This is a genomic window from Colwellia sp. MB3u-4, assembly GCF_014077065.1.
GTDB lineage: Bacteria > Pseudomonadota > Gammaproteobacteria > Enterobacterales > Alteromonadaceae > Cognaticolwellia.
Window position 1 is genome coordinate 230,687 of sequence record NZ_JACGVE010000079.1, and the last position, 115,343, is coordinate 346,029.

At 39.4% G+C, this 115,343-nt stretch carries 90 protein-coding genes, 1 other RNA gene and 1 pseudogene (1 of these 92 cut by a window edge); 55 read left to right on the forward strand and 37 right to left on the reverse strand.

The window, feature by feature from the left end:
• Positions 1 to 1,081, reverse strand: partial view of a phage shock protein operon transcriptional activator gene (gene pspF / locus H4J61_RS10535; protein ID WP_182185012.1) — the 5' portion only. Its footprint begins 14 nt before the window's first position; only the first 1,081 of its 1,095 coding nucleotides appear in the window; its start codon is at positions 1,079 to 1,081; its stop codon lies off the left edge, out of view.
• Between the two features lie 191 nt (positions 1,082 to 1,272).
• Here pspF and pspA point away from each other — a divergent pair, with 191 nt between their 5' ends.
• From pspA to H4J61_RS10595, 12 genes are all read left to right on the forward strand, one after another.
• Positions 1,273 to 1,950, forward strand: a complete 678-nt coding sequence (pspA, locus tag H4J61_RS10540; RefSeq protein WP_182136980.1) for a phage shock protein PspA — start codon at positions 1,273 to 1,275, stop codon at positions 1,948 to 1,950.
• 46 nt (positions 1,951 to 1,996) lie between these two features.
• Positions 1,997 to 2,221, forward strand: coding sequence for an envelope stress response membrane protein PspB (gene pspB, locus H4J61_RS10545; protein WP_404842451.1), 225 nt, complete (start codon positions 1,997 to 1,999; stop codon positions 2,219 to 2,221).
• Positions 2,221 to 2,709: an envelope stress response membrane protein PspC gene (gene pspC / locus H4J61_RS10550; protein WP_182137034.1), complete on the forward strand. Its 489-nt coding sequence runs from the start codon at positions 2,221 to 2,223 to the stop codon at positions 2,707 to 2,709. The genes pspB and pspC overlap by 1 nt, the downstream gene beginning before the upstream one ends.
• Positions 2,710 to 2,873: 164 nt before the next feature.
• Positions 2,874 to 4,304: a YcjX family protein gene (locus tag H4J61_RS10555; protein WP_182185013.1), complete on the forward strand. Its 1,431-nt coding sequence runs from the start codon at positions 2,874 to 2,876 to the stop codon at positions 4,302 to 4,304.
• Entirely contained in the window at positions 4,301 to 5,311 is a 1,011-nt protein-coding gene (locus tag H4J61_RS10560; RefSeq protein WP_182185014.1) for a YcjF family protein, read from the forward strand. The genes H4J61_RS10555 and H4J61_RS10560 overlap by 4 nt, the downstream gene beginning before the upstream one ends.
• A 218-nt stretch (positions 5,312 to 5,529) precedes the next feature.
• A complete protein-coding gene (gene phhA, locus H4J61_RS10565; protein ID WP_182185015.1) occupies positions 5,530 to 6,342 on the forward strand; it encodes a phenylalanine 4-monooxygenase in 813 nt (270 codons plus the stop codon).
• A 13-nt stretch (positions 6,343 to 6,355) separates the two neighbouring features.
• Positions 6,356 to 6,691 (forward strand): 4a-hydroxytetrahydrobiopterin dehydratase, encoded by a 336-nt coding sequence (locus H4J61_RS10570; protein ID WP_182137033.1) that lies wholly within the window; start codon positions 6,356 to 6,358, stop codon positions 6,689 to 6,691.
• Positions 6,692 to 6,802: 111 nt separating this feature from the next.
• Entirely contained in the window at positions 6,803 to 8,353 is a 1,551-nt protein-coding gene (gene tyrR / locus H4J61_RS10575) for a transcriptional regulator TyrR (RefSeq protein ID WP_182136976.1), read from the forward strand.
• 51 nt (positions 8,354 to 8,404) lie between these two features.
• Entirely contained in the window at positions 8,405 to 9,043 is a 639-nt protein-coding gene (gene maiA, locus H4J61_RS10580) for a maleylacetoacetate isomerase (RefSeq protein ID WP_182185016.1), read from the forward strand.
• A gap of 91 nt (positions 9,044 to 9,134) precedes the next feature.
• The gene (locus H4J61_RS10585) at positions 9,135 to 9,995 is read left to right on the forward strand and encodes a DUF3014 domain-containing protein (protein WP_182185017.1); all 861 of its coding nucleotides are present in this window, start codon (positions 9,135 to 9,137) and stop codon (positions 9,993 to 9,995) included.
• A gap of 705 nt (positions 9,996 to 10,700) precedes the next feature.
• Positions 10,701 to 10,797, forward strand: an RNA gene (ffs, locus tag H4J61_RS10590) — signal recognition particle sRNA small type.
• 1,013 nt (positions 10,798 to 11,810) lie between these two features.
• Positions 11,811 to 12,368, forward strand: coding sequence for an NAD/FAD-utilizing enzyme (locus H4J61_RS10595; RefSeq protein ID WP_182136972.1), 558 nt, complete (start codon positions 11,811 to 11,813; stop codon positions 12,366 to 12,368).
• 587 nt (positions 12,369 to 12,955) lie between these two features.
• Here H4J61_RS10595 and H4J61_RS10600 read toward each other — a convergent pair.
• The 4 genes from H4J61_RS10600 to H4J61_RS10615 form a co-directional block, all read right to left on the reverse strand.
• A complete protein-coding gene (locus H4J61_RS10600; RefSeq protein WP_182136971.1) occupies positions 12,956 to 14,785 on the reverse strand; it encodes an SLC13 family permease in 1,830 nt (609 codons plus the stop codon).
• 83 nt (positions 14,786 to 14,868) lie between these two features.
• Positions 14,869 to 15,129, reverse strand: coding sequence for a late competence development ComFB family protein (locus tag H4J61_RS10605; RefSeq protein ID WP_182136970.1), 261 nt, complete (start codon positions 15,127 to 15,129; stop codon positions 14,869 to 14,871).
• Between the two features lie 121 nt (positions 15,130 to 15,250).
• Positions 15,251 to 15,853, reverse strand: a complete 603-nt coding sequence (priC, locus tag H4J61_RS10610; RefSeq protein ID WP_182136969.1) for a primosomal replication protein PriC — start codon at positions 15,851 to 15,853, stop codon at positions 15,251 to 15,253.
• Positions 15,854 to 15,865: 12 nt separating this feature from the next.
• A complete protein-coding gene (locus tag H4J61_RS10615) occupies positions 15,866 to 16,645 on the reverse strand; it encodes a TSUP family transporter (protein ID WP_182185214.1) in 780 nt (259 codons plus the stop codon).
• Positions 16,646 to 17,474: 829 nt separating this feature from the next.
• Between H4J61_RS10615 and H4J61_RS10620 the strand changes: the two genes are divergently transcribed.
• Positions 17,475 to 20,276 (forward strand): TonB-dependent receptor, encoded by a 2,802-nt coding sequence (locus H4J61_RS10620; RefSeq protein WP_182185018.1) that lies wholly within the window; start codon positions 17,475 to 17,477, stop codon positions 20,274 to 20,276.
• Between the two features lie 227 nt (positions 20,277 to 20,503).
• Here H4J61_RS10620 and H4J61_RS10625 read toward each other — a convergent pair.
• Positions 20,504 to 21,354 (reverse strand): annotated as a pseudogene (locus tag H4J61_RS10625) (IS1595 family transposase).
• 454 nt (positions 21,355 to 21,808) lie between these two features.
• On the opposite strand from H4J61_RS10625, the gene H4J61_RS10630 reads away from it, so the two are divergent.
• The gene (locus H4J61_RS10630) at positions 21,809 to 24,706 is read left to right on the forward strand and encodes a TonB-dependent receptor domain-containing protein (RefSeq protein WP_182185019.1); all 2,898 of its coding nucleotides are present in this window, start codon (positions 21,809 to 21,811) and stop codon (positions 24,704 to 24,706) included.
• A 520-nt stretch (positions 24,707 to 25,226) separates the two neighbouring features.
• Here the strand turns inward: H4J61_RS10630 and H4J61_RS10635 are convergent.
• Complete coding sequence (locus tag H4J61_RS10635) at positions 25,227 to 25,508, reverse strand: hypothetical protein (protein ID WP_182185020.1); 282 nt, start codon at positions 25,506 to 25,508, stop codon at positions 25,227 to 25,229.
• A gap of 2,337 nt (positions 25,509 to 27,845) precedes the next feature.
• Between H4J61_RS10635 and H4J61_RS10640 the strand changes: the two genes are divergently transcribed.
• The 17 genes from H4J61_RS10640 (at position 27,846) to ppsA (ending at position 45,126) form a co-directional block, all read left to right on the forward strand.
• Positions 27,846 to 28,625 (forward strand): DUF3450 domain-containing protein, encoded by a 780-nt coding sequence (locus H4J61_RS10640; protein WP_182136964.1) that lies wholly within the window; start codon positions 27,846 to 27,848, stop codon positions 28,623 to 28,625.
• The gene (locus tag H4J61_RS10645) at positions 28,625 to 29,968 is read left to right on the forward strand and encodes a MotA/TolQ/ExbB proton channel family protein (protein WP_182136963.1); all 1,344 of its coding nucleotides are present in this window, start codon (positions 28,625 to 28,627) and stop codon (positions 29,966 to 29,968) included. Before H4J61_RS10640 ends, H4J61_RS10645 begins: the two co-directional genes overlap by 1 nt.
• Entirely contained in the window at positions 29,968 to 30,492 is a 525-nt protein-coding gene (locus tag H4J61_RS10650; RefSeq protein WP_182136962.1) for a MotA/TolQ/ExbB proton channel family protein, read from the forward strand. The genes H4J61_RS10645 and H4J61_RS10650 overlap by 1 nt, the downstream gene beginning before the upstream one ends.
• A 12-nt stretch (positions 30,493 to 30,504) precedes the next feature.
• Entirely contained in the window at positions 30,505 to 30,906 is a 402-nt protein-coding gene (locus H4J61_RS10655) for a biopolymer transporter ExbD (RefSeq protein WP_081149207.1), read from the forward strand.
• A gap of 3 nt (positions 30,907 to 30,909) precedes the next feature.
• The gene (locus tag H4J61_RS10660; protein WP_182185021.1) at positions 30,910 to 31,527 is read left to right on the forward strand and encodes an energy transducer TonB; all 618 of its coding nucleotides are present in this window, start codon (positions 30,910 to 30,912) and stop codon (positions 31,525 to 31,527) included.
• Between the two features lie 2 nt (positions 31,528 to 31,529).
• Positions 31,530 to 32,789, forward strand: a complete 1,260-nt coding sequence (locus H4J61_RS10665) for a lipopolysaccharide assembly protein LapB (protein ID WP_182185022.1) — start codon at positions 31,530 to 31,532, stop codon at positions 32,787 to 32,789.
• A 229-nt stretch (positions 32,790 to 33,018) separates the two neighbouring features.
• A complete protein-coding gene (locus H4J61_RS17940) occupies positions 33,019 to 33,141 on the forward strand; it encodes a hypothetical protein (protein ID WP_259363252.1) in 123 nt (40 codons plus the stop codon).
• A 21-nt stretch (positions 33,142 to 33,162) separates the two neighbouring features.
• On the forward strand, positions 33,163 to 33,546 hold the full coding sequence (locus H4J61_RS10670) for a response regulator (RefSeq protein ID WP_182136959.1): 384 nt from the start codon (positions 33,163 to 33,165) through the stop codon (positions 33,544 to 33,546).
• A 54-nt stretch (positions 33,547 to 33,600) separates the two neighbouring features.
• Positions 33,601 to 34,146, forward strand: a complete 546-nt coding sequence (gene apt / locus H4J61_RS10675) for an adenine phosphoribosyltransferase (RefSeq protein ID WP_182185023.1) — start codon at positions 33,601 to 33,603, stop codon at positions 34,144 to 34,146.
• 9 nt (positions 34,147 to 34,155) lie between these two features.
• Positions 34,156 to 36,387, forward strand: coding sequence for a DNA polymerase III subunit gamma/tau (dnaX, locus tag H4J61_RS10680; protein WP_182185024.1), 2,232 nt, complete (start codon positions 34,156 to 34,158; stop codon positions 36,385 to 36,387).
• Between the two features lie 64 nt (positions 36,388 to 36,451).
• Entirely contained in the window at positions 36,452 to 36,781 is a 330-nt protein-coding gene (locus tag H4J61_RS10685; protein WP_182137031.1) for a YbaB/EbfC family nucleoid-associated protein, read from the forward strand.
• 327 nt (positions 36,782 to 37,108) lie between these two features.
• Positions 37,109 to 38,887: an acetate--CoA ligase gene (gene acsA, locus H4J61_RS10690; protein ID WP_182185025.1), complete on the forward strand. Its 1,779-nt coding sequence runs from the start codon at positions 37,109 to 37,111 to the stop codon at positions 38,885 to 38,887.
• Positions 38,888 to 38,937: 50 nt separating this feature from the next.
• Complete coding sequence (gene pdhA / locus H4J61_RS10695; protein WP_182185026.1) at positions 38,938 to 39,957, forward strand: pyruvate dehydrogenase (acetyl-transferring) E1 component subunit alpha; 1,020 nt, start codon at positions 38,938 to 38,940, stop codon at positions 39,955 to 39,957.
• Positions 39,954 to 40,955: an alpha-ketoacid dehydrogenase subunit beta gene (locus H4J61_RS10700; RefSeq protein ID WP_182185027.1), complete on the forward strand. Its 1,002-nt coding sequence runs from the start codon at positions 39,954 to 39,956 to the stop codon at positions 40,953 to 40,955. The genes pdhA and H4J61_RS10700 overlap by 4 nt, the downstream gene beginning before the upstream one ends.
• Positions 40,956 to 41,006: 51 nt before the next feature.
• Positions 41,007 to 42,302, forward strand: a complete 1,296-nt coding sequence (locus H4J61_RS10705) for a dihydrolipoamide acetyltransferase family protein (RefSeq protein ID WP_182185028.1) — start codon at positions 41,007 to 41,009, stop codon at positions 42,300 to 42,302.
• The gene (locus tag H4J61_RS10710; RefSeq protein ID WP_182185029.1) at positions 42,299 to 42,544 is read left to right on the forward strand and encodes an acyl carrier protein; all 246 of its coding nucleotides are present in this window, start codon (positions 42,299 to 42,301) and stop codon (positions 42,542 to 42,544) included. The genes H4J61_RS10705 and H4J61_RS10710 overlap by 4 nt, the downstream gene beginning before the upstream one ends.
• 68 nt (positions 42,545 to 42,612) lie before the next feature.
• A complete protein-coding gene (gene ppsA, locus H4J61_RS10715) occupies positions 42,613 to 45,126 on the forward strand; it encodes a phosphoenolpyruvate synthase (protein ID WP_182185030.1) in 2,514 nt (837 codons plus the stop codon).
• Between the two features lie 3 nt (positions 45,127 to 45,129).
• On the opposite strand, the gene H4J61_RS10720 is transcribed toward ppsA, so the two are convergent.
• Genes H4J61_RS10720 through fdhF form a run of 3 tightly spaced genes read right to left on the reverse strand, consistent with a single transcriptional unit; the run spans position 45,130 to position 49,205 of the window.
• Positions 45,130 to 46,080, reverse strand: coding sequence for an FAD-binding oxidoreductase (locus H4J61_RS10720; protein WP_182185031.1), 951 nt, complete (start codon positions 46,078 to 46,080; stop codon positions 45,130 to 45,132).
• Positions 46,073 to 47,113: a 4Fe-4S dicluster domain-containing protein gene (locus H4J61_RS10725; protein WP_182185032.1), complete on the reverse strand. Its 1,041-nt coding sequence runs from the start codon at positions 47,111 to 47,113 to the stop codon at positions 46,073 to 46,075. The genes H4J61_RS10720 and H4J61_RS10725 overlap by 8 nt, the downstream gene beginning before the upstream one ends.
• Positions 47,094 to 49,205, reverse strand: coding sequence for a formate dehydrogenase subunit alpha (fdhF, locus tag H4J61_RS10730; RefSeq protein WP_310650054.1), 2,112 nt, complete (start codon positions 49,203 to 49,205; stop codon positions 47,094 to 47,096). Before fdhF ends, H4J61_RS10725 begins: the two co-directional genes overlap by 20 nt.
• A gap of 220 nt (positions 49,206 to 49,425) precedes the next feature.
• Between fdhF and H4J61_RS10735 the strand changes: the two genes are divergently transcribed.
• The 3 genes from H4J61_RS10735 to H4J61_RS10745 all read left to right on the forward strand — a co-directional run bounded on the left by H4J61_RS10735 (position 49,426) and on the right by H4J61_RS10745 (position 51,141).
• A complete protein-coding gene (locus H4J61_RS10735; RefSeq protein ID WP_182136947.1) occupies positions 49,426 to 50,244 on the forward strand; it encodes a formate/nitrite transporter family protein in 819 nt (272 codons plus the stop codon).
• A gap of 84 nt (positions 50,245 to 50,328) precedes the next feature.
• Positions 50,329 to 50,646 (forward strand): hypothetical protein, encoded by a 318-nt coding sequence (locus H4J61_RS10740; protein ID WP_182136946.1) that lies wholly within the window; start codon positions 50,329 to 50,331, stop codon positions 50,644 to 50,646.
• A gap of 66 nt (positions 50,647 to 50,712) precedes the next feature.
• Positions 50,713 to 51,141 carry a TerB family tellurite resistance protein gene (locus tag H4J61_RS10745; protein WP_182185034.1) on the forward strand — a complete coding sequence of 143 codons (429 nt, stop codon included), beginning with the start codon at positions 50,713 to 50,715 and terminating at the stop codon, positions 51,139 to 51,141.
• Positions 51,142 to 51,359: 218 nt separating this feature from the next.
• On the opposite strand, the gene H4J61_RS10750 is transcribed toward H4J61_RS10745, so the two are convergent.
• Positions 51,360 to 54,050, reverse strand: a complete 2,691-nt coding sequence (locus tag H4J61_RS10750; protein WP_182185035.1) for a cation-transporting P-type ATPase — start codon at positions 54,048 to 54,050, stop codon at positions 51,360 to 51,362.
• A gap of 194 nt (positions 54,051 to 54,244) precedes the next feature.
• On the opposite strand from H4J61_RS10750, the gene H4J61_RS10755 reads away from it, so the two are divergent.
• The 7 genes from H4J61_RS10755 (at position 54,245) to H4J61_RS10785 (ending at position 68,443) form a co-directional block, all read left to right on the forward strand.
• Positions 54,245 to 55,315 (forward strand): NAD(P)-dependent alcohol dehydrogenase, encoded by a 1,071-nt coding sequence (locus H4J61_RS10755; protein WP_220461252.1) that lies wholly within the window; start codon positions 54,245 to 54,247, stop codon positions 55,313 to 55,315.
• A 254-nt stretch (positions 55,316 to 55,569) separates the two neighbouring features.
• Positions 55,570 to 56,004 carry a universal stress protein gene (locus H4J61_RS10760; protein WP_182185036.1) on the forward strand — a complete coding sequence of 145 codons (435 nt, stop codon included), beginning with the start codon at positions 55,570 to 55,572 and terminating at the stop codon, positions 56,002 to 56,004.
• Positions 56,005 to 56,192: 188 nt separating this feature from the next.
• Positions 56,193 to 56,363 (forward strand): hypothetical protein, encoded by a 171-nt coding sequence (locus tag H4J61_RS10765; protein WP_182182394.1) that lies wholly within the window; start codon positions 56,193 to 56,195, stop codon positions 56,361 to 56,363.
• Positions 56,364 to 56,604: 241 nt separating this feature from the next.
• On the forward strand, positions 56,605 to 57,321 hold the full coding sequence (locus tag H4J61_RS10770; RefSeq protein ID WP_182185037.1) for an SGNH/GDSL hydrolase family protein: 717 nt from the start codon (positions 56,605 to 56,607) through the stop codon (positions 57,319 to 57,321).
• 371 nt (positions 57,322 to 57,692) lie between these two features.
• Entirely contained in the window at positions 57,693 to 58,394 is a 702-nt protein-coding gene (locus tag H4J61_RS10775) for a cyclic nucleotide-binding domain-containing protein (protein WP_182185038.1), read from the forward strand.
• 552 nt (positions 58,395 to 58,946) lie between these two features.
• Complete coding sequence (locus H4J61_RS10780) at positions 58,947 to 59,927, forward strand: universal stress protein (RefSeq protein WP_182185039.1); 981 nt, start codon at positions 58,947 to 58,949, stop codon at positions 59,925 to 59,927.
• On the forward strand, positions 59,927 to 68,443 hold the full coding sequence (locus H4J61_RS10785) for a GH36-type glycosyl hydrolase domain-containing protein (RefSeq protein WP_182185040.1): 8,517 nt from the start codon (positions 59,927 to 59,929) through the stop codon (positions 68,441 to 68,443). Before H4J61_RS10780 ends, H4J61_RS10785 begins: the two co-directional genes overlap by 1 nt.
• A gap of 368 nt (positions 68,444 to 68,811) precedes the next feature.
• Here H4J61_RS10785 and H4J61_RS10790 read toward each other — a convergent pair whose 3' ends face one another.
• The 5 genes from H4J61_RS10790 to H4J61_RS18080 form a co-directional block, all read right to left on the reverse strand.
• Complete coding sequence (locus H4J61_RS10790; protein ID WP_182185041.1) at positions 68,812 to 70,269, reverse strand: DUF5666 domain-containing protein; 1,458 nt, start codon at positions 70,267 to 70,269, stop codon at positions 68,812 to 68,814.
• Positions 70,270 to 70,627: 358 nt separating this feature from the next.
• Positions 70,628 to 71,215: a hypothetical protein gene (locus H4J61_RS10795; protein ID WP_259363256.1), complete on the reverse strand. Its 588-nt coding sequence runs from the start codon at positions 71,213 to 71,215 to the stop codon at positions 70,628 to 70,630.
• Positions 71,216 to 71,237: 22 nt separating this feature from the next.
• Entirely contained in the window at positions 71,238 to 71,507 is a 270-nt protein-coding gene (locus H4J61_RS10800; RefSeq protein ID WP_182136937.1) for a DUF211 domain-containing protein, read from the reverse strand.
• A gap of 278 nt (positions 71,508 to 71,785) precedes the next feature.
• Entirely contained in the window at positions 71,786 to 75,400 is a 3,615-nt protein-coding gene (locus H4J61_RS10805; RefSeq protein WP_182185042.1) for a CheR family methyltransferase, read from the reverse strand.
• A gap of 93 nt (positions 75,401 to 75,493) precedes the next feature.
• Positions 75,494 to 76,162, reverse strand: a complete 669-nt coding sequence (locus tag H4J61_RS18080) for a response regulator transcription factor (RefSeq protein ID WP_182185043.1) — start codon at positions 76,160 to 76,162, stop codon at positions 75,494 to 75,496.
• A gap of 363 nt (positions 76,163 to 76,525) precedes the next feature.
• Between H4J61_RS18080 and lon the strand changes: the two genes are divergently transcribed.
• Positions 76,526 to 78,994, forward strand: coding sequence for an endopeptidase La (lon, locus tag H4J61_RS10815; RefSeq protein ID WP_182185044.1), 2,469 nt, complete (start codon positions 76,526 to 76,528; stop codon positions 78,992 to 78,994).
• A 1,290-nt stretch (positions 78,995 to 80,284) separates the two neighbouring features.
• On the opposite strand, the gene H4J61_RS10820 is transcribed toward lon, so the two are convergent.
• Positions 80,285 to 81,196: a DNA-binding protein gene (locus H4J61_RS10820; RefSeq protein WP_182185045.1), complete on the reverse strand. Its 912-nt coding sequence runs from the start codon at positions 81,194 to 81,196 to the stop codon at positions 80,285 to 80,287.
• A gap of 372 nt (positions 81,197 to 81,568) precedes the next feature.
• On the reverse strand, positions 81,569 to 82,033 hold the full coding sequence (locus H4J61_RS10825; protein ID WP_182136932.1) for an Hsp20/alpha crystallin family protein: 465 nt from the start codon (positions 82,031 to 82,033) through the stop codon (positions 81,569 to 81,571).
• Between the two features lie 496 nt (positions 82,034 to 82,529).
• On the opposite strand from H4J61_RS10825, the gene H4J61_RS10830 reads away from it, so the two are divergent.
• On the forward strand, positions 82,530 to 82,985 hold the full coding sequence (locus H4J61_RS10830) for a cytochrome C (protein WP_182136931.1): 456 nt from the start codon (positions 82,530 to 82,532) through the stop codon (positions 82,983 to 82,985).
• Between the two features lie 30 nt (positions 82,986 to 83,015).
• Positions 83,016 to 83,453, forward strand: coding sequence for a universal stress protein (locus tag H4J61_RS10835; RefSeq protein WP_182185046.1), 438 nt, complete (start codon positions 83,016 to 83,018; stop codon positions 83,451 to 83,453).
• Positions 83,454 to 83,942: 489 nt separating this feature from the next.
• Here the strand turns inward: H4J61_RS10835 and H4J61_RS10840 are convergent, their stop codons facing one another.
• Together H4J61_RS10840 and H4J61_RS10845 are read right to left on the reverse strand one after the other, a co-directional pair.
• Positions 83,943 to 84,725 carry a slipin family protein gene (locus H4J61_RS10840; protein WP_182136929.1) on the reverse strand — a complete coding sequence of 261 codons (783 nt, stop codon included), beginning with the start codon at positions 84,723 to 84,725 and terminating at the stop codon, positions 83,943 to 83,945.
• Positions 84,709 to 86,133: a nodulation protein NfeD gene (locus H4J61_RS10845; RefSeq protein ID WP_259363257.1), complete on the reverse strand. Its 1,425-nt coding sequence runs from the start codon at positions 86,131 to 86,133 to the stop codon at positions 84,709 to 84,711. The genes H4J61_RS10840 and H4J61_RS10845 overlap by 17 nt, the downstream gene beginning before the upstream one ends.
• 285 nt (positions 86,134 to 86,418) lie before the next feature.
• Here H4J61_RS10845 and H4J61_RS10850 point away from each other — a divergent pair, with 285 nt between their 5' ends.
• Positions 86,419 to 86,589: a hypothetical protein gene (locus tag H4J61_RS10850; protein ID WP_182185047.1), complete on the forward strand. Its 171-nt coding sequence runs from the start codon at positions 86,419 to 86,421 to the stop codon at positions 86,587 to 86,589.
• Positions 86,590 to 87,207: 618 nt separating this feature from the next.
• Here the strand turns inward: H4J61_RS10850 and H4J61_RS10855 are convergent.
• Entirely contained in the window at positions 87,208 to 88,215 is a 1,008-nt protein-coding gene (locus H4J61_RS10855; protein ID WP_182185048.1) for an NAD(P)-dependent alcohol dehydrogenase, read from the reverse strand.
• 979 nt (positions 88,216 to 89,194) lie between these two features.
• Positions 89,195 to 89,470 (reverse strand): hypothetical protein, encoded by a 276-nt coding sequence (locus H4J61_RS10860; protein WP_182185049.1) that lies wholly within the window; start codon positions 89,468 to 89,470, stop codon positions 89,195 to 89,197.
• Positions 89,471 to 89,798: 328 nt separating this feature from the next.
• On the opposite strand from H4J61_RS10860, the gene H4J61_RS10865 reads away from it, so the two are divergent.
• The 3 genes from H4J61_RS10865 (at position 89,799) to H4J61_RS10875 (ending at position 92,278) form a co-directional block, all read left to right on the forward strand.
• Complete coding sequence (locus H4J61_RS10865; RefSeq protein WP_182185050.1) at positions 89,799 to 90,413, forward strand: DsbA family protein; 615 nt, start codon at positions 89,799 to 89,801, stop codon at positions 90,411 to 90,413.
• A 338-nt stretch (positions 90,414 to 90,751) separates the two neighbouring features.
• A complete protein-coding gene (locus H4J61_RS10870) occupies positions 90,752 to 91,822 on the forward strand; it encodes a beta-ketoacyl-ACP synthase 3 (RefSeq protein ID WP_182185051.1) in 1,071 nt (356 codons plus the stop codon).
• A gap of 66 nt (positions 91,823 to 91,888) precedes the next feature.
• Complete coding sequence (locus H4J61_RS10875; RefSeq protein WP_182185052.1) at positions 91,889 to 92,278, forward strand: acyl-CoA thioesterase; 390 nt, start codon at positions 91,889 to 91,891, stop codon at positions 92,276 to 92,278.
• 239 nt (positions 92,279 to 92,517) lie between these two features.
• Here the strand turns inward: H4J61_RS10875 and H4J61_RS10880 are convergent, their stop codons facing one another.
• From H4J61_RS10880 to H4J61_RS10895, 4 genes are all read right to left on the reverse strand, one after another.
• On the reverse strand, positions 92,518 to 92,721 hold the full coding sequence (locus tag H4J61_RS10880; RefSeq protein WP_182136923.1) for a hypothetical protein: 204 nt from the start codon (positions 92,719 to 92,721) through the stop codon (positions 92,518 to 92,520).
• A 102-nt stretch (positions 92,722 to 92,823) separates the two neighbouring features.
• Positions 92,824 to 93,066, reverse strand: a complete 243-nt coding sequence (locus H4J61_RS10885; RefSeq protein WP_182185053.1) for a hypothetical protein — start codon at positions 93,064 to 93,066, stop codon at positions 92,824 to 92,826.
• 81 nt (positions 93,067 to 93,147) lie between these two features.
• On the reverse strand, positions 93,148 to 94,125 hold the full coding sequence (locus H4J61_RS10890; RefSeq protein ID WP_182185054.1) for a methylenetetrahydrofolate reductase: 978 nt from the start codon (positions 94,123 to 94,125) through the stop codon (positions 93,148 to 93,150).
• A gap of 155 nt (positions 94,126 to 94,280) precedes the next feature.
• Positions 94,281 to 95,246, reverse strand: coding sequence for a tRNA-dihydrouridine synthase (locus H4J61_RS10895; protein ID WP_182185055.1), 966 nt, complete (start codon positions 95,244 to 95,246; stop codon positions 94,281 to 94,283).
• A gap of 608 nt (positions 95,247 to 95,854) precedes the next feature.
• Between H4J61_RS10895 and H4J61_RS10900 the strand changes: the two genes are divergently transcribed.
• From H4J61_RS10900 to H4J61_RS10910, 3 genes are all read left to right on the forward strand, one after another.
• Positions 95,855 to 96,232: a hypothetical protein gene (locus tag H4J61_RS10900; RefSeq protein WP_182185056.1), complete on the forward strand. Its 378-nt coding sequence runs from the start codon at positions 95,855 to 95,857 to the stop codon at positions 96,230 to 96,232.
• 131 nt (positions 96,233 to 96,363) lie between these two features.
• Complete coding sequence (locus H4J61_RS10905) at positions 96,364 to 97,029, forward strand: SDR family oxidoreductase (RefSeq protein ID WP_182185057.1); 666 nt, start codon at positions 96,364 to 96,366, stop codon at positions 97,027 to 97,029.
• Positions 97,023 to 97,415: an MGMT family protein gene (locus tag H4J61_RS10910; RefSeq protein ID WP_220461241.1), complete on the forward strand. Its 393-nt coding sequence runs from the start codon at positions 97,023 to 97,025 to the stop codon at positions 97,413 to 97,415. The genes H4J61_RS10905 and H4J61_RS10910 overlap by 7 nt, the downstream gene beginning before the upstream one ends.
• Before the next feature lie 281 nt (positions 97,416 to 97,696).
• Here the strand turns inward: H4J61_RS10910 and H4J61_RS10915 are convergent, their stop codons facing one another.
• Positions 97,697 to 99,106, reverse strand: a complete 1,410-nt coding sequence (locus H4J61_RS10915; RefSeq protein ID WP_182185058.1) for an NAD(P)/FAD-dependent oxidoreductase — start codon at positions 99,104 to 99,106, stop codon at positions 97,697 to 97,699.
• A 164-nt stretch (positions 99,107 to 99,270) separates the two neighbouring features.
• The gene (locus tag H4J61_RS10920; protein ID WP_182185059.1) at positions 99,271 to 99,459 is read right to left on the reverse strand and encodes a hypothetical protein; all 189 of its coding nucleotides are present in this window, start codon (positions 99,457 to 99,459) and stop codon (positions 99,271 to 99,273) included.
• Between the two features lie 424 nt (positions 99,460 to 99,883).
• On the opposite strand from H4J61_RS10920, the gene H4J61_RS10925 reads away from it, so the two are divergent.
• Complete coding sequence (locus H4J61_RS10925; RefSeq protein ID WP_182185060.1) at positions 99,884 to 101,221, forward strand: amidohydrolase; 1,338 nt, start codon at positions 99,884 to 99,886, stop codon at positions 101,219 to 101,221.
• 447 nt (positions 101,222 to 101,668) lie between these two features.
• Here H4J61_RS10925 and H4J61_RS10930 read toward each other — a convergent pair whose 3' ends face one another.
• The gene (locus tag H4J61_RS10930) at positions 101,669 to 102,142 is read right to left on the reverse strand and encodes an Hsp20 family protein (protein WP_182136915.1); all 474 of its coding nucleotides are present in this window, start codon (positions 102,140 to 102,142) and stop codon (positions 101,669 to 101,671) included.
• Positions 102,143 to 102,492: 350 nt separating this feature from the next.
• On the reverse strand, positions 102,493 to 103,137 hold the full coding sequence (gene tpx / locus H4J61_RS10935; protein ID WP_182185061.1) for a thiol peroxidase: 645 nt from the start codon (positions 103,135 to 103,137) through the stop codon (positions 102,493 to 102,495).
• A 226-nt stretch (positions 103,138 to 103,363) separates the two neighbouring features.
• On the opposite strand from tpx, the gene H4J61_RS10940 reads away from it, so the two are divergent.
• Both H4J61_RS10940 and H4J61_RS10945 read left to right on the forward strand, forming a co-directional pair.
• Positions 103,364 to 104,470, forward strand: a complete 1,107-nt coding sequence (locus H4J61_RS10940) for a response regulator (RefSeq protein WP_182185062.1) — start codon at positions 103,364 to 103,366, stop codon at positions 104,468 to 104,470.
• 2 nt (positions 104,471 to 104,472) lie between these two features.
• Positions 104,473 to 105,432: a diguanylate cyclase gene (locus H4J61_RS10945; protein ID WP_182185063.1), complete on the forward strand. Its 960-nt coding sequence runs from the start codon at positions 104,473 to 104,475 to the stop codon at positions 105,430 to 105,432.
• 127 nt (positions 105,433 to 105,559) lie between these two features.
• Here the strand turns inward: H4J61_RS10945 and H4J61_RS10950 are convergent, their stop codons facing one another.
• From H4J61_RS10950 to miaB, 7 genes are all read right to left on the reverse strand, one after another.
• A complete protein-coding gene (locus tag H4J61_RS10950) occupies positions 105,560 to 105,871 on the reverse strand; it encodes a VanZ family protein (protein WP_310649811.1) in 312 nt (103 codons plus the stop codon).
• Between the two features lie 56 nt (positions 105,872 to 105,927).
• A complete protein-coding gene (locus H4J61_RS10955; protein ID WP_182185064.1) occupies positions 105,928 to 107,589 on the reverse strand; it encodes an amidohydrolase in 1,662 nt (553 codons plus the stop codon).
• A gap of 268 nt (positions 107,590 to 107,857) precedes the next feature.
• Positions 107,858 to 109,417 carry an apolipoprotein N-acyltransferase gene (gene lnt / locus H4J61_RS10960; protein ID WP_182185065.1) on the reverse strand — a complete coding sequence of 520 codons (1,560 nt, stop codon included), beginning with the start codon at positions 109,415 to 109,417 and terminating at the stop codon, positions 107,858 to 107,860.
• Between the two features lie 6 nt (positions 109,418 to 109,423).
• Complete coding sequence (locus tag H4J61_RS10965; protein WP_182136909.1) at positions 109,424 to 110,302, reverse strand: HlyC/CorC family transporter; 879 nt, start codon at positions 110,300 to 110,302, stop codon at positions 109,424 to 109,426.
• A gap of 202 nt (positions 110,303 to 110,504) precedes the next feature.
• Positions 110,505 to 110,975, reverse strand: a complete 471-nt coding sequence (gene ybeY, locus H4J61_RS10970) for an rRNA maturation RNase YbeY (protein WP_220461242.1) — start codon at positions 110,973 to 110,975, stop codon at positions 110,505 to 110,507.
• Complete coding sequence (locus H4J61_RS10975) at positions 110,965 to 112,044, reverse strand: PhoH family protein (RefSeq protein ID WP_182136908.1); 1,080 nt, start codon at positions 112,042 to 112,044, stop codon at positions 110,965 to 110,967. The genes ybeY and H4J61_RS10975 overlap by 11 nt, the downstream gene beginning before the upstream one ends.
• Before the next feature lie 86 nt (positions 112,045 to 112,130).
• The gene (miaB, locus tag H4J61_RS10980; RefSeq protein WP_182136907.1) at positions 112,131 to 113,573 is read right to left on the reverse strand and encodes a tRNA (N6-isopentenyl adenosine(37)-C2)-methylthiotransferase MiaB; all 1,443 of its coding nucleotides are present in this window, start codon (positions 113,571 to 113,573) and stop codon (positions 112,131 to 112,133) included.
• Between the two features lie 431 nt (positions 113,574 to 114,004).
• Here miaB and H4J61_RS10985 point away from each other — a divergent pair, with 431 nt between their 5' ends.
• Positions 114,005 to 115,171 (forward strand): FAD-dependent oxidoreductase, encoded by a 1,167-nt coding sequence (locus H4J61_RS10985; protein ID WP_182185221.1) that lies wholly within the window; start codon positions 114,005 to 114,007, stop codon positions 115,169 to 115,171.
• The last annotated feature ends 172 nt before the right edge of the window (positions 115,172 to 115,343 follow it).

Genomic DNA, 115,343 nt, shown 5'->3' on the forward strand with positions numbered 1-115,343 from the left:
CACTACTTGAATCGAGTAGATTATATTTTTTTAAGTAGCCTCTTAACTGATGATAGGTTAATTCTAAGGCGTCAGCGGTTTTCTTTTGACTATATTGGCAATGCGCCAATGCCGACTTGATCAAGTCGACTTCATAGTTTTGTGATAAATCTTTTAATGACAGCGGGAATTGTAACGCTTGCGTGCTTGGCTGAATTTTTTGTTCTACTTTAACCGGCGTTGCTGTCGTGGTTTCACTGGTTTGTGCAACAGGTGTCGCTATGATGCGATCTTGAGTTTTCATACGTTTAGAAGGGCGATAAGGTGACTCAAATGGATCTATGACTAATTCATGCACAGGTAAGTGTGGATTATTACAGCGATAAACACTGCGTTCTACTACATTTTTTAATTCTCGAATATTACCCGGCCAATGATATTCAAGTAAAGCACGTTTTGCTTTTGCGGTAAAACCACTAAAAAGCTCAAATTCAAGTTCGCGCGCCATGTTAATAGCAAAGTGCTCAGCTAATACCAATATATCGTCTAAACGTTCGCGTAAAGGCGGCAGGGTGATCACGTCAAAGGCCAACCTATCAAGCAAGTCTGCACGAAATTCGCCTGCTGCAGCCATTGACGGTAAGTCTTCGTTAGTTGCTGCGATTAATCTAGCATTAGTTTTAATGGTTCTTGAGCCACCAACACGTTCAAATTCGCCATATTCTACAACACGTAATAATTTTTCCTGGATTAAGCCAGTCGTATTGGCGATTTCGTCTAAAAACAAAGTGCCGTTGTCTGCGCGTTCAAAACGACCTTCATGACGTTTACTGGCGCCAGTAAAGGCACCACTGTCATAACCAAATAATTCACTTTCTAATAAATTTTCATTCAACGCCGCACAATTAAGTTTGAGATAATTTTGATCCCATCGTTTAGATAAATAATGTAAACGGGCCGCAACTAGCTCTTTACCTGTGCCGCGTTCACCGATGATCAGCACAGGCTTACTTAAAGGTGCTATCTGTGAAATTTGCTCAAGCACCTCTAAAAAATTGTTAGATTGGCCAATGAGATTATCTTGTTGTTTAAAACGTGTCATGAACTGACCTAATAATTGGTTTTTTTCACTAACAAATAGTGTATTTTATTAACCGCTTAGAGAAAAGTCTTTTTTTAAATAATAATAAAGCATTATTAATCAATATATTATAGTGTTATAAAAACTTGGCGCAGAACGTGAATAGTAAAACCTAAGACAATTAAAGTCATTTTTTGAACGAGGAAGTAAATATGGGTATTTTTTCAAGGTTTACAGATATCATTAATTCTAATATTAACAACTTATTAGATAAAGCAGAAGACCCTGCAAAAATGGTGCGTTTAATCATACAGGAAATGGAAGACACGCTAGTTGAAGTGCGCTCTTCATCAGCAAAAACCTTAGCAGATAAAAAAGAATTAGCACGCCAAGCTAGTCGCTTTGAAGCGGATGCATCACAATGGCAAGAAAAAGCTGAGCTAGCATTAAGTAAAGATCGCGAAGATTTAGCGCGTGCAGCATTAATGGAAAAGAAAAAATGTGTTGAAAGCGCTGGTGCTTTGCGTGAAGAGTTAAGCCGCGTAGATAGCCATATTGCTAAATTGCAAAGTGAAATTTCACAGTTGCAAGACAAATTAGCCGATGCTAAGTCGCGTCAAAAAGCGATTATTATGCGCGAAAAAACAGCAAACTCACGCTTAAAAGTGAAACAGAATATTGACAGCGATAAGGTTAATGATGCGCTCAGCCGCTTTGACCGCTACGAGCGTAAAATTGATGGTATAGAAGCACAAGTCGAATCTTACGATATGGGCAGCAAGTCATTGGCTGATGAAATTTCAGAGTTGGCTTCAGATGAAAAAGTTGATGATGAATTAGCGCAATTAAAAGCTAAAATGAAATCAGAGACTAAAAATAAATCATCATAGATTAAGAATATATGCCTTAATTAGGTGCAATTAAAGGAGAAAAATCGTGGAGGAGATTATCATCGCCCCAGTAATTATATTCATGGTCGTCGTAGCGCCTATTTGGTTGATATTGCATTATCGTAGTAAACGCCAAATTAGCCAGGGTTTCAGTGAAGAAGAGTATATTCAACTGACTGAGTTGTCTGAACTCGCCGATAAAATGGCTGACAGAATAAAAACCTTAGAAGCTATTTTAGATGTTGAAACACCCGAGTGGAGAAACAAATGATGAACGGCAAATCCCGAGGTGAGTTATATCGAAATACTAGCCAAGGAAAGTTAGCCGGTGTCTGTGCAGGTATTGCCGATTACTTTGGCTGGGAATCATGGTTGGTGCGTATACTCGTGGTTTCTGGTGTGTTGTTAGGCATGGGTTGGTTTATTGTTATCTATATTGCCGCTTGGTTTATATTAGATAAAAAACCCGCCAATGTAGGCCATGTTAACCGTAACGCCCAAAGAGGTCATTTTGGCCATGGTCAGGCTGGTCAGCAGCAGTCTAAGCAGCAAGCGCCAGAACAACAAGGGTTTGATGAAGACATTACCAATGAGTCGATTAAAGTGAAATCGCGAATCTGGCAAGCAGGTGAGCCGCCTAAACAAGCATTTCAAGATATTAGGCGCAAGTTCAAGACATTAGAGTTGGAACTACAAGTGATTGAACGCTATGTCACCTCACCAGAATTTACGGTGTCACGAGAAATTAATCAACTATAAAAAAAGCGGCTAGGCCGCTTTTTTTATAGTGGTAACTTAATGATAAAGCCGTTGTGGCACTGTTATCTCAATGTAAAAGTCGCTAATATCTAAGGCAGTGATAGTATTGTTAAGACAAGTATTCTCCCTTCAACGTATTGAAAATAAAAAGATAGCATTCAAGTATGGCATTTATTAATAAAGCTCAGTTAAACAAGTTAAAACAAAAAGCTAGCGATATCGTTAATCGTTCTATCGATCAACATATCACATTGGCTGTAACCGGACTTAGCCGCAGTGGTAAAACCGCTTTTATTACCTCTTTAGTGAATCAGTTACTCAACGAAGGTAATAATTCGCAGCTCAGCTTTTTTAATGTAGTCCATCAAGGTCGTTACATTGCCGCTAAACGCGTGCCACAAAAGCATCTTCATATTTCAAGGTTTGAATATGACGGGGCGCTATCAGCCTTGTGTCAGTCGCCACCAAAATGGCCAAAACCTACCAACGGTATTAGCGAGTTACGCTTAGCGGTGCGTTATCAGCCGAAAGACTCGTTATTAAAGTATGCAACGGAGTCGGCAACGCTCTATATTGATATTACCGACTATCCAGGCGAGTGGCTGCTTGACTTACCTATGTTGTCGTTAACATTTGAGCAATGGTCGAAACAGACCATAGAACTCCTTAAGCAGGCACCAAGAAGTGAACATGCACAGGGCTTTCTCGATAAACTGGCTGAGTTTGATGCCTTTGCCAGTGTTGACGAAGTTGTTTTAGCGCAACTATCACAAGAATATACCGACCTACTGTTACTCTTTCGTCATCAACTTGGCTTGTCTGTTATTCAACCAGGACGTTTTATTCTACCCGGTGAGTTAAAAGATGCGCCAATACTGCAGTTTTTTCCTTATAGCGGATTTGACGATATTGACAGTAATGACTATAAAAATGCTAAAGACGACTGTTATATCGGCATGTTGCGTGCACGATTTATTGAATATAAAGAGCGTGTAGTGCGGCGTTTTTATAAAGAGCACTTTATTAATTTTGATCGACAAATTGTGCTTGCTGACTGTTTAACGCCATTAAATAAAGGCCCAGAAAGTTTTGCAGATTTACAACATGCCATGGCAATGATCATGGAAAGCTTTCAATATGGGCAATCGAGTTTACTGTCGCGTTTATTTTCGCCTAAAATTGATCGATTACTTTTTGCCGCCACTAAGGCCGACCATGTCACACCTGAACAACACGGTAATCTAGTTTCCTTGCTCAACAAACTGGTTTTTCAAACTAAGCAAGCGCTGAGTTTTGATGCCATTAAAATGAAAACAATCGCTATTGCCTCGGTCAAAGCAACCAAAGTAGGCAAAAGCCTGTACCAAGGGCAACATATTCCGGTTATTAAAGGTCGTCAATTAAGTAATGGCCAAATGATCACCTTATTTCCGGGTGCGGTGCCGGCGAGTATTCCAACGCTTGATTATTGGCAAAAGCAAGCCTTTAACTATATCGCTTTTTCGCCGATTGAACCGGCTAGTAGTGACGAATGTTTACCGCATCTTCGCATGGATCAAATGTTGCAGTTTTTGCTTGGAGATAAATTAAAATGACCGAAAATAAAGAAAAACATCAACAACAAATATTATTTGATGTTGGTGTTGCCGACAAGCCAATAACAGAAAACACCCAGCAAATTATTGTTAATGAGCAGGATTGGGTTTGTGATGAGCAAGTAGAAACGGTTGACGATAATAGCGTTATTGCCAGCAAAAAACCAAGCTGGCTTTGGCGTACACTAGGGGTAGTTTTTGTTACTTTAGTAGGAGTTGAAGCGGTACAGTTTTTTGTTAATGGCTTTAGTCAATCGCCGATAATCGCCAGTTTGTATGCTATTTTACTGGCCGGTTTATCACTTATTTGTGGCCGTAGTGTGTGGCGCGAATTTGCTGGGCTTAGGCAGTTTAAATATCAGCAAAATCTTAAACAACAAGCACAAGATATTATCAATGAAGAAGGCCAAATCGATGCCACCAGCCTTTGTAATAAAATATCTCAACGTTTACCGGTTGACTTAGCTGAATTTGATCACAGTTCATGGCAGCAGTTAAACCTTGAAGAGTACAACGATGTGGAAATAATGCAGTTATATGCTCGCAACGTTTTATCTCAAGTGGATCAAAAAGCATTGAAAGAAATTGCAAAATTTTCCTCAGAGTCAGTTGTTTTAGTGGCCCTAAGTCCGATTGCCATTATTGATATGTTACTAATGTTATGGCGAAATTTACGTTTGGTTAATAAAATAGCTGCTTTATATGGTTTAAAACTAAGTTACTGGAGCCGAGTCAAACTCATTAAACAAGTGATTATTAACATGGCTTATGCCGGCGCAAGTGAATTAGTGGCTGATTTAGGTGCAGATCTGTTGGGCGCAGAGCTGTTAGGAAAATTATCAGCGCGTATGGCACAAGGCCTAGGCGCAGGTATGTTAACCGCCCGATTGGGGCTCAAAGCCATGCACTTATGTCGCCCTATTCCCTTTACCGATGATGCGCCAAAGCTTGGGCATATTCGTCAACAGATTGTCAGCCAAGTGCAATCACTGGTGAAGAGAAGTTAGCCAAGCTACTGAAAATAAATATAATTTCTTTAACTGTATATTTAGATGTAACATAAGTTTTACAGCTTTATTGTTCTGGTGAAAAAATAGCCACTTTGAAAGTCGTGCTTTTTCTATTGGTGTTGCCTTATGATTATGACAACTAAAGTAGTTTTAAATATCAAAATAAAATTAACAAAAAATAATAAAATTGATATTCACTCAATAAGGTTAAACGAATGGCAAAGGCGAGTAAGTACGTTTCTAAGGTTGCAGATGAACATGGCAACATTGCATGGTCAGCAGCCGAAAACAAAATTTGGCAAGCGTTAATTACGCGACAACTCTCAACAGTACAAAATACCGCATGTGATGAATTTATCGCCGGCTTAAGTAAGTTAAATCTGCCACTTGATCGTATTCCTCAACTAGAAGAAGTTAGCCAGGTATTAAGGGCAGAAACGGGTTGGAGCTGTGAACCCGTGCCAGCACTGCTTGGTTTTGGTGAGTTTTTCCGCTTACTGTCAGAAAAGAAATTTCCTGTTGCGACCTTCATTCGCTCCGAAGAAGAGTTTGACTATTTACAAGAGCCCGATATATTTCATGAAATATACGGTCACTGTGCCTTACTGACTAATCCGTCGTTTGCTAATTATACCCAAGCTTATGGCATGATGGGTTTAAATGCTTCGAAGGAAGACCGTGTATTTTTAGCTCGGCTTTATTGGTTTACCGTAGAGTTTGGCTTACTTGATACTCCTAAAGGTTTACGTGTATACGGTGGTGGTATTTTGTCTTCTCCAACTGAAACAGAATATGCATTACATGATAAAAATGTTGAAAGAAAACCACTCGATGTTTTAGATGTTTTACGAACACAATATCGCATTGATATTTTGCAACCGGTTTATTTTATGCTCACCAAAGTTAGTGATCTTGATGAGGTACGAAAATTAAGCGTAGAAGATATTATGGTGTTGGTAGAACAAGCGAAAGCAATAGGTCTACATCCAGCTAAATTTGAATTAAAAACAACTTCAAAAGTAAGTTAAAGGAATTTTTATGATCAGCGAATTATCAAATCAACAATGTGAAGCATGCCAAGTAGATGCACCAAAGGTTAGCGATGACGAATTAGCAAGTTTATTGGCTCAAATACCTGATTGGGTACCTGAAGTGAATAACGGTATTATGATGCTAGAACGTGTTTATAAATTTAAAAACTATAAACTAGCATGGGCTTTTGCAAATAAAGTGTCTGAATTAGCAGAAAAAGAATTTCATCATCCAGCCATTTTATTAGAGTGGGGCAAAGTAAAAGTTACTTGGTGGACTCATGCTATTAAAGGGCTGCATAAGAATGACTTTATTTGTGCGGCCAAAACCGATCAGCTTCTTTAACCTAATATCACACAATAATACTAAGCCTCCTATTAAAGGGGGCTTTTTTTTGTTGTAAAAAATAGTTTACAATGGTGATATTGGATTTTGTTGTTTGCTTGAGGTTATTAAATGCGTTTAGAAATTGGTTGCAAGGACCGAGTTGGTATTGCGCAAAGTGTATTAGCAATATTTGTTGAACGTGGGATCGACCTACGTGGTATCGAGTTAAAACAACCAGGGAAAATTTTTATTAATATCCCTGATTTAGAGTTTTCAGAGCTGCAAGGTTTCATGCCGCAATTACGATTAATAGATGGCGTTATTGATGTTAAAACAACACCTTATATGCCGTCTGAGCGTGAACGAAATGAATTTGAAACCTTAGTTAAAACCTTTCCAGACCCTTTTATATCGATTGATAATAATGGCCAAATTCGTGTGGTTAATAATATTGCTGCGCAAATAATGTGTAGCTCGCTTGAGCATATTATTGGTGAGTATATTGGACAATGGCTAAAAGGTTTTAATTTTACCCGCTGGTTTGGCAGTGCAGAAGTGCTGGCCCAAACTCGCCGTGTTAAATTTCAAGAAGGTGACTTTGTCGCCGACATTATCCCTATTCACATTGCTGAAGGTGACGGCAGGCAAGTACTGGCGGGTGCAGTACTGATATTAAAATCAGAAGCGAGATTAGGTCAACAAATTAGCGCCTTTAAAAAAGCCAATGAAAATGATTTTAACGGCATCCAGTCTAACAGCAGTTCAATGCGTAAATTGATACGCGAAGCAAAGCGTATGGCCTTGCTCGACTCTTCTATGCTGATTGTGGGTGAAACAGGATCAGGTAAGGAGTTATTAGCTCGCGCTTGTCATGCGGCCAGTGATCGCAAGGATAAGCCTTTTATGACCTTAAGTTGTGCAGCATTACCTGACGATGCGGCGGAAACGGAATTATTTGGCTCTGGTGCTGCTGGAGAAGCAAAAAGTAAAAAAGGTATATTCGAATCAGCAGACGGCGGCACTATATTTTTCGATGAAGTAGGCGAGATGTCAGCCAAATTACAAACTAAAGTGCTGCGGGTCATTCAAGATGGTACTTTTAGACGCATTGATGACGAAAAAGAAATCAAAGTTAATGTCCGTATTATCGGTTCAACCAATCGCGACTTACTTAATATGGTTTCTCTTGGAGAGTTTAGAGAAGACTTATATTATCGTTTAAATGTTTTGGGGCTTAATATTCCATCTTTGCGTGAGCGACGTTCAGATATTGTGCCTTTAGCGGAACTTTTTGTCGCTAAATTTGGTCAACGTGTTGGCAAGACTCATGTTTCTTTCGATAAAGAATGTCTTGAGTTTATTGAACACTACCCTTGGCCTGGTAATGTTAGACAACTAGAAAATGTGCTGATTCGAGCTGTATCCTTAATTGACGGCAATATTATTACAACCTCGCACTTGCATTTACCTGCGTATACGCGCGAGCATGGTTATCTTGAGCAAGATTTTGAAGGTACTTTGGATGCGGCAGTGAAAAATTTTGAAGCCGATTTGCTGCGTAAACTTTATCCTGCTTATCCAAGTACGCGACAATTAGCCAAAAAATTAGGACTGAGTCACACGGCCATTGCCAACAAATTACGTGACTACGATATCAATAAAAAAACGGTTAAAATTTAACGTTAACTGACCAATATTGGTTTTACTGCAAAAGCTATTTGAGTATTAGATATGAAATTATATGGTTATTGGCGCTCATCCGCTGCGTATAGAGTAAGAATTGCTATGCACTTAAAGGGGCTGACATTTGAATCAGTTCCCGTGCATTTAGTTAAAGATGGTGGCGAGCAGCATAAAAAAGCTTACACTGAATTAAACCCAACACATTTAGTGCCCACCTTGATTGATGAAGATGTTATTTTGCATCAGTCGATTGCCATTGTTGAGTACCTAGATGATAAATATCCGTCGGTGGCTATTTATCCTGAAAATATTGTGGCTAAAGCAAAAGTAAAGGCGCTTGCACTTGATGTTGCCTGTGAAATGCATCCGGTTAATAATTTACGCGTACAACAATACCTAGTTAATCATTTTTCACTACCAGAAAGTGATAAACTTATTTGGAGTCATCATTGGATGAATGTAGGTTTTTTGGCTGTTGAGCAGCAGTTAAAAGTAAACTCAGGAAAATATTGTTTTGGCGATATCATTACTATGGCCGATATTTGCTTAGTGCCTCAAGTATATAACGCCTATCGATTTAATCTTGATATGAGTGAATTTCCAAATATTTGTCGGGTGGCTGAAAATTGTAATCAACATGCGGCCTTTATTGCCGCTTTGCCTGAAAATCAGGCGGATGCACAGTAACGTGCAATGTTTTTGAAAATTTATTATTTACTATGCCATTACTTAAACCAATTCATTAATACAATGGGTATTACATAAATTTAAGGTTATTATGTCAACTAAAAATACTGAACAAAAACAAACGCCTTGGGCCATTATTGCAGTAATTATTGCTACTGTTATCGCCTTGGTTATCTATTTCTACGTGATTGCAGCAGATGAAGATAACAGTAGTGATACCGTCGCTACTACTGCCGTTGCACCCGTTCAAACACCCGTGCTTGAGCCTGAAATTACACCTGAGTTAATTGAACCAGAAATTACCACAGAGCAGGTTGAAGAAGAGATTATTGAGCTTGAGCCTGAAATTTTATTACCAACATTAGACGAAAGTGACACTTGGTTTAGTACTAAATTGCCGACGTTAACTTGGCGCAAAGAATTACTGAAACTGGTCGTTACAGAAGATATAATTCGCCGGTTTGTGGTATTTACTGATAATTTCAGCCAAGGTACCTTAGCTTATGAGCACACACCATTAATTACACCGAGTGAAAAATTTACTGCGCTAGAAGAACCCACAGACAACGGCATTAAATTGCAGTGGGATGAAAGTAGCACTCGTCGTTTTAGCAACTACGTTGATCTTTTACGCTCAATGGACAGCGAAACGCTAGTTCAATGGTATGTTGAACTTAAGCCGTTAATTGATCAAGCTTATGGTGAGTTAGGTTACCCTGAACAAGATTTTACCGAAGTATTACACAATGCTATAACCAAGGTTTTAGATATGGAAATCCCTAAAACCCAGCCTGAGTTAGAGCGCCTTAGCGTTATGTATAAATATAAAGATTCATCTCTAGAGTCTTTAGATGACGCAGAAAAACTATTGCTAAGACTAGGTAAAGAAAACTTACTTGTGATCAAGTCAGTGTTGTTAGAAATTAACGAAAAGCTAGCAAGATCGCGTTAAGTACTGGTTAAGTATTAAATGAATCTGTTAATCAAACCAAGATTACCTGCGCGTATAACAACCCGCGATTATGCTCTTGTAAGATGATTCGCCAGTCAAGCAGTGGTGCGCTGTAGTTTGAAAATTACTGCAGCGTTGCCACAACATGAAACGTTTATTATTGCGGTGGCCCCTCAGCCCTTAAATTTTGCGAGGTGTTGGCATCGCGGTTATGTTTTCATTAAATATTAAACTGTGACTTCTTGCTAAGGGCAGTATCTATCACTGGCCAATAAAGTGGTTATTGACAGCCTTCGTGTTGAACGTAACTTAAGCATAAGCATAGCCATGGTGTTTTTAGCCAAATATTTGAAAAGTTTAAAGAGAATAAGCAATTTATTTTAGCGTTTGTACTAGAAGAAACTCGCGGTAAAACATACCGAGTGGAGAACTGTATTTTTGCATATTGCCAAGCAAGCGAATGTGCTGGTGGTACTCTTAAGTTTTGATTTGATTAAAAAGGAAGTGCGACTTTATCCTGCAGTATTTATAACGGGGGGATATAAATGAAGCGTTAATCGAATTTAAGCAAGTTTTTACTGATGTTTGTGCAAAAAATCTGCAAGCAGTCTGAATTTAGTAACTAGCGCTTGCAACCAAGCCATTGATTAGCCATAATTCGCGCCGTGTTAGAAGATATTCTTTTTAACGCCTCTATGGTGACCCTTTTGGTCCCTCCGCAATGATACTCTGTGAACTCGGCCAGGTCCGGAAGGAAGCAACCGCAGCAGACGACTCATGTGCCGGAGTGTGGCTATTAGGGTTGCCACCACTATTTTTATCAATGACTTACACCAGAAAAGCGTAACGGCTACAATTGGTGAAGCAACGAAGTCAGCTATAATCCCTCATTTGTAATCTTGTAATCTTGTAATAGTATTCTTTTATCGAAATAACCCTGTTTGTATATTATTAAGCATAGCTTAGAAAAAGCAGCTTCAATTAGTTATCAGTGATTATATATTTTTCTCTATCCGCACCAACACAACATACTATCATCTCGTTAAGCACTGTATTACTCATCAAAATCAATCCAAAATTTATCTGTGATGACAGGCCAGATTGCAACAAAATTACCTTGCGCCGAAGTAGAACTCTTGATTCAGAATTGCCCAAATAGCAAAGTGGACGCTAATGGAAACCTTATTCCTTGTCAAAATGCCTTAAAGTTTTGATACCAATAGGCGAGCCTTTCAGACTACTCCATCAGACTACTCCATCAGATAAGTCCTCAGTAATGGTAACTAACTAAATTTGCTGACTGAAAAATGAATACTGCAAAATGGTCTAGACCTAGACCTAGACCAAGCCCTAAAACAAGCACAAGCCCAATAGTAATTAGGGGATAGTGACGGCAGTTGAATGGAAGTAATACCAAGTTGATTAATTATCTGCTCATTTTTAATGGTTAAAATGAACAACATCGTCGTTATAAAATTACTAAGGTGAATAACTACTGACTAAATTTAATGCTTTATATTTATCCATTCTCCCTCATAAAAAAGCTGATCACTTAATTAAATTAGTATAAAAAATTTACGACAAGCAGATTAACACCCTAGCGTTAAAAACCTATGTTCCAAAAAAAGAGCTTAACAAATGTATTGCCAACACAAAGCTTAAATATTTTTATGTTCACTGCCAGAAGGTCTTTTAAAAATCGCTGCTATACTTCAACACGTAATAGGCTTAGTTGTGGGGTTTAGCCTGTTTATCATTAGTTATACGCTAGCTGTAAATAGCAACTTTATACATCCTATTTTAGGTGGAACAATTATGATCAGACACTTTTACGTTACAGCAGACATTGACGAAGTTGAAGAAGTTGAAAAAGAGCTCAAGTCACAAGGTTTTACTGATTCACAAATTCATGTGCTGAGTGAAAATGATACTGAGGTAGAAACCCATGATTTACATGCAGTAGAGTCTGTATTGAAACAAGATGTTGTCCATTCAACAAAAATTGGTGCTATTTATGGTGTTATTGGCGCTATTATCACTCTCTTGATTTCATATACTATGGGCTGGACAGAATCTACTGTGGGTTGGATACCCTTTATTTTCTTGTCTATTATTATACTTGGTTTTTGTACTTGGGAGGGTGGCCTTATCGGCATTCAAACACCCAATATCAATTTTGTACAGTTTAAGGAAATGTTGCATGAAGGTAAGTATATTTTGTTTGTTGATGTCGACCCTGAACAAGAAATGGCAATAGCTTCAGTGATGAAGATGCATCCAAATATTCAAGTGGCAGGGATAGGGGAAGGAGCTCCTCATTGGGTGGTAAGAGCCCAAGATAAATTTAAACGTTTTATGAAAGTTATGCCTTAATTTAGCGAATAATGATATCACTAGGTAACGATAGCAGTAGTTAAAGTTATAAAAGTTAAGCCAGCACTATATGAGTGAAAACATGAGTAAAAACAGAAAAAATATTTACATGATTACGTTTTAGCGAAAAATAATAGCTCAAACCCTTAGTTTATCGATGAGTCTATACCGGTAACAACATCTGCGTTATACGTTTTGTAAAGAATAAAATAGCAAGGTTGACTTATATTTTAAATACAGCCAGTGATAATGTTTGTACATTACCACTGAGCCCCATCACTGAATAACATCAATGCTGATCACTTTTAGCTAACATGCTAGTTACTAAAACCTCTTATCAATTATTTATCTTTAGTTTAACGATAGTTGTGATGACAATCGTTATTAATCTCTTTGAAACTCACTGCGCGTATAGTGTAGAGGGAGATGGCTTTTATATTTCCTCAGCTAACCAGAAGAAATTTTAGCCGCAATTAAGGGTATTCTGGGTAAAAGTAAATAGGGTGATAAAGTTACCTTGTGAGGCAAAATATCAATCAAATGGCAACTTGGCGTAAACTTATGCTTAACCCTCACCCTCACCAAGATTATAAATACAACCAATTTAATAACAGAGAGAGTGTTACCCACATCAGTAGAATCAGCGGAATACCAATACGCATAAAGTCAGAAAATTTATAGCCACCGGCATTCATCACCAATAAGTTAGTTTTATAAGCCATAGGTGTGGCATAGCTCAAGTTAGCACCGAATAATACCGCTAAGATAAATGGCTCAGGTGAAAGGTTTAATTGGCTAGCCACGGAAATAGCAATAGGTGTACCAATAACGGCTGCAGCATTGTTAGAAACAATATTAGTTAATATGGCTAATAACAACATTAACGCGGCTAAAATTCCGCCTGGTGGTAAACCAAAAGATAAGGCGACAAAAACCTGGGCTATATATTCTGCGCCTCCGGTTATCATCATTGCAGAGCCTAAAGCTAAAGAGGCGGCAACAATTAAAATAACTTGGGTACTAAGCGCAGATGCAGCTTCTTGCCAATCTAAGCATTTAGTCACCAACAGTATCAGGACCCCACATACTGAACTAATTTCAATGGGTAAAATACCCAGTGCCGACGAAACAACCACGGCGAGTAATGTGCCTAAAGCCAATGGGGCTTTTTTTGTTTGTGGCAACGATTCTGCCCCATCGATTATTAACAGACCGGGTTTGGATTTTAATAAACTTATTTGCTCGGTTTCTCCTTGCACAAGTAATACATCACCAATCTGCAAGCGACTGTTTCCTATGCCATTAGCACCAATTTCCATGGCTTTACCTGCTCTGTGCAATGCCACTACCGTTATGGCATGTTTACGAATGAAATTGGCCTGTTGTAAGGTGCGACCTTCAAGACCAGAGCCAGCGATGATGACAATTTCAGCCAAGGTTTGTTTTTCAGCTTTTAATGGATGCTCGTCGTCAACTTTATGCAAGCCAGAAAATAAAGTGGCTCCTAATACTGTTTCATATTCTTTTAGACGATCGGGGTAGTCATGAACCTTTAATCGGTCCCCAACAACAAGCAAAGTATCAGGTAAAGGGATAATATTTCTATTTTCGGGCCCTCGCTGGATACTCTCAATTTTTATTTGGCCATCAGTTAAGGCAATTATTTCGGTGATGGTTTTTTCGTTAACAAGACTGTTTTCGTTTATATTGAGGTAAGCACTAAATATACGTGGCGACGTATCAGGCATTGATGGTGCTCTACGGGGTAAAAGTCTTGGCGCAATTAGCCATAAGTAGAGTACAGCAACGACTGAAGCCATCAGTGCCGGTTTAGCAAAGTCAAATAGCCCAAATTCAGCTGCGCCCATATTTTTTGCAATACTAACCACCAGAAGGTTTGTTGAGGTGCCTATCGTTGTTGCCATTCCGCCGACTAAGGTGGCTAACCCCATAGGTAACAACATGGGTGATGAGTCTGTTTTAGTGCGTAACGACACGCTGATCAAAATAGGCAGTAATAAAACTACCACAGGGGTATTGTTAATAAAGGCACTTAACCCGCCTGCTAAAATAAGTGTGATCAATAAAGATAGTGTGGGGCTTATTTTCCACAACTTGGCCAGGTATCGGCCAATAGGCTCCAAGGCTCCGGTGCGCACAATGCCATGACCAATAATCATCAAGGAACAGACAGTAACCAAAGCCTCATGACCAAAACCAAAGAACAAGGAGCTTGGCTCAAAGTGTTTGCCATCGCTATAAAATGGAAAAACAGCAAACATCACACTTAAAATTGCTATAACAGCAAGTGAGGAGGTTTCTAAGGGAGTATCTTCTCGACGAAATAAATACAATGCCAATACCGTTATCAATAAAACTGCTAAGGCATGATTATTAGGAAGCTCTGGAATATTCAAAGGCTTTACCAAGTTGATTTAATTGTTTAGTTTTTAGATCTCGCCCTGACTTGGTCGAATTTTATCAGTTATTCATTAACAAACTAAGTATGTTCTTTCATAAATTCTAATGCTTTTGCTACCGCTACTTTGACATCGCTTTCCATTTCAAAACGCTCAGATGCGGGTAAATAAAAGGCCATATCAACTTCATGGCGGATATAGCGGGTGGGTAATTGGTTTAACACCACGCAAACTAAATCGGCTATAAACTCAGCATCATAGCTTTCTTCTAATTTTAACGTAGCAAAGTGCTGATCCACTAATTTTTCATAGTAGTTGTGAATATCATCAGAAATTTTCATGTCGGCGTCACTTAATTTAATAACTATATTTTCAAGCGTAATGCTAGTGTAATGAAAACACCAACTTTTTATGCCTTTAGATTGATTTTTATCAAAAAAGTTAATGGCAGTAAGCTGTTAGTTAAAATTTTTCAGCTTGGGCTATTTCACGCTCTAATTTAGATATGGCTTGACGACACCGACCAAGGCGTTGGTGTAGCGCAAGAATTTCTTCGGTAAATTGCTTTGCTTGTGTCGCTGATGTGTTGTGGCCTTGTCGTTCACGCACTTGGATCATTTCTACTAATCGGCGTTCAAACTCAAAGGTTTCATTAAGCTTTTTATGTAAGTTGTGACTCGATTGCATTACCGCTTGAGCCGCTTTTTTATAACGACGGGCTTTTATGGCAACAAGCCTTTGAGTTGGCTCTTTATGTAGCGCACTATTTGAATTCAATGCGTTACGCAACGCCGATATTTGCTGTTCTAATATCAGTAAACGGCTGTGTGCAAGTGCATTCTTGTTAGCTGATAGTAATCGAGACAATTCATTAGTTTTATTTTTTACTTCAACAATATAAGGGTGGAACTGATCGCTATGGGTGAGGAATAATGCTTCAGAAAAAATATCATTTTCTTGAATTATTTTATGCGATTTAGACTGCTTATTTTGTTGATCAACTTGCAGAGCTTGCTCGTTAAGTTGATCAAGAATGGCGTGAATTTTATTAATTGCACTTTGCATAAGTAACCTTTCTTAGCTCAACCAAGCTTGGTAGCCCAAGTTAACAGACATTAAAATGACCACAGTAATAAATACTGGGCGGATAAACTTACTACCAAATTTAATCGCCCAATGAGCGCCTACCCACGCACCTAGCATCATAAATATTCCCATAGAAATGCCTAAGACAAAGTTAACATGGCCAAGATAGATAAAGGTTAATAAGCTAAAAAAGTTACTGACAAAATTGGTAGAGCGGGCTAAGCCAGAACTTAAAAGAATATCGATCTTATATATTGCATTAGACGAGCTTACCCAAAATGCCCCTGTACCTGGGCCTGCAAAACCATCATAAAATCCTAGTATTAAGCCTTGTACAACTTGCTTGAATTTAATCGACATGGTTTTTAACGGCAAACCATGTATGTCACTAGTGACTGAGCTTGAAAGTAAGGTATATATCGCGGTCATCACTATGAGTAATGGGATGTACTTATCTAAAAATTCGACGGATAAAAAATTAACCATTATGGTGCCTAAAACAGCACCAATGGCAGTAGCAATAATAGCAAATCGCCAATATCTAGGGCTAAAAAGTCTTTTACGATAGAAGGCAAATGATGCGGTGAATGAACCAAAAGACGCAGCAAGTTTGTTGGTGCCCAAGGCAACATGTGGTGGCAAGCCTGAGGTTAGTAATGTTGGAACCGTTAGCATTCCGCCGCCGCCGGCTATGGCATCAATTAGCCCTGCAACAAAGCCGACACTACATAAGGTTATCCATAAACTCATGTCTAGGACGGGATCAATAATCATAGGGTTTATTGCATATAAAATTTAGCGCTAACTATACCACAGTGAAAGCTTGATTTGATTGCCCTTTATTTTTCAATTTTTCACGTGTGAAATTAGTTTTCAATAATGTGTACTAATTAAACCTAACTTAGAGATTTTGCATATGCGGTTAATGAGATGTGGTACTAATAATTTAGGCGCTGTTATAACCTTAAATACGAATATTCCACCTAGTTATAACTAGTAATACAATAGTGCCTCAGCATTGCTTGAGCTCAGTTACAAAATAAATCCCAATAAAAAAATAGCAAAACGTTTCATTTTGTTTACAGTAATTATTTTTTTATTAAGTGATTGTAATTATTAGTTTATCTTAATTAACTGGTTATTCTTTTATATCGTCCAAAAGATTTTATTTTTTAAATGCAGTTCTTCAGTTTATATTATCATTTAACTTTATCCATTGTTTTATATAGTTTAATTTTCATATGGAACTAGGTTGTTGTGATGTATTAGTGTTTATTTATGTAAGTTTCACTCGGGATGACATTTTATTGTTTTTAGTCAGTATTGTTCAGGTATTTTGCTGTGTTTAGTTGTTGACCTAATCTAAAGTCAATAAACGTAACCGTTTGTATTGACCTGGCAACTAAATTGCAACAATATTGTATTGACCTGTTAACTTAATTATTACAATATTGGGTTCGATGTCTTAGCTGACATATCAGGTTTACGACCCAAAAGAGCAAATTAGGTCTGTAACCAAAAGACCAAAAACAATTCAAAAATAGGCAAAATAGCCTTGAATTTAAACACTAATATCACGAAAGTGGTCCAGGGAGTATTTATGTACAACAATAGCAAAGTCGCTAAAGCAGTGCGCATCGCCATGATCTTTGGTGCCGGTGCAGCTGCAGCAATTTCAGCACCTGCATTTGCAGCTGAAGATGAATCAGCTGAAAGCGTAGAGCGCATTGAAGTAACAGGTTCTCGCATTAAGCGTGCTGATATGGAAGGTGCAAATCCTGTCCAAGTTATCACTCGCCAAGACCTTGTTGCATCAGGTATTTCTAATATGGGTGATATCTTGCAAGAAATTCCATCGGTAGCTGGTGCGGGAACTAACACAGCGATCAATAACGGTGGTTCAGGTGCTATTCGCGTATCATTACGTGGTTTAGGCTCTGAACGTACTCTAGTTCTTCTAAACGGTCGCCGTATGGTAGCTTCAGGTACTGGTGCAGACAGTTCAGTTGATTTAAGTACTATTCCTACTGCGATTGTTAAGCGTGTTGAAGTTTTAAAAGATGGCGCGTCAGCTATCTATGGTTCGGATGCGATTGGTGGTGTTGTAAACATTATTACGCGTGATGACTTTGAAGGCTTCGAATTCAATGCGGGTTACGATATCGGCACTGAAGAGTCAGATGGCGAAACCAAGAATATCGATTTAACTATTGGCTTTTCTGGTGATAAAGGTAATGCGGTTGTAAACGCATACTATGTTCAGCAGGGCGCACAATGGTCTGGAGATCGTGATTGGTCTAAATTCGATTATGGTATGGAAGATGATGGTTCATTAACACCAGGTGGCTCTTCAGCTACACCATGGGGTCGTTTCCGTGGTTTTGATGAAGACGCTGACGGCTGTACAGATTTCACTCATGGTGCAGCTAATGGACCAGGTCAATCTGATCCATCAGATCACCGTACTGCCGGTTATGACTGTTTTGGTGGTACCGATTTATACAATTTCGCACCAGCAAATTATCATTTAACACCTGCAGAGCGCTACGGTGTTTTTGCATCGGGTTCATATGAACTTAATGATAGTGTTCGCGTATTTACGGAGTTAAGCTTTAACCGTCGTACATCAGATATTAAATTAGCACCATTACCTTTAGCTCCATTAGCATTCTTTGGTTATTCTGCTCCTTACACTGCCGATAACTACTACAACCAGACTGTAGGTCCAAAAAATGGTGCAGGCGAAAGTCAAGATATAGCTGATTGGCGTCGACGTATGGTTGAAACTGGCGGTCGTGATTCTACCTACCGTATTGAAACTGTACGTGCAATGTTTGGCATTGATGGCGAATTTGATAATGGCTGGGGCTGGGAAGCTAGCTACATCTTTGGTTCAAATGACTCTGCAACCTCCGCACAAGGTGGTGTAAACTTTGAGAAAGTAGCATTAGCGGTAGGCCCGTCATTTTTAGATGATACTGGAAGTGTAATTTGTGGCACGGTAGATGCGCCAATTGCCGGTTGTGTATCGTTGAATGTTTTTGGTGTTCCAGGTACAGACAGTGAAGTTTCTCAAGAAATGTTAGATTATATTACTTTTGAAGCACATGATCTTGGCTCTAATGAACAGCAAATTATGTCAGCAAGTATTTTTGGTGATGCATTTGAATTACCAGCAGGTACTGTTGGTTTTGCCGCTGGTATTGAACATCGTGAAGAAAAAGGTGCAGATTATCCTGACGCGCTTATCGCTTTAGGTATCACGTCGGGTTCATCGCGTACATCAACAGAAGGTAGCTACGAAGTAGATGAAGTATTCCTTGAAACCAATGTTCCACTATTAAATGGTGTTGTTGGCGCTGAAATATTAGAAGTTGATTTAGCGGTTCGTTACTCTGACTACAATACGTTTGGTGATACTACTAACCACAAAATTGGTGTTCGTTGGGTTCCATTCGATGGTCTAATGGTACGTGGTACATCTTCAACAGCATTCCGAGCTCCTTCTACATCTGATTTGTTCGCTGGTTCTTCAGACAACAGTCCAGAAGTCGTAGACCCATGTTTTACTAACCCAACAGCATTCTGTATTGCTAACGGTGTTCCTGCCGCTGGTTTTGTGCCAATTGGTGACCAATTATCTTCAACGCGTGGTGGTAATCAAGATCTTCAACCTGAAGAAGCTGATATCTTTACCGCTGGTGTTGTGTACAGTCCTGATTTTGCTGAAGATTTATCACTAACGTTAGATTACTGGGACATCAAGATTACTAGTGCAATTAGTACGTTAGGTGAGCAGTTAATTCTTACAAGTTGTGCAAAAAGTGGCGAATATTGTGACAAAATCACTCGTTTCGGCGTTGACAGCCCACTTTACGGTAACTCAATTGATATTGATGACCGTACAACAAACGTTGGTGGTGTTGACTCATCAGGTTACGACTTTAACGTTCGTTACTCTACAGACCTTGAAGGCGGTACAATAACTTTCAACGTAGACACGACTTACTATGATACATATGATATTACACAAGCCAATGGCGCCGTAATTGAAAATGCTGGTTACTTCTACCGTAATAGTGGTGATGGTAACTTTCCTAAGTGGAAAACTAATGCTGATGTTCGATATACAAGCGATGATTGGTCTGCAGCTTGGTCAGTTCGTTATATAGGTGATGTTAAAGAGACGTTTGGTGAAGGATTCCGTACGATTGATAAGCAAATCATTAATGATGCTCGCTTTAGCTACTTCATGGATAACATGACTGCATCTATTGGTTTAAATAACGTATTTGATGAAGATCCACCGTATGCAGATACTGGTTTTAACGATAATACTGACCCTCGTACTTATAACACTCAAGGTCGTCATGTATACGTTACTTTAGGATTATCTTTCTAAGATAATTTTAAATTAAGTAAAGCTAAAAAGCCATTGAGTCGGACTCAATGGCTTTTTTATTTACTTTATCAGGTAGTTTAAACAGCACCAATTGGACAGTAATTTAATGCAATTGGTATAAGTCTGTTCAGTGCACTCTTAGCACACTACAACCTCGGTATTTATCTTTCTGTTTTTCTTTTATTTTCGACAACCAACCAATAGATAAACATGCCTATGCAATTGGCTCAGGTCGATTTCATCGTCGAATGAATTATTGCTAAATTTAACAATCGATTTGGTATCTGTTTTTCGATAAAACGTCGATTGAAGCGATAACAGAACTCATCTAAGTATTCTTGCAGGTATTTCCTTGATACTCCATGTAATGTACCTAACAAAAATATTTTTAAATTACCCATGGCGATGTGTACCCACGGTAGCCATTCATCAACTAAATTACAGGCTTCGTAGTCTTGTGTTTGGTCAATAATAGTCAGTGCGGGCAATGCATCTGAAGGGATTTTTTGAACTTGTTTAAGTGCTTTTTGACAAATTTTTCTACGCTAAAATGACAAATACTATCGACTACTGCCATAGCGATAAATCCTGTTTTTTTATCTTTGCTTTCACAGGCGATAACACATTATTTCTTCCTGCTGCGCCACGACCTCGTTTGCCTTTTTTTTTGCCACCAACTAGCGCAGCATCTAGCTCTATTGTGCCACTTAATTGATACAAACTATGCTCTATACCCTATAGCCGTTCTAAGTTTCTTTACAATAAGTCTAGCGTTGCGCCAATTGATTTCTATTAATTTACTTCCCTTTTCTGAGCCAAGAAAATAGATAACAAAAAACCACTGAATCAAGGTGATTTTACTGTCATGAAAAAGTGTTCCCGCCATGACGGATGTTTGCTTTTTACATTGCGTACATTCGTATAAATGGCGATTTGTTATTGCATAGTGATGGGCATTACCACAACGAGGACAAATAAAACTATCTGGCTATTTTATTTGTTGTAAGTATTTCAAGCAATCGTCTTCGGTATTAAACTGTTTCTGCCAAGCTAAAAATATGGCTTCTGGCATATTCAGGGTAATGGCTACCTACACATTGTGTTTATATATACGCTATTGTTCCATCCTAAGTTATCTGCATAGACATGTTTTTTTATTCTTTTATACCTTCCAAAATATTATTCTTTTAAATGTTGGCTCTCTTAACAAAATTATTAAAATTTAATATGCTGTCGAATTTGGCATGATTTTTATAGCGAACCAGGCTACTGCGATCTGTTGATGTTTATTTTAGTAAGTTTTCATTTAAAATAATATTATTTATCTAATTGTTTATAATGTGTTTTTTGTTTAGTTTGACTGCTGCTTCTGATTAAAGTAATTCAAATGTAACTGTTTGTGTTGACCTGTTAACAATATTAAGTTTAATATCTTAACCGTTAGGTCAGGTATCTGACCAAAAATAATTCAACAAGGCAATATAGTCTTGAATTTAAACACTAGTATCACGAAAGTGGTCCAGGGAGTATTTATGTATAACAATAGCAAAATAGCTAAAGCAGTACGCGTCGCCATGATGTTTGGCGCAGGCGCAGCTGCTGCAATTTCAGCACCTGCATTTTCAGCAGAAGATGAATCAGCTGAAAGTGTAGAGCGTATTGAAGTAACAGGTTCTCGTATTAAGCGTGCTGATATGGAAGGTGCAAATCCTGTCCAAGTTATCACTCGCCAAGACCTTGTTGCATCAGGTATCACTAATATGGGTGATATCTTACGAGAAATTCCATCTGTAGCTGGTGCCGCAACTAACACCGCGATCAATAACGGTGGTTCAGGTGCCATTCGTGTTTCATTACGTGGTTTAGGTTCTCCTCGTACATTGGTACTTTTAAATGGCCGCCGTATGGTTGCCTCTGGTACTGGTGCAAATAGTTCCGTTGATTTAAGTACTATCCCAACTGCCATTGTAAAACGTGTTGAAGTTTTAAAAGATGGCGCGTCAGCTATCTACGGATCTGATGCTATCGGTGGTGTTGTAAACATTATCACTCGTGATGACTTTGAAGGCTTCGAATTCAATGCAGGTTATGATATCGGCACTGAAGAGTGGGATGGCGAAACCAAAAATATGGATTTAACCATAGGTTTTTCAAGCGATAAAGGTAATGCTGTTGTAAATGCATACTATGTTCAGCAGGGCGCACAATGGTCTGGCGATCGTGATTGGTCTAAATTCGATTATGGTATGAATGCAGATGGCGAACTTATTCCAGGGGGCTCTTCGGCTCCACCATGGGGACGTTACAACGGTGTAAACTCAGCTAACCCAGATAACTTTACTCAACTTCGTTTAGATGAAGATGGCAACCCTGATTTAGATACAGATGGTAACCAACAATTTGACTTACCTACAGGTACTTGTAACTCATTTACTCACGGCGCAGCAAATGGTCCAGGTCAATCTGATCCTTCTAACCCAGCAAATGCTACGGGTTATGATTGTTGGGATTGGGATAAAGATACTTACAACTTCGCACCAGCTAACTATCACTTAACGCCACAAGAGCGTTACGGTATTTATGCTTCAGGCTCTTATGAAATCACTGATACTGTTCGTGTATTTACTGAATTAAGCTTTAACCGTCGTACTTCTAAAACAAAACTAGCACCGTTGCCATTAGCACCATTAGCATTTTTTGGCTGGGGTGATGCAACTTACTCTGCAGACAACTACTACAATCAACAATTTGGTCCAAAAGACAAAAATGGCGATACAGTAGATATTGCTGATTGGCGTCGTCGTATGGTTGAAACAGGTGGACGTGATTCACAATTCCGCGTTGAAACGGTACGTGCTATGATTGGTATGGACGGTGAATTTGACAATGGTTGGGGCTGGGAAGCAAGTTACATTTTTGGTCGTAACGATTCAGCAACACAAGGTGCTGGCGGTGTAAACTTTGAAAAAGTTAGCGCAGCTGTTGGTCCATCTTTTATGGATGACCTTGGTAATGTAGTTTGTGGCACTGAAGCTGCTCCAATTGCAGGCTGTGTATCATTAAATACCTTCGGTACTCCAGGTACAGATGGTGAAATTAGCCAAGAAATGATGGATTATATGTTGTTTGAAGCACATGATGTGGGTTCTAACGAACAGCAAATCATGTCTGCAAGTATCTTTGGTGATGCGTTTGAATTACCCGCTGGTACTGTAGGTTTCGCAGTAGGTGTTGAACATCGTGAAGAAAAAGGTGCTGATTTTCCTGACGCGCTAATTGCTTTAGGTATTACATCTGGCTCATCGCGTACATCAACGGTAGGTAGCTACGAAGTAGATGAAGTATTCCTGGAAACTAATGTTCCACTATTAAGTGGTGTTGTTGGCGCTGAAGTATTAGAAGTTGATTTAGCGGTTCGTTACTCTGACTACAATACATTTGGTGATACAACTAACCACAAAATTGGTGTTCGTTGGGTTCCATTTGATGGACTAATGGTACGTGGTACATCATCAACAGCATTCCGTGCTCCATCTACATCTGACCTGTTTGCTGGTTCTTCAGACAACAGTCCAGAAGTAGTTGATCCTTGTAACACAAACCCAACAGCATTCTGTATTGCTGATGGTGTTCCTGCTGCCGGTTTCGAACCCATTGGTGACCAATTATCTTCAACGCGTGGTGGTAGTCAAGATTTACAACCAGAAGAAGCTGATATCTTTACAGCTGGTATTGTATATAGCCCTGATTTCGTAGAAGGTTTGTCATTAACTTTAGATTACTGGAATATCGAAATTACGAGTGCAATTAGTACGTTAGGTGAGCAGTTAATTCTAGATAGCTGTGCAGCAACTGGCGAGCATTGTGATAAAATTATACGTTTCGGTGCTGATAGCACACTTTACGGTAACTCAATTGACATTGATGACCGCACAACTAACGTTGGTGGTGTTGAATCATCAGGTTACGATTTTAACGTTCGTTACTCAACAGATCTTGAAGGTGGCACAATAACTTACAACGTTGACACGACTTATTATGATACATATGATATTACACAAGCCAATGGTGATGTAATTGAGAATGCGGGTTATTTTTACCGCAATAGTGGTGATGGTAACTTCCCTGAATGGAAAACAAATGCTGACGTTCGCTACACAAGCGATGATTGGTCTGCAGCATGGTCAGTTCGTTACATTGGTGAAGTAGATGAACCATTTGACGGTGACTTCCGTACTATTGATGCTCAAATTATTAATGATGCACGCTTTAGTTACTTCATGGATAACATGACGGCAACTATTGGTCTGAATAACATATTTGATGAAGATCCTCCGTATGCAGATACTGGCTTCAACGATAATACAGACCCGCGTACTTATAACACGTCAGGTCGTCACGTTTATGTAACTTTAGGATTAGCTTTTTAAGTTAGTTTTAGTTAAGTAAAATCATAAAAGCCATTGAGAACGACTCAATGGCTTTTTTATTTTCTTTATTAGGTATTTTAAACAGCAGCAATTGAGCAGTAATTTAATGCAATTGGTATAAGTCTGTCCTGTTCACTCCGAACATACTACAACCAAGGTATTTATCTTTCTGTTTTTCTTTTATTTTCGATAAACAATCAACCAATAGACAAATAAACTAACTATGTTATAAACTGAATTTATTAAGAATAAGGGGCGATACCGAAAAGAGTCAAGCTGACATCCGCGGGGAGTATAAGTATATGGAATAGCATTTCAGCTTTGTTGGTTTTCTTTACTTATTTAGGTGCTTCTCCATCGAATTGTAACAACCTTATTTCAAACCATGCTATCGACACATTGAAGCATAAAAAATCCCTAACTACTCAATAGTTAAGGATTAGCTTTCTGCAGAAGCTACTTAAGCTTTATTTAGCAATCACATTACTATGTAAATTATAATCTAGCACTTATTCAATCGCTAAATTGTTGAACCAGCGCTAGTTTGGGCTTTACTTTCTTGTGATCTAAGCGCTTCTTGGTTTCTTCTTCTTACTTCGTCAGCCAATTCTTTCGACATACAACTGCGTTTTTTTCTATGGCTTCCTGTCGTAGCTCTATACTCACATACCATATTTTTATCATTTGCCATCTTGGTATATTTATCATCATTTTCTTTAGATTTATCAGCATAGCCTGACTGGCTTGAACTACAAGCGGCAAGTAATATGGTAATGCTAATTAGTAATGTTTTTTTTAACATTTTGAGCTCCATTGTTATATTTTATGAGTAACGACTGCTTTGTAACCTACTAAATTATTAAACTGATAACCAAACAGCCTGATTTTACAAACTATATCTTAGCAAATGCTGCAAACGGCATTATTAGTAAGTTGTACGTGTTTCATTAAATATCTTTATTAGTACTTTGCAAGATAACCTAAATTATAATTTTCACTATAAATATGTATATAATGATTTTGTAACAAATGACATAAATCCAAAATAATATGAAATTTTCTATCCAGATGATTAACAAAGATTATTTTGATCCTTAAATAATAAGGTAGCATAGCGTAATAGGCAATATTTAAAAAAGGTAGAGATTTATATGAAAGTTACGCCTACGCTCATAGAGATCCGTTTGACGAAATCCGTCGATTAGTTGAAGTAGGTATTGAAGGCCTTAATTTGATCCATTTCTATTGCTTTAAAGGCGGCTGTGATTTTAATCAATTAAGAGTGTTAGTCGCTGGCAGCGGGAACAGGAGATTCCGATATTTTTTTAGTGGAATAATTAAAAGATAACACGGCATAAATTTGACCAATATAAACTGGTTGCATGGCTCATTACTCTTATTTATTGGGATATAGGTAATTTTTACTACATAGGTTGAGCAGGTGTATTACATCATTTAGACGAGCAATTGTTAGGTCTACACTCACTTAAAAATTTATTGAATGACTCAGGTGCAATGGGTTTGATGGTATAAGGGAAATATGGACGCACTGGCGTTTATCAAATGCAGCAGTTAATGAGAATGATTAACGCGGATGAAGAATATTTTCCTAATGGGTGACAAATACTAAAAGAATATTGGAAAATATCCCAGGAACTAATTGGTTTTCCCATAATGAAAAACTTATCGTTGATCATATTAAATGTGAAGATAACGGCTTAGTACATTTATTGTTGCATGAACAATACTGTGCTTATAGCATTTTAGAAGTTTATCAGTTGCTAAAACAGTTGGGGGTTGCAGTTTGTAGAGCTCAATTATGTTAAGTTGAGAACGTCCTACCGGCCAGAGCAATATATTACCGACAATAACTTGCTTAAGGAGATTAAACAGCGACTGATAAAAGAGCAGCACGGCATTGCTGAGTTATTAGTGGGCGCTTTTAAAAATCATGAGTACTATGCCTCAGTAGGTGTTGATACAAAGGTAAGTTTTTCCACGTTGTCCAATGTACCATTCTTTTTTCCTGAGAACCTTTATGAAATCTAGGTAGTCAACTAGCAGAAGCTATGTTGGCAAACGCCAATAAATCTATTTTGATGAAACATATCAGCGGATTTAAGTTTGTTCTAGCCGCGTCACAGTTAAACTATTTAATATTTAAAAATATTGATGGTAAAAGACACTACAAGTTCTTTTTGATCAGGTTAGACAAGAACTGAAGGATCAATCCTTAGACAATAATCAGTTAATAGAATACTTTTCTCAGTGTATTAAACAATTTCAACAACTCGACTGGATACTGTTACGAGCAAGCTAATTTGAATTTTGGTTAAGCGAACTTACCTGAATACCTATTTCTTGATGTTAAGCAAGCTTGTTTTTGATTGTAATAGTGCGTAATTACGTCTTAAAAATGACTACCTCACTAAAATTCGTAATTGGGATTGAAACAATTAGTGCCTCGGTATTTTAGGCGATTACAAATAGTTTATTCAAATAGTTGGAAAGTAAAAGTTGTTTAATTAAACTGCTAGTTTTGTATCGCTTAACTTGTGCATTTTTAGGAGATTGTCATATACTTTTATAGTAAAAAAGAATACCAAATTAATACCACTTTATGACAGCTTATTATCTAAGGCATTTGCTAGTCTTTTGGTTGGCTCAGTCTTACTTGTGATTAAATTATAAGCTGACCTAACTCGCATAATTTAGGGCAGGCGTTGATGAACGCCATATAGCTTGCATATTTATAATGTTATATATTTGTTCATTTAAAAACCAAAATGGCAAAATTAAACTGCATTTAGATAATAAAGTTTGACTTACTACGAAAGAGTTAGTAAAACATGAACAGCACATATTTTTACAATAATGAGGCCTTCTGTAACATCGATTAAATTAATAATTTTCTGCATTAAATGAATATATTGTTAAATTATCGTTACAAAAAAATTTACTTCACTCTTTAAAAGCGAAATAAATGGTCTTTTTATTGTACTTAGTTGACAGTTAGGCTGTCGTCTGGGAATATTGTCGTAGTTTTATTTTAGAATAATAAAACTTTAAATGGCAGATTATTAAATTTGCGTTAACAATAAAGTTTGTTATCAAAATTCAATAGCAATGGTTGGGAACTATGTCCAAATTAAGCAAGAAAAGCCTTATCGCAACGACGATAATTGGCGCACTAGCATTTTCAGCAAGCAACTTCGCTGCTGCAGATGCATTAACAGATCTACAAAAAGCAGAAGCTCAAATTTTTAAAGCTTCAAGTCAATCACAAAGCAAAATAGACAACATTTACGGACAAACTCAAGAGCTACTAGCTGAGTACCGTAATACAGTCGATGAAGCTGACGTGTTAAACGGTTATAACGATCATGTTCAACTTATGGTTGATGATCAAGAAGCTAATATTAAATCATTACAAAAACAAATTGCTGGTATAGATAAAACCAAGCAAGGCGTTGTACCATTGATGTACAAAATGATTGACACATTAGAGAAGTTTGTTGACCTTGATGTTCCTATGAACATTGATGCACGTAAAGAGCGTATTGCTGGTTTACGTGATGTAATGGGTGATTCAGATGTATCAGTATCTGAACAGTTTCGTTTAGTGCTTGAAGCATACGAAATTGAAGCCAGTTACGGCACCATATTCGGTGTGTATCAAGGTGAGCTTGACTTAGGTGATCGTATGATCACTGTTGATTTTGTTCATATGGGTCGTATTTCATTTGTTGCTCAATCTCTTGACATGAAAAACTCTTGGGTTTGGAATAATGAAAAACGTGGTTGGGATGCTTTAGGTGACGAATACTTGAAACCAGTGACTGATGCCGTTCGTATGGCTCGTAAGCAATTACCACTTGATCTAGCTAAACTACCCGTATTTGCAGCAGGAGCAGAATAATGAAAAAAGTTATTAATTTCGTATTATTTGCTGCTTCAATGACAGTAGCAGCTTCAGCATCAGCTAATCAGTTAGATGACTTATTAAAACAAGTTAAAAATGACCGTATTTCTGAAGCTAAAATTGATAAAAAACGTGAAGCGGAATTTATTTCTGCGCGTTCTGACAAGCAATCTTTATTGAACACAGCTAAAACAGAACTAGCAAATCAACAAGCACGAAACAAACGTTTGACAAAAGAGTATGCCGCTAATGAAATTACTTTAGCGCAAAAATCTGTAGAGTTAGACAATGCCCAAGGTACTTTAGGTGAAATGTTCGGTGTAAGTCGTGCCGCTGCAGCTAATGCTTATGGTTCAATTGTAACGTCAATTGTTTCAGCTGAATACCCAGGTCGTGGTAACACGTTAGACAAGATTGCTAATTCAAAAGCTATCCCTGAACTTGAGCAGCTTGAAGAATTATGGTTTGCTCTGCAAACTGAAATGACTCAGTCAGGTGAAGTATCTAAGTTTACTACAGAAGTAACTAACTTAGATGGTTCAAAGTCTACTGAATCAGTAACACGTGTTGGTACTTTCAACTTAGTATCTGAAAACGGTTACTTAAACTATAATGATGAAGTTGGTCAAGTACAGCCACTAGCTAAGCAACCTGCTGGTTATATCACTGATACTGCGATTTCTTTCTTTGGTGAAACTGCTGGTTTCTCACCTCTTTATGTTGATCCATCTCGTGGTGCTATCTTAACGCTTGAAACGCGTAAGAAAACATTGATGGAATTCTACCATGAAGGTAAAGAAGTAGGCTATGCCATCACTGTATTACTATTCTTTGGTCTTCTTATTGCTTTAGAGCGTATGATTGTTCTTGGCAGCATGAGTTCTAAAATCCGCGCTCAAGAGAAGAATCTTGAACAGCCAAACGACAATAACCCACTGGGTCGCTTGTTAAAAGTTTACTTTGACAACAAAGCTGTTGATGCGGAAACACTTGAACTTAAACTTGACGAAGCTATATTACGCGAAACACCTAAAGTTGACCGTGGTATTAACTTAATCAAAATGTTCGCTGCAATTGCACCACTAATGGGTCTATTAGGTACAGTAATCGGTATGATTATGACGTTCCAAACGATTACATTATACGGTACAGGTGACCCGAAAATTATGGCGGGTAACATCTCTCTAGCACTTGTAACAACTGCCCTAGGTTTGATTTGTGCATTGCCATTAATCTTAATCCACAGTGTTGTTGCTGGTAAAAGTAAATCTGTATTGCAAAAGCTAGACGAGCAAAGTGCTGGCTTGATCGCTGCTATTGCAGAGAAGGAGTCTAAATAATGTTATTCCTGATAGAGCTTTGGGAATCTGTCAGGAGTTTTATTGCGACTGGCGGTAACGTACTGTACGTTGTTGCCTTCGCACTCTTATTGATGTGGATAATGATGATAGAGCGTTATTGGTTCCTATCTAAAATCTATCCTAAAATGAAAGACGATATTGTCGGACGTTGGGATGCAAGAGAAGATACTACTTCTTGGTATGCACATCGAATTAGAGATACTTGGATCTCCGAAGCGACAGAACTACTAGAGCAACGTATGCTCACAATTAGAACCTTGGTGGCAATGTGTCCACTAATTGGTTTACTTGGTACCGTAACCGGCATGATCGGTGTGTTTGAAGTAATGGCACAACAAGGTACTGGTAATCCGCGTCTGATGGCGTCTGGTATATCAATGGCAACAATTCCGACAATGGCGGGTATGGTTGCAGCATTATCAGGGGTGTTTTTCAGTTCAAGGTTAGACGCTAAAGTTAAACTAGCAAAGGCTAAACTGGTTGACAGTTTACCTCATCACTAGAGAGATATTCGAATGGCACGTAAACGTATTCGTGAGGACGAAGAAGCAGTTATAGATATGACACCGATGCTTGACATCGTATTCATTATGCTGATTTTCTTTATCGTAACTACTTCTTTTGTTAAAGAAGCTGGTATTGAAGTTAATAAACCTAAAGCGGCAAATCAATCGAAACAAAAGTCAGCTAATATCTTTGTGGCAATTAAAGATAATGGTGAAATTTGGTTAGATAAGCGTCGTGTTGATGTTGAACGCGTAGCGGCCAATATTGAAAAATTATTGGCTGAGCAACCAACTGATGTTGTAATCATTCAAGCTGACAAAGACGCTAAACATGGTGTAGTTGTTAAAGTAATGGATGCAATTAAAGAAGCGGGCATAGACAGAATATCTATCGCTGCAGCTAAGGGGTAGTTTATGGTTCGCTTTTTAGTATCTATACTACTAGGCGCGGCAGTAACATTTGCTTTGTTTTCTTTTATGGCCTTCCTTGTTTCTAGCGGTGATAGAACCAAGGAAGTAGGATTAGAGAATATCATTGTAGAAGTTAATACGACGCCACCTAAGTCAGCTGCTGAACGCCGTCAACGTGTTCCGCCGCCGCCGCCGCCGCCGCCTAAAACGCCACCTAAGCCTCAAGCTCCAGAGCCTGAAGCTAATAACGACGCGGGTGGATTAACGTTTAATATGCCTGGTGTACAGTTAGCCGGAGCAAATGCAGGTATTTCTGCACCTGGTGCTGGTTTCGGTCGTGACGGAGATGCAACACCAATAGTTCGTATTGAGCCTAAATACCCAATACAAGCTGCTCGTGATGGTAAAGAAGGTTGGGTTACGCTTTCATTTACTATCAATGAAATTGGTGGTGTTGAAGATGTTGATGTCATTGAAGCAGAGCCAAGACGTGTTTTCGACAGAGAAGCTAAACGTGCTTTGCGAAAATGGAAATACAAACCAAAAGTTGTTGATGGCAAAGCTATGAGACAACCAGGTTTGACCGTACGACTTGACTTTAAAATGGATGGAGGGAATTAGTAATGAATAAGATTTTTTCATCTTTACTGTTAATTATTTCAGTTGTTCTAATTCAATTGCCAATAGCTGCAGAAGTATCTGCGGCAGGTGCTGAAAAGTCTGAAAAACCAAAGCGTAAAACACAGCTTGTTGGTCCTAGTGTCGGTAAAAAAGTAGCAAAAGCCTTTGAAGCTTATTCAGCGGATGATATTCCAGGTGCTTTAGTTATTCTTTTAGATATTGATGCGAGTAAAGACTACGACAAAGCTTATGTTGCGCGCTTTATAGCAGTTATGTATGCAACTATGGGTGATGAAGAAGCTAATTCAATTAAATATTTAAAAGCAGCGATTGAACCTGATCTCCTTAACGAGGGTGATCATGGTGCTGCGATTAAATTGTTAGCTGATTTGCAGATGCAGACCAAGGCTTATGAAGAAGCACTAGTTAATTACCAAGCTTGGATGGATTTTACGGGTGAATCTGACGGTAATACTTGGACAAAAATAGCTAATGCTCATTATGCGTTGAAACAATTAGATGAAATGATTGTGCCAGCAGATAATGCCATTGCAGCTTATGGTGACAAGCAAAACAAAAATCCTTATATATTGAAGATCACTTCATTTTATGAAAATAAAAAATATAAAGAGGCTGTTAAAACGCTTGAAACTGTTATCCAAATATTCCCAGAAGATAAAACTTGGTGGACGCAGTTAGGTATGTTCTATCTGCTAGTTGAAGATTACCAGAAAGGTTTACAAACACTTGATCTGGCTTATAAACAAGGTTTCCTTGTTAAAGAATCTGAAATTAAAACACTAGCAAGTTTATATTCGCAGAATGTAGTGCCATATAAAGCAGCAATACTGTTAGAAAAGCATATCGATTCTGGCTTAGTACCACGTGATGATAAAAATTTATCTTCACTAGCTAACGCTTGGCACGCTGCTCAGAATATTGATAAAGCTGCTGCTTATTATGGCGAACTAGCTAAAATGACTAACCTTGCTAAGCATTACAGCAAACAAGGTATGTTATTAAAGCAAGATGAGCAATTTAAGCCAGCGATCGTAGCGTTAACTAAAGCAATTGAGCTTGGTGTTAAAAATGAAGGTAGACTGCAAATGAGTATCGCAGAATCTCACTTTTATTTAGAGCAATATAAACAAGCTTATAAAGCGATTAGTTTAGCAATGAAAGATCCTAAAACCCGTAAGTCAGCTAAGGGTTGGGAAAGCTTTATTAAAGACACAGCACGACGTAAGAACGTTTCTATCTAATTTTTATACTTAATTAATAGATATGAAACTAAAAAACCAGCCAATTAGGCTGGTTTTTTTATATCTTGAAGAGTACTTATTCAATAATGACTTCGTAGCACATTAATTTCAAATTTCAAATAAAACTTTAAACTATAGTTAAGTTAGTTGTTCTAAATCAAATAAAGCTATTTTTAATAGCTTTTTTAGACTACAATCCGCGCCGTTTAGTCAATCAATTGGAATGCCAATGTCAGAAGAAAACTTCAAAGATAGTTCGTCTAAGCGTCATTTATTTGCCGCGTTATTTGTGATGTTCGCAGCACCTTTATTACCCATGTTGGCTGGTTGGTTTACATTATTGTCAAATTAACCAACAACAGTTTTATTTAATATGAAAATTCTTGTTGTAGACGATAATCCGTTAATACTCAATAGCCTGAGTGATCTGTTATTCGCTCAAGGTTATTGTGTCAATACAGGGTGTCACGGTCTAGATGCCTCTGAAAAGTTACAAAACGAATACTACGATTTAGTGATCGTCGACCACTTGATGCCTATCATGAATGGTATTCAGCTAACTAAACACATACGCCAACATAAAACCTATTTAGATACACCGGTTATCTTGATGACAACGCAAGGTCATCAATCGTTAAAGCTGATTTGTAATACCAACTTATTTTCAGCGGTAATTGATAAACCGATTGACGTACAAAACCTACTTAAATTGATAAAGAGCTTACTATCGGTAAATACTCGCTATCAGTTACTATAATCTTTCAATGAATTGCTTTACTCTGTAACTAAAATATTTTTAGACGCTTAGAACATGACTGAAACACAAATCAATACACTTAAATCCGCAATTCACACCATTCCAGATTATCCAAAAGCCGGTATTATGTTTAGAGACGTAACCGGTATTTTGGATGATGCTGAAGCATTCAAACTCACCATAGACATTTTAGTGAATAAATTCAATGCGGGTGGTTTTACTAAAGTAGTTGGTACTGAAGCGCGTGGTTTTCTTTTTGGAGCTCCGTTAGCATTCGCAATGGGCTTAGGTTTTGTTCCAGTGCGCAAGCCAGGTAAGTTGCCAAGAGCTACTTATAGGCAAGACTACGAGCTAGAGTATGGTCACGACACCTTAGAAATTCATCAAGATGCGTTAACCCAAGATGATAATGTTTTAATTATTGATGATCTACTGGCAACAGGTGGGACTATTGAAGCAACCACCAAGCTGATAAGACGAACAGGTGCGAAGGTAACAAATGCTGCATTTGTTATATCATTGCCAGACTTAGGTGGTGAAAAAAAACTCGAAGACATGGATTTATCTGTGTTCTCTTTACTGCAATATGCTGGTGATTAAGGCTGAAGAATGAGCTATCAGGTTTTAGCAAGAAAATGGCGACCAAAATCCTTTAGTGAGTTGATGGGCCAAGAACATGTTGTTACTGTTTTGGTTAATGCCTTGACGCAACAAAGGTTACATCATGCCTATCTGTTTACTGGAACTCGTGGTGTTGGCAAAACTACCATCGCGAGAATTTTTGCTAAAAGCTTAAATTGCGAAACAGGCATCACAGCAACGCCTTGTGGTACTTGCGATGCTTGTGTGGATATAGATCAAGGTCGCTTTGTAGACTTACTTGAAATTGATGCTGCTTCACGCACTAAAGTTGACGATACGCGTGAAATTTTAGATAACGTACAATATGCACCAACAAGAGGTCGATATAAGGTCTATTTGATTGATGAAGTTCATATGCTGTCGCGCAGTAGTTTCAATGCTTTATTAAAGACACTTGAAGAGCCTCCAGAGCATGTAAAGTTCATCCTTGCGACTACTGATCCACAAAAATTACCCGTTACGGTACTTTCTCGTTGTTTACAGTTTCATTTAAAAGCGCTAACGATTAAACAAATTAGCGATAAAATTATTGAAATACTCACAAAAGAAACCGTATCATTTGATGATGAATCAATTGCTATGCTCGCTAAAGCGGCCCGTGGCAGCATGCGTGACTGCTTAAGTTTGACCGACCAATGCATCGCGCAAGGTAATGGCCATATAACCAGAAATGACGTGCAGCAAATGTTAGGTGGTGTTGACCGCGATTGGGTCTTTAAAATTATCATCGCCTTATTAAAACAAGACTCTGCCGCTTTAATGCAGCTTTCACTGGTGATTGCCTCATACGCGCCAAGCTATAGCCGATTGTCAGCTGATCTAATCCAACTGCTGCATCAAATAGCGATGACACAAGTGGTTAAAGCTAATTTTAGCTTGCCGGCAGAACACCAACAATTGCTAACGCGTTTCTGCCAGTTAATGTCGCCTGAAGATGTTCAGCTGTATTATCAAATCGTGTTAACTGCCAGAAAAGATTTACCTTATGCAGATGATGAACAAGCTGCATTTGATATGATGTTACTTCGCTTACTTGCTTTCAAACCAGTTGTTAATAGCCATAATTTACCCGAAGCAGGTAAAGAAATAGCTGATGAAATCTCGCCTAGTGATTCCACGTTATTAGCTCATGCTAGCGCTAATATGGATGAAAACCTCAATCCAGAAAAAAAATCAGTCTTACCAAAGACTGTGGAAGATATTCATCAGCAACCAAGCGTTAATATAAATGAAGACAACTCGATTCCAGATGCAGGTATAGCCCCTGATCAAGAACTTGAAGCGAATGATGTTTTAGCAGAAGAAATGCGGGCAATTGAACATCAAGCTCATACGCTTATTGAGCCAATACCCGCAGAGAATATATTACAATCTGAGCAGAGCAATAGTGATCAAAATATTATTGAACAAAGCCCTGTTGATCAAAGCCCTATGGATCAAGGCCCTGTTGAACCAAATATTACTGAGCCAAACCTTACTGCTAATCATAATGATGAAGATAAAACTGTTGTTAGCATCACTAACAATAGTTCAGATTTACAACCGGCTAAAGATGACAAAAAAGTATTCGAATCGCCCGTTGCGGCAGCAATAGCGACACGAAATATGCTCAGAAGTCGTAAAAAGTCAATGGAGGATAGCGGAAAAAAGCCTAACGGCGCTGCCTTGCGCCCAGCATTAGCAACGAGAGAAAATGCCAGTGTCGACACGGTAAAAAATACCGCTGTTGAGCAGCCTAATGTTCCAGAACTAGCAACATTACCTGAGCAACCTTATAATGAAGGCGTTATCAATCCAGCGACGATTAAACTAGCAAACCAAGTTGATAAATGGGCACACATGATTGACAGTATGTCTTTGCTCGCGCGCCTAAGGCAGCTAGCAATACACGCTACTATTGATGATAGGTCTACTGACGACTTATTAATTTTGCAACTAGATCAATCAATTAAACACTTAAATAGTGATACAGCACATAAGCAATTAGAAGCACAAATATCTGAATATTTACAACGTAAAATTACCGTTGAATTAAATATTGTTGAAAAAACCGTTTCAGATCCTTATCAGATCCAAGCGGACATTAATGCCAAGCGCTATGAATATGCAAAGCAAGTATTAGCTGAAGATGAAATTGTTATAGCACTGCAACAACAATTTCAAGCTAAGCTTGACCAAGAAACTGTTGTAGCGCGTTAATCGCTACTTGAACTTTTAGCCGTTAACTACTATCTTTGGCGGCATATTACATTTGGAGAGAAAAATTATGATGAAAGGTGGCATGGGTAACTTAATGAAGCAAGCCCAAGACATGCAAGCTAAAATGGCAAAAGCACAAGAAGAGCTAGCCAAAATGGAAGTAACCGGCGAAGCAGGTGCAGGTATGGTTAAAGTGACTATGACAGGTAATCATAACGTACGTCGCGTTATTATCGATGACAGCTTAATAGCCGATGATAAAGATATGCTTGAAGACTTAGTTGCCGCAGCAATGAATGATGCTGTACGTCGTGTTGAAGAGCAAAATAAAGATAAAATGGGTGCTTTAACTGGTGGTATGCAAATGCCTCCAGGGATGAAAATGCCTTTCTAGTTCTTAGTGTATGAAAAAGCCCGCTTTTAAAGCGGGCTTTTTTGTATGGGTCATATGTGGGTCAAAAAACATAATAAAGTTTTTATAAAGTTATGATTCGTAGCTCTGGCCAAGTTTCTCTGCCATTTCTGAAATTTAGTTTGTCTTACTTTACGATACCTAAGGGTTCATTTTTCTCTGAAATTTGCATATCTCCCTACTCACACTCTTCGAGATAACGCCTGTTTTTTATTGTGTTTTCACCTGATGTAGATCAGTAAAAGTAAACGTAAAAAATTTAATGAACACTATACTTCTTACATCATTTGTTTGATTGATCTTGCTCGCATGTCTGAAAATATAATTAATAAGATGTCATATAATAGCAGTGATACAAATTTGCATGATTATCAGCAGTCTTGTGATGACTTTAATTGGCAAACCGACCCCAAAAAAACACTTAATATTGCCTACCAAGCCGTTGATAAACATTTAAATACCAGCATTGAAAACAAAGTAGCACTTCGCTGGCTTGGTAAAGATGAACAGTTAATTGATTATAGTTACCGTGATTTAGCAGAACAAACTAGCCTTTTTGCGAGTGTGTTAGCTAAGCTGGGTTTTGAACAAGGCGTACGGGTATTTAGCTTGGTGGGGCGATTACCGCTACTGTATATCTCAGCGTTAGGTACGTTAAAGTTTGGCGGCGTTTTCACCCCCTTATTTTCTGCCTTTGGCCCTGAGCCTATTCGTTCTCGCATGGAGATAGGCGAAGTTAATGTATTAGTTACCACTAAGCGTTTATATGATAAAAAAATTGCCACTTGGTGGCACGAACTGCCTCATCTTAACGTTATTCTATTCATCGATAGCCCTGAAGATGAAAAAATTTCAGTTGCCTCTTCTCATCCCTTAGACAAAGGCTGTTATTGGTTAACCATACTGCTTACTGATGCTGACACCAGATATCCCTGTGCTAAAACTCATGCTAATGACATGGCTTTGCTGCACTTTACCAGCGGTACAACGGGTCAACCTAAAGGCGTTATTCATGTGCATCAAGCGGTGGTTGCCCATCAATCTTCGGCAAAGTACGCCTTAAACTTAAAACAAGACGATATTTATTGGTGCACTGCTGATCCTGGCTGGGTGACGGGTACCTCGTACGGCATTATTGCGCCACTTTGTTTGGGCGTGACAATGATTGTTGATGAAGCTGAATTTGAAGTTGAGCGTTGGTATCACATTTTACAGCAACAAAAAATAACCATTTGGTATACCGCGCCAACCGCGATTCGCATGTTGATGAAAGCAGGAACAGCTATTCGTGAACAATATGATTTATCCGCGTTAACCTTCATCGCTAGTGTTGGCGAACCTTTGAATGCTGAGGCCGTGCGATGGAGTGAAAAAGTACTGGGTTTACCTTTTCATGACAACTGGTGGCAAACAGAAACAGGCGCCATCATGATTGCTAATTTTGCCAGTCAGCCAATAAAACCCGGTTCAATGGGCTTACCTTTACCGGGTATAACGGCCGCTATTGTTAAGCGTAATGCACAAGGGCGTATTGAAACAATAGAGCAAGCTATGCAAATTGGTGAGCTGGCATTAAAACAAGGCTGGCCTTCAATGTTTCGTGGCTATTTGCATCGTGAAGAAAAATATCAACAGTGTTTTCAAGACGGTTGGTATTTAACTGGCGATCTCGCTAAGCGAGACGCACAAGGCTATTACTGGTTTGTAGGTCGGGCTGATGATTTGATCAAATCGTCAGGTCATTTAATTGGCCCATTTGAAATTGAAAGTGCCTTGATGGAGCATGAAGCTGTCGCTGAGGTGGGTGTTATTGGTATTCCTGACGAAATCACCGGGCAAAAGGTTAAAGCCTATGTGACGTTAAACCCTGATGTTGAATGCACTGAGCACAACTTAGTCGCATTACAAAAAGAGCTAAAAGGTTTTGCTCGTAAAAAATTAGGCGCGGCAGTTGCGCCTAAGGAAATAATTTTTCGTAAAAATTTACCTAAAACTCGCAGTGGTAAAATAATGCGGCGCTTATTAAAGGCACGTGAACTCAATTTACCCGAAGGTGATATTTCCACCTTAGAAAGTGATGAACAATAATGTTCAATAAGAAGGTAATGAAAAATAGTAAGAAAAAAGAGTAATAAAAAATGAATGATAAATTACATCTTGATAAAGCGCACTTACTTGAACAATTAAAACAAATGTTACGCATTCGCCTTTTTGAAGAAAAATGCGCTGAGCTTTATGCACAAGAGAAAATACGAGGTTTTCTTCATCTTTATATTGGCGAAGAAGCCTTAGCCGTAGGCGTGATGGCGGCGCTTTCCCCAGAAGATAATATTGTGGCCACTTATCGTGAACATGGTCACGCGCTTGCGCGTGGTTTATCAATGAAGTCTGTGTTGGCTGAAATGTATGGTCGCACGAATGGTTGCAGTAAAGGGCGTGGCGGCTCTATGCACCTATTTGATAAAAAGCAGCACTTTTATGGTGGCAATGCCATTGTTGGAGGTGGCTTGCCTTTAGCCACAGGTTTAGCTATGGCCAATAAGCAACTGAAAAAATCAGCGATAGCCGTGTGTTTTTTTGGCGAAGGAGCCGTGGCAGAAGGTGAGTTTCATGAAGCAATGAATCTTGCCGTGTTATGGCAATTACCCATACTATTTATTTGTGAAAACAATGGTTATGCCATGGGTACGGCATTGGCCTTATCTGAATCAGAAACCAATATTGCCAAAAAAGCACAAAGTTATGGCATGCCAGCGCAGCAAGTTGACGGTATGAATGTGGTCAACGTGGAAGCGGCAACGACTAAAGCCGTTCAGCACGTTAGAAGTCATCAACAACCTTATTTTTTAGAGTGTCAGACTTATCGTTTTCGAGGACATTCAAGCTTTGATGGTCAGCTATACCGTGATAAAGCAGAAATAGAACAGTGGAAAAAGCACGGTCCTGTAAAGCAATTAAAGCACTGGTTGATACAAAATCATCAGCTCAGTGATAGTGACTTTAACGGCATTGAATCAGAAATAAAACAAGAGATAATCGAAGCCATTAACTTTGCCGAGCAAGGACAATGGGAGCCGGTTGAAGATCTTTGTAAAGATGTTTATAGCCCAGCAACACCGAAAATAAATATCAAGGCAGAACAAGGAGGCTTGGCATGAAGGTTCAAACAAACAGCAGTCAAACAATGACTTACCGCGAAGCCTTACGTGCGGGTATTGAACAATGCCTAAACGACGATGAACGTACATTTTTAATGGGTGAAGACGTTGGACGTTATGGTGGCTGTTATGGCGTAAGTAAAGGCTTGTTTGAACATTATGGCGCAGAGCGAATTATTGATACGCCGCTATGCGAATCAGGTTTTGTCGGGGTAGGTATCGGCGCCGCGTTAGGGGGAATGAGGCCGATAGTAGAGGTGATGACGGTTAATTTTAGCTTGTTGGCAATGGATCAAATTGTTAATAGTGCCGCCACGTTACGTCATATGTCAGGTGGTCAACTGAATGTCCCCATTGTTATTCGCATGGCATGTGGTGCGGGTTTACAACTGGCCGCGCAACATTCTCATAGCTGGGAAAATTTATACGCCCATATTCCTGGTTTAAAAGTATTAAGCCCAGCAACGCATAACGATGCCCGTTATATGCTATTACAAGCAATACAAGACCCTGACCCTGTGCTTATTTTTGAACATGTCATGTTATTAAATAACCAAGGTGAAGTCTTTAATGCACCAGACGCTGATATGGAAAAAGCCGTAGTGCGTAAGCAAGGTACAGATATTACCCTAATCACCTATGGGGGCAGCTTACCTAAAGTTTTAATGGCAGCCTCTGCGCTTGACGCATTGAATATTCATGTCGAGGTTGTTGACTTACGTTGTTTGCGACCATTAGATAACCACACCATTTTAGCCAGTGTTAAGAAAACACACCGCGCTATTATTATTGATGAAGGCTGGAAAACCGGCAGTTTAGCGGGTGAAATCAGCGCCATTATTATGGAGCAAGCTTTTTGGTATTTAGATGCGCCAGTGCAGCGAATTTGTACTCAAGAAGTGCCTATTCCTTACCCAAGTCACCTCGAACAAGCGGCTTTACCTCAGGTAGAACAAATCATCCGTTGTGCAACAACTTTATTTGCAGGTGAACAATAACGCTGCGCTTCAACGTTCAGCAGGTCATGTAAAATAGGGGGGGAAGGCAGCATGAAAAAATCCATAGACATTACCATGCCATCACTGGGGGCAGATATGAGCGAAGGCATGTTGGTCGAGTGGTTAATCAAGGTAGGTGATAAGGTAAAACATGGCGATGTTATTGCCGTGCTTGAAACACAAAAGGGTGCGATTGACATGGAAGCCTACCATGACGGCATTATTACCGAGTTATTAGTTCAACCAGTAAACACTGTTCCTGTCGGTAGCGTATTGGCAAGGATAGACACCGAAGAAAAGTCACTAAATGAATCTAAAAATAAAAACACTAGCACTGAAGACATCATCAAAGAACCAATAACCACTGAACAAACAACACCCAAGAAAATAATTGATGAGCCGGTTTCATTATTGGCAGAAGCCTTGACAGAAAAACCGTTAATAAAATCGCAAAAAAAATCGACTGAAAAGCTAAACATCAATACCAATACCAATACCAAAATTAATAGTAATAATACCAATAGGGTACTTGCTTCGCCCATTGTTCGTAAAATAGCAAAAGCACAGCAGCTAGATTTGTTGAGGATTAAAGGCAGTGGTCCTAATGGTGGCATCATACTAAAAGATATTGCGCAGATAACACCCAAAACACGGTTAACTGAAGGCGAGTCATTAACAAACATGCGTAGCGCGATCGCCGCTGCTATGACGAAATCTAAGCAAGAAATTCCCCATTTTTATCTGAGTGTAGACCTACCTATAAACAAGGCACAGCAATGGCTACAACAAGTCAATAAAGACAAAACACCCCAAACACATATTTTACTTATTGCACTAGTACTTAAGGCGGTTGCTATAAGCTTACAAAAATATCCGCAATTAAATGGCTTTTACCAACAGGGTCATTTTGAGCCAGTGAGTGAAATCAATATTGCCAATGTCATTAGTTTACGAGCTGGTGGAGTCGTTGTACCCGCATTGCGCCATGTCGAACAGTTATCGGTGCCAGAAATTATGTCTGCTTTGCGTGATATTACGCGTCGAAGTAGAGCGATTGAACGTGGTGAGCGTTTACGTAGCTCAGAACTGATGGGCGCCACAATTACCATAACCAGTATGGGTGAGCGTGGCGTTGATCAAGTTTTTGGCATTATTTATCCGCCACAAGTCGCGATTATCGGTGTTGGTAAAGTAAAAAAAGTGCCGCAAGTATACGATGAAAAAATTGATATTGGTGAGCAAATAACGCTTTGTTTAAGTGCCGATCACCGAGTCGTTGATGGCATGCTCGCGGCGAAGTTTTTAAATAGCTTGGCTAAAAATTTACAAAAACCGGAGCAATTATGAATACAACAGAAATCGAGCGCTTGATTATCGAGGCTATACAGGAAGTTGCGCCTGAAGTTGAAAAAAACACCATTGATTTTGATGAAGATATCCGTGAAGAGTGTGATTTAGACTCAATGGATTTTATTAATTATTTAGCGGCGTTGCAAAAATCAACGGGAATAAAAATTATTGAGGGTGATTACCCTAAATTTCATAGTATTAATAGTGCGTTAGCTTTTCTTAACGATAAGAATAGTTGAATTTATAGTCGGTAATGTCGAGTGGATAATATCTAGTGGATAATGTCGAGCGGATAAAGGTGATAAATATGCAATCAAAACAACAAGCGCAAACTATTTTTTGGTTTGAACAATTAACGCTCGCCAACCTTGAACAAGTGGGTGGAAAAAACGCCAGTTTAGGCGAAATGATCGCCAATATGAGTGAGACAGCAGTGCAGGTGCCTATTGGTTTTGCGACCAGCGCACAATTATTTGTCGATTTTTTACAACAAAATAAGCTCAATGAAAAAATAAAACAGCATATTGATGCCTATGGTTCAGCACAACAAAACTTGACCACTACCGGCAGTGCGATCAGAAAATTAATTGCGAATGGTGACTTTACCGAGCAGCAAAACAGTGAAATTACCCAAGCCTATCAAGACTTATCAAAGAGAATACAAGAAAATCAACACGACAAACTTAATCGAAATGACTTAGTAAACCAAGCCCCCTATATGGCCAGTGTTGCGGTAAGAAGTTCGGCTACCGCTGAAGATTTACCCGAAGCAAGCTTTGCCGGACAACAAGAGAGTTACTTAAACGTTATCGGCATTGAACATTTACTTATTGCCTGTAAACAATGTTTCGCCTCGCTTTATACCGACAGAGCCATTGTTTATCGGGAAAAACAAGGCTTTGAACATGAGAAAGTCGCCTTGTCGATTGGTATTCAACAAATGATTAATGCTCAAGCAGCAGGGGTGATGTTCACGCTTGATACCGAAACCGGTTTTAGTGATGTTGTTGAAATCAATGGGGCATGGGGATTAGGCGAAACCATAGTAAAAGGCAGCGTTACGCCAGACAGATTTATGGTTTTTAAGCCTTTGTTAGCACAAAATATAAAAGTTACCTCTAGTGAGCAAAAGCAAAATTTTAGACCTATTATTGAAAAAAAATGTGGCAGCAAGTTAGTGAAAATGTGCTTTGCCCATGCGGATAAATCGAAAAATATTCATCTAAGTAAAGTAGCAGCAAGTACTGAAACGCTAGTAACCAGTATTGAAGAACGTACCAGCTTAGTTTTATCTGATGATGAAATACTGCAACTGGCAAACTGGGCGGTGATAATCGAGAAACATTACGGCAAAGCCATGGATATGGAATGGGCAAAAGATAGTGATTCAGGGCAGATTTATATCGTTCAGGCTCGTCCTGAAACAGTAGAATCACAGAAAAATCATTCGGTATTAGTCAATTATAAACTGAAAGAAAAATCAAAAATACTTGTGCAAGGTGCCAGTGTTGGCAGTGCTATTGCTACGGGTAAGGTGTTTAAAGTCGTTAACCCTGAAGATGTTGAACATTTTCCTGAAGGCGCTATGTTAGTAACTCAAAAAACTGATCCTGACTGGTTACCTCTAATGCGTAAAGCGGCAGGTATTATTACCGATACGGGTGGACCAACTAGTCACGCAGCGATTGTTAGTCGCGAGCTAAAAATTGCCGCGATTGTTGGCTGTGAAAATGCTACCCAAGTGCTACAAAATGATCAAGAAGTTACCTTAAGTTGCGCCCAAGGCACACTCGGTATTGTTTATGAAGGCAGATTATCTTTTGAAACTGAAGAGGTAAATTTAGCTGACATACCTCACACTAACACAGATATTATGATTAATGCCGCGATGCCCGATGGCGTTTTTAAATGGAGTGCTTTGCCTGTTGCGGGCATAGGTTTAACCCGCATAGAGTTTATTATCTCCAGTCAAATAGGGGTGCATCCTATGGCGTTACTACACCCTGAAAAAGTGACTGATAGTAAAGTTAAACAAAAAATTAGTGAATTGTGCCGTGGCTATGCACAAGGTGGAGATTATTTTGTTGATAATCTTGCGCTAGGCGTCGCTAAAATTGCCGCTTCACAGTACCCAAAACCTGTCATTGTGCGCATGTCAGACTTTAAATCTAACGAATATCGTGGTTTATTGGGCGGGGAGTTTTTTGAACTGGTCGAAGAAAATCCTATGCTAGGTTTACGGGGGGCCTCACGGTATTACCATAAACTTTATCGCGAAGCTTTTATGTTGGAATGTCAGGCGATTGTTAAAGTGCGAGAGCAAATGGGTTTTGATAATGTCATCGTGATGATCCCATTTTGTCGCACACCCGATGAAGCCGATAAAGTACTTGCTGTGATGAGTAAAGCGGGGTTAACGCGAGGCGAGAAGGGCTTACAGGTTTATGTTATGTGTGAAATACCCTCTAATATTATTTTGGCAGCAGAGTTTGCTCAGCGTTTTGATGGTTTCTCTATTGGCAGCAATGATTTAACGCAACTTGTTTTAGGTATAGACCGTGATTCAACAGAGTTAAAAAGCTTATTTGATGCGAGGAATGATGCGGTTAAAAGTATGATTTCACAAGTGATAAAAGTCGCTCATGAGTGTGGTTGCAAAGTAGGGATTTGCGGACAAGCCCCTTCGGATCATCCTGAATTCGCCGAGTTTTTAGTGGCATGCGGTATTGATTCTATTTCATTGAACCCCGACTCGGTTGCTAAGGCTAGCGTACATATTGCTTTAGCAGAAAACACGATAAAAAAGCAGAAAAATCTTTAATGATTAATCTGCTTTGAGTTGCTGAAAATCATGCCAGCTAAAGGTGGGGCCACTTTTACAAACATATTGATGCTTGATGTAACAATGGCCACATAAACCAAGGGCGCAATGCATGCGTCGTTCAACCGCAAGGAAAATAGCATCACTTGTCATGCCATGCTCAGTCAAATAAGTAGCGGCACTACTCATCATCAGCTCTGGGCCACAAAGCAGGGCCGTTGTGGGTGGGCGAGTAAAAGTGCTCAGCGCTGTGGGTAATATCATTAAAGGGCTACCTTGAACAGTAGTTGCCCGTAATTCATTACTATTATTAGCACGGGTATTAGCACGGGTATTGGCATTAGTACTAGTATATTCATCAGTGGCATCAAGCGTATTAAATATCTTGATCTGCTTTTGCCAACGCGCACGTTCTGGGGTTAACATCTGCGCGGCTCTATTACGAGCACCATAGACTAAGATGAGTTGCTGTTTATTTTTGGCTTTATTAGCTAGTTTATCAGCTAGTTTATCAGTTGGTTTGTCAGGTGAGTTGTTAGTTAATTTGTCTATTAAAGTCACTAAAGGCGCTAATCCGCAGCCACCGGCAATAATGAGCGTATTATGATTAACAATTTTATCCAACGGCCAACCACGGCCAAAAGGGCCACGCGCACCAAGGATAGCACCGCGTTGCATAGAGAATAAAGTTGAGGTGACTTGCCCCATTTGTCGAATAAAAGCTTTAAATTCACCTCGTTCATTGGGTGGTTCGGTAAAGGTGAAGGGGGCTTCGCCTATGCTGGGGACATTGAGCATAAAAAACTGTCCTGGTTGTACTTGTTGCCAATGATGTGGATGATTTTTATTTTTACTGTGTGCTAAATTTAACAGCCGAAACAAATAATGACGAGCCTGCTCACCATCATCAATGTAATCCACTAACTCAATACAATCAGGAATATGACTAAGCATGAGTCACCTCGGGCCCATTTTCTTGACCACCTTCTTTAGTGATGCGCTTCATGACTGAATGTACACCAATAACACCCGGACAGGTTTGTTCACAACGACCACAACCTACACAGCCATGGCGAGAAAATTCGGTGAAAAATTCATCAGCAAACTTATGCTGCCAAAAACGCTCTACTCTTGTGCCTGCTTCTGCCGAGGGATTATTAAAGCTTGCCTCTCGTTGAAAACCTTCATAAAGACAAGAGTCCCAAAAACGCTGCTGACTAAACGCATTGTTGTCTTGTTTTATCGCTCGGGTGCCATAACAAGAACACGTTGGGCAGAGCGTGGTGCAACCAGAACAACCCAGGCATTGTATGGCTAACGTTTGCCAAAACTCATCAGTTATTGTTCCTGAATTTAACTTTTTTATACCATCAGTGATGTATTTATCGTCAGGAAACTTTTGTTCACATTGATGTAATGTTAAGTCTCTTTGGGTCAAATAATGCCAGTGTGTTTCTATCAGTGCTAATGCTTGTAATGCTTCTGCAGCTTTACTCGTTTGTTCAATGACTAGCCATTTATGACCTAGCGGGTGTAAAACAATATCTGCGTGCTCTTCTCTTACACCAGGCCCTGCATTCACCGTTGGACAAAAACCATGCTCGCAAGGATTAATGCAATCAAGTCCTACCAATAAGCATTGCTGGCGCCTTGCCTGATAATAGCGATCGTCTTTAAAAAATTTATCTTGATAATGAATAGCCGTTAAATCACAGCTTTGTACGCCAAATAAAACAAAAGGCTTAGGTGTAGGCAAGGTTTCTTGAAAATATTCACCATTAAAAACCAGTAAACTTTCTTGTTCGGCAAAAAAGAAGCCTTTGGCTGAGCTTTGTGGTTTGTCATGCACTAAAGGTTGAGTTTCGTCACTGGCGAGTTGTTGCCAATGATATTGGCCATTATTGTTTGTTACCACCTGATGAAATTGATAATCCTGAGCTAAATGTGCTTGCAAGTGCTGCAAGTCATCAAGTAAATAAATTTTCATGTTTTGGCTCCTGCTGCAATTGCTCGATTGTTTTTGGTATTTGCCCTTTCGCTAATGCTGCAACCATGACCGCACAGGCTTTTAACTCAGGCATTTTTGTGATCGGATCTTGCGCGGTATTGGTCAGTTGGTTCGATGGCGCTTCTTTAAAATGATAAGGCATGCTGACCAGTCCGACAGGCACGTCATTAGTGACTATCGCTCTGGTCTCTAAATAACCTCGACGCGATTTAACGCTGACAGCGTCTTGATGGCTGATATGAAGGTTGTTGGCATCAATGGGATTAATAAATAAAATACCAGCGGGTATTTCTCTTTCTAACAAAGGCGAGTTTCGGGTCATTGAGCCACAACCATAATGAAAATGTAGCCTATTGGTGGTCAGCTGCAATGGAAAGTTTTCATCAGGCATTTCATCGATATCACTATGGTTTACTGCAATTAATCTTGCTTTGCCAATAGGAAAACTCGTGCTGTGTAAAATGGCGGTACCCTTGGGGCTGTCATCAGTGCAGGGCCATTGTAAGCCGTAATTATCCTCAAGTTTTTGATAATTCATCGCCTGATATGGCGGAGTTAGGGAGGTCATTTCATTAAATACGTCTTGTGAATTTGACCAGTTTAGTTGCTCAGATCCCATTTGTTTTGCCAACGCTTGTAGCCATTGCCAATCACCTTTTGCTTGCCCAACAGGTGGGATAACTTGGTTTAATTTCTGTACTCGGCGTTCACAATTAGTAAAGGTACCTTCTTTTTCAGCAAAAGAAGCCGCGGGTAAAACAAAGTCGGCGAGCTTCGCTGTTTCGGTTAAGGTGAGCTCAGCAACAACCAATAAGTCTAAATTTTTGAGTGATGCTTTAACATGATTTTGATCTGGGTCGGTCACTACGGGGTCTTCTCCAAACAGTATAAGTGCGCGAAACTCTCCCGATAAAGCGCCCTTGGTCATGCCTAATGAGGTTAATCCTGGGGCCTTTGCTAGTTCTGTATGCCAAGCGTTACTAAACTTTTCATGCGCTTTTTCATCATCAACATTTTGATAGCCTGGATAAACATTAGGTAAGCAGCCCATGTCACAAGCACCTTGAACATTATTTTGTCCTCTAAGTGGATTGACCCCAGTACCCGGCTTGCCAATATGGCCACAGATTAACGCTAAATTAGCTAAGGAAATAACATTATTGGTACCGCTCATGTATTGGGTGATGCCCATGCCATAGAAAATCATTGCCCGTTTTGCTTGACTATATTGCTTTGCGGCTTGGTAAATATCTGCAGCTTTAAGGCCTGTTATTGCTTCAACTGATATTGGCGTAATATTTTCAACGTGTTTAGCTAGGTGCTCAAAACCTTCGCAACGTTGATGAATAAAATCTTTGTCATACCATTTCTCTTTGATGATGACATGTAGCATTGCATTGATCAGCGCAATATTACTGCCTAACTTGAGCTGTAAATGCAGTGGCGCCAGTTTAGCCAGGCGTATTTTTCTTGGATCTATGACGATTAATTTACAGCCATTGAGGTGTGCTTGCATAATATGCCCACCTAAAATACTGTGGTTTTCTGTCGGGTCAGCGCCAAAGACCATAATCAAATCAGTGTCGAAAATATCTTTGGCACTATTGGTCATTGCGCCAGAGCCTAAAGACTGCTTTAGTCCGGCAACAGTTGGGCTATGGCAAATACGGGCACAATGGTCGATATTGTTTGTTTTTAATACCGCCCGAGCGAATTTTTGCGCGGCGTAGTTATCTTCATTAGTTGCTCGAGCGCTGCTAATAACACCAACACTGTCAGTACCACTATATTCAATAATCTGATTTAATTCTTCAGCAATGCTGACAAGGGCTTCTTGCCAACTAATGGGAAAAAATTGATGATTAATACGTTTTAGCGGTTGTGTTAAGCGGTTTTTATCCGTGATGGCATAAGCGGTACTCCAGCCCTTCTCACAGAGTTTCCCTTGACTAATAGGGTGTGAAGGTTGTGGCTCAACGCCGAGAAGTTTACCTTTTTCATCTACATATAAGGCTATACCACAACCTACGCCACAAAAGGGACAAATAGTATTTATCAGTTTATTAGCCACGTCTAATCCCCCCGTTACTTTGATTAAAATTTGATTGAAATTCACCGGAAAAGCCAACATTTACATTGAGTATAGAGTCTAAAAAATGCCTGCTTATCGGCAAAAGCTTGCTTTGCCTGATATAAATCAGCCAACACTGTGATAAGTATATTTTATGAACAGCTAAGGTTTATTCTTAGGTTTGAAATTATTAATATTTGATCGCACAAGGTTTGTTGATATGTCTGAGATATTTGGTTCTGATGCCTTTTCACCAAAAGAAATTGCCCAGCGTGTTAATGATGTAGGTGTTGCTAAAGTAGGTTTGCCATTTTTATCGTTATTGATGCTGGGTATGCTTGCGGGGGCATTTATTGGCTTAGGCGCACTTTATTTTGTTTTGATAAAGTCAGATGCCAGCCTGGGTTTTGCTATTAGCCAAGTGCTAGGAGGGGTAGCATTTTCTCTGGGTTTAATTTTAGTCATTGTTGCTGGCGCGGAATTATTTACCGGTAATAACCTATTAGCGATGGCGTGGGCCGAAGGTAAGATATCGACAGCCCAGATCTTAAAGAACTGGCTTGTTGTTTGTTTTGCTAATTTTATTGGGGCAGCAGGTCTTGCCGTATTAGTTTTTCTGTCGGGTCATATTGACATGAACCAGGGTGCTATTGCTGAGCAATATATCAAAATAGCCCTTATTAAAAGTAACTTGCCTTTTTGGAGTGCTTTTTTTAAAGGCGTTTTATGTAATGTCTTGGTGTGTATGGCGGTTTGGATGGCCTTTGCGGGACGAAGCGTTACAGATAAAGTAATGGCTATTGTTTTTCCTATTTCAGCTTTTGTTGCCGCAGGGTTCGAACATTGCATTGCTAATATGTACATCATTCCTTTGGCGATGTTAGCGCAGACTTTTGGTAACACCGACTTGGCTGTTGCTGCGATAACTTGGTCTGGATTTTTTAGTAATTTAGTACCGGTAATTATGGGTAATCTTGTGGGGGGGAGTGTTTTTGTTGCTTTTGTTTATCACATTATTTATCGGCGCAATCAGAGTTAACATTAACTTAAAATAATTGCATCGCTCACAGTTAAACTCAGGTCCTAAGTTCAGGTCTAAGCTCCCAGCTAAATAAGGTCAGTTATGTCATATTTTATTATTGCAGCCCAAGGTACTGAATTAGTTAAATATCATCTCGCTTTTAATATTACGGCATTTAAAAATGAGCATGTGGCTTTTTCTGGTGCTTTGGGTAAACACCCTTATGATACCAATAAAGTGGTATTAATTGCAGAACCCTATGCCAAAAATACGCAGTATTATGAATTTAATAGTGCTGATATAGGCTTGATTGAAAAACTACCTAATCTTATTAATAGCCATGGCGAAGATGCGGTTATGGTTCTGCTTTGGATAAAAAAAGGCTGTGTTGCCATTAGCAGTTCAGTGGTTTTTGTTTGAATTTCAGATTATCTAATTTCAATGTCAGCATCACGATCTGCGCAAATATCAACATAGGAGGTAAGTATGTTTGAATCATTCAAGCACTGGTTTGAAGCCAGAGATCAAGAAAGCCAATTATTTGAGCATCCAAACTCACTGAACCTTCATATCGCATTGGCTGCTTTTCTCTATCATGTGATTAGTGCTGACGGTTTGGATGATAATAATGAAAAGCAAGCATTTAAACTTATTATGGCTAAGGAATTTCAGCTGTCAGAACAACAAATTATGGTGCTTTATCACTATGTGAAAAACCTTAAAAGTGATTTACAATCTGATTTATTAACGGTTGATATGTACCTAAAAAAGAATCCTAATTTACGTATGGCATTCATGGCTAAACTAAATCAATTGATTGGCGTTGATGGTGTCGATAGCGAAGAACTGAATATATATTATGAAACATGGAAAGTTATCTTCCCAGACCTTGTTAAACAGCTTAGAGATAAATAATGAACAGGGTTTTAAAAAAATTACTGAGCAGTAAGCCAAATACTCATTAGTTGATTTTGGTTTAAATTTCTTACCTAAAGCAACTAAAGCTGATGTGCTATTCATTTCTCCAACAATATAAAAAGCTAACCAAACAATTTTTTAAACCCTCGCCTATCATTATCCTCCAACCAATATAACGATTAACCGTTGGTAAAATTAGCCAGTGGTTATATGACTCATGATGTCATTCGTTCTGCACGTCGCCTAAAATATTTTTCCCCCTCGACTAAAAACAATACCGAAGAAGAAACGATAAAAATACGTAGCCATACAGTTAAGTCAATGTCTGTTGTGCCAAACAAAGACTGCATGGGTATTAGGTAGGTGAAACCTAACTGTAAAAAAATCAGTATAACAATAGCGATTAATACATAACGATTACCCGTTAGTCCGGCCCAATTAAAGACACTGTTTTTCAAATAGCGTGAGTTAAATAAATAAAATATTTCAAACATAACCAAGGTGTTCACCGCTACTGTGCGTGCATGTTCAATGCTCATACCTTGTTTTATTTCCCAAATATAAAGGCCGATTGTTCCACTCATCAAGATAACAGCAACAAAACTGATACGCCAAATTAAGTGGGGCGTCAGCATAGGTTCCTTAGAATTACGTGGCGGGCGTTTCATGACATTTTTTTCGGGCGGCTCAAATGATAATGACAATGCCAGAGTAACGGCGGTCACCATATTGACCCAGAGAATTTGTACTGGCGTTAACGGTAACTGATGAAAACCAAATAAAATTGCCGCCAAAATGATCAGTGCTTCGCCACCACCGGTGGGTAGAATAAAAAGAATCGATTTTTTGATATTGTCATAAACGGTGCGTCCTTCTTCTACCGCATGAATGATAGAGGCAAAATTATCGTCAAGCAACACCATTTCAGCCGCCTCTTTGGCCGCTTCTGTACCCTTATGCCCCATAGCTGTGCCGACATCAGCACGTTTCAGGGCCGGGGCATCATTCACGCCATCACCGGTCATGGCAACAATTAACCCCAGCTCTTGCAACAGCCTAACTAAAAGTAACTTATGCTCCGGATTGACACGTGCGTAGACATCAATGTCTTGGATGCGCTGGCGTAATTCATCTTCACTCATGAGGTCCAGTTCCTGTCCGGTCAGAACATCGTCGACATTAATCAGGTTGAGTTGTTGGGCGATAGCGCGGGCTGTAACACCATGGTCACCTGTAATCATTTTTACCCGAATACCCGCGGCATGGCAGACTTTTATCGCTTCTATTGCTTCTTCGCGAGGCGGGTCAATCAAGCCAAACATGCCTAACAATATGAGACCGTTATCCACGTCACTAAACTTTAATTCCAGCTGCTTATCATTGACTTGCTTAACGGCAATAGCCAATACGCGCTGGCCTTGATGAGCCATTTCATTAATACGGCTTAACCAGTAATCACTGTCTAAGGTCTGAACACCTTGCGCTGTTTTCTGATACCTACACATCTTTAAAATACGCTCGGGGGCACCCTTTAGGAAAACAAAGGCATCACCTGTGTGTTGATGGTGAAGTGTCGCCATAAAGCGATGTTCGGATTCAAAAGGAATCAGGTCTGTGCGGGGATATAGCTTAGTCTCTGCCTCAAGGTCTAATCCAGCCTTGATACCTGATACCAATAAAGCCCCCTCCATGGGATCACCATGCACTAGCCATTCTCCCTCTTTTAGTTCTAATGAGGCATCATTGCATAGCACCGCAGCCCTGATAGCCTCCAACAGAAGTGACTTCTCTTCAGGAAACACATTCATACCTGATAACATTATTGAGCCATGAGGATCGTAGCCGGTGCCAGTTAGTTCAAATAAACTGCTAGTCGTGGCAATCATGCGAACTGTCATTTCATTGCGTGTCAGGGTACCTGTTTTGTCAGTACAAATGACGTTCACAGCCCCTAAAGTTTCCACGGCAGGTAATCTACGAATAATGGCATTTCGTTTTGACATACGCTGTACACCAATGGCCAGGGTGATTGTCATAATGGCAGGTAAACCTTCTGGAATTGCCGCTACAGCAAGGCTGACAGCGGTAAGAAACATTTCAGCGAGTGAATAATTTCTTACTAGTGAACCAAAAATGAATGTAAACATGGCAATCGCTAAAATGGCGAGTGTAAGCCAGCGTCCAAACTGGGCTATCTGACGTAATAATGGTGTTGTTAGTGAGTCTACTTGTGATACGAGTTTACTAATGTGACCAATCTCAGTTTGTGCACCTGTTGCAATAACCACACCGCTGCCCTGGCCATGAGTCACGAGAGTGCCTGAGTAAGCTAAACATCGACGGTCAGCTATCATCGACTCTTGTGCAACAGGACTTGTGATTTTTTCTACTGCTATCGACTCTCCTGTTAGTGCTGCCTCCTGTATTTGAAGCCCTTTAACATAAAATAGTCGTAGATCTGCGGGGACCTTATCACCCGACTGCAACATCACGATATCACCAGGTACTAAGGCCTGTGCAGCAACACTTATTTTTTTGCCATCACGTAATGCCATGGCATTTGGAGAAAGCATCTTCCGAATAGCCTTCAAAGCATTCTCGGCCTTACCCTCTTGCACGAAGCCAATCATGGCATTAATCAAAACAACCGCTAGGATCACACTGGCATCTATCCAATGCCCCAAGATTGCGGTAACAGCACTCGCTACTAGTAAGACATAAATGAGAATATTATGAATTTGGTATAAAAAGCGCACTAATAAACCACGTCCCTTTGATTCCGGTAAGGTGTTCGGTCCATATTTTGTCAGTCTTTTATTTACCTCATCTTTTGATAGTCCACTCGGTGTTGCCTCGAGTAATTCGAAGACTGTTTGTACCTGTTCAGTATGATAACTGTTTGACATCCTTATCCCTCCAATAGCTATGCTGATTTTTGAATGCACTAAACATTCATCATCTGAATCAATATCTGAATTACCAGCTAAAGAATACGCGCTTACACTTATTGTCGAACTGACAAATATCAGTTCTCACCCACAGCAGCCATGATAGCCTTTATATTCAAGACTAATTTTTGGAGTAAATTACTGTGGCTGAGATGATGAAAGCGGCTATTTTTGTTGAGCCTGGTCGAATCGTTCTTGATGACAAACCTATACCCAATGTTGGGCCTAATGATGCGTTAATAAGGGTAACTACAACAACAATATGTGGCACAGACGTTCATATATTGAAGGGAGAATATCCAGTCGCTAGAGGCCTGACAATAGGCCATGAGCCGGTCGGGATAATAGAAAAGTTAGGCGCTAATGTTGCTGGTTATCAAGAAGGTCAGCGTGTTATCGCGGGAGCAATTTGCCCTAGCGGCTATTCACACGCTTGTCTTGATGGACTTCATTCGCAAGATGGTGGCAGCTGTAGACATGGCCTAAAAGCACTTGGTGGCTGGCGTTTTGGCAATACCATTGACGGTGCTCAAGCTGAATTTTTATTGGTTCCAGATGCGATGGCAAATCTCGCGCTGGTACCAGATAATCTCACCGACGAGCAAGTGCTTATGTGCCCAGATATTATGTCTACCGGTTTTGCTGGCGCTGAATCAGGCAACATAAAAATTGGTGATAGTGTGGCTATATTCGCCCAAGGGCCGATTGGTTTATGTGCTACCGCAGGGGCTAAGTTGCGCGGTGCAACCACCATAATTGCAGTAGAAACAGTACCACGGCGAATGGAAATGGCCAGACAGTTAGGAGCAAATTTTGTCATTGATTATCGAAAAACTGAACCCGTTAAAGAGATTATGCGCATTACCCAAGGGCGCGGTGTCGACGTGGCCATTGAGGCGTTAGGGCTGCAGTCAACCTTTGAAAACTGCCTAAGAGCACTCAAGCCTGGAGGCACATTATCTAGCCTTGGCGTGTATTCTGAGGATTTAATTATCCCCCTCGATGCTTTTCATGCCGGACTAGGCGACAATAAAATAATTACCTCTTTATGTCCTGGCGGAAAAGAGCGGATGCGTAGATTGATGAATGTGATCGAATCTGAGCGAATTGATCTCAAAGCCTTAATTACTCATCATTATTCGCTTGATCAGATAGAAGATGCTTATGCACTATTTGCCAATCAAAGGGATGGCGTGCTGAAAATTGCGATAACCCCTAATTGAATATTTTAAGAACGGCACACGACTGAAATGCTAGCCATATAAAGTCAATTAAAAAGGTCCTTAGTGCGCTATCCAAAAAAGGGTAGATCAACCAGGTGAAAATTTTAATGGGGATGATTGTTATCGCGCTACTGGATTTAATCACACTCATACAAGCAAAATATAAGTGGCAAGTTAATAATAGAGTGGTTCTTCAGGATAACGATTTTTGATTTTTGGCTTGGCATTAGGTCTTAATAAATGAGGGGAATAGTATGGAAAAACCTATGTATATTGTTGGCATAGATGGCAGTGAGTGGGCAAAAAGAGCACTAGAACGTGCTATTTTATTAGCTGAAAGAACTGGTGCTAAGGTAAAGTTGGTGCAAGTTATTACCCCGATCCTATCAGAACCATTTGTTGTTGATGGCGGTATTGTGCCTATGATAAAAAATGAAGATGAAAAAAAAATTGCCTTGAACATGCTGTCGTCTTTGTGTAATCAATATAAGCAATCAAATGTTCATTTAGACAGTGAAGTGCTAAGGGGAGACCCAGCTGAAGTTTTACATGATAAGACCAAAACGGAACATGCCAATATGCTTTTTGTTGGCCGACGAGGTCGTTCGCGTTTTTCTGAAATTATTGTTGGCAGTGTCTCTAATAAACTGGCTCACTCTATTGGCATACCTATTGTGCTAGTCCCTTGAATAAGGTTTGTTGAGATTTTTATTATCGTATCAATAAGCTATTTTCATTGTGATTGTTGCGACTAATTCAATCATTTTGAGGTTAGGCAGGCTTGCGTCATTTATATGTTAACTCGGCTGATATTTATCATTTTATACTTGGAGTAGATACCGCAGACTGTGATCTTTATTTATTAATAGAGCTGATTATGCAAAAACGTGATTATAACCGTTTATTGGTACTAACCAAGAAAGAAGCTAACAAAAATGCAACTCGACAAGAATTACAAGAACTTGAAGCGCTAGAGTATAAGGTGATTGATCAACACCATGGAAGTGACTTAGATGACGCTTATGATGCTAAAGCTTTTTTAAAGTGATTACCGCAACCAGGATATGATTGCTCGCTTTCATCTAAGTTTGTTACTCACAGTATTAATCAAAGTATTAATCAAAGTATTAATCATAAAATGGTGAATATCATCTATTAGCAGCACAAGCAGCACAAGTAGCAGCACAAGCAGCATAAGCAGTGACAGCATTCAATTCCCCGTTTAGTGATAGTAATACACAAAGAGCTAAAAACACAAAGAGGGAATAAACTCAGGGAGGGTGATTAATATGTTCCATCAAATAACAACCGTTTTGTTAATGCCGGTATTGATACCACAAGCTATTTTTATCAATAAAATGACAGTATCACTGCCAGAGCCAACAGGGGAGCGTTTAGGTGTATGTGGTGCGGGTAATGAACTGAAATTACTCATCATTGGCGATTCAGCTGCCTTAGGTGTTGGGGTCGATGGACAAGAAGATGCTTTAGCCGGACAGCTATCATCATTACTTGGCTGTTATTATAGTGTTAATTGGAAATTACTTGCAAAGACCGGTGCCACTGCTGAAGATGTACTGGTTATGTTACATAATCAACAAGCGCAAGTGTTTGATGTGGTACTCGTATCGATTGGTGTTAATGACGTAACGCATTTCACTCATTTAAGTCGATGGGAAAAGCGTATGAATGTGATGCTCAATACTTTAGTATCAAAATTTTCAGTAAAAAAAATACTGCTATCAAACTTACCACCCATGCAAGAATTTACCACCTTTCCTTTACCTTTACGATGGTGGTGGGGGCAGCGTTCTAAGCAGTTAAATAACCGGCTCACTGTTGTTGTTAAAAATTTTAGCCAATGTACTAACTTTGATATCGATGCACCTATTGAACCAAGGTACATCGCCAAGGATGGATTTCACCCATCAAAAGTAGCTTATCAAGCTTGGGCGAATCAGGCAGCTAAAACAATTACCTCATCTTTAGATGACATCAACGCGTAATAAATGGCTTTGTTGATTATCTTATATAGGAACTGAATATATTGGGTGATGGTTGTTAATCCTATTTAAGGCTATTGTTCACACAGTTTATTTTCTGCTTAAAACGTCGTTAGCTTGTGATGCTTAACAGGCTTATCTCAAGCTGCTTAATGTTGAAGTTTGTCTACTTATTGTCATTGAAAATAAGGTCAGCGATCGCTATTTTTACATACATTAACTTAGGTATAAGAAAATCAGGAGACATCAATATTTCTTGAGAGTTAACTAATAAGCTTTATATCAGGTTTTCCCTTATTACTAATTTTTCTGCTTTGAATAATGATTAATGGGAGAAATAAATACATGAGCGTAAAAACCTCTTAGGGAAAGCCATGAAACACCTTAAATACGCGGAAGCAAGTAAATGTGAACGTTGTATTAGATATCAAAATTGCGTTGTCGCACAGTTATTAGGTAGTACGACTTATATTAAAACCGTTAATTCATATTTACTGAGTACTCATGAACACTTATATCATGCGGGTGATGAGCTGAGTGCACTTTATATAATTAAATCAGGGGCAATTAAAAATTATGTTACCCATAATGATGGTGATGAACAAATTCTAAACTTTTTAATTCCAGGCGATATCCTTGGGCTTGATGGTTTAGATACACAGCAATATGCTTCTTCGGCTATTGCCTTACAAACCTCAGCTGTTTGTGCTATTCCATTACAACAGTTTAGAAACATACTCGCTGAGTTAGTACCGAGTTGGTTAATCAAGCTTGCTACCGATAATTTGAGTAAACAGGGTCGTAATATTGCTTTGTTAAACAAGAAAAAAGCTAAAGCACGGATAGCAGCATTTTTAATGGATATGGCTGATAACTACAAATCCCTTGGTTGTTCGGATAAGAATTTTGAATTAAGTATGTCTCGTGATGACATAGGTAATTATCTAGGGCTAGCATCAGAAACCGTCAGCAGAACATTGACTCAGTTACAACAAGAAGGCTCAGTAAAAATGGAACGGAGAAATGTAACGATTATAAATGCGCCGCACTTAAGTGAAATGGCGCAACATCGCTAAGCAAAATCAGATGATTATTGTAAAATCATCTGTTTGTCTAGGTTAAGGTCTCAGTTAAGGTCTCGGTTAAATAAATGCGTTGTGCCTGTCAAAAGGCAAGCATAAAACACTTTTTATGCTCAACGGATATTTTTCAGAGCTTCATAAATGCTGCTGTTATCTTGTTATTTTGTGCAGTAGGTAACTCGTTATTATGTATTACTGATTGACTCAATATTCATGTACTTATTTGAGTACAAGCCTTTGGTAAAAAGAAACAGGTTTTATTATCTATGGGTGAATTAATCAAGATATTACATCAAGATTAATACAGTTTAAGACGTTATACTTTAGTTAATCTTTCTTGACCTGATTATTATCAGTTTAAAAAATCCCCTTCTTATTTATAGTCTAGCTAACATACATTATTACTGCCTTGGCGCATTTCAACTGTGCCTGAAATATAGCACTGACAATGTTTAGCGTATTACCACGAATTCCTTTCGTATTTACGTTTATCCCTAAAAAAGAGGCTCAATAATTGTGTCCTTAACTATGAAGGAGATGTATATCATGCGTGATATTTTAATTTGCCTTGATGGATCCGCTATTTCTAAGCAGGCTATTCCCTATGCATTGGCGATAGCACATGCTTTTAAAGCAAAAATTACCCTGCTACATGTACTGGAATATTCAGACAATAATATTAAAACACCGGTTGACCCTTTTCTTTGGGCGCTACAAAAACAAGAAATAGAAATATATCTTGATGATATTATGTCAAATTTTCCAGCCAACACTAATATAGTTACTAGCCATATTGTTGAAGGTAAAGCGGCAGAAGAAATTAGTCATTGGATAAAAAAACACCCTGTTGATCTGGTCGTACTTTGCAGTCATGGTGCCAATGGTTATTCGCAGTGGCCATTAGCCAGTAATAGTCAAAAACTACTTTTTGGCAGCAAAGTATCAACATTATTGGTGCCAGCAAAAGAGCATCAACAACATCAAGAACAACCCCTTCACTGTAAAAAAATATTGGTACCGCTAGACGGCTCTGTTTGGGCTGAAAGCGTACTGCCTGTTGCGCTAAGCATCGCCAAAGAGCAGCAGGCAGAAATACTATTAGCCCATGTTGTACCAGAGTCTGGACTGACGCATATTATGCCGTTGAACAATGATGAAATAGCATTGGAAAATAGTATTCAGCGACATAATGAACAAGTTGCAGCCAATTACCTAGAGCAGGTGAGAAAACAATTATCATCGTTAACCACTTTAGACATCAGTTCGATGCTGATCCCCAAACATGGCGTGTGTGACGAGTTATTACAAGTGGTAGCGCAAGATGACATCGATATGGTGATTATGAACGCGCATGGTCGCTCTGCTAGAGCAGGGCGTTACCATGGTAATATTGCCATGGATTTTTTGGCAAATAGTAAAGTGCCCGTGTTGTTGGTAAAAGGTATAACACCGCAAGATGATTTACTCAGGCCTGGCAATACTGATCAATCTGAGTTAGAAGGACGTTATCCTCAGAGGGCTTATTAATGAATCCTCAGGCGGAAATATCTAATGAAGTTTTGTTAGCGATAAAGGCGCAGGAGTTGGCTAAAAGTCAAGCCGTGTCGTATCGTCCGCCTGCTCAAATCCCTTTACTTAATGCACTGCCCAAAATACCCAAGTGGCTTGAGCAGGCAAAGCTCTTGTTTAATACCCGTGATGTTAATACCGCGAAAGTCGCTGAGTGGGTCTATGACAATGGCTATGTTGTTGACCGCGCCATTACTCAAATACAAATTGATATGCCAACCAGCTATTATCGGCTGTTACCAAGTCTACAAAACACCAGTGGTCAGTCATTACCGCGGGCCTATTCTCTGGCTAGTGGCTTATTAGCGGCCACAGGTATCCAACTGTCGTTAAATTTTTTGGTTAAATTTGTTAAAGGCTATCAACAAGAAACGACGCTCAATATTTCTGAATTATGGGCCTTACCGACACTATTGCGTTTGGTTTGTATCCAATTAATTGTCGAAGCGGTAGACAATATAGTGCCTGAACTCACTGTGCCTTATTCGCGTGACGATATTAGCCAGCCTTTAATGGTTTCTCGTGATGAAATTGATTATTTAAGTCGAGCTATTCATTGTCTTTCAGTGATAGAAACAATCCCATGGCGTAAGTTTTTTGAGCAAGTGAGTGTGGTTGAGGAAAAGCTTCGCCATGAGCCAGCAGACATATATCAAAGCCTTGATTTTGACAGCCGTGATAGGTATTGCAAAGTCATTGAAAACTTAGCAAGGGCAACTGCCCATGATGAAGCTCATATTGCCGAGCGAGCGGTCGCATTAGCCTGTTGTGAAAGTGCCAATGGCGAACGTTATTCCCATGTAGGTTATTGGCTGGTTGATGAAGGATTAATGGCGTTAGAAAAATATTTAGGTTATCAGGTGTCTTGGTGGCAGCGTTTTCAGCGTTTTTGTGGCAAATTTTCCAGCCTATTATATTTATTAGCGCTAGCATTCTCTGTGATATTGGCTGAAGTTGTGGTTGTTGTTTATCTCTATCAAAACAATGCTCAAGCCTTAACATATTTTGCGGGTTTGGCATTAACATTAATACCCGCGTCGATGTTATCGATTGCTATTATTAATTGGTTGATTACCCTACTATGGCCAAGTCGAATTTTAAACAAGCTCGACTTTGATCAGCGTATAGACCCCCAATATAAAACGGCTGTTGTTATACCTAGCATGTTAAGTAGTGATAGCGATATTGACACATTACTTAAACAAATAGAGCTTCATTATTTGTCAAATAACGATCCTGCACTGCGTTTTGTGTTGTTAACTGATTATCTTGACGCGCAAGTGCAGAGTATTACCAGTGACGCGGATTATCTTAATCGTGTTACTCAAGGTGTCAGAGCACTCAATAGTAAATACGGTGCTAGCAATACTGGGCCATTTCACTTATTACATCGAGAGCGACGTTATAACCTCAGTGAAAATTGCTGGATGGGCTGGGAGAGAAAACGCGGTAAATTAAGCGATTTCAATCATTTTCTTAGCGACAAAAACTGTCAAGCTATTTTTGTCCATGAGGGAGAGCCGTTAGGGCTAAATGATATTCGTTATGTAATTACCCTTGATAGTGATACCCAGCTTTGTCGGGGGGCTGCGGCTAAGCTGATTGGTACCTTGGCGCATCCGCTGAACCGCGCAGTTTTTGATGATAAAACAAGCAAGGTTATTGCAGGTTATACCATTATTCAACCCCGTATTGAAATCGCTCCTACCATACACCGCCACACTTGGTTTACTCGATTAGCCTCTGGCGATCGTGTTATTGATATATATAGCCATGCCGTGTCTGATGTGTATCAAGATCTTTTTAGTACGGGCATTTTTGTTGGCAAAGGCATCTATGAGGTCGCTAGTTTTGAGCGCAGCCTCAAGCAATGTATTCCGGAAAACACCATACTAAGTCATGATCTATTCGAGGGTATCTTAGGCCGGGTAGCACTGGCTTCTGACATTGTGCTTTATGAAAACTTCCCGACACATTATTTCAGCTTTAGTCGCCGTTTACATCGTTGGATTCGAGGAGATTGGCAGCTCATGCCATGGCTAGCCAATAGTGTATTTCAGGCTGATGGTACAAAAGTTAAAAATCGTTTTGGTGTGATTGAACGATGGAAGATAATCGACAATTTACGACGCAGCCTTTTTGCACCAACATTGCTTTTATGGCTTATTGCGGGTTGGCTATGGTTGCCCGGTAACGCCCTAGTTTGGACCGCAATGGCGCTACTTGCCCCTGTTGGACATAATTTTTGTCATTTCATGTTAGGGGTCGCCCGTGCGGCTAATTTTAAAACTTTGATGCATTCTTTTATTGTGCCACGTGAGGTGGCGGGTCGCTGGTTATTGTTACTCATATTTCTGCCTTATGAAGCCATTATCGCCACAGATGCTATCGCTCGAACACTTTATAGAATGACGGTTAGCCGAGATAAAATGTTGGAATGGGTAACCGCAGCTGATACTGACAATCAGCTCAATGGTGATGATACTCGCTTGTTTTATTGGCGTGAAATGAGCACAAGTATACTGCTGACCTTATCGCTAGCTGCAGCCGTTGCTAGTGTTAATTTAGCGGTATTACCTATTGCTGCACCTTTGTTGTTTTTGTGGTTTATGGCACCAGAAATAGCCAGGGTACTAGGGCGTACACTATCGAGTGACAAAGAAAAATTAAGCGATGATGAGGTGATATTTTTACGTCGTTTGGCTCGACGAACCTGGCTATTTTTTGAGACCTTTGTTGGACCCTCTGATCATTGGTTACCGCCGGACAATTATCAAGAAGACCCGCATGGCACTGTTTCACATCGCACCTCTCCAACCAATATTGGCATGATGCTTTTGTCTAATGTATCTGCTTGGGATTTTGGTTACCTTGGCCCAACAGATTTGGCTGCTCGTTTACTGGCCAGCATGAATACACTGACTAAACTTGAGCATTATCGTGGTCATATTTTCAACTGGTATGACACTAAAACATTAGAAGTACTCTCACCTCGTTACATTTCAATGGTTGATAGCGGTAATTTGGCGGCGGCTTTAATGACCCTTGAAAAAAGCTGCCAAGACGTGCAAAACACCGCCATATTTACCTGTTCACGTTGGGATGGCTTGATGGATAATATCGCCTTGATTGAAGAGTCTTTGGCGTTACTTAACACAGACAAACACCATGACTTTACCCTATTAGTCACACTAATAGCTGATATCCGTCATAAGGCCAATAAAGCCAAAAAAAATTCAGCACTTTGGTGGTTAACCATACACGAACTTTGTCAAGAGGACTGCGTTGATTTTGACCGTGCTTTGGTGACAACACTGGCTAAAAAATCTTTGGTTTCAAGGGTTTCACAACTGCGAGATGTTCGTGTTTGGTTAGGGCGTCTACACCAACATCTACGTGATATGTTACGTGATATTGACCGCTTATTACCTTGGTTGTCTGTGTTATTGCAAGCCCAGCCAAAAACCTTACACCAAGATACAACTAGCTACTACCAAGCAATAAGTTCTTTTAATCAAGTTTTAAAGCCAACGCTAAGCTTGGCTGAAGTGCCTTTCGCTTGTGAGTCAGCTCAAGCGCTTATTGCCACTTTACGTGACGAAAAGCCGAGTCTTTGGCTAGAGGAACCTGCGAATGATTTTACCTTATGGCTTAATAAGCTGGAGACTGCAGTAAGTGAATCCAAAAAGAATGCTCAAACCCTGCAAGTAGAATTAAATACTATCGCTACATTGGCGAGTGAAGAAGTATCGGCGATGGATTTTCGTTTACTCTATGATCAAGACGCTGCACTTTTTCATATTGGTTTTAATGCCACTACGGGAATTATGGATACACACCATTATGACTTACTCGCATCAGAAGCGCGTTTGGGGAGTATTGTCGCGATAGGAAAGGGAGATGTGTCGATAAAACATTGGTTTAATTTGGGGCGTTCTGTCACCAAAGTTGCTGGCCGTAGTGTTCTACTTTCTTGGGGAGGCACAATGTTTGAGTATTTGATGCCGCGCATATTACTGCGAAGTCATGCTGGAACTTTATTGGCTCAAAGTGAACAAGTGTCGGTCGATGAACAAATTAAATTAGCTGAAAAACGTAATACCCCTTGGGGAATTTCTGAGTCTGGGTATGCGGCGGTTGATTTTCAACATAACTATCAATATCGTGCCTTTGGTGTGCCCAGTTTGGGTTATAAGCGTGGCTTAGAGGAAGATACGGTTATTTCACCTTATTCTACTGCACTGGCATTAGCTATCTATCCACTTCGCGCCGTGCAAAACCTTCAAAAATTAACCAAGCTCGGTATGATGAGCCTTTATGGTATGTATGAAGCAATTGATTACACCCCAGGGCGAGTCGCTAAGAATCGACGTTTTTCTATTGTTCGTTCTCATATGGCGCACCATCAAGGCATGATATTAACCGCGTTAGATAATGCGATATTTCATGATCAGGTTGCCCAGCGTTTTCAGTCGTGTCCCATGGTGCAAACGGTAGAATTGCTTTTACATGAACAAATACCAACAACCCATGCCCTTGAGTTTCCTATTGATGCAATTACCGAAGCGGAAATCAATCATGTACCCATGCATCAATTGCCACACCTACCCACTTGGAAACCTAAACTGCATGGCGTTATTCCGCAGCTACATACTTTAAGTAATGGTCGTTTTACTACCTTGCTGACCGACTCGGGATCAGGAGGCATATTATGGCGCCATAACGCTTTAACACGTTGGTCAGCGGATTCAACACTCGATAATCAGGGGGTATGGATCTACATCCGTGACCTTGATAGTGGAGAAATTTGGTCTGCAGGTAGGCAACCGGTAAATAAACGCGCTGATAAATACGAAGTGGTATTTCATGCGCATATGGCAGAATTTAATCGCCACGATAAAGGCATTAGCTTACGTATGGAAATTGCGGTTGCGGCAAATGATGATGTAGAAGTCAGGCGATTAAGCTTTATAAATGAAACGGCCGCGTCAAGAAGGCTTCAAGTCAGCACGTATGCTGAGGTGGTCTTAACCCCGAGCGACGTCGACCAAAGTCATCCAGCCTTTAGCAAATTATTTGTTCACAGTGAATTAGCCAGCAACATCAATGCATTGATTTTTGAACGTCGTGCGCGCTCACCACAAGAAAAATCTCCCGCTATGATGCACCGATTACTGACCGATAGTGACGCGGTAACATTGGTTGGCTATGAGACTGACCGTGCTAAATTTATGGGTAGAAATGGCTCGATACAAAGTCCACAAGCAGTCACTGACGGGGTTTCGAAAACTCTTGGCTGGACACTTGATGCAGTTATGTCTCTACAGGTAAATGTTGAATTATCACCTTATCATAGTGAATCTTTTGCCTTGGTTACTATTGCAGCCAGTTCGCGACACGCATTGTTTGATGTTTGCCAATGTTATGAAGTTTACTCTGCCATTGATTTACTTTTTCATGATGCCTTATTTAAAGTCAGTAATGAGATGAAAACCTTCGATTATGCCGTTGCTTATTTATCCGAATTACAGCAATTATTGGCACTCATTATTTATCCGGTTGACCTATTACGCGCCGCAGATAAAGTGATCACGGATAACTTATTGGGCCAGTCAGCTCTTTGGCCATTTGGTATATCGGGTGATTTCCCCATTTTGTTGTTGCGACTTGTGGATGAAACGAATGTGGCGTTATTACGACTGTTATTTTTTGCTTATCGACGTTGGCATCATCAAGGGATCAAGATTGATTTTGTGATATTACAAGCAGGCCCTTCTGGTTATGATGACAAGTTTGGTGCGCAAATACAGCAACTTATACATGAGTTAGACATTGAAACTTTAGTGGCGCAAAGGGCGGGTATTCATGTCATTCATTCAGATCAAATCTCAGTTCCGCAAACACATTTACTTGAGGCGAGTGCGAATGTCATTTTAGGTGCACATTCTTCATTGAAGCAGCAGTTAGCGCTCGCTTATCGTCAGACAGAACTCTTGCCTCCTTTTCGGGGAATGGTGGCTCCTGATGAAGTACCTGACATACCTAAACTACAGCGCCGCAAAGATTTGGCTTTTTTTAACGGCCTTGGTGGCTTTACTGATAATGAATACATTATTTATCTTGAGGCAAATAAATCAACACCAGCGCCTTGGTGTAACGTGTTAGCCAATGCTAATTTTGGCAGTATTGTCAGCGAAGTTGGTGGTGGTTATACCTGGGCTGGCAACAGTGGTGAAAATAGACTCACGACTTGGACGAATGATCCCGTTATTGACCAACCCAGTGAAGCGGTTTATTTACGTGATGAACAAACAGCACAAGTGTGGACAGTTACCCCAAAACCTGTAGGAACAGGTAACCCTTGTGAAGTCACCCATAGCGTGGGTTATAGTCGTTGGCGTAGCCATTGGCATCAATTAGAGCAAGAACTAAGCGTATTTGTCGCCCATGAAGACCCGATTAAAGTCACTCGTCTGCGCTTAAATAATACCAGCCCTGTCGCTCGACGTTTAACGGTTACGTATTATGCTGAACTCGTTAACGGGGTTAATCGCGCCCATAGTGGTTCGCATATATTTACCGAATATTCAGCTGATGAGGGCGTTATTTTAGCTAAAAATCGTTGGAGCAGTGATTTTTCGACTAATGTAAGTTTTTTATTCTCTGATTATCCAGTACATGCTTTCACCACAGACAGAGCTGAATTTATAGGTCGTGAAGGGCATTGCTCTAAGCCTGCCGCATTAGCTCGTTGGGGAATGAGTGGCAAAGTAGGCGCGGCAGTTGACCCTTGCGCCGCTTTGCAAGTGCATATTGATTTAGCCCCTCATGAACAAGTCGATATTCACTTTATCTTGGGTCAAGGTAAAAATGATAATCATGTGCAACAACTCATCAAGAAATGGCGCTCTGCTGGTGTGATTAACCAAGATTGGACATTAATGAAGGCGCACTGGCAAAAGGTCTGTAATGCCATCAAGGTAGAAACACCTTCACTGTCATTTAACTTGATGATGAATCAATGGCTTATCTATCAAACCTTAGCGTGTCGAATATTTGCGCGTTCAGGCTTTTATCAATCAAGCGGTGCTTATGGATTTCGCGATCAACTTCAGGACATGATGGCGCTAGTAAACATAGAGCCTGCTTTGGCTCGAGCGTATATTCTTGAGTGTGCAGCACACCAGTTTGACCTGGGTGATGTACTACATTGGTGGCATCCACCTTATAGTAGAGGTGTACGAACACATTGTTCTGATGATTTGATGTGGCTACCTTTTGTCACCTCCTATTATGTTGAAACCAGTGGCGATAGTTCGATATTGCATGAGAAAGTACCGTTTTTACTTGGAGAGCCCTTAACCACACAGGAAGCAGACCGATACAGTAAGTATGAAAGTTCAAGCGAAAGCTATTCGCTTTTTGAACATTGCCAACGGGCAATCGAACGTGGCACTGATTCATCTGGAGAGCATGGTTTATTGCTAATAGGTACGGGTGATTGGAATGATGGCATGGACCGAGTGGGTGTTCGAGGTCGGGGTGAGAGCGTTTGGTTATGCTGGTTTGCCATTGCTGTGATTGATGCCTTTACGGTTATATGCGATCAACAACAGCGAAGTGATTTGTCTTTACAATGGCGTAAGCGAGCTAAAGATCTTTGCCGCGCTGTGGAAAATAATGGCTGGGATGGCGCTTGGTATCGACGAGCTTTCGATGATATGCAACTCCCTTGGGGCTCAAGTGAGTGTCAAGAATGTCGTATCGACTCTATTGCACAATCGTGGGCAACTCTTTGTGGTAAAGCTGATAAAACTCGCGCTAAGCAGGCATTGACCTCGGCTCAAAATGAATTAATTGATCAAGAGCATAAATTAGCTCGACTACTATGGCCCCCGTTTGACGCAACCATGCGAGACCCAGGTTATATCAAGGCTTATCCTCCAGGCACTCGAGAAAATGGTGGACAATACTCGCATGCGGCTACTTGGTTAGGTTGGGCGTTGGCAAAAGACAGAGATGGAGACGGGGCGATGCAAATATTTAACATGCTCAACCCTATTGAGCGTTCTAGCACGACAGAAGCAATGACCACTTATCAAATAGAACCTTACGTAATGGCAGGAGATATAGCAACGGCTGGGCCTCATATGGGTCGTGGGGGTTGGTCTTGGTATACGGGCTCAGCGGCGTGGGCTTATCGCTTAGGAACTGAAGCCATTTTAGGCATACGTTATCGTGATAAATACCTCTTGATTGACCCTTGTATTCCTAAGTCATGGGGCAGTTATAGCGCTACGTTAACTCGAGAAAACGGCACTATTGAGCTTGCAGTGAAAGACCCTGAAGGAGTCGGCTGTGGTGTCATTCAAATCAGCGTTAATGGCAAGGTAATAACACGGCAGCAAGTGGCATTGCCGAGTGATAATGAACTATTAAGGGTTGAAGTACTCTTGGGGAAAGAGACGAATTAAAGCCACTCATTAATTTAAAATAGACTAAGGTTGGAAGCGAATACCTTGAAGTTACTAGGTTGAAGTTACTCGGCGGGTAACAGCATAAGATACGGTCTCTTTTTTGATGGGTCTTAGTCTCATTTTATTGCGATTATTGTCCACTTTTGCTGGTTGAAATACACCACGGCCGCGGTGATCTTAAGCACAGGTGATCTTAAGTACAATATCCAGCTATTACTCGACAATATACCTCTGCATTGCACTTGCACTACTGGTTTAGTTTATAGTCAGTTTTGCAATGCAATACAAGGTATAGCGTGGAGCTGTTTATCTGCACGCTAAATAATCTAACACGTAGTTAACACATTAATCATCAAAGACCAATATCAAAGGCAACCATAGTCACAATCTAAAAGATGTAACTTGTTAGCCAAAATAGCCGTATTATCATAGGAGCCTTCAACTTTTACCAAACTGGTCGTGGTTACTGACAAAAAGAAAGTTTCAGCATCAATTATTTCACGAGCTTTATTTCGATAAATTGTATTTTGATTAGTTGTGACGTTAACGCCAAGTAGCGTTAAACTCGATGGGTTAATTTCTTCTACTAAGGCCTTAAGCGTAACCTTGTCTTCAGGGGGCTGACGTTCTAAACGCGATACCATCACACGATCACTATCCATATAAGCGCGAATGTTGACGCGATCACCAAAGGCTAAGTCGTTGATTGAAAATTCTCGAAGTGCGGCATCACTGTGGTCGTGAAATAGCGTTGACGAATTTGTTTCAACATTAATTTCTAGTATCGAGAGCTCAGCATTGCTGACATTAATTGACTCTACATCGGCGTCAATTTCGATAAATGATTGTAGGCTAAAAACTATTTTGTCAGCGACTAAAATGTCGTCATCATTTAGAACACCATCAACTTTCACTTTCACATCAAGCCCAAGCGAAGAAGAACTACCATTGACGAAAACAGTCGAACTTGTCGTCGTTACAGGTAAGCTATCGACAGTAAAGTCAGTAGCTGAAATGAATTCTGTAATGAATCCACTCAATTCAAAATCGCAATTAAGGTTACACAGTTTATCACCGTCGTTATATCGGTTTCTATTGCGTTGACGTATTTGCAATTGGTCAAGAAAAAAAACATTTTCTGACAATGCTCTCATACTAGATGCCTCAACATACATGCCATTAGTTAATGCTAAGCCATTTAATTTCAGCATAGCACCCGAATAGTCGCACACTTGCGTACCAATATTGAAGCGCTGTAAATCAGGGTCAATCGCTTGTATTACTCCTTTAACTTGCATGTGCATGCCATTCATATATTGATTTTGTGTTCGTGTTATATAAGTTGCTTGTATTCTTTCTTGGTCTCGCCACTGACCGCTAACTTTGACTATGTTACCTATTGCCAACGTTGCAAATGATGCATTATTGATTACCGTTAACTCATCAACTAAAATAGTTCTGCCGAGTATAATTAGGCTGTTATTGTTTGTGTTAATGTTGGTAATAACACCTTCAACATCACTTTCAAAATGAATGTAACTTGCTGTAGTTGCGCCAGTGTTAGTATTAACACTCCCACGTATTGAAACCACCATTCCTACTTGCAGTTCTGCTAGGTTACTCGGTTCTGTATCGATCATGACTGTGGCGGCTGTCGTAGAAAAAGTAACGCCATTAGAAATAATACTGCCGAAGCCCGATATTGTTCCTACAGTAACTAAGTCAGTGCTTGGTTGTTCAATAGGAATACTGGGTTCACTATCACTGTTATTGCATCCCACTAATGTCAGTATGCATATAAAAATAAATGGTTTAAATTGCATGGTAATCGCTCTGTGTATCAAAAAAGTGATACTAACATTAAGGATTATTCGAGGTTATCTGAATGATATATATCAGGCTGAAGCCATATTAAAAGCTGCTTTTATGATTTTATGGTGTTAAAAAAAGGTGTTATTTAAGGGGAGCTATTTATGAGGTGTTATCGTTACCTGTAGGTACCTTGCCTTGCTGATATTCTATGATAAACGATCAAAGTCACTTAATATATATGGCTGGATTTTGTTAAAATAACCGGTATTTGTTAAGTGCAGGTTGATGATCTTTTATTGCCGCTATATCTGCTAATATTTCTTTAATTTTAGTGATTAAAATGTAAAGTTAAACACCATGACTTTTGTATTAGTTTTTACTAAACAGATAGATAAGAAAGATTGTCACTAAACTGATCAGCAGGGTTCTTAGACCACTTATTAACCAAGACACTCCAGAGACATGGCCTAAAAATATACCAAGAAAAAAAATTAATGTCATCGCAATAATGCTGGCCATTAACAGAGGTGGAAAAATTAACGAAAATCCAGCGTCGGCCAACCATAGCGGAGCAATAATTAATAAGGATATGACCAAAGGTGCCAAACCGTTAACTAGCGCAACAAAAATAGGTACCCAACGTGCTGCTTGTCCATGAGCGGTATTTTCCATGTTAACTAACATAATGTTTTCAAGTTCCACTAACGTGCGTTTAAGCTCTGCATGCTCACTGATATATGCGCTACTTAAACCACTAACTGCAAGCGCAATAGCCGCTCCTACACAAGCATTAATGGTGACAGTCAAACTGGTGATGGAACCAAGACTAAAACCGACAATGATGCCAAGCATTGTTAGCGCACCATCGAAGCCGTTAACCACAAAGTACCGCCGCATAATGTCTTGCGAGTTAGTGATCCTCAACAATAACGCAACCTGTTTTAAAGTGCTAATCAAAATGCTATTCCAGATTCATCGGTTACTTTTGTTGAGTGTCGTTTTGTACTTCGACAAAATCGATACTATGAACTGAGCCACTTACTGAAGTAATAGCAGCACAAATTGCATCAAAATCAATATGGTTAGCCTCTATTACCACTTCGGTTGTGGCTGTTTCTTCATCCATCTCGATTACAGTTAACGTCACATGATAGTCTTCACCTACCGACGCTAACACCTGACAAAATTCTAGCGCATTGGGTTGGTGGGGTTTTAGAATATCGAGTACCAAACGTTTAACGCGAACCATTAAACTAACTCCTAATGTTGACTATAATTATTCGTTATTTAATTTTTGGATGTCATCATTTATAACTATAGACTTATACATGATACTGTCAAATTATCGAATGCACGGGTAATGCTAAGATAATTTGAGTATAAAAAACACTAAAATGCACGTGGGTTCTTATGAGTCTGCCGACCTGATTTTTCATCTGCTGTGGCTTTACTTTGCTATATTCTTACTTTGTTATTTAGTGTGCTGTTTAGTTAGGTTTATTGAAGTGATGAAAATAAATTCTAGTGTTAAAACACACAACGCACAGTTGTACCTTTGCCTTTCGATGAGACAACATCTAATGTCGCATTAATATTAGATGCCCTATATCGCATGATTTGTATACCTATGCCTTGAGTAAACTTTGGATCATTGATGTCAAAACCTAGGCCATCATCAGTGATCTCTAAACCGGTGTTTTCTCCTTGCGCTTGTAGTTGCAGTGTTACCTTTCGGGCTTTAGCATGTTTTAAGGTATTATTAATGGCTTCTTGGGCGATGCGGTAGACTTGAGTCGCTACGACGGAATCTACAATGGTTAAATTTGAAGATAATTTTATTTTCTTTTTAATACCTGATGAATCAAATAATTTCATCATGGTGGTTAAGGCGCCTTGTAAGCCATGCGGAGGAAATAAAATAGGGGCTAAGGTATGACTAAAATCTCGAGTATCACCAATGGCTTGACTCAATTGTTCTATTATAAGGTCCATTGCTTGATTGTTTTTTATGTCACTTTTAGGCAAAGAGCGTTTTAAATTACTCGCCAGTAAGTTGATCCCAGTTAAACGTTGGCCTAAATTATCATGAATTTCATGGCCAATTTTTTCCTGCTCATAGGTGCTGATGTTAATTAAGGCTTTTTTTAATGCTTGAGGTTCGCTCAAGTCATTAATAATACCGATGTAAAGTGGTCGACCCTTGACCTTAGTTAAGGAGAGTGCGATGGGGAAATCAAGCGCATCTTTCCTAAATCCTATCAATTCTTTTTTCTCTAAAATCAAGGTAGACAGAGCCGATGATTCAAGGATCAGTGCTTGGCTAGTTAGCTGTTTAATATTGATTGAGGGAATTAATGCTTGAATGTTTTTGCCAATAATTTCTTTATTATTATAATTAAACATTGTTTGGGCTGAGTCATTAAATTCGGTAATCTTGCCTGATAAATCTAAAACAAGTATGGCTTCAAAAGCATAATTCATTATGGCGCTTAGCCGTGCTTCTCGCTCGTGTAACGCATGCGTGCGCTCTTGCACACATTGTTCCAATATTTGTTTTTGATGATGGCGCTCAGTAATGTCGACAAAAGTGATCACTACACCGTTAATATGATCATCTAAGGTGCGATAGGGCACTATTCGACGTAAATAACAGCGCTGCTTTTGACCTTTATGATGACTCCATACATCGGTTTCAATCGGGGTTAATGTTTCCAGCACCTGTTTTGCGTCAGTCATTAAAGCTTTATGAGATACATTGGCAGAAAAATTACTAATAGGACGACCAATATCACTTTCACGTAAGTTGAGCAATTCACTAATAGGAGAATTGAATAACATCACTTGCATGTCGCGATTAAGAAACACAGTGGCAATATCTGTGCTGGAAAGTAAGTTACTGATATCATTATAACCTCGTTCTAATTCTTCAACTTTATATTGTAATTCGGCATTAATGGTGTTGAGTTCTTCATTCATCGATTGCAGTTCTTCTTTAGAGGTTTCCAATTCCTCGTTGGCAGATTGCAACTCTTCATTCATCGACATGGCTTCTTCATTACTTACTTTTAGATCTTCATTGGAGTTTTCCAGTTCGTGAACCGTACTGTATAAATCTTCGCGAGTAGCGTTTAGTTCATACTCAAGTTGAGTGACTATGTTTGAGTTTGCTGCGCTGTCATTGTTTGCGATTAAATACGGACTAGGGGGATTCTTTTTAAGTGTATCTTCTACTGAAATATTTTGCGGCGAGCTATTTTGTAAAGGATGTTTGTCTTCAAAAGTGATCAGTAACAACTCAGTTGAAAGGTTTGGCTCATATACTGGGCGAACGGTAAGTGTACAAGTTACATAATGATTATTACGTTTTACTCTGGCTTGGTGATCTGCAATAGCCTGATTTTCTTTTTGCACGTAATTAATCGCTGAACGCATTCGGGCTCTGAGTCCTTCACGTAATAAGACTAATAGATCATTAGAAGGGGAGCCTTTTGGAAACTCAAGAAAATTAACCGTAGGGCCTTGATGGTGCAGTATTTCAAATGAACGATTAATCAACACGGCTGCTGGCGCATAAGCGGCAAGTAAATCACGATTAACCAAGTCACTATAACGAGAAGGTGAGTCAACTCTAAAATTATTGCTTATAGTACTTTGATCTATTGCGATATTTGGTGTTGGCATGCGGCTCACGGGTAAAGCCAATGAGCTTTTAATTGATGGTGTAATCTTTTTAAAAATACGCCACTTTTTGGATATAGTGGTAAATTGATGCTTATTTTTACCCAGAGACTCAGACGGGCCTAGCATTAAATAACTTGTCGTTTTCAGCGCAACATGAAATAAATCGAGCAGGTTAGCTTGCAGTTCTGGCTGTAAATAAATAAACAGATTACGACAGCTGATGAGATCTAGTCGAGAAAATGGCGCGTCGTTTATCAGATTTTGATTAGAAAAAATAATTTTTTCGCGAATGACTTTTTTAATTTGATAATCGCCCTTATTAGTCACGTCGAAAAAACCTGCTAAGCGCTCAGCAGAGATAATTTCAGCAATACTTTTAGCGTAGATGCCGCCGCGAGCAACATTGATTGACTTTTCATCAATGTCGCTGGCGAAAACTTGCAGGTTAATTTCTTTCTTCGCTTGGTCAAAAGCCTCAAACATTAATAAGGTGATGGTATAAACCTCTTCCCCAGTAGCGCAGGCAGGGATCCAAATACGAACAGGATTATCTACACTACTTCGCGCGACAAGTTCAGGAAAAACATGGGTTTGTAACGCTGTAAATGCCTCTTTATCACGAAAAAATGCGGTAACCCCAATCAATAAATCGTTGTTTAATGAGTTGGTTTCGGTTGGATTATTTTTCATAAACTGATGATAATCTTGTATTGTTTTGCTATGACACACACACATGCGTCGTTGAATGCGCCTCAATAACATATTTTTCCGATAGCCACTAAAATCATAACCTGTGCGGCTGTGCAATAATGACAGTATAGAGTACATGCAATTAAACACCTGTTGATCAGTTTGTTCAGCTTTACTTTGTAAATAGGGGTGGTTGGCAAACTCTGTTAACAAGATTGGCATGTTTTCAGGTCGGGCAATCACATCAACTAATCCGGTATTAATGGCGTTTATAGGCATTTGATTATAGGTAGTGCTAGCTGGGTCTTGAGCTATGATCATGCCACCTGCAAGTTTTATATCACTAAAACTTAATGTGCCATGACTGCCAGTGCCAGACAAAATGATGGCAACACAATGTTCACCTTGATCTAGCGCTAAAGAACGTAAAAAATATTCAATCGCAACCCACTGGGTGCGACTTTTAACGTTTGGTGAAAGGTGCAGGTGCCCGCCACTGATAAAAAGCAGTTTACCGGGAGGCAGTATGTAGACATGATCCCCTTGCACTTGCATATTTTCACTCGCTTCGCAAACCGGCATAGCCGTTTTTTTGGAAAGTAACTCTGGCATCAAGCTGTTATGTGTTGGGTCTAAATGAGGTAATAAAACAAAGGCTATATTACTGTCATTTGGCATATGAGCAAAGAAGGTACTAAATGATTCAAGCCCGCCAGCAGAAGCGCCAATACCGACAATCAGCTTAGGTTTAGTTGCATTTATTCCTGACATGTAGCACCTAGTTTCGGTGGAAAAGTGAGTGTGATCTAAAGTGATTTATTTTAAGTGTTGTGCTAAGAATAAAAATATTTTTATATCTATTTTTTATTCAGCTGAAATGACTTCTAAACTCCAGATTATTGCTGAGCGCGTTAGCTCTAAACCAGAGCTTAAGTGGAACTTGTCTTTGATGTGACGCCGGTGGCTTTCAATCGTTTTTACGCTAACATTGAGTAATTTGGCAATTTTTGTTGTTGTGATGCCTTGTCCAATAGCTTCAAAAACCTGTAGTTCTCTGTCGGTCAGTATCTGTATGTTGATAGCATTTTTAGAGGTTATTGTTCGTGATGGGTTTTTACGTATTTTTTCAAGAATTTCTGCTTTAACAAAAATTTTATTTTTCATTACTTGTCTTATGCCAAGGAGTAATTTTTGAGCTGAGTCTTGTTTATTGATATAACCTAGCGCACCACAATTTAATGCTCTTTCTGCATACAATTCATCATCGTGCATTGATAAGACGATAATCCCCATTTGTGGTCGCCAAGCATGAAGTTGTTTGATTAAATCCAGACCATTACCGTCGGGCAATGATAAGTCAACAATAGCAACGTCTGCTGTCAGGGTAGATCGCATGTTAAGTGCGTCATAGACATTGGCGGCCTCACCACAAATGTGCATATCTGCTTCACCGTCAACCAACTGACGTAGCCCTTGGCGAACGAGTTCATGATCGTCAACAATAAAAATGTTTTGTACTTTTAGTCCAGACACTTGACCCACTCCTTAACAATATTGTACTTATTGTTTTTGCCCATATCAGCAAGTTATTTTCGCCATTTATATCAAGTTTTAGCGTAAATATTTTGTAGTTTCAATGGCTTGATTCTCATTAAAAATCAGCATTAGCTATAAGTATCGCTAATGTAAATACATTATAACTTTAAAACACTAAAACAACTTTAAACAGAATAATACGAAATTGAACTGATAAATATCAGCGTGTAAATTAATAACTGGGATTAGCATTATGTTGATGAATTAACCCAAGCAGTAATGACCATATTACGAAAAAAAAGTTACGAAAAAATAGTTATGAAAAGTAAATTTATAATTTTGTAATATTAAGGAACCCAGATGTCAGACATTAATGTTAAAGGTATTAAAGTAAAAGAGGACAATAAGCAGCAATCAGTTGATGTAAATCAACAACCTAGAGCCTTAGTCGCTATTCCTGATAATCTGCCGGTATTGCCGTTACGAAATCTAGTTTTATTCCCTTACAACGTTAATTCTATTTCTGTTGGTCAAGCGCGCTCATTGAAATTGCTCGAGGATGTGGCCGCAGGTAATAACTTATTGGCAACCCTTGCTTATAAAGATCAAGACGTTGAAGAGCCAGCACCTTTAGATCTTTATCAAGTGGGGTGTATTGCACAGATATTGCGAATTTCAAAGGGTGAAAATAATCACTCCACAGTATTGTTACAAGGGCTTGATAAATTTTCGGTTGACGCTTGGCTGAGCGAAAAGCCCTATTTACGGGCAAAAATTCATCTTGTTACTGATATTGAACCAGAAGCAGGAGATATTGAAGCACAAGCAATACGCAATAATTTGTTAAAGTCGTTTAGCGAATTAATTAACATACTTTCATATTTACCTAAATCATTAGTGAGTGCATTAAGCCAAACAGAAGATTGTCGTCAACTGGTTTATTTAGTCAGTTCGAGTATGCGAATGAACATGGCTGACGCTCAAGACATACTTAATATGAAAGATGTTGTGGCAAAAATGCTTAAACTAACCGATCTTATCCAACACGAAATGAAGGTACTTGAGCTAGGTAAGAAAATACAAAGTTCAGCCCATGGTGAAATGGACAAGGCACAACGTGACTATGTTTTGCGCCATCAAATTAAGGCTATGCAACGCGAATTGGGTGAAGAAGATAGCCAACAAATTAAAATAGAGCAATACCTTAAGAAAATCGAAACCAGTGGTATGTCAACCGAAGCAGAAGAGCAAGCAAGGCAGGAAATTTCTCGTTTAGAACATATCCCACAATCATCTTCAGAGTCGGGCGTGATATTAACTTATCTTGATTGGTTACTCGCGTTACCTTGGAAAAAAACGACGGAAGACACGCTTGATATTAAACAGGCAGAGAAAATTCTTAATGAAGACCATTATGGCTTGGAAAAAATAAAACAGCGCATTTTAGAGTACTTGGCGGTCAGGCAGCTGCGGCAGAAAAGATTATTAACTAAACCATTAGATGAGAGTGCATCGTCACCCCATATTCGCCGAGAACGAGAAGGCGTTATTCTTTGTTTTGTCGGGCCTCCCGGTATTGGAAAAACGTCATTAGGACATTCAATAGCACATGCCTTGGGACGTAAGTTGGTTAGTATCAGTTTAGGAGGCATTCGTGATGAGGCTGAAATTCGGGGCCATCGTCGTACCTATATTGGTGCGATGCCGGGTCGGTTTATTAAAGCATTGCGCGACGTGGGGACGAATAATCCGGTTATATTGTTAGATGAAGTTGATAAAATTATTGGCGATCAGCGCGGTGATCCTGCGTCGGCGCTACTTGAAATTTTAGATCCAGAACAAAATAGCGAATTTCGTGATCATTATCTTGAAGTCGCTTTTGATTTTAGTCAGTTAATGTTTATTGCCACGGCTAATCAACTCGATAACATTCCTGGGCCGTTACGAGATAGATTAGAGGTTATAACCTTGTCGGGCTATACCGATGATGAAAAATTTCATATTGCGAAGCGTTATTTATTACCTCGACAATTACGAGAAAATAGCTTACGGGTTAAAGAGTTAACTATAAATGACGCGGCGATGCTGACACTTATTCGTCAATACACCCGAGAAGCGGGTGTACGTAGTTTGGATCGACGTTTAGGCGCTATTTGTCGAAAATTAGTGATAAAAATTGCCACAAAAAGTGGTCAATCGCTCACTGTTGATAACGCTATGTTGGAAGAATTAATGGGTAAACCGCCGTTCTCTTATGATCTCGCCGAACGTACTGAGCGCCCAGGCGTAGCAACGGGTTTGGCGGTAACCGCTGTTGGGGGCGATATATTATTTATTGAAGCTAGCGCTATGCCAGGTAAAAAGGGTTTGACCATTACCGGACAATTAGGCGATGTAATGCGAGAGTCAGTTGAAGCAGGGTTAAGTTACGTAAGATCCCAAGCCAAGCAATTAGGTATTGCTGAAGATTTTTTTGAGCACACTGATATTCATGTTCATGTACCCGCTGGGGCAACACCAAAAGATGGGCCGTCTGCTGGCGTTGCTATCATTACCGCGTTAGTGTCGTTATTAACTAATAGGCCTATTTTTCATCATATTGGCATGACGGGCGAAATTACCTTACGGGGTTTAGTGTTACCTGTGGGGGGGATAAAAGATAAAATTTTGGCCGCACACCGCGCCGGTTTAACCACAGTTATTTTACCCAGTAAAAATGAGAAAGACTTGACTGATTTACCTGAGTCAATTCAGAAAGAAATGCGTTTTGTGTTGGCTGAACATGTCGATACTGTATTAGATGAAGCATTAACAAAGCCGATTCAATAGGGTGTTTAAGGGTTGACGGACTAAAGTCCGACCGACAAAAAAACACCCAACGTTAGAGGAACACCCGTAGGGTTTATGTAGGTCTTATGTAGGATGGACTTTAGTCCGTCAAGTTAAATGAAATTTAACCTTCATTGGCATAACTGCCAAGCAATAAAAATAATCCCGTTGCAGATGTTGGTTAACACATCAGGTTAATTGCCAGTTTAACGGCTGACGGACTAAAGTCCGACCGACAAAAAATCACCCAACGTTAGATGAACACCCCTAGGGCTTATGTAGGTTTTATGTAGGATGGACTTTAGTCCATCAAGTTAAATGAAATTTAACCGTCATTGGCATAACGGCCAAGCAATAAAAATAACACCGTTGCAGATGTTGGTTAACACATCAGGTTAATTGCCAGTTAAATGGTTGACGGACTAAAGTCCGACCTACAAAATTAGATGAACACCCGTAGGGTTTATGTAGGTCGTATGTAGGATGGACTTTAGTCCATCAAGTTAAATGAAATTTAACTGTCATTGGCATAACTGCCAAGCGATAAAAATAATCCCTATTGTATATTTTGGCTAACCCATCAGGTTAATTGCCGGTTTAACGGTTGACGGACTAAAGTCCGACCTACAAAAAAATCGCCCAACGTTAGATTGAACACCCCTAGGGCTTATGTAGAGTTTATGTAGGATGGATTTTAGTCCATCAAGTTAAATGAAATTTAACTGTCATTGGCATAACTGCCAAGCGATAAAAATAATCCCTATTGTATATTTTGGCTAACCCATCAGGTTAATTGCCTGTTTAACGGTTGACGGACTAAAGTCCGACCTACAAAAAAATGGCCCAAGTTTAGAGGAACACCCGTAGGGTTTATGTAGGCCTATGTAGGATGGACTTTAGTCCGTCAAGTTAAATGAAATTTAACCGTCATTGGCATAACTGCCAAGCAATAAAAATAACACCGTTGCAGATGTTGGTTAATACATCAGGTTAATTGCCTTTTTAACGGTTGATGGACTAAAGTCCGACCGACAAAAAATCACCCAACATTAGATAATCGCAATAACTTGCCTAACAAACTAAGGTAGATAAATAGCGCTTAGATAAAAAACAACAACGTAATTTTACAATAACTCATTGAATTATAAGTTTAATTATATAATGGTTTATTCTAAATCGGCCTAAGAATCGAATATCTGCGTTGCTTTCAGGTGTTATATGACAAACCTTAGCATTATTGATTTTTATCTCATTATCGTTATTTTGTCGGCTAATTTATAATTTGGTGATTTATTTTGCTGATGCTGCTATTTTTTCGATATCAGTATTAGGATTTTTGATCGCATTTTTTGTAGTATAAAAAATTTCACAGGCGACTTCTTGTCCTCTGATCACCCGTTTCCCCTTCAGTGGACCATGGGTTTCGGTAACTAGGGTGTATTGGCTTTCTTGATGATGTTCGTCATAACAAAAGATTAATACCCAGTCTAAAGTTAAGTTAAGCTTATGGGCGCGCTGAGTATTAGAATACATGGCAGTAAAATGCCAATTTTCTTTATTAAGATGCATTAAAGGTAACCAAGGCTTGTTTTCTGGATTAAAACGTTTTGGTGTGATTACAGGCAGTTCTCCTGCTTTTGCTTTTTTACGATATTGTGCATCAATATTGAAAATTAGCTCAATACTGGGCTTAGCCTCAATGGGCTGGTGGTGAGTTGGTATGGGTAATTGACGGGCACCAAAACATTGAGCAAACCAAGCTTTAATAGCTTTTTTTCGTTTTACGCCTATCCCTTTAACATTATCTAATTGACCTTCAAATATCGCATTTTCAAAAGCTTCTAAGGTGTCGACATGTAAGGTGTCGTGAATACGTTGAGCCATCTCTCGACCAAGGGTTGGAATAACTTGAAATAAATCGATGGGATTGGTATTTCCTCTGAGATTATCTAATCTCGTCATATGTCCCATGGTAATATAATCATTAATTGAACGGGCGATACCAAGGCCAATATTGGGTAACTGAGTTAATCCTTTGACACCACTGTTTTTAAAAAGTTGTCTGAGATCTTGTGGTAATGCCTCAATGGTGATTGCCGCTTTTAGATAAGCTTGACAGCGAAATGGATTGGCGTGTTGCTCTTTAAGCAAAAATGAGATTTTTCGCAGGTTTTTGGCTACCTCATGATTAAAAGATAACATGGTTTATTCCTTATCATAAAGCTCAGCTTCCATGGATTTAGCACTGAGTAGCTAAAGTTTATCTGGACTGATCCCCTAGTCCAGATAAATAAATTTTCTGAGTGATACCAATTCTATTAAGCTATTGCTCACTTGTGCTGGTTTAAATAGCCCAAGGCTTTATTGCTCACATTGAGCCGAGTACTTAGATTTTTTCTGGAACTAAACACCTGTGCTCTTAATACCAACAGTTCGCTATTGATCAATTGAGCACCTTACCTACACGGATGTAGATACTTATGTTTAGTCTGAAACAATAAATATGACCCTTAATATAACCCCTTGAATTATTTTTCTGTGCGCAACAAGATCACAAACATAATAGAGCGAGTATTAATCTACTTTTACTTCTATTTTTTTGTGCTTTTCTGCGACGAGTTTAGGCACAATAACTTCTAATACACCGTTATGGCAATGCGCTTCAATTTTTTTTGCATCTTGGGCATCAGGTAAATTGAAACTACGATAAAAGCTTCCGTATGAACGTTCGAGTCGATAGTAATTTTCTCGTTTATCTTCCGCTTTGCTTTCTCTTTTTCCTTCAATCACTAAATTACCATTGTCCATGGAGACATTAATGTTTTTAGGATCAACGCCAGGAATATCGGCTCTGATTATATAGCGATTGTCTTGTTGCTCTATATCCGCAGAAGGTTGCCAAACATCAGTCAGTAAATCTGAACTCCGGCTATTCATCGGAAACCCCTGACCAAAAAATCGATCAATTTCGTTAGATAATTGCGAAAACAAGGGCAGTTGTGGTCTTGTTGATAATGGTTGATGTTTAAATAATGTCATGATTTTTATCTCCGTACAGTGTTATAACGCCACAGCGTAATAGTTGCTGGCGTTATAAGTTAATAAAAATTTCTATATAGCTTTTACAAGCTCATGCATTAAATAGTCGTTGTCATAATCAATAGGTACATTGAGTAAAACAGACAATACCGCTGCTATTCACCACGATATTATCACCAAGTTATATTGGCGATCCTGATAAATGTCATTTATATGAAGTTTTTTGGCGTGTCATTTTGTGTGTAGATAGAGAGGTAAATGAGGCGTTGATTCTTACCTTTATCTTGGCAATTTTATTAATCCAGCGAGCAAGTTTACTGGGTATTGCTCTACTTTTTGATGAATAACACTTATTTTTTCATCGTTAGTGACCATTAACTGATCTATCTCAGCTACTTGTTAGAAAAAGTAGAGATAAATTAACCTGTGCATTATTAATTAGATGTTAGGTTTATAAAGTAGTTGTTCTTTTTTGAATCGGTGTCGAGGAGTTGTTATGAAATATTTACTTTTTTGTTGCTTTACTTTAATCGCTATTAGTCTGAGCAGTTGTGACTTAGGTCCTGATTCACCCAGAGGCTTTAGTTTGCCAAAAGGTGATATTGCTAAGGGAGCGATGGTATTAACAAAATACCAATGTTTAGCTTGTCATAATCTCAATGGTGTGGAACAAGCTGAAGGTATAAATAACCCTGATTTAAATGTACGTTTAGGAGGTAAATCAACCAAGGTAACAACGTATGCCGAACTTGTGACCAGTGTTATTAATCCTTCACATAAACTATCTAAAGGTTATGCCCTTACCGCTATTGCTGTTGACGGAGAGTCTAAAATGAGCAATTTTAATGATGTGATGACGATAACAGAGTTGGTTGATTTAGTAACATTTTTACAACCTCATTATGAGTTGGTGCCTTATAGAAGAACTGACTATCAATTTTATCACTATTAAAAATACAGGTTATTAAAAAGGGTAAATAACATGCATAAACTTTTATATTTAGTTGGCGTTGACGGCAGTGAATGGAGTAACAGAGCTGTTGAACGAGCGGTTCATCTTGCACAAAAAACAGGTGCAAGTGTTAAATTAGTGTATGTGATTACTTGGCAAGAATTTCAGCCAATGATGATTGAGGGTGTTGCGCCACCTCCGCTTGATAAAAAACAAATAGAACATGATGTGCATGAAAAAATTTTACAACCCTCGATTGAAAAATTTAAAGCAGAAAAGGTTGATTTGAGCAGTGAATATATCTGGGGTGAGCCTGTTGACGCATTACTTCAACAGGTAAATGATTATCACGTTAATATGCTCTTTGTTGGTCGGCGAGGTCGATCGCGCTTTGCTGATATATTACTGGGTAGTGTGGCGAATAAACTGGCACATTGTGTTGGTGTGCCTATCGTTTTAGTTCCATAGTTCCATAGTTCCGTAGTTCCATAAGTTCATAAGTTCATAAATCCATAAATCCATAGCTCCATAAGTCTATAAGTCCTAATTTCTTGAACTTTAATAAAGATAAACTTTTAGCAAATAGAACATGCCAAAAAATTAAGCTGCTAGTCGTGGGTTTTTATTGTTGATAACTCAAGGTAATAAACCCATATCAATATAGAATGTTATGCTTTACTGCTCGGTATCTGGATTCAAGTGCGCGAAATTAACCAGTCACTGCAGGTATATGTTCTGTTATAAACAATAATTTTAATTACAGTTAAAATTTATTCAGCACGTAAGGCAAGCACAGGTTCAAGTTTAGCGGCTTTTTCTTGGCTGTTTAATGCAAAGTTTACTGTTTCAATATTATGGTTTACTAGGTAATGTTATTAAGGGGAGTTAACCCCTTGTCAAAAGAGATTAACGTTAATATTATAATAATGAGTAAAGATAATAGCGTGTGTTTTTCTACTATCCTTTGGTTGTTTTGTCTGTTGATTTAATAAGACCGCTGATCAGCTCCATGGGTAAAGGGAAAATAATAGTAGAATTTTTCTCGCCAGCAATTTCTGTTAAGGTTTGTAAATAACGTAACATAATCGCATCAGGCTCTTTGGCCAGTTGATTTGCGGCTTGGGTCAGGTGAGTTGACGCCTCTAATTCCCCTGTGGCATGAATAACTTTGGCTCGACGAGTTCGCTCTGCTTCGGCTTGTCTGGCAATAGCGCGGATCATAGTTTCATTTAAATCAACGTGTTTAATTTCAACATTAGACACTTTTATGCCCCAACTGTCGGTTCTGACATCTAAAATGGTTTGAATATCGGCATTTAACATATCTCTATTTGCGAGCATTTCGTCTAATTCATGTTGCCCTAACACCGAACGTAAGGTGGTTTGTGCAAGTTGAGACGTTGCCTGTAAATAGTCTTCGACATTGATAATCGCTTTTTGTGGGTCAATAACTCGAAAATAAATAACCGCATTAACTTTTACTGAGACATTATCGCGGCTAATAACGTCTTGGCTAGGTACATCCATCACCACGATACGTAAATCAACTTTTACCATTTGTTGGATAAAGGGAATAACAAGAATAAAACCAGGCCCTTTCACTTTATAAAATCGTCCAAGTAAAAAAACTACCCCGCGTTCATATTCTCGTAAAATTCTAAAAGCACTGAAAAAAAAGGCAATAAGTAAAAAAATAATTGAGCCGGTGAATAATTCTGAATTATTAAATAGTGAAGTCATTATCTTGCTCCTTAGTTGTTGTGTTGATTGCTGGCGCTAAAACAAGGGTTAGGCCATTAATTGCTTGCACTTGTACCTGTTGACTTTTTTTTAAGGCTAGAGGGCTGCTAGCCGCCCAACGCTCGCCATTAAAGAGCACATAACCCTTATCAGTGAAGTCATTTTCCACCGTAACCCAAGCATTAATTATTTCTTCTTGACCACTGACGATTTTATTTTTTCGTGCTCGGTAGATAAAACCCAAGGCAAAGACAATAAAGAGTGCAGAGACAAAAGCAAAACTGGCAATTAATGGCAGTGAAACTTTAAATTGCTCAAGTTTAGTGTCGAATAAAAATATCGAGCCTAAAACAAATGCGCTAATACCACCGAGGCCAAAAATACCAAAACTTGGTATCAGTGATTCCATCACCATGAGTGTTACGCCTAACAATAGTAGGGCAATACCCGCAAAATTCAGGGGTAATAACTGCAGGGCATATAAAGCGATAAGTAATGATATACCGCCGATGATACCTGCTATGCCGACACCAGGGCTGTAGAATTCTAATAACAAACCATAAATACCCAGTAGCATTAAAATATAGGCAATATTAGGGTCGGTAATGGTGGCAATAAATTGGCTACGCCAGTCTGGTTTTTTACTCAGTAGTTCAGCACCTTGTAAGGATAATTTAATATTTTGCTGTTTTATCGCTACCTGCTGACCCTCTAGTTTATTTAATAACACTTGTGGCGACTGAGCGATTAACGTGATGACATTTTCTTTTAGTGCTTCTTTCGCTGTTAACGTTGCCGCTTCTGTAACGGCTTTTTCAGCCCATAGTTCATTACGAGAACGTAATTGTGCGAGTGAACGAATATAGGCAATGGCATCATTTAAGACCTTTTTCTCCATCGCAGAAGGTGCGTTTTTTTGTGCCTTATCTTCTGCTGGTGGCGTCATCGGCCCAGCAATATTAACTGGTGTCGCAGCGCCCAGAGTGGTGGCGGGAGCCATAGCAGCAATATGGCAAGCATAAAGTATGTAAGTACCTGCACTCGCTGCGCGTGCTCCTTGTGGGTAAACTAAACAGGCGATTGGAATAGTAGAATTTAAGATACTTTTATTAATGTCACGTAGGCTGGCACTTAAGCCACCAGGAGTATCGAGTGTGATAATAATTAAAGGGATGTTACTGGCCATATTAGCACTGTTTATTTCTCGCACTAAATAGTCACTAACGGCAGGCCCAATAGCACCTTTGATGGTTAATAATGGCACAACCAAAGTGTTTGCATTAATACTTATCTCTTGCTGAGCGCTATTGGCTACTGGCTTTAAATACGGCGTTTCTGCTGTTCCTAAGGCATGCATTGAGAGCAAAGCACAATATAAAATCAAGAATATTCCGCACAATTTACACATAACAGTTTCCATTAATCGCTGAATTATGAGCTTAGTTGTACTTGGTCAATATCTCTAATTTGTGTTGGAAAATGCTGATAAAGATCAGTAACTCTTAGTTGTTAACGAAAAATAACGCCTTTATTCAAGGTGTTTTAATGCTTGTGAAATAATAAATGCTGCTGATAAAACGTTTTAAATGGCGTTTTTTTCATTAAGACATCCTTATTATTTACCGTTTTAAGCTGACAGGATAATAAAAAAAGTGAAGCTACGAACTGGCTTGGTTTAGAAAATTTAGCATTAATGGATGATGAAAAAAATAATGTCATAGATGATTACTTTATCGCTAAAGAAAATCAATTGGTCTGTAAACAAGAGATGAAGATCTTTATGGCGACATTAAATAAAGATCTTGCGATGGCAGATGGTTTATTTTACATCGTAAATGCTAGCTTTTCTCGTTTAATGGTATAGCACTCTTCCTCTATGTCGGGGTAATGGCGACACCATTAATGTTATAAATAAACTAGGCGCGGTAAGTCAAAGGGAGTCGGTTATCAAAGGCATTCAAGTTAATTTAAAAAAAGTGATATTAAAACCGTGATATACATTAGTGGCTCATATCTGCTCTTACAAATATGAATTCAGCTTTTGCCACAGGCTGTGTGAAAAATATCAGAGTAAATTTTTTATGCGACGCTACGTGAATTACCAGATGGTTTTACCTCAAACGTACTACAGAATTTAATCTATGGAGCCTTTTTACGTTGATATTATCCAATTACGCAAGTTCGAAATAGTTTTCACACAGGCTGGCCACAAAGCGGTCTAAAATTTGAGATTAATGAATTTCAATATTACGCTCACTATTTCCAGAGAAAGCAGACATAAGCAGTATATTTTTATCTCGTTATCGCCCCACCCGGAAAAATAGTTGCTTTGTGATGCATACTCAATCAAACATTATAAGGCCGCAGTGGCCCATAAGCCGCTGCGGATTGGATTGGCTAAGCCCACCATAACCAAGTTGCGCATCCCACCACTAGATGCAAAGAAATGGTTTCACAAATGGCTGGCCATATATTACTCGGATTAAAACTCTAGGCAGATTTTGCCGAAATGCTTGCCAGACTCTTGGTAGCGGAACGCGTCAGCGATCTCTTCCAGCGCAAATGACCGGTCAAGGATCGGGTGCATATCGTTTGCTTCAATCGCGCGGATCATTTCTTGCTGATGGTCTCGGCTGCCTACAATCAGTCCTTGCAGACGGACTTGTTTCGCCATCAGTTTTGCGGTTGGAATATCCCCAGCCCAGCCAGTCAACACCCCAATGAGCGAGATATGGCCACCAATGCGAACGGCATCAATAGATTCTGGCAGAGTGCTAGGGCCACCCACTTCAATAACGTGGTCGACGCCCTTGCCACCAGTCATTTCCTGAACCTTAGTGCCCCAGGCCGGTGTAGTTTTGTAATTGATGGTGTGGTCGGCACCCATCGCGGTGAGCCGTTCCAGTTTTTCGTCTGAAGACGACGTAGAAATAACCCGAGCCCCCATCATTTTGGCAAATTGCAGTGCAAAGATAGACACACCACCGGTGCCCATCGTGAGCACGGTATCGCCTGCTTTCAGCCCACCATCAACAACAAGCGCTCTCCATGCGGTTAAGCCTGCGGTGGTCAATGTGGCGGCTTCTGCATGGGTGTAGCCTTTAGGGGCGTGTGTGAACCAGTTCGTTGGGCGGACAACTTGCTCGCAGGCGTAACCATCTTGGCCATCGCCGGGTGTGGTACTGAAGTTTCCAATAAGAGCGGGGCCAGTTAGCCAATCAGGGAAGAATGTCGACACTACAGGGTCACCAATCTTAAATTCGCTGACACCCTTACCGATGGCTTCTACAATGCCGGCGCCATCAGCCATGGGGATGCGGTTGTCTTCGGTCGAGATGGCTCCGACAACTACTGCATAATCGTGAAAGTTGAGAGAACAGGCTCGAATACGTACTCGAATTTCGCCAGGCCCCGGCTCACCGGGTTCCGCGCTATGGTTAAGTTTGAGCTGGTCAAGACCGCCCGGTGTAGAAAGGGTTATGCTTTTCATATCAAGTCCTTTAATTATTTCGTGTATAGGGAATGTATAGGGAATATATAGCAGAGTTAGTGCTACAGCTGTTCTCAGCATTGAGCAACAAGCTGTCTACCTTATGTATACTGGGTGATCAGTGTAGTCTTTGTTGGTTCCGCCGTACATAGTCGTTGGAGTATAGGTAGAATAAAAAGTCATTTTTCATAAGCTTTAAAATATACTTTAGCGTAAGTTTTATAGATTATATTGTCGTAGTCATCTAAACCTGATTTAGCCAATGGGTAAGCCGGACGTGTGAATAGGGTCGTGTCTTGCTTTTTGCCTTTTAGTTCGCTAAAAATTTGTAGGTTTGTAAGCCGTTACGGGGGCGAAAGCACCTTAGCGAAATCGTCCAAGCAGTACATGAACATTCAAATCGATTTTGTAGGCGAGGAACTTTGATTTTTCTTTTTGAAGAAAGCGCGCGTAAATGGGGACAGTATAAACAGATTAATAGGGCAAAATTTCTATGGCGCTTTGCCCCCCTTAGCGCCACAGGATAAGAAAGTTATGGCAGCTTTATTTCTTCTGTGCGCACTAAGTTGTCAATTTTAGTAGACTTCATTATTAAACTTGTAAGATCAAGTTTCGCCTAATTCATTTTATACCTTCGATAATAGCTATTATTATTGACTAACCCAAATACTGTATTTCATTTAACAACTTTTTATTACATTCGAGGTTTTGGTCACAAGTAATATTGGGCAGTCGAGTTCCTGTTGATGTAATTCGTTTTTAAATTCAGTTAACATATAGCCTAATAGGGAGTTTCTATGTATTGTAGTGACGGTTATAACTTCAATATTGTCAGATGAAGTAGAGTCCAAATTTTTAAGAGGGGTTGTTTCAAATACTTTATGCAATGAGGGCAAGTTGTTTTCATTATAGGCTTCAGTTAGCTGTGCTTCTTTAAGCCAACTTGCCATTTTGATAGGGTGGCTTTCGTGGACTTTAGTCAACCAAGTATCTGCATTAGTATATCTTTGCCTTGAAAAAAATTTTGTCCTAATAAAAATGCGGCGTTTGGCTGGCCCTTTCTCGATGCTCGCTGTAACCAGTTTACACCATCATCAAAGTCATAAATCTCTTCGTCAGTTAATAGTAGCATTCCCGCTCTGTATTCTGCTTCGCCTAGCCCAGGTATACCTGCTTTTTTATAAAAATTAAGCACCCTAGCTTTATCAATTTCAGTACCAAAACTATAGTGATAAAACTTTGCAAAATTATACATGGCATTTTTATGGCCACGATTTTAGGCTTTTTTAAATGACTTAAAGTAAGTCAGACATTCACTGGTCTTGCATTCAGATATTTGTAGCGCGGAGGCATTAAACGCTGAAGTTAAGGCAGTAATTATTATCGTTACAACTAATTTTTTAACATGTAATTTACTTATTAATGTTTAATTTATCTGTTATACAACCTTCTTCTTACTTGGTTTTAATTGAAGTTACTGCAACGTTTTAACTAAATGTAGACTATAGATAATAGCTTTATAATGAAATGTTAGATTGAAGTTAGTATGCTAGTTGTTATCACACCCAACTCCCTGATCTAAAATGAATATGGCCTCTACTTTATATTATATTTACGACCCTATGTGCAGCTGGTGTTGGGGTTATGCACCTACTTGGAAGCGACTGCAACAAGAACTTGCGCCACATATTGATATTATCTATGGGCTTGGTGGTTTAGCACAAGATTGCGATGAAATTATGCCAGACGAAATGCAACATTTTTTACAGCAAACTTGGCGAAATATCTCTGGGCAACTTGGTACCGCATTTAATTTTGATTTTTGGCGTGATTGTCAGCCAAGGCGCTCTACCTTTCCGGCTTGTCGCGCTGCACTTATCGCAAGAGCCAGCAATAAAGAACAAAGCATGCTGACCGCTATTCAGCATGCTTATTATTTACAGGCCAAAAATCCATCGGATATCGATACCTTATATAAGTTAGCGATTGAAATTGGCTTGGACGGCAATGATTTTTTGCAACAAATGAACAGCCAGCAACTTGATAAGGCTCTGAAAAAAGAAATCAGCCAAATGAGTGTGATGCCTATTAACGGTTTTCCTGCGTTAGTTTTAGTTAACAACCAATCGCTTATCAATATTCCCATTGATTATAAAGATTGGCGCAATAGTTATGCGTTAATCATGGCGAAAATTTAGCTTCAAAATTTTTAAAATTAACTGCTCAACTTTGTATCAATAGAACTGTCCTAAAAGGTTTAAGTTTTTCCTCCTTGTTTTCTCATTGTTTCCTTCCTGTAAAAAATAAAATAATTTTCAGGGAGGAAAGCAGGAGGACGGCAGGAGAGGTAAAAACGCTGACTTTTTAGGAGGTATTTCATACTAGTCTATATTGCCTGACTAAATTTTAAATCAACTTGATGTAAATACAGTAAATAGCCGTTAAAATACTGTTTTTTTGTAGTATGATGTGGCTATAAAAAAAAGACTATTCTTTGCTTTTTAAAAGTAAAAATAACAGCAAAATAAGGTTTCCTATGACATACGCAGCAATTACCGGTTGGGGCAAATGCTTACCGCCCGCTATTCTTACCAATGATGATTTAGCAACGTTTTTAGAAACAGATGACCAATGGATAACTTCTCGCACCGGCATGAAAGAGCGAAGAATTTCTCATGTTACCGTCAGTGAGTTAGCCCATGTTGCCTGTGCGCGAGCATTAGCTGCTGCAGGTAAAACTGCCAAAGATGTTGAATTGATTGTTTTTGGCAGCACCACCTTTGATCAGATTTGTCCTAACGCAGCCTCCAATGTTCAGCGTTTACTAGGAGCTGAGAATGCCGCTTGTATGGACGTTAGTACCGCTTGTACTGGTGGCATGTATAGCCTAAGTGTTGCAACGTCTATGATAAAAAGTGGCGTGGTTAAATCAGCGCTGGTTATTGGCGCTGAAACTATTTCGCCCATTATGGACTGGAGTAATCGTGATGTTGCTGTCTTATTTGGTGACGGTGCAGCAGCGCTTTACTTGGAAGAAAGTGCAGAAGAAACTGGCGTTATAACGCAAGCTTTAGGCTGTTATGGCGAATCTCGAGATATTCTTGCTGTTGAAGGTTGGGGCATGAAATATGCCAATAAAGGACGTTTGCTTGGGCAGTCTAATTGGGCGTTTTTAGGCCCAGAAATATTTAAAAAAGCGGTTTCAGGTATGGCGCAGGCTTGTGAAAAAGCACTAGCACAAGCGCAACTTAGTGCTGACCAAATGGCCAGTGTTGTTCCTCATCAAGCAAATTTACGTATTATTGATACCCTAGTTAAACGTCTTAAAGTGGACAAAGAAAAGGTGTTTATCAACATTCATAAATACGGCAATATGTCAGCGGCAACCACCTTAGTGGCCTTTGTCGAAGCGATAGAAGAAGGCTTTATTGCAAAGCAATCTTATGTGTTGCTTCCGGCCTTTGGTGGTGGTTTAACATGGAGCGCTCATGTGGTGAAATGGGGTGATAGAACGCACGCTTTATCAACGACCGATGTTGACTTACCTGAATGTAAGCAGTCTGGCTTGGAATTAGTTCAAGACATTATTGCTGGCAAATCTTTGTAAAAAATAAATTTTTGTTCATCAGCCAACACTACTTTGAGTTGGCTGATAGCTATAATAAGGATACCTATGCGCTTTTTATCTCGTCGGTTAATTTTGCCTAATGATTTAAATTATGCCAATTCACTCTTCGGCGGCAGGGCATTAGCTTGGATTGATGAGGAAGCTGCTATATATGCCATTTGCCAACTAGAAACAAACTGTTTGGTTACTAAGCATATTGGCGCAATAAACTTTGAATCGCCGGCACAACAAGGTGACATTGTTGAGTTTGGTTTATCAACTAAAGCGGTTGGAAGTACGTCGATTACCATTACATGCATTATGCGCAATAAGGTGACGAAAAAAACAATATGTTTGGCTGATGATATCGTTTTTGTTCAGGTTGATCCTGAATCAAAACAACCGATCCCACATGGTAAAACCTTGGCTTCTTTAACTGAAATATTGGAAGGTTAATGCGTTTGGTTAATCTAAAAAACCCTTAGTACCTGCCTTATAAATCATTATAATTTATCATATCTACAGTCAACTCTATTTCGTTATTGCAGCGATAAAACGTAGCCTTATTTAGTGGTTTTGCTGTGGTAATATTAAATAAGCACAAAAGGCGATAAGTGAAGTAAATAGCAATATAGTGATGCAGGCGTTGTATTTATTAGGTATTTATCTGATCAGATAGTTAGCCGTTGTTGTGCTTATTCAGTTTCATCAGTGAGAAATTGCTGATAGCCATCAACAGCAAAATATCGAATAGATTTTTTTAGCGTGATCTTTTTCGCAATAAGTTGATCATTTCGATATAATTTTACGACCTGCTTTTCGCCATTTACATCACTTTGATAACCATGAAGTGGATTTTTTTGTAAGTTTTCAAATTCGGTTCTCATGATTAATTTCATATTAACACTTGATCCTTTTGGTCATGACCATAATCACCACACCGTCATAATTACCAATAGCAAAATTTTTTAGCTTAGAGTCTGTAGCTTAAAGTTTGTAGCTTAGAGTTTATTAATCTCTTTTTGTACGCTATAGCCTTCATCAGTAACAATTTTTTCTAACACTTGCATACGTTCTTCAAGTGCTTGTACTTGTTTTGTCATCGCTACAGCTTGTTCATTACTTTGGCTGTTGTGGTCTAAGGTTTTGGTTTTAAATTCTAAATGCTTTTTGTACATGTCGAATATCACCCCAAAGCCAACTGAAATAAATACAATTAACACAACCATCGCTGTACCTGACATATTTAAGTCTCCTTTACCTTGTAATTGAAATAAATAATATTTCAATTAAGCATAGCGTATAACGATGAGAAAAATGCTTAATTAATCAGTAAAAAGTCCACTGAGCTCTTGTTTAGCTAAATAATTATCCATGGTTGAACGTAAGAGTTTATAAAGTAATATTGAACCGTCAATTTCTTCTTTACGGTTGGTTAAACTCTCAATATTAAGCCCTAAAGGTACTTTGTAGGGTAATACCGCATCAAGTATCTGAACTAAGGTATTGCTACAAATTCTAATGGATTCGTATAATGGTCGCTCAGCATTCAAAATGCGTAAACTTGTTGCTTCAGGAACACTGACTCCTAACCACTCAATAAACGCTAAGGTTTTTTTACTGCCACAAGGAGAGAAAGTTAAAATAATACGTTGTGGCTTTATACCTTGTTGCTGACATTCAATGGCATAGCGCGTCAACATATCGATGGTTGCTTGGGCATTGTAAATGGCTTGAGAGATAAAAAAATTGCAACCTTGCTGGTGTTTTTCAATTAATTTAACATGTTCGTTGCCTTTATTTGCATGGCGCTCAGCAATGGTAATACCGCCAATAAAAAAGTTGTTTTCATTGTTTACTAAAGTTTTATAGGCTTCGCCTAAAGGCAGACTGATATTATTTTGCCTTGAAGGGCTTCCAACCAACACAATGTCGCGAATACCATATTCATGCCAGGCTTCATTAGCCCACTGATTAAACGCATCGCCGTTTGATTGCACGACACTCTTGTAAGTAATTACCGGCCGGTTTGACTTTTGCTGTAAAAGTGAAGAGTAAAGCCGAGGATCATGTGTCGACTTAAAAGGAAAAGGCCGTGGTTTCGAGGTCCGTGAATCCTCATTTTGAATGTCATAAACAATTAAACCGTCAAAATCGATGTCGCTTACACGCTCAAGTAATTTATCGGCAATGGTTGATACTTGCTCAATGGGTGTATCACTTTTAGGCGGGGTTGTGCCAATAAAGTAGACACCACGATTTACGTCGTTATATCGTGCTCTTAACTCTGAACCGTTCTTCACTATCGTTACTTCTTATTTAAGGTAAATTAATGGTCTTTAATAACAATTATCTTACCTTGTTGGATGATAAAAATCTGCGTTAGTCTAATAATAGTTTTATCAACATTATAGCTAATGTTGATAAGGCAGCGGGTTTAGTACGTTAGCTTGATTTTCTATATCGATGCGGCGATATCTATTTGATGAAGAATTTCATCTTTATCTTTTAATCGTTTGATATTGTTAAATAAGGTATCTGCTTGTGGGTATTGTAATTTTAAATAACGCAACCATTGCTTTAAACGACTTGAAAAATAAAAGCTTTTATTACCTTTTAAGTCAAATTCACTATTACTTATTAACAACAAGCTTAGTTCAGACCAAGGCATAGGTTTTTCATCAAACTTAATCACATTGGCTAAGTTGGGTAGGGCTAATGCGCCACGCCCCAGCATTAGGTTGGGTGTTTGGCTCTGAGTTATACAGTTAGCCGCGTCACTTTTACTCCAAATTTCACCGTTAGCAAATATCTCAATAGCGTATTTTTGTCTTATTTGGCCAATAAAGTGCCAGTAAGCCGGAGGTCGGTAGCCATCTTGCTTGGTGCGAGCATGAATGGTTAATTGGTCAACTTGAGCTGACTCGATTGCACTAACAATTTCATCTAGCTTTGACGCATCGTTAAAGCCTAGCCTAATTTTCGCTGATAAAGTTGCATCAAGGCCAATGGCGGCTCTCATTTTAGCCATTATTTGGTAGATTTTTTCTGGCTCGTTCAGCAAAACAGCGCCACCTTTACTTTTGTTAACGGTTTTAGCTGGGCAACCAAAATTAACATCAATACCGTGCGATCCCATGTCTAATGCCCTGACCGCATTTTCAGCCATCCAATCGGGCTCTTGGCCGAGTAACTGAATTCTCAAAGGTGTACCACTTTGAGTTCTACAGCCATTCTCTAGTTCAGGACACATTCTTCTAAAAACATGCTCAGGCATTAAGGCGTCAACAATACGAATAAATTCTGTTATACAAAAATCATAATTATTCAAAGATGTCAGTGTTTTACGCATTAACTCATCGGCAACACCTTCCATAGGTGCTAGGATTATTTTTTTTACTTTGGTTTCTATTGGGGTATGCATACGTTATTAGCTGTAATATTTGAGGCGGTAGACGTTATTCAATGGTGTTTTATTAAATATCTTATGCTGAGAGCAAGCTGTGTTCTCAACAGGCAACGCGCTTTAGCTGCCATTAATGTTGATTTACCCAAGGGTAATCATCTGGCAATAATAACATTAAGCGCACCATAACAACTAAAAATAAATAGCAGGCTACTTATTTATCTTCTATTTTTTAGTGTTAAAAATTGCTCAAAAAATTAGGGTTCCACCGGAAAATGACTCAGAGCTAATGTGGTTTTGTGCTAAAAAATTAAATGGCGTTAGTAAAGTTAAGTGAGCTTATCCTATGTTTATGTACTTTTTTCGACAAAGACAGAATGATAATCAATCATATTAACTACATTTTACGATCGAAAGTGGCTAATGCGGCAGTTAAATAGGTGAGTTTTTTTACTTGTGGTTTCATGTTGATAAAGCTAATCTCAACGTTGTTGTAGATACAAAATTTCTTTAAATTAATGTAAAAATTTACAGCGCTTGAAATTTATTCACATCCAGTATGGTCTTTGTTAATAGCTGTACCTAGTAGATGTAGTATCTACATAAAAAATTAAAAGGAAAATATAATGAAATTAATTAAAAAATCTTCAATTGCGGCTTTATTAGGCTTATTTGTATTAACTGTTGCGGCAACAATGCCAGTGCAAGCAGAAACTAACCCATTTGCTGTGCAAAATGTCATGACTATAGTGTCTGCTGACGGTCACGAGAATGGTAAGTGCGGCGAAGGCAAATGTGGTGAAGGTAAAGCCAAAGCTAAAACCGAAGGTAAGTGTGGTGAAGGCAAAGCTAAAACCGAAGGTAAGTGTGGCGAAGGCAAAGCTAAAACTGAAGGCAAGTGTGGCGAAAGTAAAATGAAGACCAAAGCCAAAGGTAAATGTGGCGAAGGCAAATGTGGTGAAGGTAAAGCTACAAAAGCTAAAGAAGGCAAGTGTGGCGAATAAGCGCACCGCTTAGTTAATAAGTCTAACGTTTAGCCAATAAGCTTGATAGCATATTAAAAACCACTCACTGAGTGGTTTTTTAGTTTTAATGATTTAATATCAATGAAAACGTTTAACTATAAGGATAGTCAATGAAGAATAATATTGTGATTACCGGTGCGAATAGAGGCATAGGTTTAGCCATGTGTATGCACTTTAAGGCACAAGGAGATCGTGTTTTTGCGCTGTGTCGAAAAACTTCAGTTGAGTTAACCGCGCTTGATGTCAATATCATCGAAGATATCGATGTAACAAGTGATTTGGGTATAGCAAATATGGTCTCTGGATTAAAGCATATCGACATTGATGTATTGGTGTGTAATGCAGGTATTTTAAGGGATGAAAGTTTAGCCAATCTCAATTTAAGCACGATACGAGAGCAGTTCGAAGTCAATGCTTTAGCACCGCTAAGAGTGGTTGCTAGTTTGCAAAAGCAGCTTAACCAAGGAGCAAAAGTAGCACTTATCACCTCAAGAATGGGCTCTATTGCCGATAATGACTCAGGTGGTCGTTATGGTTACAGAATGTCAAAGGCGGCTTTAAATGCGGCCGCCATGTCGTTGAGTCATGACCTTGCCAGTAATAAAGTGGCTGTTGGTATATATCATCCTGGTTATGTCCAAACAGAGATGGTTAATTATGGTGGTGATATTAGCGCGAGTGATGCGGCTAAAAAGCTAGTTGAATTAATTAATCAATTAACCTTGGCACAAAGTGGTATTTTTAAACACTCTAATGGTAGTGTTTTGCCTTGGTAATAAAGAACACTATACGCTCAAATGTTGGTAAACCGTTTAGTAGCAAGCATATAAAAATTTGGCAAACTGTTCTGGCTATTCCTGCGGGGAAAGTCGCTTGCTATGGCCAAATTGCTGATCTAGCCGGTTTACCTGGCCGCGCTCGGTTAGTAGGTAAAGCGTTAGCTGCTGTGCCAACTAACGGTTGGCACGGGCAAACCGTGCCTTGGTATCGGGTGATTAATGCTCAAGGTAGAATTTCATTTGCAGCCGGTAGCGAGAATTTTGCTCGACAACGTGACTTACTGCAAGCTGAGCTAGTGGTGGTTATAGGAGCGCGTATCAAATTAAAAGACTTTCAATGGCAACCTGATTTAGCAGAATTGTTGTTTGTTTTAGCGCATTAGCTATTGTCTACAATTAAAAGCAGCTGAGTTAACTAATGAATCTAAGCTGCTTTATCGCGCTGAGTTATAAATGGCTAAGAACTGCAAGCGACTGAAGAATAAATCTCACCTTTAACGGCTATTTTTAAGCAGCTAACCCCTGATGAGTATTGTCTTCAGTGCCTGATAATTATCCCCAGCCTTACTGGTTTTATGATGAAAAGGACCGCCAGTTATCTTGTTTCGCTAGCGGATTTTTTCTTTGCGTTGGTATGATTAGCATTGCCCTTGTCGAACCTGCTTTAGCCTTTACCATAGTTGGTTAAATTTTTCTGGTTAACTAAATCAGTATGGCCAGCGCCAAATGCTGCTTGGGCTAACTGCCACAACTTTTCATAAACAAAGTCGGCTTGCCAACATTTTTCGATATTGGGAATTTGCATTATTTTCTGCATAATCTCTTGCTGAATATCACCCAGAGCTAAGGCCTGAGAATAAGGCAGTAAGGGCGAAAAGGTCACCATAGTATATAGCGGAGTCCAAAGTGCAGGATGGCGTTGATGAAATTCTGCTTCTATTTTTTTCTGTAATAAAAACCTTGCCTGACCTGATAACTCACTCATTTCAACAAAATTTCGTTTTGCTAACTCACTAATGGCATCCGCATTGATTTTTCTAGCCACTTGATAAGCTGGAAATATTTTTGACCAGTCTTGCTGATATTCAGTAATTAATTCGTTTAATACTCGACAATCTTCAAAACCACAATTCATGCCTTGACCATAAAAAGGCACCATGGCATGAGCTGAATCACCAATTAACGCGACAGTATTATTGATAACCCAAGGGTCAATATTAAGCAGAAATAATGGGCTGGCGGTTTTATTGAGAAAGTCATCTATCGGATTTTCCATTAAAGGGAGTGCATCGGCAAAATTTTCTGTAAAAAACGCAGTCACCTCAGCGCGGTGTGTTAATGAAGAAAATGAAACCTCACCTTCAGCGTCTAGAAATAAAGTGCAAGTGAAAGAACCGTCAGGGTTAGGTAAGGCAATCAGCATAAAGGTTTTACGTGGCCAAATATGTAAGGCATTTTTGGCTATTTTAAATGAACCATCATCATTGGCTGGAATGTTTAATTCAATATAGCTTTGTGGCATATAAGATTGGCTAGAACTAAAACCTGGCGTGTCTTGTGCTAGGCGGCGCACTTTTGAGAAAGCGCCATCGGCACCAAATAAAATATCTGCTGATATTTTTTCAAGCTTATGATCATGGCTAAAGCTAGCACTGGCATCGTTAAAATCAAGATCAACTAAACGTTGTTCAAATCTCACGTTTATTAAGGGCTCTTGCTCAGCTAAATCGAGTAGCTGCTCATTAATGCCTGAACGAGAAACCGACCAAATAGCTTGATCCTTTTGACCATATGCTTGTTCGGTAATCGTGCCATCAATGGCATGCATTACGCGCTTATGCATAGCAATGGCATGTTGCTTAATCTCTGCTTCAATACCAACAACTGCTAATGCCAGCCAGCCCCGATCAGACAAAGCAATGTTAATCGACTTACCCTGATAAATATTATGATTACGTGAGTCAGGTCGCGATTCAAATAAATTAACGGCATAACCTTGTCGAGCTAAAAGCACGGCAAGTAGAGTACCAACGGGGCCGGCACCGGCAATGGTTATTTGCTCTCTGACTGACATTAGATGAATTCCTTTAATATTCTGACAAAATGGTAAATATTTTGAACATTATTGTATAACGACACGGGCGTAACACAAATAACATAAGTTGTGCGCCCATCAGTGCTAACACTCAAAATTCAACCCGCAAAGCGCTTAACTTGGGTATTTTCAATGTGGCTTTGTTATACAAAACAGCCAGCCATAGCACCTGAACTGCTGTTGAGGTATTTACCCTTGTACCAGCAGGCAATATCGACTTGGCGTTTATGCAATGATAACTCAATATTGTGGGTAGCATGAGTAAGATTGAATTTAACTTTCAGCATAATATTGAGCACAATAAAAAATTTAATATCAGTAACTTTTTTCATAAAAAAAGTAGATTCTTTCTGCTGCTGTTAGGTTAAATTTTTGTCGGTTAATTAAGCTTTAGTTGTTGTTAAAAAAATCTTATCCCCGAGGCTCATAAATCAAGAAGTAAACAAATGTGTTATTAAGCGCATATTCGTTAAGCGAAAGGGTGGTTAAAGACTCGATATGACTGAGCTTTGTACAGTCAGCGGTCGCTTTAATTACCAACAAGAATAAGATAATAATTAGACATAAATGGTTAGAAATTAAGGTTGCCTGTCGTTGAATCTAGGCAGATTAGCGAAAACAGCAAGACATTGATAATTACCCTAGGTAGAGTAAGTTACATACCCGCTCTGTTTGCTATAACAATAAAGTCATCAAGATTTTAAAGTGATTCGTTATAAAAATGGGATGATATTTGGACAATCTATGGAGTTGAAAATGAAGCGTAAAACACTAGCAATCTTAATTGCGTCAGCACTCACAATCTCGTCTTTTGTGACGACTAACGTTTTAGCCTTTGAACAAGACACGGCTAACGATATTGCAAAAGACTATCAACAGCACTTAGCACCATTATGGGATCATTTTCATCGTAATCCTGAATTATCATTAATGGAAACTAAAACAGCAAAACGTTTAGCGCAAGAATTGAGTACTGTGGGTTATGAGGTTACTCAAGGTGTTGGTGGCACAGGTATTGTCGCGATAATGAAAAATGGCGAAGGCCCAATGGTCATGGTACGAGCCGATATGGACGGTTTGCCGGTAGTTGAGCAGTCAGGCTTAGCTAATGCCTCAACCGTTAAAATGCAGAATTGGAATGACGAAACTGTTGGCGTTATGCATGCTTGTGGTCATGATGTTCATATGACGAGCCTAGTGGGAACTGGCCGCTATATGGCTGAAAATAAAGATAAATGGTCAGGTACTTTAATGCTTATAGGGCAACCTGCAGAAGAAAAGGGTCCAGGAGCGTCTGCAATGATGGCAGATAATTTATGGCAGCGTTTTGGTCAACCAGATTATGCTTTTGCTTTTCATGTTACCGCTAATTCAGAAGCGGGTAAGATAATTGTAGACGAAGGCTCACCTTATGCCGGTGCGGATACGGTTGATATTAGGGTACATGGTATTGGTGCTCATGGTGCTTCACCACATCAAGGTAAAGATCCTGTCGTGATCGGTGCGCAAATTGTGAATAACTTACAAACGATTATTAGTCGTGAGTTAGCACCTCGTTATGCGGGTGTTATCACAGTGGGCTCATTTCATGCCGGTACTAAGCATAATATTATTTCAGATGAAGCTAAGTTGCAGTTAACAGTACGTAGTTTAACACCAGAGGTACGTGAGCAGTTACTATCAGCAATTAAGCGTGTTGCTATTGGTACAGCACGCACTGCAGGTGTACCAGAAGATAAATTACCAGAAGTAGTGGTCAGTGAATTCGCTTATCCACCGACCTTTAATGATAAAAAGTTGGCTAAGCGTTTGAAAAACGTATTAAGCGAAAAAATGGGTGCTGACGCGCTATTAGAGCCGGCAGAAACGGGTATGGGCGCAGAAGATTTTGGCTTTTTTACCACACAGCCTTATATTCCTAGCGTTTATTTTAAAGTAGGCGGCACGCCAAAAGCTGATTTTGAGCGTGCACAAGCCGGTGGCGCGGCCGTGCCAAGTCATCATAGTCCGCAATTTAAAATAACCCCTGAGCCCGCAATTAAATCAGGTGTTGAAGCTACGGTATATGCGCTACTTGATGTTATGGCGAAATAACAAGCCTAGCCCTTAACGTGTCTTTATTGTGATACTGAAAAGTAAATGGTTTAGTATCACAATAAATTTAATCGTTAGCGCGGATTATATTGATATCGCTTTAGTGATAATAAAATAGCAACGACCTTTGTGCTGATTTTCCTGGTCAAGTCGTGTTTATGAACAGTATGTAAGAGCAAGTTGATTAATTAGCTGTTCATTTTTAAGGGATAAAATGAAAAAATACAGAGTGATAAAATTGATAACTAGCATAACGCCTGACTAAATTTTATACCTAGTATTAAGCCATTATTTCTCATGAAAAAGTAGGTGAATTAAAAGACGTATAAGTTGATGCTAAACATGAACTTTATTAGCTGAGATCAGTCTTTAACCGTATTTCATTTATAAAAAAGCCCAGTCACAGACTGGGCAAAACAACAGGGAGAAACTATTTAAACAAAGGGGTTAATTTTTTTCTATTACATTGGCATTACGTTGTTGTAATAAGCTTTTGCCGTTAATCGCAATTTTTCTTGGCTTTAGCGCTTCCGGTATTTCTCGTTCTAAATCTATAGACAGTAAGCCATGCTCTATAAACGCACCAATGACTTTAACATGCTCGCCTAATTGAAACTTACGTTCAAAGTTGCGATCAGCAATACCTTGATGCAAATACTTACGCTCTTTATTACTGTCGCTAGCGCTTTTTGTACCAGTAACTATGAGTGTGTCTTGCTTTGATTCAATGTCGAGTTCTTGTTCAGCAAAGCCAGCGATTGCCATGGTTATACGGTATTGATCTTCCGCCAGTAACTCTACGTTATACGGAGGGTAAGAAGGTTGTTTATCTGCCCTTGATGCTTTGTCAATTAATCCGGCTAAGTGATCGAATCCGATAAATGAGCGGTAAAGTGGGCTGAAATCTGTAGCTGTACGCATAATTCATATCCTATTTAAGTTTAGCAATATGTTGTCTCTGTAAATATATTTCTGATGCTAAAACCAGCTAAAGCTGCGAATTGTGACAACTGAAATTAAACGTTTACAGAGTTTAATTGTGCCTTTCAATATTGAACAGGCGGTTAATGTAGACCCTATCGGCGACTACACTATTAAAGATGGGATTAATGCATTTAATTTCAAGAGCAAGGAGGGGATATAGTTGAGTTATTGTTAAATTGATTTTTAACTTGTTGATTTTTAAATATATAATTATTTGTTTTACGCTTGTTAGTTGATGAGAGCTAATATTTTATATTGGCTCTCATCATGCTATCGTTTGAAAAGTGCTAGCCAGAATGCTCACTTGTTGTGGTTTTTGTTGGTTGAACTGTTTGACCCATTGACCTTAATTTGGTTAACGCTGTGTCGTAATCTGGGTGTTGAGAAATATTGCCGACTAATTCTTTGTAAGCGATTTTTCCGTCAACATCAATAATGAAAATAGCGCGTGTTAACAAGCCCATATCTTTAATAAGCAAACCATAATTATGACCAAAATCTCGCCAGACAGCATCAGATAACACTTTGATATTTTCTACTTTTTCAGTTTTACAAAAACGTTTTTGCGCAAAAGGTAAATCATTGCTAATGGTTAACATAACCACGTTTTCGGGTAAATTTGCTACTTCATCATTAAAACGCTTAGTTTGAATAGAACAAACACCAGTATCTAAACTCGGTACAACTGAAATTAACACAGGTTTTTGCTTAAATTCAGCCAAGGTAACGGGTGAAAATGACTGAGTTACTACTTTAAAGTCAGGTGCTTGATCTCCTACTTTTACTTGATTGCCAAGTAAGGTAACGTACTTATTACCTGCCATGACTAAATTGGTAGTTTCTGTCAGTTCAGGTACAGAAATATCAGCGCTGGCTGAAGAGAAAAACACTGAGCTAAGTAAGGCAATTGCGGTTAATTTAAAAATATTCATAATTTCGATATTTACTTAAGGTAAACTAGACCCCAAGCTTACCTTTTTGTAAGAAAAAAGTGTAGAAAAAGTGTAGAAAAAAATGCGAATTAATCGTGTTTTATTTTAAAAAACCACCACTAAATGTCGTAGCATAAATATATCTTAATCTTTTATTCCTGAGTATATCTTGCTGAAAATTTCACTTGAGTTATCTTTTGCTATCCCAACCTAGGGCTTTTTTGTTATGCCAACTTCTTTACTTATTTGTGATGACTCCACTATGGCGCGAAAACAAGTCGCGCGCTCACTTCCTGATGGCTGGGATGTTGACTTAACATTTGCCAGTAATGGTGTTGAAGCCATAGCGGCAATTAAGGCAGGTAAAGGTGATATCTTATTACTTGATTTGAATATGCCAGAAATGGATGGCTATCAAGTACTAGAAACCATATTGAAACAAGACCTGCCAACCCTTGCCATTGTTATATCAGGTGATATTCAACCTGAAGCACATCAAAGAGTGAAGGGGTTAGGTGCATTAGACTTCATTAAAAAACCGGTTGATAAAAGCAAACTCACTGAAGTATTGAGTGCTTATGGGGTTTTCAGTAAAGAAGATCTCATCATTGCTGAAAATGAAAATGAAAATGAAAATGAAAATGATACAGCTAAACTGATAAATCAATCAACTGGCCCGGTAAAAAGCGCATCAGTGAGAAAGCCTGCTGTGGCAGCAACCCAGAAGTGCATTACTAAAGTTGATAGTGAAATGCTTGATTGTTATCAAGAAATCACTAATGTAGCTATGGGGCAGGCAGGCGATTTGCTCGCTCGTTTACTGGACGTTGTTGTTGTTTTACCCATTCCTAATGTTAATTTAATTGAAGTCAGTGAGTTAACCATGGCGCTTTCGGACGTTGAGAACAAAGATGAAACCTCAGGTATCTGTCAAGGTTTTATTGGTGCTGGCATCTCAGGCGAAGCACTTTTAATTCTTAATGACTCCAGCTTTAAAGACATTGCTTCTTTGATGAAATATGAAGATAAATTAGACAACAATGTTGAGTTAGAGTTGTTAATGGATATGGCTAATTTACTTATTGGTGCGTGTTTAAGTGGTATTGCAGAACAGCTTGATATGTCCTTTAGTCAGGGCCATCCAGTTGTGTTGGGTCAACATAGGAAAATTTCTGAATTAATTGCGACAAATACTAATAAATGGAAGAAAACCCTCGCGATTGAAATTAGTTATAGTATCGAAAACTACCCTATTAAATTTGATCTACTGCTGCTCTTTACTGAACAATCGTTAGCCGTACTTAATCATAAAATAGCTTACTTGTTGGATTAATCATGTCATTACAAACTGAACAGTTGAACGAATTACATTGGATGATGGAAGTACTTCATACCATTGATGTTGGCCTGGTAGTACTTGATCGTGATTACACCATTCAAATTTGGAATGGTTTTATGGAAAACCACAGTGGCTTATTGCCGCGTGAAGTTAAAGGTAAGTTACTCTTTGATCTTTTTGACGAAATACCCCAAGACTGGTTTCGTCGTAAAGCGGAATCAGTTTTTTTATTAAAAAACAAAGCGTTTACTATTTGGGAGCAACGCCCTTATGTCTTCAAATTTAACAATTATCGCCCTATTACCGGTACCGCTGAGTTTATGTACCAAAATACAACCTTTATTCCTTTAAAGTCGACTACGGGTGAAGTTTCTCATTTATGTTTATTAGTTTACGACGTAACTGATAATGCTACGCAGAAAAAGCAGTTAAAAAAGGCTAACGCTGATTTAGCTATTTTGAGTCGAACCGATGGCCTGACACAATTATTTAATCGCAATCATTGGCAGCAATGTATAGCTGCTGAGTTTAAGCGCTATACGCGTAACCAACATGCTAGTTGCTTAGTTATGTTAGACATAGATCACTTTAAGGCTGTTAACGATAACTATGGCCATTTAGTAGGTGATGATGTGATTCGCCATTTAGCTAAGTTTATCCGTGAACAAGTACGAGAAACTGATATTTCAGCTCGCTATGGCGGTGAAGAGTTTATTATTTTATTGGCGGACACTCATGCAGAAGGCGGGCTAATATTTGCTGAGCGCTTGCGTAAAACAGTAGCAGAGTCAGTGGTTATTTATAATGGCATTGAGGTTCAATACACTATTAGTTTAGGGGTTGCACAAATTCAACCAAACTATAGCTCAGAAAGACAGTGGCTTGAGCATGCCGATAACGCTTTATATCAATCGAAAGATAATGGCCGTAATAAAGTAACGGTTCATCAAAAGTGATGTTATAGCCAGTATGATGAAGATAAAAAAAGCCCATATGGGCTTTTTTTATCTTCATAAACGCATTAATACTTCAGTGCTCATAAGCGCAGCATACTAGTTTACTGATGCTAGCTTACTGATTATATTATGCTTTCTTTAGCGCAATTAATCCATGTAGCCCTTGTGCAATAATTATCGCTAATATTACACCTCCGGTGTTAGCCGCCAGATCTAACCATTCACCATAGCGATTAACGTGTGGCTGAATCAATTCAATTAAGCCACTCCACGTAATGAATAACAAGGCAAAGGCTAACCAATACTTAGGCCGACGTAGTGCGGTAGGCAACATTAAAGCGCAATAGGCAATAAAGTGATGGGTTTTATCACTGCCAGGTACACTGGGCAAATGCTGGGCAGGGTAGAGCGAAGCAACCGTTATTAGTACTAAAATCACGATTGTTATAGCCTGCCAAAACTGCTTAATAAAGTTTATTATTGCGATGATAGTCACTACTTTTTATACACTAATTTGCCATTTACCCAAGTTTTATCCACCGATATTTTCCAGATATTTTGCTCAGGCATGGTAAATAAATTATTGTCGAGTAAAACAAAATCAGCTTTCTTCCCTTGGGCTAAGCTGCCAATGATGTTTTCTTGATGGCCGGCATAGGCGGCATCTAAGGTAAAACTTCTAAAAGCTTCTAGTGGTGTCATTTTCTGATCAGCAAACCAACCACCTTCGGGACTATTGGTATGATCTTGACGAGTAATTGAGGCATGTAGACCAAAAAATGGATTGGGTGATTCAACGGGGAAATCTGAACCAGCCGCAATCATTACTTTAGCATCGAGTAACTTTCTCCAGGCATAGGCGCCTAACATTCTGCTTGGCCCAAGTCGGTCTTGTGCCATGTTTTTATCACTGGTCGCGTGGGTTGCTTGCATGGCAGCAATAAGATCTAGCGCTGCAAAACGCGGTATATCTTCAAGTCGTAATACTTGTGCGTGTTCAACACGGTGACGTAACGATTTGGTATTAGTCGCTTTGATCTGTTTTTCGTAGGTATCAAGTACCAGTTTATTCGCATTGTCACCAATGGCATGACTGTTAACTTGATAGCCTTGGCGCATTGAAGTATTGACTAAATGTTCAAATTCTTTCGGGGTATTTAGCAGTAAGCCTTTATGACCTGGGTGGTCAGAATAATCTTCAATTAATGCCGCACCGCGACTGCCTAAGGCACCATCGGTTTGAATTTTAACGCTATTAAAGGTTAACATATCGTCTTTGCTGCGATATTGACCGTTAGCTAACGTTTGTTGCCACTTAGCCGACGGTAAATACAACATAGCATTAACGCGAATACTCATCGCTTGTTCTTGGCTGAGTTCTTTAAAGGCATTAAGGTTATCGGTGTCAATACCAGCATCATGCACGCTAGTAAGGCCATAACTGGCAAGCGAGTCCATCGCCTTGACCAACACTTGTTTTTGCTGTTTGATAGTTAAAGGCGCGATACTGTCATTAATGAGTGCCATGGCATTATCGATAAAAACACCTGTAGGTAGGCCATTCTTATCTTTAATAATCTCACCGCCTTCTGGTGATACGGTATCTTTTGTGATGCCTGCCAGCGCCATCGCTTTTGAATTTGCCCAGCCGGCATGGCCATCAACACGTTCAAGCCAGACCGGTTGCTCGATAAAGTGCTGGTCTAAACTCTCTGCATTAGGGAAGGCATTACTTGGCCATTGGGTTTGGTTCCAGCCGCGACCTTGTATCCATGTCAGCCCCGCGTTGGCTTTGGCGTAGGCTAAGGTCTTATTAACGGCGTCTTGCTCTGAAGCACTGTTGACTAAATCTGCGCGTAATAGGCTTAAACCGTAGTTTAAAATGTGACCATGGGAATCAATCAAACCCGGGATTAAGGTTTTTCCTTTACCATCAATCACGGTTAAATTTTTTCTGCTTGGTAGCGTGTCTGTTGCAGAATATATTTTATCGATTTTGTCATCGGTAAAGGCAATCGCAGCGAAGCTTTCTAGTTCGCTGCCCGTTATGGTATAGCCTTGAATATTGGTAATTAACGTAGTTTTTGCAAACACTAGGGCTGGGCTCAATGTTGCGATGAGTATTGCCGACTTTATTGAGGTGGATAGTCTAATCATTGTATTTCCTTGATGTACCTTTTTATTATCACTAAATACTAACATGAAAAATAATGAAAACTTTAGCTGTTTTATCTATGGACTCGGAGCTTTTTATGAGCAAAAGGCCTAAAGGCTCTGAAAGGAGAATAAGATAAAATCATAACCTTAGTCCAGGTGTTAAGTCCTAGCACTATTGACGATTAACTTATTTTGCTTGTGGTAGGGCTTATTAACACCGTTTTTTGTTGTGATAAAAGTCTGTGTTATTAGCACGGCTGTTAAGGTTTTATGATTTGGCTCTATATTGAAAACGGCGTATCACCGCCAGTAATAAAAGTAATAAAGGAATAACAAAGTCGATAACACGCGTGTAGCGCGCATAAGGTGTTAGTCCAGTAACTAAAGCTACTTGGCTGCTCAGTACCGCTTGTTCAAATTGTGGGATTTGTTTAAGAATACGACCTTGATGGTCAATAACAGCGGTAATGCCATTGTTGGTTGCCCGTAAGAAAGGTCGGCCAAACTCTAGCGCACGCATTCTAACAATTTCTAAGTGTTGGTGTGGGCCATGTGAATCACCAAACCAAGCATCATTACTCACGGTTAAGAGTAAATCAGTTTGGTTAGAAAAATTAGCGCTAAGTTGCTCTGCAAAAGCGACTTCAAAGCAGATCAGTGGTAGTAAGTGATAACCATTAGCGACGAGGTTTTTTTGCACATATTCACCACGACTAAAAGACGACATCGGCAAATTAAAAATCGCTGCTAGTGGTCTTAACCAATCAGCAAAGGGCACAAACTCACCTATGGGCAGTAAGTGATGCTTAGCATAACGATTCTGATTGTTATATTGGTAACTTCCTTGACTGTCACTCGGTAATTCTTTACCCAGTACGATTAAATTATTGTAATAATTTCTGCTATTGATGTTGTAATCAATGATACCGGAAATAATAGCGCTGTTATTTAATAAGGCTGAGTTTTGTGCTATTTGTAAGAAATCTTGCGCTTGGGTACTTGGCTCTATTGCGGTGATGGCTGACTCTGGCCAAATAACAATATCAGCAGGATAATTTTTCCGGGTTAAATCTAAGTAGCTTAACATGGTTGGCCAAGTTAACTCTGGCGACCATTTCATTGCTTGCTTGATATTGCCTTGTACCATCACAGTGTTAACAGACTGACCTGTTGCTGACACCCAAACTTTATTCTGTAAGGCTAGGCTTGCTACACTAATGGCGACAAGTAAGGCAATATGTCGCCAAGGTTTGCGCTGTTTAACAATATAAACTATGGCAATGCTGAGGGTAATGACTAGGGCGCTGATACCTTTCTCGCCCATGATAGGGGCAAACACAGCCAAAGGACCGTCAATCTGACTATAACCTAAAGTTAACCAAGGAAAGCCGGTGAGTAATACGCCACGTAAGAACTCAGCAAGTAGCCAAAAGGGTAATAAAAGCCAAAGATTAAGTTTTTGTTGATAGGAAAAACGCGCAGCCAAATAGCAGGCAAGGGCGAGAAATAGCGCTAAATAGACACACAGCAGCACCATTAATAATATCGACACAATCAGCGGTAAACCACCAAACTGGTCGATACTGACATGTACCCAACTGATACCCGCAGAAAACCAACCAAAGGCAAAGATAAAACCTTGCTTGGCTGCCGCTCTAGCTGATTTTCCTTGTAGCGAATATAGCCAAGTGGGTAATATTATTGCCATCAGCCAATAATAAGAAAATGGTGCATAGCAGAGTACTAATGCAAGCCCCAGTAAAAAACTGAGGCCATTGTCTTTATTAATGATCTTGTGGTTAATTCGTGTAAAGAATTTATTTAGCATAAAGGATTAATCAGCAACTTTACCTGCAACTACATGCTCTTTTGGTACGGTAATTTGCAAGGTTTGAATGCGACGGTTATCGGCAGCGGTGACTTTGAATATAACTTTATTGATGGTTATTTTTTCACCTTTTTTCGGCATATGACCAAAGTGTTGGGTAACAATACCCCCTATGGTATCGGCATCACGTTCATTGAATTGAAAATTAAAGTAATTATTAAAGTCGTTAAGGTCGGTAAGTGACTTCACTTGATAAACTTGACCGGCAAGGTACTTAATATCTTCTTCCATGGCATCATCGGTTTCGTCTTCAATTTCACCAACAATCAGCTCTAGAATATCTTCAATGGTCACCACACCTGAAACACCACCGTATTCATCAACGACAACCGCCATATGATAACGCTGTTGGCGAAACTCTTTTAAAAGTGGATCAACTTTTTTACTCTCAGGAACAATAATGGCTGGACGAATAATTTGTGCAATGGTGAATGTTTCATCGAATTGGCTAAAGCCGTAAGCGAGTAAATCCTTCGCTAATAAGATGCCTTCAACGTCGTCAATATCATCATTAATCACGGGAAATCTTGAATGTCCAGAATCCACTATAATGGCGAGTGATTTCTCTAATGGATCATTAATATCTAAGGTGACCATTTGTGACCGAGGGATCATAATATCACGTACTCGCATATCAGATACTTCGAGTACGCCTTCGATCATTTGCTTGATCTCAGGGTTGATAAATTCATGGTTTTCAGCATCATTTAATGCATTGACTAGCTGCTCTTTGCTTCTCGGTTCTCCGGTAAATATTTGTATAATCTTAGTCAAGATTGACTTATTTGAAGAACCGTTACTAGAGTGGGGTTGGTCGTCGCTCATAGAGCCTTTTTAATTCCTTGTTCGTTGAATTTAGTACTATTTAATTATTCGACTAGTTTGTAACCGATCGTAGTTAATTTCAAGTATTAAATTGTTGCATATTCTCTTCAGTAACTATTTTACTGACAGAGATCAAATAATGGTTTGATATTTATACTAAGCGAATTCATCAATGAGCCCGCTTACGATTAAATATTGGCTGCTATTGTATTTCATAAGGCGCAGCAATGCCCAAACCGGTAATTATTTTCGTTTCAAGTGCTTCCATTTCTTCTGCTTCATCATCGTCAATATGATCAAAACCCAATAAATGTAAGCAGCCATGTACAACCATGTGCGCCCAATGGGCATTGATAGATTTGTGTTGTTCTGCGGCTTCTTGCTCAACAACATCAACGCAAATAATAAGATCACCTAATAAATCCAGTTCAATGCCATCAGGTACTTCAAATGGAAATGATAAAACATTGGTGGCTTTGTCTTTGCCTCGATATTGATGATTAAGCTGGCGGCTTTCATCACTATTGACCAACCTAATGGTAAGTTCAAATGATTTTTCATATGGCACTAGCGCGGCCTCAGTCCAACGTTGAAAGTCACTGAGTTCAGGCACCGTCTTATCATCACAAGCCAATTGTAAATCGACGACAATATTAGCCACGTTATTCGCCATGTTTGCTTTCGCTTGCAGCGGCTAAGGCTTCTGCTTTTTGCTGTTGTTCGCGCGCTTGTTGTTTTTCTGCTTTTAAGCGCTGCTCTTTTTGCTCAAACGCTTCATAAGCTTCAACTATATGACCGACAACAGGGTGGCGTACCACATCTTTTGCTTGAAAGAAGTTAAAACTAACGCCGGGTATATCCACTAATACTTCAATAGCATGGCGTAAGCCAGATTTTTGTCCGCGTGGTAAATCTACCTGAGTTATGTCACCTGTGATCACGGCGCGCGAGTTAAAGCCGATACGGGTTAAGAACATTTTCATTTGTTCTACAGTAGTATTTTGACTTTCATCAAGAATAATAAAGGCATCGTTTAATGTTCTACCGCGCATGTAGGCCAATGGAGCCACTTCGATGACATTACGCTCAATCAGCTTTTCAACTTTCTCAAAACCGAGCATTTCAAATAGCGCATCGTATAACGGACGTAGATATGGGTCGACTTTTTGCGATAAATCACCAGGTAAAAATCCGAGCTTTTCACCCGCTTCTACGGCTGGGCGGGTCAGTAATATACGTCTGACTTCTTGACGCTCTAAAGCATCAACAGCACAGGCCACCGCTAGGTAAGTTTTACCTGTACCGGCAACACCAACACCAAAGCTGATATCATTGGTAATCACATTTTGGACATAACTTTGCTGGCTTTCGTTACGTGGCTTGACCATGCCACGTTTGGTCTTTATCGTCACCATATCGTCGTATTTAGCATCAAGCTTGCTTGGTGCGGCTTCTAAGACTCCGGCTTCGACAATGGCTAAGTGCAGCATTTTAGCGGTAATGGTGTTTGACTTACCTTTAACGGTTTCAGTTTCAAGGTAAAGATTGATCAAAAGTTGCTTCACAGCCTCTGCATTGACACTTTTACCGGTGACTTTAAACTCATGGCTTCTGTAGCTGATCTCAACGCCCATTCGACGTTCTATCGTCTTAAGGTTGTCGTCTATAGCGCCACACAAATTGGCCAGACGATTATTATCGGCTGGAGATAGTTCAAAAGTTATACTGGTATTTTTACTCAATTGCTGCTCCCAAGTGTTTGAAGTAACATGTTAAAAGGGCAAATAATTATTTGCCCTTAATATTTACTTTTATGAATAATAATAGCTTAAGGCGTAAAGGTGGCTACCCCTAGCTCATTCACTGGATTTTGTTCTGCTTGGTGATGGTTGTTCGCTAAAATGTCAGCGGGTGAATGGGCGATACGTAACCCCATTTCACTTTCTTGACGAACCAGTTCACCACGTAACGAATTGGCATAAACATCCGTAATCTTAACATCAACAAATTGGCCAATAACGGTATGTGGAGCAACAAAGTTTACGATACGATTGTTTTCTGTTCGGCCACGCAATTCCATTGGATTTTTCTTGGACGGACCTTCAACTAGAATACGTTGCTCGGTATCAAGCATATGACGTGCAATTTGCAGTGCTTGTTGACTGATACGGTCTTGCAATATTTGTAAACGTTGCTTTTTAGTTTCATCACTAATGTCATCAACCATATCGGCCGCAGGCGTACCTGGGCGAGCACTGTAAATAAAGCTGAAACTTAAATCAAAATCTACTGCTTTAATTAAGTTCATGGTCGCTTCAAAATCCGCATCAGTTTCACCTGGAAAACCAATGATAAAGTCAGATGACATACAAATGTCAGGTCGAACTTTTTTCAATTTACGGATTTGAGACTTGTACTCTAAAGCGGTATGGCCACGCTTCATTTGCGTTAAAATACGGTCTGAGCCACTTTGCACGGGTAAATGTAAGTGACTAACAAGCTCAGGCACATCAGCGTAAACATCAATAATATCATCAGTAAATTCGATTGGATGTGATGTGGTATAGCGAATGCGGTCAATACCGTCAATGGTAGCGACTAGGCGCAACAGTTCAGAAAAACGACAAATACTACCGTCATGCGAATCGCCGCGATAACCGTTAACATTCTGGCCAAGTAAATTGACTTCGCGCACACCTTGCTCGGCAAGTTGAGCAATTTCATATAATACATCATCAAGCGGACGACTGACTTCTTCACCGCGGGTATAAGGTACTACACAGAAGGTACAATATTTACTACAACCTTCCATAATAGAAACAAAGGCAGTAGCCCCATCGGCTTTTGGCTCAGGTAAACGGTCAAATTTTTCAATCTCTGGGAAGCTCACATCAACAACATGACCTTTGTGACCGGTAACTTGCTGGATCATTTCAGGTAAACGGTGCAAGGTTTGTGGACCAAAAACCATATCTACATAAGGGGCACGTTGACGAATAGCATCGCCTTCTTGTGAAGCAACACAACCACCAACACCTATGATTAAATCAGGATTTTTTACTTTGAGGTTTTTCCAACGACCTAACTGATGAAACACTTTTTCTTGTGCTTTTTCACGGATAGAGCAGGTGTTAAGTAAGATAACATCAGCATCTTCTGCTGCTTCGGCTAATTCAAAGCCATGGGTAGAGTCTAAAAGTTCAGCCATTTTCTGCGAGTCATACTCGTTCATTTGACAGCCCCAAGTTTTGATATATAGCTTTTTACTCATTGTTTCGCGCCTAATCTTTTCTATGAATTGATTCTAGTTTTTGCTAGAGAATTTAAGGAGGCATATTTTACTCTTTCTTTGCCTATGATGCTAGCTTAGAAATATCTTGGTTAAAAATAGTTTTAAGTTTTTAGTTTAGCGCTATGAGTCATCATAAATTTGAAGCGCCTAGTTTGACCTTTAAACGCTTAATGGGGCGTTTTGTTGCGAGTGCTTTACTTGAGTTTTATTCGGTTCATTAATGCGAGGGTTCACTTTATCTGCGGGTAAAACGAGCAAATAAATAACCGAGTCGTGAGTTAGGCTCATCAGCTAAAATAATCAGAACATGAGTGATGTGGTTATTGCTGCATAATCTGGCACATAAACATCGAATTAAGATATCAGGTTGGGTAGAATAACCTAACGTTCATAAAGTTGTAAAAATCATGATGAATCAGTTTGATTGTGTTGTTGTTGGTGGTGGCATGGTAGGTGCGGCAAGTGCTTTATCACTGGCTGAGTTAGGATTAAGTGTGGCCATTATTGAAAAAAGTGTGCCAAAAAAGTTTTCTCCTGAACAAGCCTTTGACTTGAGGGTTTCAGCGATTTCGTTAGCCTCAGAGCAATTGTTAAAACAATTAAGTGCTTGGCAGCAGTTGCAAAAATGGCGAGTGTGCCCCTATAAGCGCCTTGGCGTATGGGAGATTGAGCGCAGCTACACCGAGTTTAATGCCAAAGATATCGAACAAACGCATTTAGGCCATATTGTTGAAAATAGGTTGATACAACTTTCTTTATGGCAACAAATGCAGCAACACAGCAATATTACTTTATTGTGCCCTGAAACCTTAATTAAACTTGAGCAAAGTCCGACAGACGTTGAGTTAACTTTATCGTCAGGCACTATAAAAGCTAACGTAGTTATTGGTGCCGATGGTCCGAATTCTTATGTCCGTAAACTGGTGAATATTGGCACCACAGGTTGGGACTATGCCCAATCTGCTCTGTTAATCAATGTCGAGACAGAAAAACCACAACAAGATATAACTTGGCAACAGTTTTTTCAAACAGGCCCGATTGCCATGCTCCCTATGTCAGGCAATTGTGCTTCATTAGTTTGGTATCATAATAAAGATGAAATAAAGCGCTTATCAGCATTATCCCATGACACTCTAGCGCAAGAGATAATGCAGCATTTTCCAAGCTGTTTAGGAAAAATAGCCATTACTAATAAAGCCTCGTTTCCCCTAACACGGCGACATGCGAATCAATACCAGAAAGGCCGAGTACTGTTAATAGGCGACGCGGCACATACGATTAATCCTATGGCAGGACAAGGGGTTAATTTAGGCTTTAAAGATGTTAAAGCCTTGCAGCATGTTATTGCAAAAGCTATCGGTGATGGCGAGTTATGGCATCAACCAGACGTTTTATCGCGTTATCAACAAAAAAGAAGAACGGATAATTTATTAATGATGACGACGATGGATGCATTATATTTGTCATTTGGCCATGTATCACCTTTAGTCAAGCTTGCCCGAAATGCGGGCTTAATGATGGTAAATAAAGTGCCAAACTTGAAAAATAAAGCCTTAGCTTATGCGTGTGGTGTATAGCGTTAATTTAATATCTTATACCCGTTTGATTCCCGTTTGATTAGTTATCTGCTCTACTTTATTCGCAGGGAAAACGGCCAAAGACAGGGCGTTTATTTTAATAATGCCTTGTTCAGGACAATAGGCGCCTGCAAGGTCTAATAAACGCATCCATGCAGCGATAGTGATTAAA

Bases quoted from the DNA above. Each gene is read 5' to 3' on its own strand.
- H4J61_RS10775 (WP_182185038.1), top strand. From the start codon at position 57,693: ATGAAACACCTTAAATACGCGGAAGCAAGTAAATGTGAACGTTGTATT.
- H4J61_RS10740 (WP_182136946.1), top strand. From the start codon at position 50,329: ATGTCATATTTTATTATTGCAGCCCAAGGTACTGAATTAGTTAAATAT.
- H4J61_RS10595 (WP_182136972.1), top strand. From the start codon at position 11,811: ATGATCAGACACTTTTACGTTACAGCAGACATTGACGAAGTTGAAGAA.
- H4J61_RS10945 (WP_182185063.1), top strand. From the start codon at position 104,473: ATGTCATTACAAACTGAACAGTTGAACGAATTACATTGGATGATGGAA.
- H4J61_RS10780 (WP_182185039.1), top strand. From the start codon at position 58,947: ATGCGTGATATTTTAATTTGCCTTGATGGATCCGCTATTTCTAAGCAG.
- H4J61_RS10640 (WP_182136964.1), top strand. From the start codon at position 27,846: ATGTCCAAATTAAGCAAGAAAAGCCTTATCGCAACGACGATAATTGGC.
- H4J61_RS10645 (WP_182136963.1), top strand. From the start codon at position 28,625: ATGAAAAAAGTTATTAATTTCGTATTATTTGCTGCTTCAATGACAGTA.
- H4J61_RS10825 (WP_182136932.1), bottom strand. From the start codon at position 82,033: ATGACATTATTTAAACATCAACCATTATCAACAAGACCACAACTGCCC.
- H4J61_RS10620 (WP_182185018.1), top strand. From the start codon at position 17,475: ATGTACAACAATAGCAAAGTCGCTAAAGCAGTGCGCATCGCCATGATC.
- H4J61_RS10605 (WP_182136970.1), bottom strand. From the start codon at position 15,129: ATGAAAATTTCTGATGATATTCACAACTACTATGAAAAATTAGTGGAT.
- H4J61_RS10720 (WP_182185031.1), bottom strand. From the start codon at position 46,080: ATGCTTAGTCATATTCCTGATTGTATTGAGTTAGTGGATTACATTGAT.
- H4J61_RS10670 (WP_182136959.1), top strand. From the start codon at position 33,163: ATGAAAATTCTTGTTGTAGACGATAATCCGTTAATACTCAATAGCCTG.
- H4J61_RS10920 (WP_182185059.1), bottom strand. From the start codon at position 99,459: ATGAAAAAAGTTACTGATATTAAATTTTTTATTGTGCTCAATATTATG.
- H4J61_RS10905 (WP_182185057.1), top strand. From the start codon at position 96,364: ATGAAGAATAATATTGTGATTACCGGTGCGAATAGAGGCATAGGTTTA.
- H4J61_RS10745 (WP_182185034.1), top strand. From the start codon at position 50,713: ATGTTTGAATCATTCAAGCACTGGTTTGAAGCCAGAGATCAAGAAAGC.
- H4J61_RS10840 (WP_182136929.1), bottom strand. From the start codon at position 84,725: ATGACTTCACTATTTAATAATTCAGAATTATTCACCGGCTCAATTATT.
- H4J61_RS10875 (WP_182185052.1), top strand. From the start codon at position 91,889: ATGCGCTTTTTATCTCGTCGGTTAATTTTGCCTAATGATTTAAATTAT.
- H4J61_RS10635 (WP_182185020.1), bottom strand. From the start codon at position 25,508: ATGTTAAAAAAAACATTACTAATTAGCATTACCATATTACTTGCCGCT.
- H4J61_RS10855 (WP_182185048.1), bottom strand. From the start codon at position 88,215: ATGAAAAGCATAACCCTTTCTACACCGGGCGGTCTTGACCAGCTCAAA.
- H4J61_RS10755 (WP_220461252.1), top strand. From the start codon at position 54,245: ATGATGAAAGCGGCTATTTTTGTTGAGCCTGGTCGAATCGTTCTTGAT.
- lnt (WP_182185065.1), bottom strand. From the start codon at position 109,417: ATGCTAAATAAATTCTTTACACGAATTAACCACAAGATCATTAATAAA.
- H4J61_RS10630 (WP_182185019.1), top strand. From the start codon at position 21,809: ATGTATAACAATAGCAAAATAGCTAAAGCAGTACGCGTCGCCATGATG.
- H4J61_RS10735 (WP_182136947.1), top strand. From the start codon at position 49,426: ATGTCTGAGATATTTGGTTCTGATGCCTTTTCACCAAAAGAAATTGCC.
- H4J61_RS10965 (WP_182136909.1), bottom strand. From the start codon at position 110,302: ATGAGCGACGACCAACCCCACTCTAGTAACGGTTCTTCAAATAAGTCA.
- H4J61_RS10665 (WP_182185022.1), top strand. From the start codon at position 31,530: ATGAATAAGATTTTTTCATCTTTACTGTTAATTATTTCAGTTGTTCTA.
- H4J61_RS10725 (WP_182185032.1), bottom strand. From the start codon at position 47,113: ATGAAAATTTATTTACTTGATGACTTGCAGCACTTGCAAGCACATTTA.
- H4J61_RS10700 (WP_182185027.1), top strand. From the start codon at position 39,954: ATGAAGGTTCAAACAAACAGCAGTCAAACAATGACTTACCGCGAAGCC.
- pdhA (WP_182185026.1), top strand. From the start codon at position 38,938: ATGAATGATAAATTACATCTTGATAAAGCGCACTTACTTGAACAATTA.
- H4J61_RS10655 (WP_081149207.1), top strand. From the start codon at position 30,505: ATGGCACGTAAACGTATTCGTGAGGACGAAGAAGCAGTTATAGATATG.
- pspC (WP_182137034.1), top strand. From the start codon at position 2,221: ATGAACGGCAAATCCCGAGGTGAGTTATATCGAAATACTAGCCAAGGA.
- dnaX (WP_182185024.1), top strand. From the start codon at position 34,156: ATGAGCTATCAGGTTTTAGCAAGAAAATGGCGACCAAAATCCTTTAGT.
- H4J61_RS10820 (WP_182185045.1), bottom strand. From the start codon at position 81,196: ATGTTATCTTTTAATCATGAGGTAGCCAAAAACCTGCGAAAAATCTCA.
- H4J61_RS10915 (WP_182185058.1), bottom strand. From the start codon at position 99,106: ATGTCAGTCAGAGAGCAAATAACCATTGCCGGTGCCGGCCCCGTTGGT.
- H4J61_RS10770 (WP_182185037.1), top strand. From the start codon at position 56,605: ATGTTCCATCAAATAACAACCGTTTTGTTAATGCCGGTATTGATACCA.
- H4J61_RS10710 (WP_182185029.1), top strand. From the start codon at position 42,299: ATGAATACAACAGAAATCGAGCGCTTGATTATCGAGGCTATACAGGAA.
- H4J61_RS10705 (WP_182185028.1), top strand. From the start codon at position 41,007: ATGAAAAAATCCATAGACATTACCATGCCATCACTGGGGGCAGATATG.
- H4J61_RS10940 (WP_182185062.1), top strand. From the start codon at position 103,364: ATGCCAACTTCTTTACTTATTTGTGATGACTCCACTATGGCGCGAAAA.
- pspA (WP_182136980.1), top strand. From the start codon at position 1,273: ATGGGTATTTTTTCAAGGTTTACAGATATCATTAATTCTAATATTAAC.
- H4J61_RS10930 (WP_182136915.1), bottom strand. From the start codon at position 102,142: ATGCGTACAGCTACAGATTTCAGCCCACTTTACCGCTCATTTATCGGA.
- H4J61_RS10865 (WP_182185050.1), top strand. From the start codon at position 89,799: ATGAATATGGCCTCTACTTTATATTATATTTACGACCCTATGTGCAGC.
- H4J61_RS10830 (WP_182136931.1), top strand. From the start codon at position 82,530: ATGAAATATTTACTTTTTTGTTGCTTTACTTTAATCGCTATTAGTCTG.
- H4J61_RS10585 (WP_182185017.1), top strand. From the start codon at position 9,135: ATGTCAACTAAAAATACTGAACAAAAACAAACGCCTTGGGCCATTATT.
- H4J61_RS10835 (WP_182185046.1), top strand. From the start codon at position 83,016: ATGCATAAACTTTTATATTTAGTTGGCGTTGACGGCAGTGAATGGAGT.
- H4J61_RS10785 (WP_182185040.1), top strand. From the start codon at position 59,927: ATGAATCCTCAGGCGGAAATATCTAATGAAGTTTTGTTAGCGATAAAG.
- H4J61_RS10560 (WP_182185014.1), top strand. From the start codon at position 4,301: ATGACCGAAAATAAAGAAAAACATCAACAACAAATATTATTTGATGTT.
- H4J61_RS10955 (WP_182185064.1), bottom strand. From the start codon at position 107,589: ATGATTAGACTATCCACCTCAATAAAGTCGGCAATACTCATCGCAACA.
- H4J61_RS10925 (WP_182185060.1), top strand. From the start codon at position 99,884: ATGAAGCGTAAAACACTAGCAATCTTAATTGCGTCAGCACTCACAATC.
- H4J61_RS10790 (WP_182185041.1), bottom strand. From the start codon at position 70,269: ATGCAATTTAAACCATTTATTTTTATATGCATACTGACATTAGTGGGA.
- H4J61_RS10800 (WP_182136937.1), bottom strand. From the start codon at position 71,507: ATGGTTCGCGTTAAACGTTTGGTACTCGATATTCTAAAACCCCACCAA.
- tyrR (WP_182136976.1), top strand. From the start codon at position 6,803: ATGCGTTTAGAAATTGGTTGCAAGGACCGAGTTGGTATTGCGCAAAGT.
- H4J61_RS17940 (WP_259363252.1), top strand. From the start codon at position 33,019: ATGTCAGAAGAAAACTTCAAAGATAGTTCGTCTAAGCGTCATTTATTT.
- H4J61_RS10900 (WP_182185056.1), top strand. From the start codon at position 95,855: ATGAAATTAATTAAAAAATCTTCAATTGCGGCTTTATTAGGCTTATTT.
- H4J61_RS10760 (WP_182185036.1), top strand. From the start codon at position 55,570: ATGGAAAAACCTATGTATATTGTTGGCATAGATGGCAGTGAGTGGGCA.
- H4J61_RS10860 (WP_182185049.1), bottom strand. From the start codon at position 89,470: ATGTATAATTTTGCAAAGTTTTATCACTATAGTTTTGGTACTGAAATT.
- H4J61_RS10555 (WP_182185013.1), top strand. From the start codon at position 2,874: ATGGCATTTATTAATAAAGCTCAGTTAAACAAGTTAAAACAAAAAGCT.
- H4J61_RS10870 (WP_182185051.1), top strand. From the start codon at position 90,752: ATGACATACGCAGCAATTACCGGTTGGGGCAAATGCTTACCGCCCGCT.
- H4J61_RS10985 (WP_182185221.1), top strand. From the start codon at position 114,005: ATGAATCAGTTTGATTGTGTTGTTGTTGGTGGTGGCATGGTAGGTGCG.
- maiA (WP_182185016.1), top strand. From the start codon at position 8,405: ATGAAATTATATGGTTATTGGCGCTCATCCGCTGCGTATAGAGTAAGA.
- ppsA (WP_182185030.1), top strand. From the start codon at position 42,613: ATGCAATCAAAACAACAAGCGCAAACTATTTTTTGGTTTGAACAATTA.
- H4J61_RS10750 (WP_182185035.1), bottom strand. From the start codon at position 54,050: ATGTCAAACAGTTATCATACTGAACAGGTACAAACAGTCTTCGAATTA.
- H4J61_RS10880 (WP_182136923.1), bottom strand. From the start codon at position 92,721: ATGAAATTAATCATGAGAACCGAATTTGAAAACTTACAAAAAAATCCA.
- H4J61_RS10895 (WP_182185055.1), bottom strand. From the start codon at position 95,246: ATGCATACCCCAATAGAAACCAAAGTAAAAAAAATAATCCTAGCACCT.
- miaB (WP_182136907.1), bottom strand. From the start codon at position 113,573: ATGAGTAAAAAGCTATATATCAAAACTTGGGGCTGTCAAATGAACGAG.
- priC (WP_182136969.1), bottom strand. From the start codon at position 15,853: ATGCAAAGTGCAATTAATAAAATTCACGCCATTCTTGATCAACTTAAC.
- H4J61_RS10660 (WP_182185021.1), top strand. From the start codon at position 30,910: ATGGTTCGCTTTTTAGTATCTATACTACTAGGCGCGGCAGTAACATTT.
- tpx (WP_182185061.1), bottom strand. From the start codon at position 103,137: ATGAATATTTTTAAATTAACCGCAATTGCCTTACTTAGCTCAGTGTTT.
- H4J61_RS10885 (WP_182185053.1), bottom strand. From the start codon at position 93,066: ATGTCAGGTACAGCGATGGTTGTGTTAATTGTATTTATTTCAGTTGGC.
- lon (WP_182185044.1), top strand. From the start codon at position 76,526: ATGTCAGACATTAATGTTAAAGGTATTAAAGTAAAAGAGGACAATAAG.
- H4J61_RS10845 (WP_259363257.1), bottom strand. From the start codon at position 86,133: ATGTGTAAATTGTGCGGAATATTCTTGATTTTATATTGTGCTTTGCTC.
- acsA (WP_182185025.1), top strand. From the start codon at position 37,109: ATGTCTGAAAATATAATTAATAAGATGTCATATAATAGCAGTGATACA.
- H4J61_RS10765 (WP_182182394.1), top strand. From the start codon at position 56,193: ATGCAAAAACGTGATTATAACCGTTTATTGGTACTAACCAAGAAAGAA.
- apt (WP_182185023.1), top strand. From the start codon at position 33,601: ATGACTGAAACACAAATCAATACACTTAAATCCGCAATTCACACCATT.
- H4J61_RS10805 (WP_182185042.1), bottom strand. From the start codon at position 75,400: ATGTCAGGAATAAATGCAACTAAACCTAAGCTGATTGTCGGTATTGGC.
- ybeY (WP_220461242.1), bottom strand. From the start codon at position 110,975: ATGGCGAATAACGTGGCTAATATTGTCGTCGATTTACAATTGGCTTGT.
- H4J61_RS10850 (WP_182185047.1), top strand. From the start codon at position 86,419: ATGGATGATGAAAAAAATAATGTCATAGATGATTACTTTATCGCTAAA.
- phhA (WP_182185015.1), top strand. From the start codon at position 5,530: ATGGCAAAGGCGAGTAAGTACGTTTCTAAGGTTGCAGATGAACATGGC.
- H4J61_RS10650 (WP_182136962.1), top strand. From the start codon at position 29,968: ATGTTATTCCTGATAGAGCTTTGGGAATCTGTCAGGAGTTTTATTGCG.